Origin of the sequence: Dysgonomonas sp. ZJ279 (assembly GCF_011039205.1) — a bacterium.
Classification (GTDB): Bacteria; Bacteroidota; Bacteroidia; order Bacteroidales; family Dysgonomonadaceae; genus Dysgonomonas.
The window spans coordinates 115,343-230,685 of sequence record NZ_JAAKEL010000002.1 but is presented as its reverse complement, the minus strand read 5'-3'; the positions used below and the strand labels follow the sequence as shown (position 1 = coordinate 230,685).

Sequence of the window (115,343 nt, the reverse complement as noted above, 5' to 3'; positions counted from 1 at the left end):
CCAAAAGACTTTTTCAAAGATTTTTCTACCTCGTCTTTGGATAGATAAGCATTTCTGTTTGGCGATAATAGACATTCTGATGTAGTGAGCAAAGTGCCCTCGCCATCCGATTCTATTGCTCCTCCTTCTAATACAAAGTCTTTCCTGTTTATGAATTTAACCTCAGGATTGAATATATTATGAGCAGAAAGACCTCTATTGATCTGATTGTCGTAGTTGGCGATAAATTTCATTCCCCAACCGTTAAATGTAAAATCATATATACTGTTATCTCCGTCCTTAATAACAGAGATACCGCCATGATCGCGTGCCCAGGTATCATTTGTATCAAGTTGAGCTAATATAAGATTGTTGAAATGTTCCTTTACCCCTTGCAGCTCAAATTTCACCAACTCCGCATTGTGGCAAACAACAATCAGCTTTTGTCTTTTTAATATTTCGGATGCAATATTTACATAGCAGGCAGTTACTTCTTCTATCATGTAACTCCAATCGGTATTGCCATGAGGCCATGTAAGTTGAATAGCACTCTGAGGATACCATTCGGCAGGGAAAAGTATAGAATGAGCCATATATTACTGAATTAAGGTCATAGACCCGGTTGTTATTTTTTTCTAGAACAAAGGTACAATTAATTACTTTATTACTCCACCAGTTAACATTCTTCCTGAATTAATAGTTTGACGGCGAGCCGAGAAAAACATATTCGGATTAGAGAGTGTACATAATTCTGCGACCTCTATATTTTGAGAAAGAATACCTATTTCTAACAATTGAATTTTGTTGGCTTCCCACAAATTGATGTGCAATTTATTTGTTTCCGCATTGCGGTACGATATTGCAGACAGATTGAAGCCTCCTAGAATAAACGCTTCTCCTACTTCATCGCCCACCTCGAAGCAATCGGGAGAAATAGAAGGAGCAATGCCAACTAACAGTTCGCACGGACTACAGCCATAGTCTGCTATCATCTTTTCTCCGGTTTTAGCAGCAATACGCGCAACAGTTCCTTTCCATCCGGCATGAATAGTTGCAAGGATTTCCTTATCGGGGTCGAATATCAAAAGAGGAACACAGTCTGCAGTTGTTATTCCGATACCGATATGCTTCTTATTGGTGATAATTGCGTCAACACCATTGAGCTTTTGTTGCTTTTCTTCATCGGACAAATCGAGAAAGCTCTGATTTATATCCAGTATTTTATCACCATGTGTTTGATAAGGAATGAACACATTTTCTGGCAAAACATTGAGAACCTTGGCTAGTCGTCTTCTGTTTTCATATACATCTTCACAATTGTCTCCCGAATAAAGACTGAGGTTAAGAGTTGAATAAGCATCCTTGCTTATCCCTCCATGTATGGTTGTTGAGAAATGACAGATATTTTCGGAGGGAAAAGAACCGAATTGAAGTAACTCAATACCGTTTTTGTTTATTTGTTCCATTATGGCGTATTAAAAAAGCAAAATATTGCTAAAATTATTTAAATGGCTAAACTTTTAGGGTGTATCTTTGTCTTAACGATACACATAATCAAAAATTCAACACATAAATTTATGAAAAAGACTTTACTATTACTAGTTATTACCGTATTTACTTTATCGGTATATGCTCAATCTGCTGACAAAACAAACTATTACAATGGTATTGAATCTAAAAAAGATCTAAACTTGTCGGCCGATCAGGTAGCTAAAATCAAAAAGCTTAATCGTGAGGTTGGTCCTAAATTCGCAGAAATAGGGAAAGACAGATCGCTTTCGGGTTACGAAAAAGGTCAGAAGAAAAGGGCGTTATCTTTGCAGCACAAGGCCGAAATTCAAAAGATCTTGACGGAAAACCAGATTGCTGTATGGGAAAGTAAGTATGGCAAAATGCACAATGGGCAAGGTATTAAAGATAGTATGACTGACAATATCGATGCTAAGTTGGATGCCTTGGAGAGAAAATATAAGGCTGACGAGGATGCTATAGAAAATAATAAATCTCTCAGTAAAGAAGAGCGAAAAGCGAGGAAGAACAACTTAAAAGCTGCTTATAAAGCCGAAAAACAAAAGTTGAAGGATCAAAAGAGTGCTGTCAGAAATACTGAACTTCTGAGATAATAATCATAATTCATAGATAAAAAAGGCTTGGAACTTATGCCAAGCCTTTTTTATAAAATATACTATTACTCTTATACTTATGATGTTTTAGTCTCTCAGGGCTGTTTCTCCATATCCCTGTACAATTCCGAAATACGATTATCTATTTCGGATTTTATCCTAACAGCTTCTTTTTCGAAAATGCCTTGATTGAGTGAATCCCGTCTATTGATCAAATCTTCCGACTCCATCCTCAATTCTATTATTTTCCTGTCATTGTTGATTATATCTAAATTTTTTCGGCTCATTATCTTTGTTTTTTATTTGAAATTAATTTTTATCTGAAAAAAGAATAACGATTAATCATTATTCAAGATCATCTCGTATAGCTTAAACCATTTCAGGTGAGCGTAGGGTAATCCTAAATCTACAGTCCCTATATATTTATATCCTAACTTCTCGTACAATTTTATGGCTGCCATATTATTGACCGAGACATCTAAACGTATTGCTTTCATTTTTTGCTCTTTGCTATATTTTGTTGCAAAATTGATCAGCTTTGTAGCTATACCTTTGTTCATAAATGAAGGATGAACAACAAGTGTATGTATAACGATGATGTTCTCGGCTTTTGCGTCCACTCCCCATTCAACCTGCTTGTATGCTTCCTCGGGATGATGGTTCAGAATAATACTTCCGGCTATTGTATTATCTATTCTGAAAACAAATAAATTACTTTCCTCTATCCCTTTTAGGGCTGTTTCTCTAGTTGGATAAACACCTTTAATCCAGCCGGGATAGTTTATGTTCGTTTCTAAATGATCATTCAGATCATTATAGAGATTTTCCAGTTCATCCAGATCATAGATTGTTCCTTTCTCCACTTGATTGTATTTATTGTTTTATAGCGTTTATCATTACATAAGGAATACTAAGCTTTATTCCTCCTAATATTTTAGCTTGCTCATTCAATCGCGATTCAATCATATCGAAAACCAGTTCCACTCTATCTGTTGGTATAAGTTTAATCCATGAATCAATAAATGCTAAACGAATGAAATAATGATTCAACATAGCTGTACCATCAGTAAATTGATAGTTGAACTGATCATGCTCCAAATCTTTGACAATAAAACCGTTTTTAGAAAGTATTTTCAAAAATTTGTCAATTGGTGGACGCTTGAGAGCTATGTGTTTATGCAGTCGATTTATTTCGTCGTTCATACCTAGTTCGGAAAAGATTTTTTCTAGTTCTGTATAGAATTCAAACATACTTTTATCCAAATTCATAGTTTGAATAAACTGTCCTCCTCGTTTCATTATTCTCGAACATTCTGCTATTACCTGTTCAATATCTTCAACATTATTGATACCGTTATTGCTGGTAATTAAGTCAATAGAATTGCTATCTAAAGGAATGTTCTCCGCAACTCCTTCAATAATCTTCACATTGGTTATACCATAATAGTCCAGCTTCTTATGGGTTCGTTCAATCGCTTCTTTCCATGGGTCTATTCCATATACAGTAGAGTTATTGCCCAGCCTCATGGCTATCTCCGTTAGAGGAAACCCTGCTCCGAATCCTATGTCTAATGCCGAAATATTAGACTTGTAATTAATGTGATCAAGTAGTTTTAATCCAAAAGGAGCCGACCATAGAGGTAATTCATCAAATACATCTATCAATTTATTTTGGTCAAAATCATTATTTAGGTATTTTTTCATTGTTGCGTTATTCAATTAAGACCTGTTATTCATAAATATAGAAAGTAAAGGTAATTATATTTTGATATTTCTGATTATGCTTTATATGCTTCGTATACCGAATATTCTATTTAGTATACAAACAACGATGGTCTGTCTATTTGATTAATAGAGCATCGCAGAGCGCCATATCTTTGCATTATAAATAAATCAAAAAATAATTTAAACATAAAAAACAATCATTATGAAAAAGCTAATTGCAATCACAGTCGCCCTTTATCTTGTAGCAACTTTAAGTGCCCAAATCCGTTTTGGAGTGAAAGCCGGAGGTAACTTCTCTAATTTATATACAAGTGGTGATAACAAAGGTATTAATGCTGACCAATACAAGGGCAGATTTAGTTATCACTTTGGAGGTTTGGCCGAATATTCATTCACCGATATGCTGGCAATCCAACCCGAACTAACATATATAAATCACGGTGCAAACCTGAAGAAAACAAACTCGTTTGGCATGACCGACGGACATATTACACTAAACAGCATACAGTTGCCTGTCAATCTGAAAGCTTCATTCAAACTTGGCGAAAATCGTGTTTTTGCTTATGGAGGACCCTATGTAAGTTATAACATATATGGAAGGGCCAGAGGTAAAATTGATGGAAAAACCGAAAGTGTAGAATTATTCTCTAAAGGTTCAGACATGAAGCGTTGGGATTATGGTGTAGGAGTGGGAGTTGGTTTGGAGATTAATAAATTCGTGCTGACATTAGGTAATCAATTTGGATTAGCTGATATTAACGGAGCGGAAGGTAGCAAAATGAAAGCCGGAAATATAACATTATCTGCAGGCTATTTTTTCTGAAAAATATAGAATAAAGAGTATATAGGATAATTTGTCGTACGATTCTGTTATCCTGAACGAAGAGAAGTATCCCTCAATGAAGTGCTGGGATTCTTCTCTTCGTTCAGAATGTAAGAGCGAGTAATACTTCCTTTGTGCGTTTATCTTTTTCACATTTCCAATAAATATTCTTTACTTTGAATAATAAATAAGGTAAATCCACTATATGAACAAACGTACCCGCAATACAATAAAACGAATTATGATTATACTCTTATCGATCATTATTATACTTGGAGTAGCTATATTCTTCTTTATGCAACAATCTAAATTTGGAAAAGCACCAAGCGGAGATCGGTTAGAAAAAATAAAAGCATCTGCACATTATAAAGATGGTACTTTTGAAAACCTAAGTTATACATCCACTTTAACAGGGGATGGCAGTTATGCAAAAGCTCTATGGGAGTTTCTGTTTGTGAAGAAAGAAAGACTTAGACCGGTAGATAGTATTCCATCTGTGAAGACGGATCTGCTACATCTCGATATCAATGAAAATGTTCTGGTTTGGTTTGGGCACTCTTCGTATTTCATGCAAATAGACGGAAAAAGGATATTGGTCGATCCTGTTTTTAGCGGTGCAGCTTCGCCTGTATCTTTTGCAGTAAAATCTTTCAATGGTACTGATATTTATACAACAGACGATATCCCCGAGATCGATTATCTTTTCATCTCTCACGACCATTGGGATCATCTGGATTACGAAACAGTTGTTAAGCTGAAATCGAAAGTAAAGACAGTTATTTGTGGATTGGGTGTCGGTGAACACTTCGAATATTGGGGCTATGATAAAGATATTATAGTAGAAAAGGACTGGAATGAGAGCGCGTCTCTTGGTGATGGTTTTTCTGTCCATTTCACTCCGGAACGACATTTTTCGGGAAGAACATTGAGGCGAAATATTTCGGTTTGGACATCTTTTGTGTTACGTACTCCCACAATGCAGGTGTTTATTGGAGGTGATAGTGGCTATGATACTCATTTTAGCGAAATAGGTAAAACCTTTGGAAGCTTCGATTTGGTTATCTTGGAGAATGGGCAGTATGATGAGAAATGGGCTAACATACATATGATGCCTCACGAAGTGTTGCAAGCGGCAAAAGAACTGAATGGAAAGCGCCTTTTCCCTGTGCATTCGTCTAAATTCACTCTGGCAAATCATGCTTGGGACGAACCGTTGAAGAAAATAACAGAGTTGAACGAAGTTACTAAACAATCGATGATTACGCCGATGATCGGTGAACCTGTCAATCTGAGTGATACAGCCCAGACGTTTTCGAAATGGTGGGTTGGTCTTGAATAAATAATTTACTGCTGACATAAGGCTGTCACTCTTGTGACATATCTTTGTTTCGAACAAATTGAAATATATAAAATGAAAACAACAATCGGGAAATTCTATATTATTGGTATTGCAGTAAGAACACAAAATATAAAAGGAAAAGCTGAGGTAGATATTCCTCTGCTTTGGTCTAGATTTATGCAGGAAAATATTGCATCTAAAATACCTCACAAAGAAAGTGGTGAAATCTATTGTGTTTATACGGAATACGAGGGGGATTATACCCAACCATACACAACAGTCCTAGGGTGTAAAGCTAATAGTCTCGAAAATATACCTGAAGGGATGGTTGGATTGTCTATCGAAACAAATCAGTATCAAAAATTCACAGCAAAAGGGAACATATTTAAGGATGCTGTATTTAATGAATGGCTTACTATTTGGCATTCTGATTTGGATCGTACCTATCTTTCTGATTTTGAAATTTATGGAGAGAAAAGTCAAGATCCAAATAATGGAGAAGTAGATATTTTTGTCGGAGTAAAATAATATAATCTTTTAATACATAGCGTATATGACTACTAAGAATGAAATAATAGCTTGTGAAGCTAAGCTCTTAGAGGCGATGAAAAATGCCGATTTGGGAGCATTGAACGAATTGCTGAATGAAGATCTCTTATTTAATGGTCCCAATGGCGAAACGATAACAAAAGCAATGGATCTTGCTGCTTATAAATCGCGCAATATGGTTGTTGATGAAATTACGCCAAGCAATCAGATGATTAGCTTATTTGACGATGCAGCTGTTGTCGCTGTTTCTATCAGTTTGAAAGGGCAATTCATGAAGCAACCTATCGAAGCGAATATTCGCTATATACGTGTATGGAAAAACTGTGATAATAGGTGGCAGGTAATAGGTGGGGGAGCTACGCCTATGTAATTATATAAAAAATGGGCTTTCAGATAGAAAGCCCATTTTCAGATCAATTTTTATCGTTATTCTTCTTAGGTTTCCATGGTTTAAATACTGATATTACAATTAAAAATAACAATAATCCTGCTTGGAAAAATCCACTGATCTCCATCATTTTCAAATTGAATAAATAGTCTTCATTCTCCAGAGCAGCCTCTCCTAATCGGCCTATAATATCTAAATTTTCAGTCAGCCAAGGGTGATAAGCGAATGTGCCGAATAATATTTCAACAACCGTTATTATCCATTTTACTATTATCCATCGGTGCTTAAAGAATCGCCAATTGGTAAATATACCGTATATTATCCCTATTGCTAAACTAGTCATTGCTCCGGTTATTATTAACCAATTGTCTATGGCTAATAATATGATATTTTTCATGTAAAGTTCATCCGCAGATTTGGTATCGGTCAGAAATGTGATCAACACCATGGCTATTGCTCCACAAGTCCATATCATTGCAAATATAAGATGCAAGGTTTTTAAGACTTTCAATCCTTTCGGGTTTAATTTCTTCATAATTCAGATAGTTCGATTTATTGTGATATTTCTTCTATATTCATATATATTTTGTCCAGCAATGTTTTTAGCTTCTCGTAATCGATATCTTCAATGTCTTTCAATGAATCTTTCAGTACATTATCTCCGCACTCAAGTGCTGTTGGGATGAGTTTCTGCCCCTTTGAAGTGATATTAATACAATTTTCCCTCTGTGAAACTTGACTGCGTACTACTAATTCCTTTTTCTCAAGGTTATCTATTGTGCGCTTTATCGCCGCAGCATCTTTGCATAGTAATCTCGCTATTTCTTGTTGACTCAAGCCATCTTTGTAGTGAAGGCATCTTAAAACTATAAATTGTGAATGAGGCAAGTCTATAGTTTCACTTTCGAGCCTTGCATTCAATAGTTTCGACATTGATACAGACGCCCTGTTCAAAAGAAATCCGAGAGAATAAAATTCATCCATAATATTTTTTTTGTAAAGGTATAAACAATTATTGACTAGTCAATAATTGTAATAAAAAATATTAATTTTTCTACGATGCTTGGGTGTAGGCATTCATCGGTCTGTCTTTTAATAAAGCTTAAATTATTCAATATTGAATGAGGGAAGAGTACCTTTGTAACGACTTAAATTTAAGAGGGAGTTTTCTCTATTTATATATTGGGACTACGGCTCTTGAATTGTAACTTTGAATTGCTCTGATACGAATGTCTAACACTTAAAATAAATTGAATGAAAAAATTACTTATGTTGTGTGTATCTCTCTGTCTGATGGCAGGAATCCAAGCTGCAGATATATACAAAACCAGTCGGAAGATAGCATTAAGAGCACCTTCTGTACCACTAATCACCTCTGATACCTATTTGTCTATATGGTCGCCTTACAATAAATTAAATGAGGGAAACACAGAGCATTGGACTGCAAAAGATCATCCTTTGATAGGAGCTGTAAGAGTCGATGGAAAAACATATCGCTTCATGGGTAAGGACAAACCAAACCTTCCGGCAATAATACCAATGTCGCATAGTGAAAATTGGGATGCCTTATATACGATGGATCAACCGGCGAATGATTGGACTTCAATCGATTTCAATGACGCGAACTGGAAAAAAGGGAAAGCTGCATTTGGCTCGAAAGGAATGCAGAGAGTAAAAACCCTATGGGAAACAAAAGATATATGGATTCGCAGAACATTCGACCTGAATGAAGACTTATCGAAAGAAACGATTATACTTCAATATTCTCACGACGATATATTTGAGTTATATCTGAATGGAGTAAAACTTGTCGAGACTGATTATTCATGGAACAACGATGTGATGTTCGAACTAAATGCTAATGCAAAAAAGAATCTTAAAAAAGGAAAGAATGTAATAGCAGCCCATTGCCATAACCAGACCGGCGATGCCTATGTAGATTTCGGATTGTTCCGTAAAGCAAAAGACTCTTATGGTTTTGAACAAGAAGCTATTCAGAAATCGGTAGATGTTCTTCCTACTCAGACATATTATACATTTACATGTGGCAAGGTAGAGCTGGATTTAGTATTCACAGCTCCTCTGCTATTAGATGATCTTGATCTAGTGTCTACTCCTATTAACTATATATCGTATAGAGTAAGGGCATTAGATAATAAAAAACACGATGTTCAGATATATATCGAAACTACACCCGAATTGGCCGTTAACGATATATCGCAAGCGGTAACATCGGAACGTATCGAGAAAAATGGAATGGTTTATCTCAAAACAGGAACAATAGATCAGCCTGTAACTGTCCGCAAGGGCGATGGTGTAAGAATCGATTGGGGATATGCTTATTTGGCTTCGGACAAGGCAAATGGAAAATCGTTAAGCCTCGGAGATTATTATTCGATGAAAGACGAGTTTGCGAATAGAGGACAATTGAAACCGAGTTTAGATCCAAAAGACCTCTCTATTGATATGTCTAAGTCGATGACAGTATTAGCATATACCGAGAACTTGGGTGCTGTGGACAAGACAGGCAAAGCAGGTTATGTGATGGTTGGTTACGACGATATCTATTCAATAGAATATTTCTACAAGCGCAGACAGGCGTATTGGAAACATGATGGTAAAATAGATATCTATCAGGCATTCGAAAGAGCAAAAGAGAATTACGATTCTATCATGCAAAAAACACGTGCCTTTGATAATCAATTGATGACAGATGCCCAGCGCGATGGTGGAGTAGAATATGCAGAGCTATGCGCTTTGGCATACCGTCAGGCAATAGTTGCTCACAAACTGATTAAAGATGATGAAGGTAACCTGCTGTTCTTATCGAAAGAAAATCATAGCAATGGTTGTATCAATACGGTCGATATAACTTATCCGTCAGCTCCTTTATTTTTGCTATACAATTCCGAATTACTGAAAGGAATGTTGACTCCTATTTTCTATTACAGTGAAAGTAACAGATGGAGGAAGCCTTATCCTGCGCACGATTTAGGAACGTATCCTGTTGCTAATGGTCAATTGTATGGCGAAGATATGCCTGTTGAGGAAGCCGGAAACATGATTCTGCTGGTAACTGCCCTCGCTAAAGTAGAAGGTAGTGCAAGTTATGCACAAAAGCACTGGAATACATTGACTATTTGGGCTAATTATCTTGCAGATAAGGGGCTCGATCCGGACAACCAATTATGCACTGATGATTTTGCAGGGCATCTGGCACATAATGCAAATCTATCTATTAAGGCAATTATGGCTATTGCAGGATATGGTGATTTGGCACGGATGTTAGGCAAGACCGATATTGCAGATAAATATACTGCAATGGCAAAATCGATGGCTGTCGAGTGGGAAAAGATGGCTAATGATGGTGACCATTATAAATTAGCTTTCGACAAACCCGGAACATGGAGTCAGAAATACAATCTGGTGTGGGATAAGGTTTTCAAGATGAATATATTTCCTCCTACTGTGATTGCGAAAGAAGTTCCATTTTATCTTACTAAGCAAAATAAATATGGATTGCCACTCGACTCTCGCAAAGATTATACAAAATCCGATTGGATAATGTGGTCTGCCTGTCTGGCTTCCAATGACGGTGATTTCAAGAAAATAATTTCACCTATTTATAAGTATGCGAATGAGACACCGACACGTGTACCTTTAAGTGATTGGCACGACACGCATACAGCTATTCCACCAAATTTCAAAGCGCGTTCGGTAGTAGGTGGCTACTTTATGAAAATGCTAGAAAACAAGGTTTCCAAATAAATAGAAGAACTCCATCTGCTTTAATAACAGATGGAGTTCTTTTATTTATTAGAGCTTAATCTTTCTTTATTCTAGATTTATAGATGTATCGACCCCGATCTCTTTTATAAAGTATTGATCGTGTGAAATAACTAATATTGTCCCTTTGTATTCTTTAATAGTAGATGTAACAATCTCCAGACTCTGAATATCGAGATTATTCGTTGGTTCATCTAATATAAACATATCAGGGGTGTTGCTACTAACCATCAGGCAACAAAACACCAGTTTCATTTTTTCTCCTCCACTCAGTTTACTACAAGGTTTATCCCATGTATCATAAGAAAATAGAAAATGGTGTAAGTACCTTTTTAATTTATGTTCCTCGAAGTTTTGCGAATTGAACTGTTCCACCTGCTCGAATACAGTGAGTCGGTTATCGATTATAGAGTATTCCTGATCTACATAGAGGTATTTGAAATCAGCTCTTATTAAGGCTCCTGTTGTTGGTTCCAGCTTTCCAAGCACTAACTTCAATAATGTTGTTTTTCCAATTCCATTACTACCGCTAATGGCTACTCTGTCTCCACTTCTTATCTGAAAGTTTAGAGCGTTATTCCATAATAGATCAGATGAATATCCGAAGTTGATGTCTTTAGCTGTTATTAATATTTTCCCTGTATGGAGATTCGCATTCTCAAAAGATATTTTCAAATCTTTACTATCAGGTAATTTTTGGCGAATATGATTCAAGTCATCGGCTATATCCCCAATCTTTTCGGAGTGTGTCTCTTTCAGCTTCGATGCACTTCCTTCTGCCTGATCTTTGAGCCTATTGATTGCAATGCGGGGGATACCACCTTGTTTTTGAATTTTTTTGCCTCGGCTGTCTTCCCGTTGCTTTCTTTCAGAAGCTAATTGTGCTACTTGTCGTGCTTGTCGCAATTCTTTTTCTTTCTCGTTCAGTTGAGCTTGTAAAGCATTGAGTTTTTCAGCTTTCTGAGCTTTGTAGAATTCGTAATTACCACCGTAGATATCGATAGAATCTCTGTTCAACTCATACGTTATATTCAAGAGATTGAGTAGAGTCCGATCGTGGCTAACAACTATGATCGTTCCTTTATACGATTTGATAAAGTCATACAATTGCTGTCGGCTCTTTGCATCCAAATGATTCGATGGTTCGTCTAACAAGACAATAGACGGAGAATGAATTGCTATACCCGATAGAAATACCTTTGTTTTTTCACCGCCGCTTAATGTGCTTATCTGTTGCGATAGAGTTATATGATCTAAATGCCAAAGAGATAGAGCTTTATTCGCTCTTTCTTCGATGTTCCAGTCCTCATCCAATCGGGTGAAGTTTTCTATAGAAGCATCACCGTTTATAATGGCGTGTAATGCTTCTATTTTGACATTTATGCAGAGAGCTTCCGAAACGGTTAATTCATCATATTGACCGAAATGTTGAGGTATATAATAGGGCTTCTCTGACGACACAATTTCTCCGCTGGTAGCCCGCAAGCGTTCTGCGACTATTTGTAATAGGGTCGACTTTCCCGAACCGTTATCACCTATCAAATTAATCTTCTGATTGTCGGATATGGAAAAGTTGATGTCACGGAATAGAGTCTCTCTATCCGGATGGATATACGATATATGTTTGACTATGATACTCATAGAATAGTATTTTAGATGGTTTAAAACTAAATAGCAGAGGGTTAAATAAACAGAGGTGTGTTACTTAACAAGTTGAAAAGAGCATGATGTATGCTGTTTTTAATAGAGTTTTAATTACATGATTACTAAGTTAGAGTCGATTACTAACAGAGGTTATAATATTCGACAAGATTGATAATTTGCTTAACCAAAATGTTCCGATGAGTTTCGGAATTACAAGATGGCTTTTACCATCGTTTCTTACTTAGACATTTTCATTGGAGTAGTTTTAATATTCAGACTACAAAGATATGGATTTTTTGATTGTAAAGAAATGATTTAAAGATCAATTAGAAATAAAATAACGAAAAGACCTAAAAACAAAAATGGCTGCATAAATTATGCAGCCATTTTTATATATATAGTTATAGTTACTTATACGGAATAAGTAGTAGAAGCTGTATCACCTCCATGACCTGTCCAATTGGTATGAAAGAATTCGCCACGAGGCTTGTCGATGCGTTCGTACATGTGTGCACCGAAGTAATCGCGTTGTGCCTGAAGCAAATTGGCAGGTAAGCGTTCGCAACGAAGTCCGTCGAAATAGCTCAATGCCGATGTTAGGGCAGGAGCAGGAATACCATTCAGCAGAGCTTGTGCGCAAACACGTCTCCATCCTTCTTGTGTACGTTCTATTTGCTTTTTGAAGAACGAGTCAAGAATCAGACTAGGCAACTTAGGGTTATTCTCAAATGCTTTTTTGATATCTCCCAAGAATGCTGAACGGATGATACATCCTCCGCGCCACATCAAAGCAATATCGCCATAATTAAGATTCCATTTATATTCTTTAGCGGCTTCCATCATCAGGTTGTAGCCTTGAGCATACGATATGATTTTCGCTCCGAATAGAGCCATCTTTATATCATCGATAAATTGCTTCTTGTCTCCGTCAAATTTTGGTTTAGAACCCGTAAGTTCTTTCGCCACTACTACACGCAAATCCTTTTGTGCCGAAAGACAGCGAGAGAACACCGATTCTGCGATAAGTGTAAGAGGGATACCCAATTCCAGAGCTGAATCGACAGTCCATTTACCTGTACCTTTTTGTCCGGCAGTATCAAGAATTGAGTCTACTAATGGTTTGCCGTTCTCGTCTTTGTATGCAAGGATATCGGCAGTGATTTCAATAAGATATGAGTCTAGCTCTTCTGTATTCCATTTCTTGAATACTTCGTGTTGCTCGTCTGCACTCATACCAAGGAGGTCTTTCATCAACTGATAAGCCTCATTGATGATTTGCATATCTCCGTATTCGATACCATTATGTACCATTTTCACAAAGTGACCGGCGCCACCTTCTCCAACCCAGTCACAGCAAGGTCTTCCATCAACCTTAGCTGATATCGATTGAAATATTTCTTTCACATAAGGCCATGCAGCAGGCGATCCTCCGGGCATTATAGACGGGCCGTTTAGTGCTCCTTCTTCTCCTCCCGAAACTCCTGTTCCTACATATAATAAACCTTTGCTTTCTACATATTCTACACGTCTATTGGTTTCTGTGAAAAGGCTGTTTCCTCCGTCGATAATAATATCTCCTTTGTCGAGATGAGGAAGAAGAAGTTCGATAAAATCGTCTACTGGTTTTCCTGCTTTCACAAGCATCATTACTTTGCGGGGACGTTCGAGTGAAGCTACCAGCTCTTCGATAGAGTGAGTTCCGATGAATTTCTTTCCTGCTCCTCGACCATTAATAAAATGATCTACCTTTTCTACTGTACGGTTATACACAGCTACTGTATATCCTTTGCTCTCCATGTTCAGAACGAGATTTTCGCCCATAACAGCTAATCCAATCAGCCCAATATCTGCTAATTTGCTCATATTATATGTTATATAATTTATAATTAAGTAATATATTCATTTTATAGTGTCTAAGTTAGGAAAATAATTGACAGTCTTATTAAGTAAACAACTTAATAGATAAAAATTATATCTCCCCGAGTTTCATAGAACAAATATAGTTAATTAAAAGTTTCGGGAGCAATTTATTTAGCCACAAAAACCTGCAAGATGAAAATCTTACAGGTCTTTTAAGCAAATTCACATTATTTTAACACTACTATACTTATCTGAACTGCTGTTGAGCTTTTTATATAGCATGGCGATATTGCATAATGCACTACAAATTGGTTGTCTTCTATTCTTCATTAATATGTTTTATTATCAACGGAAGGATGGTCTTTTAAACCTATTTAATACCCTCTATGAATGTTTTTTATCTAAATTAGCAATAAATACTTTTATTCAAGAACATTTAAACTGTCTCATTTCGGTGATAAAGTGTATTTTTGCTTATACGAAAAATACTAATTCCATAAAAACATATCAATACCATGAAGAAATGTAAAATATTGGCAATACTCTTGCTGCCTCTTTTTTTATTTAGTTGCAGCAGCGTTCCATATCAGAAGACAAAAGATGGAATAATTGTGACTTTAAAAACGGATGATCCAAAAGCCGTTAAAAACATTCGTTTGGAGGTAATAAATGACGATGTCATACATGTGTCGGCCACACCTTCTGATAGATTTACTGAAAAGAAAAGCTTAATCACTGTTTACGAAAAAACGCAGACCGATGGTTGGGATGTTTCCGAACAGAATGGAAATGTGGTTCTCAAAACAGCAACTACGATGGCGACCGTATCGTTGACAACAGGCGCAATTACATTTTCCGACATAAATGGAAATGTAATCCTTGCTGAAAACAAAGGTGGCGGAAAAACTTTTTCCGATATAGAAGTAGAAGGAAAGAAAGCCTACACCCTGCAACAGGTATTTGAATCGTCGGACGATGAAGCATTCTACGGACTTGGGCAGCATCAGGCTGACGAGTTTAATTACAAAGGAAAAAACGAAGTGCTTTTCCAATATAATACAAAAGTATCTGTGCCATTTGTTTTATCCAGCAAAAATTACGGATTGTTGTGGGACAATTATTCTGAAACCAGATTCGGAGATGCTCGCGAATATGCCGATTTGGATCAGTTTAAGCTATTCGACAAAAACGGTAAAGAAGGCAGCCTCACGGCTACCTATATGGTAAATGCAGACCCTAAGCAAGTATTTACAGAGAGAGCAGAATCTCAGATCGATTATGAAAACCTGGAAACGGTAAAGAAATTTCCTGAAAACTTTCCTTTCTACAATTCCAGAATCACATGGGAAGGCGAGGTAGAGGCTAAAGAAACAGGAGTATATCACTTCATATTGTATTATGCTGGTTATACGACTGTATATATGGACGATCAGACAATTGTACCCGAAAGATGGCGCACGGCATGGAATCCGAATAGCTATAAATTCACAGTGGAGATGAAAGCCGGAGAAAAACGTAAAATCAAACTAGATTGGAAACCCGATGGCGGTATTTCTTATATTAGTCTGAAAGCATTAAGTCCTAAAGAAAAAGAAGAGCAAAATAAACTTTCTCTATGGTCGGAAATGGGCGATGAGATAGACTACTATTTCATACGTGGTAACAATCCCGATGAGGTAATCAAAGGATACAGAAATATTACAGGAAAAGCCCAAATAATGCCTAAATGGGCTATGGGCTACTGGCAAAGCCGCGAACGCTACAATAATCAAGACGAATTATTGACAACTGTAAAAGAATATCGTAAGAGAAATATTCCACTAGACAATATTGTACTTGATTGGTCATATTGGCCTCAAGATGCTTGGGGAAGTCACGATTTCGACAAAGCTCGTTTTCCCGATGCAACGGCAATGATAGACAGTGTACACGCTATGGATGCCCGTATTATGATCTCTGTTTGGCCTAAATTCTACCATACAACTGATAATTATAAGGCATTCGAAAAGAACGGATGGATGTACGACCGTGCTGTAAAAGACAGCATACGCGACTGGATCGGCACAGGATATATAGCCGGATTTTACGATGCTTATAGCGAAGGTGCACGTGAACTGTTCTGGGATCAGATGAACGAGAAACTTTACTCGAAAGGTATCGATGCCTGGTGGATGGATGCCTCTGAACCCGATATCCTTTCGAATGCAAGTATAGAGCGCCGTAAGGAATTGAGCACACCTACTGCTTTAGGTTCATCGACAGAGTATTTCAATGCCTATGCATTAGCTAACGCACAGGCTATCTACGAAGGACAACGTTCTGTTAAGCCCGACGATCGTGTATTTTTACTTACCCGTTCGGGTTTTGCAGGATTGCAGCGCTATTCTACCGCTACTTGGAGTGGTGATATAGGCACACGTTGGGAAGATATGAAAGCTCAGATTTCGGCAGGCCTCAATTTTGCCATGTCGGGTATTCCTTATTGGACTATGGATATTGGTGGATTCTGTGTCGAAAAACGTTACGAACAAGCGAAAGAAGGTTCGGAAGATTTGAAAGAATGGCGAGAACTGAATACTCGTTGGTTCCAATTCGGAGCTTTCTGTCCATTGTTCCGCAGTCACGGACAGTATCCGTATCGTGAGATTTATAATCTGGCTCCCGAGGGGCATCCTGCTTATAAGAGTATGGTATATTATAATAAACTGCGCTATCAGATGATGCCTTATATTTATTCGCTTGCAGGTATGACATACTTTAACGATTATACAATCATGCGTGCTTTGGTGATGGATTTCACATCCGATATCAAAACACATAATATTGGTGATCAGTACATGTTTGGCCCAAACTTGATGGTTTGTCCTGTCTACGCATATAAGGCTACATCCCGCGATGTGTATTTCCCTGCTGATGCCAACTGGTATGATTTCGAAAGTAACGAATATATAATAGGAGGTAAAACGCTGAAAGTAAATGCACCATACGAACGTATACCCCTATTTGTAAGAGAAGGATCGATATTGCCAATGGGTAAAGATATCCAGACGACAAAAGAAGCTCAGGTCGATCTTACATTGAAGGTATATACCGGCAAAAATGGAGAATTTACTCTTTATGAAGATGAAGGTGTAAACTACAATTATGAAAAAGGGGCTTATTCTGCTATCAAATTCAGCTATGATGACGCATCTCAAACATTGACTATCGACGATGTGAAGGGTGAATATCTCGGAATGGCTAAAGAAAGAACATTCAAAATAGAAGGGATTAGCAAAGGACAGAAAAACACCGTGACAGAAGTTCCATATTCAGGAAAGAAAGTAACTATGAAAATAATTAAATAGTAAATTGAAAGATGCTTCAGTAAGGGTAGAAACATTCAGATAAATAGAAGTTTTTTCAATTATTGCTTATTGTATAAATTAACACATAAATCGCCTTGTTTATGTGTTAATTTTTTTTGTCTGAAACCCTTTTATTTTCAAGGGATAGTTAATGTATCATATACAATAACTTTGATAATCTTATTGTGTATTATACTGTATGTAAATATCTATTGTACAAATATTTAAGTTGATTTTAATTTTCAATTGTATTGTTAAATACAATAATATACATATATTTGTGTCGAACACATTCAATAGTATAATTGGATATCATGAAAACAAATTTTATTCATACCTACGTATCTGTCGATTGCGTTGTTTTCGGTTTCGAAAACGATCAGTTAAATATACTTTTAGTACAACGTAATATAGACAAAAAGAACTCGAAGGATATGAAACTTCCGGGTAGTCTTATTTATCACGAAGAAGATGTAGATGATGCTGCTAATCGGGTATTGTTCGAACTAACAGGGATCAAAAGGATGACATTGAAGCAATTCCGATGTTTTGCATCTCCCGAAAGGGCACAGAATCCAGATGATATGAAATGGCTTGATACTGCTTATCAACCGAATATCAATCGGTTGATTACAGTTGCATATCTCTCGTTATGCAAGGTAGACAGAAAGCTGAACAACATCTCGAAATACAAATTCTCGAAATGGTGTCCGTTAAGCGAATTGCCGCAGATGCCTTTCGATCATAATAAAATTGTTGCTGAATCGCTGACCGAGATATGCAGATGGATCGAATATGATCCTGCAATTGTTTTTGAACTTCTTCCTGTTAAATTCACTATCAGTCAATTACATCGCCTATATGAGGCTATTTACAATAAAAAAATAGATATCCGTAATTTCCATAAAAAAGTGGCACTAATGCCATATGTAGTTGCCCTAGAAGAGAAGCAAAAAGACGTATCTCACAGAGCAGCTCGCTATTATAAATTCGATAAAAAAGAATATAATAAACGAAAAACAAATATGTAACCTTACTTAATAACCATAAAAACACAGCATAAATATGTATTTACTAGGATATGATATTGGTAGTTCATCAGTAAAAGCTTGTTTGGTAGATGCCAATACAGGAAAAATCGTAGCATCGGATTTTTATCCGAAAGAAGAAATGAAAATCATAGCCGTTAAACCGGGTTGGGCAGAACAAGACCCTAAGGATTGGTGGGCAAATCTCAAACTGGCGCACGAGTCGATTATGAAGCAAGCAAATGTAAAAGGACAGGATGTAAAAGCAATCGGTATTACCTGGCAGATGCATGGTTTGGTACTTGTAGATAAAGACCAGCATGTTCTGCGCCCTTCTATTATTTGGTGTGATAGCCGTGCGGTTAGCTACGGTGAAAAAGCTTTCGAGGCAATAGGTAAAGAAAAATGTTTATCTCACTTGCTGAACTCTCCCGGTAATTTTACTGCATCCAAATTGGCTTGGGTGAAAGAAAACGAACCTCACATATTTGATAAAATAGACAAACTGATGCTTCCCGGAGACTATATAGCAATGAAACTTTCGGGCGAAGTATCGATGACTATCGAAGGTTTATCGGAAGGTATGTTCTGGGACTTTAAGAATAAATGCTTGTCGGAAGATGTTTTGAATTACTACGGAATACCTAAAAGCTTCATTCCTGAAATCAAACCGATATTTGGTCTGCAAGGTCAGGTATCAGCCGCCGCAGCTAAAGAACTTGGATTGGCTGAAGGAACTCCGATTTCTTACCGTGCAGGAGATCAGCCGAATAACGCCTTGTCGCTGAACGTATTCGAACCCGGCGAAATAGCATCTAATGCAGGTACATCGGGTGTTGTATATGGAGTTCTGGATACTGTTAACTATGATAAATTATCACGGGTAAACACATTCGCGCATGTTAACTATACCGAAGAGTTAACCCGACTGGGTGTACTTCTCTGTATCAATGGTACAGGCATTCTCAACTCGTGGTTGAAACGTAATCTGGCAGTCGAAGGATTATCGTATGCTGATATGAATAAGCTTGCAGCCCAATCTCCGATAGGATCAAAAGGGCTATCTATCATTCCATTTGGCAATGGAGCGGAGCGTGTGCTCGAAAATAAAGACACAAATTGTTCGATACACGGTATCAATTTTAATATACATAATAAGTCGGACGTATTGCGTGCTGCACAGGAAGGTATTGTTTTCTCATACGAATATGGTATGGAGGTGATGAAAGAAATGGGCATGGATATCCATACAATCAAGGCCGGATATGCTAATATGTTCCTTAGCCCGTTGTTTGCTCAAACGTTAGCTAGTGTTAGTGGAGCAACAATCGAACTATATAATACCGATGGGGCAGCAGGATCAGCTAAAGGAGCAGGCATGGGTGTCGGTATTTACGCTTCACACAAAGAGGCTTTTGGATCGCTGGAAAGACTATCCGTATTCGAACCCGAAGCGGATAAAAAAGAACAATACAGAGAAGCGTATCAACGCTGGAAAAATCTAGTAGTCAAATACTAAAACGAAAAATAGAAATATTACTTAAATTATTAATACATAAATCAAAATCATGGAAATTTTAAAGGGAAGTAAAGAATTTTTTTCAGGAATAGGAAAAATTAAATTTGAAGGAAAAGAAAGCAAAAATCCGTTGGCATTTCGCTTTTATGACGAAAATAAAGTAGTAATGGGCAAACCGATGAAAGATTGGATGCGCTTTGCTATGGCATACTGGCATACACTATGTGCCGATGGTGGCGATCCGTTTGGTGGCGCAACCATCCATCACCCATGGAACAATGCAAATGATGCTATCAGCCGTGCAAAATATAAAATGGATGCCGGTTTTGAATTTATGACTAAAATGGGATTCAACTATTACTGTTTCCATGATGTAGATTTAGTTGAACCGGGTAATTCGTGGGCAGAATACGAAAGCAATCTGCAAAAAATAGTAGAATATGCTAAAGAGAAACAAGCGGCTTCGGGCATTAAATTGCTTTGGGGTACTGCTAATGTTTTCAGCAACGAACGCTATATGAACGGTGCTGCTACAAACCCTAATTTCGATGTAGTGGCTTGTGCCGGAACTCAGATCAAAAATGCAATAGATGCTACCATTGCTCTGGGTGGATCCAATTATGTATTTTGGGGAGGTCGCGAAGGTTACATGAGTCTGTTGAATACAGATATGAAACGCGAAAAAGATCATCTTGCTCAAATGCTTACAATGGCTCGTGATTATGCCCGCAAACAAGGATTCAAAGGAACATTCCTTATCGAGCCTAAACCGATGGAGCCTACTAAACATCAATACGATTATGATACTGAAACTGTTATCGGTTTCATTCGTAACTATGGCTTAGAAAAAGATTTTAAAGTAAATATCGAAGTGAACCACGCTACATTGGCTGGTCATACATTCGAACACGAATTGCAAGCGGCAGTAGATGCAGGTCTATTAGGTAGTATCGATGCTAACCGTGGTGATTATCAAAATGGATGGGATACCGACCAGTTCCCGATCGATCTTTACGATTTGGCACAAGCATGGTTAGTATTGCTTCCAGCCGGTGGACTTGGCAATGGTGGTGTAAACTTCGATGCGAAGATTCGTCGTAATTCTACGGATGCAGACGATTTGTTTATTGCCCACATTTCGGGTATGGATACATTTGCACGTGGATTGTTAGTTGCAGCGGATATGCTTGAGCATTCCGACTACAAAAATCTACGCCAAACACGTTATGCTTCATTCGATGCCGGAAATGGTAAAGCATTCGAAGACGGTAAACTGACTCTTGAGGATTTACGCACTATCGCTCATAAAACAGGCGAACCGACTAGAATAAGTGGAAAACAAGAGCTTTACGAAGCGATTGTTAACATGTATATTTGAAACCCTTAATATCCCAAAGGGTACTTTGAGATTATAATAATAGTCAATTCTGAAACCTCCCCCTTCCCTCGGGGAGGCTAAGAGGGGCTTAAAATCTTTATTCATGAAAAACGAAACAAGTAAATCATACACCTTTGGCCTAACAATTATAGCCACTCTCGGAGGCCTGCTATTCGGATACGATACAGCTGTTATATCCGGTACGGTAGAATCTCTCAGACATTTTTTTATTGAACCAATGGGCTTGCCTCTCAACGAAGCAAATGCAATGGAAGGCTTTGTGATAAGCAGTGCCTTGATTGGCTGTATTCTGGGAGCAGCAGTTGCAGGATGGGTTAGTCAGCAGTTCGGACGAAAAAAAGCATTATTTGCTTCTGCTATCCTGTTTCTTCTTGCAGCAGTAGGGTCGGCCTGGCCTGAAATTGGATATGGTATGCCCGGAACGGGAGACTATACATTTGTTTATCATTTTGTAGCATATCGTGTCTTAGGCGGTATCGGAGTCGGTATTGCGTCTATGGTGTCACCTATGTATATAGCCGAAATAGCTCCACCCGAAAAACGTGGAAGCTTAGTATCATGGAATCAATTTGCGATTATTTTCGGTATGTTGGTAGTCTATTTTGTAAACTATACTATTGCTAAACAAGGAGATACCGAATGGTTACACGCAATAGGTTGGAGATGGATGTTCGCATCGTTGGCAATACCTGCCAGTATTTTCTTCATATTATTATTCTTTGCTCCGGAAACGCCAAGGTGGCTTGTGATGAAAGGCAAAACAGCGAAAGCTGAAAATATTCTTACAAAACTAGTAGGAAGTGTTGCCGCTAAAAAAGAAATGAAAGAGATTGAAAATAGTTTCGATAACGATGCTATTGCCTCTCTCAGGCCATATTATAAGTTTATGATAACATGGTTTATCTTGTTTGCCATAGGTCTTATATCATTATCATTAAGTGGAGTTTCGAGTGCTTTCGAAGTTTCGATGATTGTCAGCTTCCTTATCGCCCTTTACGTACCTATTCGTTCTTACGGATTCCTTATTATAATGACAGGAGTATTACTCTCGGCATTTCAGCAATTTGTCGGTATAAACGTGGTGCTATATTATGCTCCCGAGATATTCAAGAGCATGGGTTCGGGCACAGATTCTGCCTTGCTTCAAACTATCATTGTCGGTATTATAAACCTATCGTTTACCGTATTGGCAATTATGACTGTCGATCGGTTTGGTCGTAAGCCATTGTTGATAACAGGTGCTTTGGTTATGGCGGTTTCGATGCTCGGGCTTGGTACTTCTTTCTCACAGAATCTACCCGGAACGTTGAAACTTATTTTCATGCTCACCTATACGGCCGGCTTCGCAATGTCATGGGGTCCTGTTTGCTGGGTTATGTTGTCGGAGATATTTCCGAACTCGGTACGGTCGAGTGTGATGTCGATAGCAGTTGCTGCACAATGGGTATCTAATTTCTTGGTGTCGTGGACATTCCCTATTATGGATAAAAACAAATTCTTGGTAGAGACATTTAATCATGGATTCGCATATTGGATATACGGAGCATTAGCCGTTGTAGCCGCTCTTTTTGTATGGAAAAGATTGCCCGAAACAAAGGGTAAGACATTGGAAGATATGGAGAATATATGGAAAAAATAATCTGATTGATTTCTTATTAACGAAGTTGTCTAGACTTTTCAAAAGTCTTTCTTTTTACTCTCTCTGTCATGCTGAACGATAGAGAAGCATCTCACAACCGAGATTCTTCGTTTCTCAGAATGACAAAATAATACGAAAAACAAAAAGTCTAGACCACTTCAACATATAGAATCGGTGTACTTTAGAAGGGTATAGCGATTCTTTTTTTAACAAAAGATCATTTCTTACGAAACCTTTTGTCCTCTTTAGCTGTTCTAATGATTCATGTTTCCGGAATACATAAGTTCTGATTCATGTAACATAAAATCGAAGAATTACAATCATAAAATATTAATTAAATTATAAACAGATGTCTAAAATAACACTACACGGAGGAGAAATAAATACTATCGGTCAATTACCAGCAGTAGGTTCTGTTGCTCCTGATTTTACACTTGTAAAGAATGATTTGTCAGATTTATCATTAAAAGAACTAAAAGGAAAGAATGTGATACTTAATATCTTTCCAAGTTTGGATACTAGCACATGTGCTGCTTCGGTAAGAAAGTTTAATAAAGAAGCTGCGAGTTTACCCAATACAGTGATTCTTGCAATTTCTGCCGATCTACCATTTGCTGCCGGTCGTTTCTGTACAACTGAAGGAATTGAGAATGTTATTCCGGCTTCCGTTTTTAGAAATGATACTTTTGCAAAAACATATGGTGTTTTACTTATCGATGGTCCGTTGAAAGGTCTATTGGCCAGATCGGTAGTTGTGGTAAATCCCGAAGGAAAAGTTGTATATACAGAATTAGTTCCTGAGACAACGAACGAACCGAATTATCAAGCAGCTATCAATACGATTAAATAATTGATATTACTAAAATAAAAAAAGCACCTGCAAATACTTGCAGGTGCTTTTCTGTTTAGAATGATTATCTTATATTTCTTTTTTCAGATTTGTTTCGAGCAATTCGGCACAAAAGCGGATATATTCTCTGCATGGTTTTTTCTTGAGAGGAGTAGGGCAGGCTTCGAGACCTAACAATTGACTACAAATAATAGATCCGTTTTCTTGTGTGAACTTATCTGCAAGAAGTTGTACTGTGTCGTAGTTCCTCTTTTTACCTTCTCTGTCGCGAGGTATAGATGTGCCGGTCTTTAGTCCTGCAACCATAAACATACCCGATACTGCTCCGCAAACATTGCGCATGCCTCCCATTCCTCCACCAAATGAGGTAGATAATTTAAGTGCTGTATTTCTCTCTATATCGAACAAATCAGCGTAAGCGACAAAAACCGACTGGGCGCAATTGTAGCCATTATCAAATAACTCCAATGCTTTATCTATTCTATTTTCCATGAAAACTATTGTTATACAAATATAATAATATGTATGTTATGTATATAGAAAAAATTATCATAGTTTATTTTAACAATAAATATTGCTGAAGGGTTATTTATGAATACGATATGTATTATATTTGATATAATATTTTCTGAACCTCAGTAGAATATATCCTATATAACTAACTGTTAACCCAATAAATAATAATATATGAAATTTGGAAGTATATACCTATGTATAGCTTTTATGGCTATTTTATCATTGCAAGCACAAGTTTATAAAAATCCCAAAGCTTCGGTAGAAGATCGTGTAAACGATTTAATGCAGCGTATGACCCTCGAAGAGAAAATAGAACAGATGGGTATGACCAGTTTAAATGATTTTGTCAATAAACCCGGAGTCTATGGTGTCTGTGAAAGTCCTTTCGTCGGTTTGGATAAGGTAGCCGATTTATCGGCTAAGGCTAAAAAACATGGGCGTGAGAATACTCGTCTAGGTATTCCACCTATTCAGATCGCAGAATGCTTGCATGGAGTATTGGCTTATGGGGCAACAATCTATCCGCAGGCTATTGCACAAGGTAGCACATGGAATCCGCAACTTATCGAAAGAATGGGTTCGGCAATTGCAACAGAAGCTTCGGCTGCCGGTGTCGATCAGGCTTTATCTCCCTTATTCGACTTGATAAGAGATGCCCGATACGGTAGAAACGAAGAATGTTATGCAGAAGATCCTTATTTGGTTGGGATAATGGGTTCAGCCTTTGTTACAGGTATGCAGGGTCGACCCGAACAAACAAAGATAGGTATACCTGCCGGGAAAGTGATGTGTACAGCAAAGCATTTCGCAGGATATAGTGTTCCGTGGGCTGGGATAAATTTAGCTCCGGCATCGCTTGGCGAGCGCGAATTGAGGACTTTACATTTGACTCCTTTCGAGATGGTGGTAAAAGATGCGAATGTATACTCTGTCATGCCTTCTTACAATGAGGTGGATGGGGTACCGGCTCATGCAAGTGATTTTTTGTTGAATCAGGTACTGCGCAACGAGTGGAAATTTGAAGGATATGTTTTTTCCGATTACGGTAGCGTATCCCACCTATATAACTTCCATAATATAGCTAAAGACAGACCAGAAGCAGCAATTCGAGCTGTTCGTGCCGGCGTCGATTTGGAGGCTGCGCGCCCCGATGTATACCCTTCATTGGTGCAGCTAGTGAAAGATGGTAAAATATCTGAAGAATTAGTGGATAGAGCGGTTCGCCGTATTTTGACTGTTAAGTTCAAAGCCGGGTTGTTTGAAAAGCCCTATGCAAATCCGAATGACATAAAGAGCAAAGTACATACACCTGCACATATAGCACTCGCTCGCGAAATAGCTGAGGAGTCTGTTGTGTTGTTGCAGAATAATAATAACCTGTTACCATTAGATAAGAAAAAACTTCGCAGCCTTGCCGTTATAGGCCCTAATGCCGATCAGGTTCAGTATGGCGATTATAGTTATACACGTGATAATAAATCGGGTGTAACAATACTCGAAGGTATCAAAAATGTGGTAGGTAATAATGTGAAAATAAATTATGCTAAAGGTTGTGGTATTACAGACTTAAGCAAAGAAGGTTTTGCAGAAGCCATAAAAGCCGCCGAAGAAAGTGACGCTGTTGTAGTTGTTCTCGGTGAAACAAGTGTTATTCTATCGGGCTTAGGATGGGGAAAAGGTCCTGGTGAGGGCGAAATAGAAGATCCGTTTACAACGGGCGAAGGATATGACCTTACTGACATTAATCCAATAGGAGTACAACGGGATTTGATTCAAGCTGTAGCTGCCACAGGAAAGCCTGTTATTCTTGTATTAGTCCATGGAAGACCATGGAGTATCAAATGGGAAAAAGAGAATATCCCTGCTATTTTAGAGGCGTGGTATCCTGGCGAACAAGGTGGAAATGCTGTTGCTGATATTCTTTTTGGGAACGTAAATCCATCAGGGAAACTAAATGCTACATTCCCTCAATCGGTAGGTCATATCCCTGTTTTTTATGATTATAAACCATCTGCAAAAGGAATCAACAGAGAGCCGGGCAGTCCCGAAAAACCCGGTAGAGATTATGTATTCTCTTCTCCCGACCCGTTATTCTCATTTGGATTCGGATTATCGTATACAACATTCGAGTATTCGGAAATGCAGGTATCTAAAGAGTCTTTTGGAAAAGAAGATTTAAATGTTTCGGTCAAAATAACCAATACAGGTAATAGGATAGGCAAAGAGGTTGTTCAGTTTTATATCCATGATAAAATTGGAACGGTAACGACTCCGGTGATGGCTCTGAAAAGATTTGAAAAAATAGAATTGAAACCCGGAGAAAGTAAAAATGTAACATTTAAATTGTCTTATAAAGACCTGGGATTATGGAACTCGCAAATGCAATATGTTACAGAACCGGGCGAATTTGAATTTATGTTTGCCAAATCTGCCGAAGATGTGCAATGCCGTAAGACAGTGGTATTTACCGATTGATAGATGTAAATTATAATCATAAAAAATTTTATCATAAAAAACGACTGTTTTTTTGTAATTTGAACTATCTTGTGTTTCTAAACACATAATTGCCTAGAAGATGAAAGAGTCGGTATTCAGAGAGGTTACACCGTTGTCAGATCGCGATTGTTTTATGATTTTCTCACGAGTTAAGAGCGAGTTTACTTTCCCTATTCATATTCATGCAGAATATGAACTCAATTTTATTGAGTACGGAAAAGGAGCTAAACGCGTTGTAGGTGATAGTATTGAAGAGATAGAAGATTTGGAGTTAACTCTTATTGCAAGTCCCAGCCTCGAACACGGCTGGCTAAATCACAAATGCGATTGTCCTGAAATTAAGGAGATAACAATCCAGTTTCACGGTGATTTATTTAATGAACACTTGCTGCAGAAAAATCAATTCCGATCTGTAAAAGAGATGTTTGAGAAAGCATCTTACGGGCTGACATTCTCTAAAGAAACGATTCTCCAAATGAAGGATAGATTGTATTCTTTGGCTTCTGAGCACCAAGGTGCACATTCTGTTTTGAAATTGATCGGAATTTTGTGTGACTTATCCCTCTCGAAATCTATGCGGGAATTGTCGAGCCGGGCATTTAATGTGAATGATCAAAAATATGATAGCCGCAGGGTTGAAAGGGTTTATAATCATATGCTTAATAATTACAGAGAAGAAATTAAATTGTCTGATGTTGCCGGCTTGGTGGGTATGACGGAAGTGGCATTTAGTCGTTTTCTGAAGAAAAGAACCGGGCGTAATTTTATAGACTCTTTGAATGAAATCCGCCTTGGGCATGCAACCCGCATGCTGGTCGATTCTACACAAAGCGTAGCAGAAATTGCGATGGATTGTGGCTTCAACAATTTATCCAATTTTAATCGGATATTCAAAAAGAAGAAAGGCTGTACTCCCCGCGAGTTCAGAGAGAACTATAAGGGCTCTAAGTTTTTCTTATAGCATTCAATTTATTTATCTGATTTTATATAAAAAGATTAAGAGCCGAAGGACATATGTTCTTCGGCTCTTAATAAATAATCTCAAAACAATCTACTCAAAATCTTATTTTGCTCTGAATACCCAGAACCATGCTGTGCCTCCCGAACCAACTCCCGGTTCTGGATAGCTTAGTATCATTTTATTATCGTTCAATATTAGTATATCATATTCGTAGACTGGTGCTCCACCTTCATTTGGCGATTTACCACACAAAACTGTAGTTCCTTTTGTTTTAAGTTTCCCTTTTGCCCAAACATTTCCATTGTCATCAAGAGTTACACTCGTCATGAGAAGTGCAAATGACCCTTTTTCGGATGATCCGTCAGATTTCAATTTAGTAAATGCAGCACCGCTGATGGAAAAATCCATACTGGCTCCGGTTCCTTCATTTGCTGCTTGCCCGTTTATATCTCCTATTTTGAGAGTCCACCATGCAGGAGCCTTGTCATTTTTATATCCACCATTACCCCATACCGAAGGTGCAGTTTCATCCCAAACCCATGTTTTGCTACCGCTTCCACATAGATAGCCCCATTCTGGAGGTACAGGAAATGAAAGTTCTTCTACGTTTACAGTAATCGTTTTAGAAATCTGAGATCCATCGCCATTCTGACCTGTAAAAGTGATACTGTTTTCTCCTTTTAATACAAGTAAAACGGTATCGGTTTGCATCTGTGTAGTACCCGTTCCATAATTCCACCATGATAGTACAGGACTATTATTTTTTAGAATTACCTTATTGGAATTTTTCCCATTTACAACAATTGGTGTCGCGGAAATATTTAATTGCTCTGCCGTAATTGCACCGTCCAATGTTTCTCTGGATTCAACAGGATCACAAGCTGTAAGAGAGGTAAGTGCTAAGAGCATGAAATATAAAATTATTTTTTTCATATTGTTTTATTCTTTAATTATCTGAACAATATACTAATTACCAGCCCGGGAATTCAGCATCTGCTCCACCCCAACCTTTATTTTGCGTTAATACGCCATTAGATAGTGCAATCTGATCTTCGGGTATTGCCCAGAATCCGCCTGTCGCTTCGTAACGGGCACGATAGCCACCACCGAATGCTCTCATTGTGGTTTCTAAGCCTTTGTTGTAAACAGTCACACCTTCTTGTTTGGCTAGCATTGCAGCAGCATCTCCCCAGCGCATCAAATCGAAATAACGTAAACCTTCGAATGACAATTCCCAGCGGCGTTCTCTTTTGATAGCATCAAGAGAGTAAGATACAGATGGCAATCCTACACGAGTACGCACTTTATTTAAACTTGTTGCATCTCCTTTCAACTCAGAATGCATTAATAATACATCGGCAAAACGGATAAGTACTAAATCCTGACTATGCGATATGGATGCATTCTCTTCAGGATATCCAAACATCAACATTGTATATGAACCAACCAGGCTGCCATCTTCTTTATGCGCACGTATTGTTGTATATTTCTTTTGCCAATAGCCTGTTTCTTCCATTTGTTTGTCAGCCCCCCAAATGAAGCTTTTAACTTCGGAATTATTGTTCACATTCAGAATAGAAGCTACGCGGCGAATGTCATTGGGTTCAGCTATTTGCCATTCTTTCCATAAGTTGGAGTTAACCGGTCCTGCACCCCATCCCGGTCCAAAAGGATAAGTATCTTCTTCCCCGTTATTGCTACGAAGGCCAAAATGCTGAATATATTGATTTGAATAGCCTGTGTTATCCACACTACCGTCTGAATCCCACGACGCTTTATTAGAAAATTTAACAGCAAATACAGTTTCTTTGTTGCCATCACCTTCCCATTTCAATCCATTCTTTTTAGCATAAGGATAGTCTTTTGCAGTATATTCGTTCGAATAAGGCCAAAGGTTACGGAAATCAGAAGCTAAAGAATGTCCACTATTTGCAATACAGTCGTCCAGCCATGCAGCAGCTTGTGCTTTATCTACACTACCGCCTTCGGCAAGAGGCAGTTCGCCTTTTTGATAATATCCTGTATAGAAAAGATAGACGCGAGCCATCAAAGCTTCTGCCGACCATTTGGTTGCGTGTCCGGAAGTTACAGATGTATATGGTTTAGAAGGCATGAGAGTTATAGCTTGTTTTAAGTCTGAAGCTATCTGAGCATAAATCTGATCAGCCGGAGCCTTTGGTAAATTTTGAACTTCTGTTTTCAAAACTAAAGGAACTTCGCCAAACATTTGAGCCATTTCGAAATAGAAAAGTGCTCTCAAAAAATATACCTCACCATATAATTGGTTTTTTTGGTCTTCACTTTCCCATCCTTTAATATTGTCTAATGTTTCGATAGCAGTATTAGCACGGAAGATGCCTTTGTAGCGTGCAGCCCAGAATGTTCCGAAGCGGCTCGATTTAGTATTCATAAAGTGGTCAAGTCCTTGCATATCCTTGTCATTTTCTCCACCCCCGCCAAATCGGTCATCAGAAGCGAGTTCTGCCATATAGAAATGGGTGTGCGAAGGGTTTGATATCGCTTTGTTCAGAGTAGCATAGATACCCGTAAGCATTTGTTCAGCATCGGTCACATTCACAGGAAAGTTTCCGGTATCCTTTTTTGTTAGATTGTCTGTATCGAGAAAATCATTACAGCCCGAAAGTAAAAGGATTGCTGCTAATGTATATATTATCTTTTTCATCGTTTTCTAATTAAAATTTGAGATTTACACCAATCAAATAAGTTCTTGGGCTAGGATAGAATCCTAAATCTATACCTGAAGCGAAACCGTCGCCATAATCATATCCAACCTCAGGATCCATTCCCGAATAGCTGGTTATTGTAAATAGATTTTGTGCTGTCAGATATAGTCGTGCTTGTCCCAGAGGCATTTTAGGAAATAATCTTTTAAAATCGTAACCTAATGTTATATTTTGCATTTTCAGATAGTCTCCATCTTCGATATAAATATCTGAGATGTATTGCCAATTGGTATTACTACCACTAGTCAGGCGTGGAAGTCTGTTCGATGTACCTTCTCCGTGCCATCTGTCAAATATTTCTGTTGTATAATTTTGTAGCGGACTATCTGCAAACGAACGGTAAGATTTAGCTATTTGATGACCGAATGCTCCTGTAGCTGTAAAGGAAAGATCAGCTCCTTTATATCCGAAATTCAGCGAAAATCCCAATCTTACATCCGGATGCGGATTACCGATCATCACCTTGTCGTCATCTGTGATAAATCCGTCATTATTAGTGTCTACAAACATAACATCTCCCGGTTGAGCTCCTGCCAGTTTAGCAGTAGTGTTAGCAACCTGATCAGCATTCTGGAATATTCCTGCGGTTTTATACCCATAGAAGTATCCAACAGGGAAGCCCACTTGTGCGCGATACATTTCTTTAGTACCTTGACTTAATACATTCTCAGGACCATGAATTATTCCTTCAGTATTATCTATTTTGGTTACTTCATTCTTATTATAGCCAAGATTAAGATTGGCTCCGTATGTAAAGTCCGATACGTTATCGTTCCAGCTTAACCCTAGTTCTAAACCTCTATTTTCAATGTCTCCTCCATTTATAAATGGAGCATTTGCACCATATGAAGCAAGTACGGGAGCTTGTACAAGCCAGTCTTTGGTCTTTTTAGTATACCAATCAAAAGCAACACCTAAACGACTGCCTATGAAACGGGCATCAAAACCTAGATTTAATTGTTCGGATGTCTCCCATGATACCTTATTATTTGCTATTATATCAGGATAGCCTCCGATAGACTGGGTTATCTTGTCATTTCCAAAATAATAATTATTGAAATTATCAAAAGCTACTGTTGATAAGTATTGGAAAGGAATTATATTTTGATTCCCATTTTGACCCCAGCTGGCACGCAATTTGAAGAATTCCATCCAATTAGATGTCGACTCCATAAAAGGCTCGTTTGTTACAACCCATCCGGCAGAGAATGAAGGGAAATAGCCCCATCGCTTGTTAGGAGCAAAATTGGATGAGCCGTCAGCACGTATTATGGCTGTCGCCATATAAGTTTCTTTCAGGTTGTAATTAACACGTCCGAAGAAAGACGCCAGCCGCCCTTGGTCCCAAGGAGATCCAGTTATGCTGGTGCCAGAGGATGTTACACCTCCTGTATTAATTAAATAGGCATGTTTCCAAGATCCTGGGAATATAGAGTTTATATTAGTTATTCCCAGGTTTTCGCCCATACCCCATTTTTCTAACGACTGTCCGGCTAATGCTTCAAAAGAATGAACGTCGTTCAATTTGAATGAATAGCTTAGTGTATTCTCCCATGTCCAGCTATTTCCCTGACTTTGGGTTTGGTTTACCTGATCGCCGGCTTCGTTTGTTGTAGATAATTTGAATGCCGGTCTGTATTGGCGATAGCTGTTAGAGCTCATTTTGTAACCATAGCTACTTCTCAATTTCAAATTCTTTATCGGCTGTATTTCTACATATACATTGGCCTGTAGATTGTGAGTTTTAGATATATTGTGACCGCGGCGGTACTCCATATCGGCAATAGGATTAGCTGTTGCTCCATCAAGATTCCATCCATCAGCTAGTTTGCTATAGTAGTCATAGTATCCGCCATCGCTATTGTATACAGGCATAAGTGGATTTGCAACCACCATATTATGAACATCATTCCAGTATTGATTACCAATACCAATACCTGATTTCTCATTGTATGAATAAGTAACGTTCTCTCCAATCTTTATTACATCAAAACCACTTGCCTTTAGCAGGATATGATCTGAATTGATACGGAAGGTATAGCGGCTATAATTCGGAGCTACAGGTTTTCCAAATATTCCGTCTTGAGATGTGTATGAGAAACCCATAGAAAATTTGGATAATTCCGATCCTCCGGTCAGATTGAAAGCATGATTCTGAGTCAATGCATTCTTGTTGCGAATTTCTTCCAACCAGTTTGTTCCGTTCCATGTACCGTCCATAATTGCGTTATACTGATTGGGAACCAGAGCCGCAAAATCATAAGGATCATTACCTTCATTGAAACGAACTTCGTTCATAACGGTCATGTATTCTTTCGCATTAAGCAGCGATGGCATGCGGTATGCATTTTGCCAGCCGAAAAATGCATCGTAGGTTACTTGTATTTTACCTGCTTTCCCTTGTTTAGTTGTTATAAGGATAATACCATTAGCAGAACGCGAACCGTAGATAGCAGATGATGCAGCATCTTTCAGTACATCTATTGATTCGATATCTGCAGGATTGAGGTTGTTTATGTCACCTCCGGGAATATTGTCGATTACATACAAAGGAGCAGCATCGCCAACAGTTCCTAATCCACGGATATTTACTTTAAAACCTTCGCCCGGCATGCCTGATGTCTGGGTTATATTAACCCCTGGCGCCTGACTTTGTAATGCTTCCAAAGCACTTGTTGTACTCAATTTCTGAAGGTCATCTCCTTTTACCTGGAGGGTTGCACCAGTTACGAGTTTCTTTTTCTGAACACCGTAGCCGACAACTATAACTTCATCAAGATTTTGAGTGTCTTCTTTAAGTGTAACAGGGATTTCTTTTTTATTACCAACTGTAATTTCGTGAGGTATAAATCCGATATAAGAAAAAACGAGTACATTATTTTCGTTCTGTATCTTAATTGAATAATTTCCATCCATATCGGTAAGTGTGCCAATGGTTGTTCCTTTTATGGAAACACTTACACCAATCAGTGGTTCGCCTGTAACATCTTTTACAACACCGGTTATGGTCCGGCCTTCGGCTTGAGTAGATTCTTTTGTGCTCAGATCCGCACTTCTGGCAGAAACACAAGGAAGAACCATCAGTAGGAGTGCGATTACCAGCCCGGAAAGGGTTATAATCTTGGAGCGTGATCTAACATGGTTTAAATTTCTGATTTTCATATTACTAATATGTTTTTGTGAAACCTAGTATCCTACGTAATTGGATATGCCTAGGTTGAATTTTTTAAACAATTCGTACATTTTTTGAAGTGGTAGCCATTTTTATTAGGCAGAAGGGGTCAGTAACAATAAATTAATAAATTTTATAAGTTGTTCTATTCATTTATGATTCAAATTTTATGGTTAAACAATTTTGTCTTTTGTCAATGGTATTATAGTATTGCAAATATACTAGAGTAAAATGTGAAAACACAGATACTTTTTTATCCAATAATAATATTTTCTTTGCAAAAAAGCATCTAATTATTTTATCTGTGATATTTTAACCAAAATAACCCCAATAAATAAAGATAAAATATAAAAGAGGAATCAAGTCGTATAAGCTTCCTTGTATTTTTAACTAAATATCTATATTTAAATGTATTAAAATTAACTGGAGGGTTGGTTTAAATCTATATAGTATTGTATTATTGCGATAATCTTAATCATTATTTAATCGCTATATGTAGCTTATCGATTCTGATTATTCTAATTATGATAAAAAAGTATCACTATCTGATAATAAAATATCAACATATTATTGTTAGTATTGATAAATTTGCAATGTGTTTAGTCTCTACTATTTTAATCAGTAAGGAATCCACCAATAAACATATGTACATACATTTATATAAATATTAACATATTGCTTTTTTATCTTGTTTATTTAATGAAAGACTCTTTACCCTAAAACTAAATATAAAATAAACCATGAAACAACTCCTTTTATTTATAACCTTAACTTTCGCCCTCTTTTCTTGTCAGGAGAAAGAGCTTCCGAATGTATTTGTAAAACAAAAAAGTGGCCACTTTGTTGTCGGCGACTCGGCTTATTATTTTATTGGTACCAATTATTGGTATGGAGCTATCCTTGGTTCTACTGGGCAAGGCGGTAACCGCGAGCGTTTGCTTGAGGAGTTAGATTTCATGAAAGCAAAGGGTATAAATAATCTTCGTGTCCTTGTTGGGGCAGATGGCCCTGCCGGACAGGCGGTGAAGGTTATGCCGACTTTGCAAATTGAGCCGGGCGTATATAATGATACAATTTTTGATGGATTAGATTTTCTTCTTGCCGAAATGGAGAAGCGAAATATGTATGCGGTCCTTTATCTAAACAATAGTTGGGAATGGAGCGGAGGATATGGGCAGTATCTCAATTGGGCAGGAAAAGGCGATGTTCCCGAAGCCGGGGTGCAAGACTGGCCTGTGTTTGTTAACCATGTAGCGCAGTATGCCGATTGCGACAGTTGTAAGACATTATTCTTTAATCATGTAAAAAACGTAATCACGAGAACAAATAGATATACAGGCAAAAAATATACAGACGACACAGCCATCATGTCGTGGCAGGTGGGTAACGAGCCCCGTGCTTTCAGTGATTCGGGTAAACCTGCATTTGCGAAATGGCTAAAAGAGACTACGGCACTTATTCGCTCTTTAGATAACAATCATCTTATTTCGATAGGTAACGAAGGAACTAAAGGGACTGAGGAAGATATGAACCTCTTTGAAGAAATTCATGCTGATCCGAATGTAGATTATATAACAATACACATCTGGCCAAAAAACTGGAGCTGGATTGATATTACTCAGATTCCACAATCGGTGGATACAGCTATTATTCAAACAAACAAATACATTCAGGATCACTTGGTTGTAGCTAGGAAATTAAATAAACCTGTAGTAATTGAAGAATTTGGATTCCCACGCGATAATCATAAATATTCACTGGATGATCCTACAACAGCACGCGATAAATATTATGCAAACATATTTACACAAATAGATAAATCATCAGAAAATAAAGATATTCTAGCCGGTTGCAATTTTTGGGCATGGGGCGGTATCGGTCGTCCCCAACATACGTATTGGCAGCCGTGGGACGATTATGTAGGCGATCCGTCGCAAGAAGAACAAGGTTTAAATTCAGTATTTGACACCGATTCTACGATTAAAGTGATCAAGGAATATGCGAGTCAGATAAATAAAAATAGGTAGTATAAAGTACAAATAAAAAAGTAGAATAATGAACGAATTATTTAAAAAACGTCTGGAGACTGTTACTGCAGAATATGAGAGTTTGGTTACACTCAAAAATGCACCTGTATTACCAGGAAACGGGATCTATGAACGATATAAAAATCCCGTATTAACCGCAGGGCACGCCCCTGTATTCTGGAGATATGATTTATCTCCAGAAACGAATCCATACTTTATGGAGCGTTTTGGCATTAACGGCACATTCAATGCCGGAGCTATAAAATGGCAGGGCAAATACCTCATGGTTGTGCGTGTGGAAGGTAACGACCGGAAATCATTCTTTGCAATAGCCGAGAGTTCTAACGGTATAGATAACTTTCGATTTTGGGACTATCCTATTGTAATACCTGAAACTGCATATCTGGATACTAACGTATATGATATGCGTCTTACTGCGCACGAAGACGGGTGGATTTATGGTACTTTTTGCTCCGAACGCAAAGACCCTAAAGCCCCGAGTGGTGATTTATCGTCAGCGGTAGCCGCAGCAGGTATCGTGCGCACCAAAGATTTGAAAAATTGGGAACGTTTGCCGGACCTAAAGACCAATAGTCAACAAAGAAACGTAGTCTTACATCCCGAGTTTGTAGATGGTAAATATGCTTTATATACGCGTCCTCAGGATGGATTTATCGATGCCGGAAGCGGAGGCGGAATTGGCTGGGCGCTGGTAGATGATATGACAAACGCGGAGGTAAAAGAGGAAAAAATAATAAACTTCCGCTACTATCATACTATTAAAGAATTGAAAAATGGAGAGGGTCCTCATCCGATCAAAACATCGAAAGGATGGCTACATCTGGCACATGGAGTGCGTGCTTGTGCTGCCGGATTGAGATATGTTTTATATCTTTATCTCACCGATTTGGATCAACCTGACAGGTTGATTGCCGAACCGGCCGGGCATCTTATGGCTCCATTAGGCGAAGAGCGTGTTGGCGATGTTTCCAATGTGTTGTTTACCAATGGGTGGATTGCCGACGATGACGGGACCGTCTACATTTACTATGCATCATGCGATACTCGTATGCACGTTGCGGTTTCCTCTATCGATAGATTATTAGATTATTGTTTGAATACGAAGCCTGATGGATATCGTTCGGCTACGTCAGTTCAGACATTGACATCTTTAATAAAGAAAAACGAAATAATACGAAGTTAATAAGTATACGATTTACCATGAATAATACAGATAAAGTAACATTAAGAGAAAAAGTCGGATATGGCTTGGGTGATGCCGCTTCTTCCATGTTTTGGAAGTTGTTCGGTATGTATCTGATGTTTTTCTATACCGATATATTTGGTATAGATGCCGCCATAGTTGGAACCATGTTTCTGGTAACGCGCATTTGGGATTCACTTTTCGATCCTGTGGTAGGTGTTATTAGTGATCGTACCGAAACTAAATGGGGAAAATTCAGACCTTATTTGTTATGGGTCGCTATCCCTTTTGGCGTATTGGGTGTACTTACATTTACGACGCCCGACCTGTCTGTATCTGGTAAAATTGTATATGCTTATATCACATATTCGTTGATGATGATGATTTACTCACTCATCAATGTTCCGTATGCCTCTTTATTAGGCGTTATGTCGTCCGACCCCAAAGAGCGGACAGCATTATCTTCTTATCGTATGATTTTTGCGTTTGGAGGAAGTATTTTAGCACTGTTGTTGATCGAACCCTTAGTCCAATTTTTCAGTACCCAAGGCGATACTGTCAATTTGACTTTTGGTTGGTCAATGTCGGCGGTTGTATTTGCTGTTATTGCCGTAGGATTCTTTCTGTGTACTTTCCTTTGGACCAAGGAACGGGTTCGTCCGATTAAAGAAACAGGCAATTCACTTAAAGAAGATGTAGGCGATTTATTTAAGAATAAGCCTTGGTGGATATTGCTTGGAGCTGGTATTGCAGCTTTAATTTTCAACTCGATTCGTGATGGTGCGGCAGTCTATTATTTTAAATATTATGCTACTGTTTCTGATACATTCGATTTGGGTATCTTGGGTTCTGCATTATCATTAACGACTCTTTATTTGGTATTAGGGCAAGGTGCAAATATACTGGGAATTCTTTTTGTAACACCTATCTCTAATCGTATAGGAAAAAAGAAAACCTATCTTTTTGCGATGGTCTTCGCTACTATATTCAGTATTCTGTTCTACTTTGTAGAGAAAGACAATATCATTCTTATGCTTGCATTACAAATATTGATTAGTGCTTGCGCAGGAAGTATATTCCCGTTATTATGGTCGATGTATGCTGATATTGCTGACTACTCAGAATGGAAAACGGGGCGTCGAGCTACAGGGTTGATATTCTCGTCATCATCCATGTCTCAAAAATTTGGTTGGTCTATTGGTGGAGCATTAACAGGATGGCTGTTGGCTTATTTCGGTTTTAAGGCAAATGTAGTTCAGTCAGCCGAGGCACAAGAAGGAATACGCATGATGTTGAGTTTCTTGCCTGCAATAGGAACGGTCCTGTCTGTATTATTTATCTCGATGTATCCACTTACTGAAAGTAAACTAGGTGAAATTACGTCAGAATTAGCAACCAAAAGAAATGAGAAACAATGATGGAAGGTTTTCAAAAAGAACTGATAGATAATATATTATCTTTTTGGATAGAGAAGATGAGAGACGAAGTAGGTGGCGGTTTTTATGGTCGTATAGATGGTCATGAGAATCTACATGCAGAAGCTAATAAAGGCGCTATTCTCAATACACGCATATTATGGACATTTTCTGCCGCTTATCGTATTCTTAAGAAAGAAGAATATTTGGAGATGGCTCAACGAGCTTTCGATTATATAAAAGAACATTTTATAGATAAAACCTTCGGAGGTGTTTATTGGGAACTGGATCATAAAGGGAGTCCTGTAAATACAAAAAAACAGGTTTATGCTCAAGGGTTCGCTTTGTACGGATTCTCCGAGTTTTATAGAGCTACGGGTAATACAGAAGCATTTGAATTGGCGAAAGAATTCTTTTTTCTTATCGAAAAATGCTGTGATACCAATCTGGGTGGCTATTTTGAAGCGTATACCCAAGATTGGAAGCCGATAGACGACATGCGATTGAGCGATAAAGATGCGAATGAGAAGAAAACAATGAATACGCATTTACATGTATTAGAACCTTACACCAATCTTTGTCGTGTATGGGACGATTTCCGATTGAAAGATGCTCAACGCAGGTTGATAGATATATTCACAGAGAAAATATTAGATAAAAAATCAAATCACCTCAATCTGTTCTTCGACGAGGAATGGAATGTAAAATCTACGGCAGTTTCTTATGGGCACGACATTGAAGCGTCGTGGCTCTTGTTCGAGGTAGCGGAGGTATTAGGCGATAAAGAATTAATAGAAAAGATAAAAACGTTATCTCTGAAAATAGCAGATGCTGCATCCGAAGGACTGGAAGCCGATGGCAGTATGGTCTACGAAAAAGAAGGTTCTCACACCGATGGTGAACGTCATTGGTGGGTACAAGCTGAGTCTGTAGTAGGGTATATGTACGCATATAAAAATTCAAACGATGTAACCTATCGGGAAAAAGCTGCTAAAGCATGGGAGTACATAAAAAATCAGCTGATTGATTATGAACAGGGCGAGTGGTATTGGAGCCGATTGGCAGATAGCTCACTCAATCGTAAAGATGACAAAGCAGGGTTCTGGAAATGCCCTTATCACAATGGGCGTATGTGTATGGAGATGATCGAACATTTTAATTGTAGATAATAAATCAAATAAAATAACCATGAAAAAAACGTTGATAATAATGGCAACAACCCTAGGTATAGTATCGGTCGCACAAGCCCAAAACAATAAAGATATAGATAAGCAAGCCGCACAAATAGTTTCGCAAATGACACTGGCCGAAAAAATCGGGCAAATGACGCAGGTAAGTATCGATGCAGTATGTAAAGGAGCGGACACACCCCCGACAAGCACATTGCAATTAGACATGGATAAATTGCGTGATGCAGTTCTCAATTATCATGTGGGTTCCATCTTGAATTCACCCAACACACGAGCACGTACCGCTCAGTGGTGGACTGAAATAATTGCTCAAATACAAGAAGTGGCAATGAAGGAAACTCGTGTTAAAGTTCCTATCATTTATGGATTGGATCAGATACATGGAGCGACATATACCGCAGGTTCGACAATGTTCCCTCAGGAGATAACTTTGGCCGCTTCGTGGAATCCTGCCCATGCTCGTAAAATGGGGGAAGTAACGGCTTATGAAACTCGTGCAAGCAATGTTCCATGGAATTTCTCTCCTGTATTGGATTTGGGTATAGACCCACGTTTTCCACGGCAATATGAAGGATTTGGAGAAGATCCTTATATCGGTTCGGTATTCGGATATGAGCTGATAAAAGGATATGAGGGTGATGATAACAACATTGCTAATCCTACCAAATTAGCCGCTTGTATGAAGCATTTCATAGGTTACTCTGCTCCAATAAGTGGAAAAGATCGTACACCGGCATACATCCCTAAATCGGTGCTGTTAGAATATCATGTACCTGCTTTTCAGGCAGCCATTGATGCAGGAGTGCATACTGTAATGATAAACTCAGGTATTATTAATAACGAGCCTGTTCATGCCAGTTACGATTTGCTGACAACATTGCTCAGAGACGAAATGGGCTTCAAAGGAATGATTGTAACTGACTGGGAAGATATCAATAAGCTTTATACCCGAGACAGATTGGCTACCAGCATCAAAGAATCGGTAAAACTTGCTATTAATGCAGGTATAGATATGTCGATGGTTCCTTACGACTATAAAGAATTTTGTACCGTATTGACCGAACTGGTCAATGAAGGAGAAGTTCCGATGTCACGTATAGATGATGCCGCTACACGTATTGTTGTTCTTAAATTGAAACTGGATTTATTTAATACGCCGAATACATACTCGAAAGATTATCCTGAATTCGGTTCACAGGCATTTCGTAAAGCATCGTACGATGCTGCCGCAGATGCAATTACGCTGTTGAAGAATGATAATAATATCCTACCTTTAAAGAAGGGTGCTAAAATATTGGTGACAGGTCCTAATGCTGTAAGCAAACGATCATTAAACGGTGGATGGACATTCTCGTGGCAAGGGGAGAAAATAGATGAATTTGCAAGCGAATATAATAATATTCTGGATGCGATGAAATTGAAATTCGGAAAAGAAAATGTTGCATATATTCCCGGTGTAAGCTATACAGATGCGGTGGAATATGCCACCGAATACAAGAATCAATTTGACGAAGCGATAGCTGCTGCAAAAGACGTAGATTATGTAGTATTATGTTTAGGCGAAAACTCATATTGCGAAAAACCCGGTGATTTGGATGATCTTTATCTCAATGACTTGCAGACCGAACTGGCAAAAGAGATGCTTAAAACCGGCAAAAAAGTAATTCTTGTGTTAAGCGAAGGTCGTCCACGTGTTATATCTAAAATTTCGTCGAAAGTAGACGCTATTGTTCAAACATACCTGCCCGGATTATATGGCGCAGATGCTCTGGCAGATATATTGATAGGTAATGTTAACCCGTCGGGAAAACTGCCTTATACTTATCCGGCATTTCCTAACTCACTAGTTCCTTATTTCCATAAACATTCCGAAGAGCAAAAGAAAAGTGAAGGCGTATACAATTATGAAGGAGACTTTAATCCCGAATTTCATTTTGGATATGGCCTTGGCTATACAACATTCTCTTATTCGAATCTGAAAATAGATAAGAAACAATTGGCTAAAGATTCACAGGAAGATATCACCCTATCCATTGATATTACAAATACAGGAAAAAGAGAAGGTAAAGAAGTTGTACAGCTTTATTCGAGTGATCTTTTTGCTTCATTAATCCCAGATACCAAAAGATTACGCCGATTCGAAAAAATATCGCTGAAAGCGGGAGAGACTAAAACGGTAACTTTCAAAATCAAGTTAAAAGACCTGTCATTTATCAATATGGAAAATAAACGTGTTGTTGAACCCGGCGATTTTGAATTGCAAGTAGGATCGTCTTCAAACGATATAAAAGAGAAAGTTTTATTTACGGTTTTATAAACATATTATAATTCGCCATGAAAAACGTTTGCCTTTTTATACTATTGTTTTGTTTACCTATCTTATCGATCAAGGCTTCTGGTATTGTATTGGTTGACAAACAAGCCACAGCAGAAACATACGCATTGTTTTGTAATCTGAAGAAACTACAAACTGAAGGTAAAGTTGCCTTTGGTCATCAGGATGCTACGCTCTATGGTCGTACGTGGGTAGGCGATAAAGACAGAAGTGATATAAAAGATGTAGTTGGTGATCATCCTGCACTTTTAGGTTTGGATTTCGAAGCTGTAACAAATACCACATCGCCTAATTATCCTGCAATAGAGAATAAGTTAGTCACAGCAGTAAAAGATTTTTATCGTAAGGGAGGCATTATTACTTTTGCATGGCACGCAAGAAATCCGGCAAACGATGGTAGTTTCTATTGGGAAAAAGATCCGATAAAAGTTGTATCCGATATATTACCCGGAGGAAAATATCATGATAAATATAAAGAATATCTGAAAGCCATAGCAGATATATCGTCAAAATTCAAAGGAGATAATGGAGAGCTTATCCCTGTTATTTTCCGTCCATATCACGAATTTGACGGTGATTGGTTCTGGTGGGGAAAGGGGCATTGTACCAAAGATGAATTTGTTTCTTTATGGAAATTTACCGTTGATTATCTGAAGGGCGACCTAAAAGTTCACAATTTTCTATATGCTTTCTCTCCCGACTGCAAGTTTTCCACGGAAGCCGAATTTTTGGATTATTATCCCGGCGACGATTATGTTGATATCGTAGGTATGGATAACTATTGGGATTTCAGACCCGATGGAGCGAATAATCCGGCGTTGGCAGAGGCAAAATTGCAAATAGTATCGGATGTAGCAATCAAAAGGAATAAAATAGCGGCGCTTACCGAAACAGGATTGGAAAGTATACCCGATGCTACATGGTTTACGCAAACACTCTTACCTATTTTGCAACGGGTAAAAGTAGCCTATGCACTGGTATGGCGTAATGCAAGCGATTCGCCGACTCATTATTATGCACCGACAATAGGGCATCCTGCGGCAGACGATTTCAGAAAATTCTATGAAGAACCGAATATCTTATTCCAATCAGAACTTCCGAATATGTATAAATGTAAGTAATAACCTAAAATAAATCCAAATGAAAAAAAGCATAGTATTGATGTTTGTCGTATTTACAAGCCTTCTTTCTTGTAACCCGAAGGCAGAGGATGTGACTCCTCAGAAGTTACCAATAGATAAAGAGGCTACAGCAGGAACAGTAAAACTTTACAATACCCTTTTCGAACGCTTAGATAAAGGTATTATGGTAGCCCATCAGGATGCATTGGCTTACGGGCATTCTTGGTACAAAGAGAATGGCCGTTCGGATGTAAAAGATGTGACAGGAGATTATCCTGCCGTTATAGGTTGGGAATTAGGACATGTAGAAATAGGAGCAGCGTTTAACCTCGATTCTATCTATTTCTCAGATATGAAGCGGTATATAAAAGAAACACATGACAGAGGTGGTATTACAACCGTGAGTTGGCATGGTGATAATATTGTAACAGGTAATACAGCATGGGATTGTGCACAAGATTCGGTTGTGAAATCTATTCTTCCCGGAGGATCGAATCATGTTAAATATATGACATGGTTAGATCGCGTAGGAGATTTTTTCCTTGATCTGAAAGCAAGTGATGGGACACAAATTCCTGTTGTTTTCCGTATGTATCATGAACATACAGGAGCTTGGTTCTGGTGGGGCAGTAAACAATGTACTCCCGATGAATATAAACAACTATGGGTGATGACAGTAAACCATTTGCGAAATAAAAAAAATGTGCATAACTTGCTATACTCTTATTCCCCATCCGAGACAAAAGATGAGGTTGAATATCTGGAGCGTTATCCGGGTGACGACTATGTCGATATCGTGGCATTCGATAGTTATGTACCGGGAAAAACTGCTGAAGATATTCAATACTATAAAGAAGCCTTGGAGCGTAATCTGAATACGGTAACTACTTACGCTGCGAAAGCCGATAAGATTGCAACTATCGGAGAAACAGGGATGGAAAGTATTCCTGATTCTACTTATTTTACACAGGTAGTATATCCGATAATCAGCAAGTATAGAATATCGTGGGTGCTATTCTGGCGTAATGCTTGGGAAAAAGATAAACCGAATCATTTCTATATTCCATTCGAAGGACATCCTGCGGCAAATGATTTCAGAGAATTTGTAGCAAAGCCCAACATTTTGATGAATAATGATATACAAAAATAATAATTGAACATGATGAAGTTTAAAACAGTTATTTTTTCAGCATTTCTACTTTTGGGAATGACAGTAAATGCCCAGAAGAATGTTTCGTTATCTTCTCCTGACGGCAAGTTGAAAACAAATATTGAAGTTGGTGATGCAATCAAATACTCCATTACACACAATGGAGATAAGATTATCGAACCGTCTGCTATCTCGATGACTTTGGTTGGCGGTAAAAGCTTTGGTATTAAATCTAAATTGTCAAAAGTCAGTAATAATTCCAATAAAGGAGTGATACCTTCTCCTTTGTATAAGAAAAGTCAGGTAACAGACAACTATAATGAAGTGACCTTAGCTTTTAAAGAAAACTTTAAACTCGTATTCCGTGCCTACAACGAGGGGGTTGCCTATCGTTTTATTGCAACGGAAAAGGCTCCGTTCGTAGTAGAGAAAGAAGATGCGAATTTTAATTTTGCAGATGATAAAATGGCTTACATCCCTTATGTGAGAGATAGAGGTACTATCGAACAACAATTTTTCAACTCGTTCGAAAATATATATGCAGTTAAAAAGCTTTCCCAATGGGAACCTGATCGATTGGCGTTTTTGCCGATACTTATAGATGCTCCTAATGGAAAAAAAGTATGTATCACCGAAGCCGATCTGATGAGTTATCCGGGTATGTACCTGATCAAAGATAATGCATCGAATGGATTGAATGGAGTTTTCGCTCCTTATCCCAAAAAGATAGAGCAGGGTGGTCATAATATGCTGCAAGGATTGGTGAAATCAAGTGAACCTTATATTGCAAAATGTGAGGCAAATACATCGTTCCCGTGGCGTGTGATTACAGTATCCGAAAAAGATGCCGACTTATTAAATAATGATATGGTTTACAGATTGGCAACACCATCTCAAGTAGCTGACATATCGTGGATAAAACCCGGTAAAGTAGCTTGGGACTGGTGGAACGACTGGAATCTGTTTGATGTTGACTTCAAAGCCGGAATAAATAATGAAACTTATAAGTATTATATTGATTTTGCTTCTAAACATAATATTGAATATGTGATACTCGACGAGGGCTGGGCAGTAAATCTTGAGGCCGACCTATTTAAAGTAATACCCGAAATAGATTTGAAAGAACTTGTTGCATATGCCGATCAGCGCAACGTGAAACTCATTCTTTGGGCTGGTTACCTTGCTTTCGATAAAGATATAGAAGGCATTTGCAAGCATTATTCCGAAATGGGAATAAAAGGCTTTAAGGTAGACTTTATGGATAGAGATGATCAGCCGATGGTTGATTTTCATCGCAGAAGTGCCGAGATTGCAGCGAAGTATCATATAATGCTCGATTTTCATGGAACATATAAGCCGACAGGACTTCACCGCACTTATCCGAATGTAATCAATTACGAAGGTGTAAACGGTTTAGAGCAATTGAAGTGGGCTTCCGATACGCTCGATCAGGTGACTTACGATGTTACAATGCCGTTTATCAGAATGCTTGCGGGTCCTATCGATTATACACAAGGTGCTATGCGCAATGCGTCAAGAGGAAATTTTCGCCCTGTTAATAGCGAAGCTATGAGCCAAGGTACACGCTGTCATCAGTTAGCCGAATATATTATATTCGAGTCGCCGTTGAATATGTTGTGCGATAACCCCTCTAACTATATGAGAGAAAAAGAATGTACAGAATTTATTGCTGTTGTTCCGACAGTTTGGGATAATACTGTCGCTTTGGATAGTGAAATAGGAAAATACGTTTCTATTGCTCGTCAAAAAGGTGATGATTGGTACGTCGGAGTATTGAATAATTGGGATGACAGGACATTGACTCTCGATCTTTCTTTCTTAGATGGAAATGGGTACAAAGCAGAAATATTTAAAGATGGAGTAAATGCCAATCGTGCAGCCAGAGATTATAAGCGTGAAGTGATCGATCTTCCTGCAAACAAAAAACTCGATGTCAAATTGGCCTCGGGAGGAGGGTATGTAGTGAAGATATCTAAATAAGAGTTTTAGTTATAATTATATTAATTGAACCACATTTACTGATATTTTAATTCCAGTAAATGTGGTTTAGTTGTTATATCGTTTTCTACAATTATTTTTATCAAATGCGGTCTCTCTTAAATAAAAACTCTTTATATTCATATCTTGTTATTTCAAAGTGAAACCAGTAAGGTTGATCATTGCCGGACTGAGGATAAATGCTCTAAAAGATTATCAATATGATAAGAAAACTGTTAAGCTACGTTAGTTTGCAAGGCGAAATCGAAGATTATGACGTGATTCATGAGTCGATAAAGAGTGGTATTGTTTTTAAAGGGACTAATCTTTGGATACTTGTATTCGCAATTATTATAGCCTCAGTTGGTCTTAACGTTAATTCTACTGCGGTAATAATTGGCGCGATGCTTATATCTCCCTTAATGGGTCCGATAAACGGAATGGGGTATAGCATTGCTATTTATGATTTTAGTTTATTCAAACAATCGATAAAGAATTTCTTTTTTGCTATTTTGGCAAGTTTAACTGCATCGACCATTTATTTTGCCATAACACCTATGTCTACAGCTCAGTCGGAACTATTGGCGAGAACTACACCTACGATTTACGATGTATTGATTGCCTTATTTGGTGGATTGGCAGGGATAATAGCTATCAGCAGTAAGCAAAAAGGTAATGTTATTCCTGGTGTTGCTATTGCAACGGCACTGATGCCCCCTTTGTGTACTGCGGGATATGGATTGGCAACCGCACAATTTACATTTTTTTATGGTGCATTTTACCTATTTACGATTAATACTGTTTGTATAGCTATATCCTCTGTTGCAGTATCTCAGTTTCTAAAATTTCCTATACGCTCTAATATTACTGATGGGCGGAAAAAAAGAATTAATCAGCTAATATCGGTTGTGTTGGCAATAACTATCTTACCGAGTATTTATCTTGGCTATAAGCTCGTTCAGGACGAAAAATTCAATATAAATGCGACGAAATATGCTGAAAGTATCAGTATATATAAGGGGAACTATTTATTAAGAAATAAGATAAATCCAACTAAAAAAGAAATCACCCTTATTTATGGAGGTACATCGCTTGTTGAAGAGGATAAGGAAATGATTATTGCCAGAGCAAAAGACTTCTCTTTAGATAAAGCAACTATTAATATTCAACAAGGCCTTTCATTTGAAATCGATCGTACTGATAGAGACAAGTCACAATCGGAAGAGAATGTTTTGAAACAAGAAATAAATCGTTTATCTATCACCCTGAAAAATCAGCAACTGAAGGAAGATAGTATCAAGAAGAAGCTCACTATAGGGAGGCAGTTGCTGGTAGAGATAAAACCTCTTTTCCCTCAAATAGAAGGATGTTCGTACTCCGAGGCATTACTGTATGCAAATGATACAGTATCGACACCCGATAAAGTGAACATGATTACTTTTTCGACGGAAAGAGAATTAAGTATAAAAGATCGGGAGAGGATTGAAAATTGGCTTACAAAAAGACTAGGTACTAATCAATTGAAAATATTTTATGAGAAGGTTCATAAATAATTGATGTTTCTGTCGAACACATGTTAAATAGAATAAGGGCATTCAAAAAATGAGTGCCCTTATTTTCCGAATAACTTATGTCTTCGGAGGAGAAAAAGTATCTATTATCATATAACACTACTGCTATTTTAAGTCTACAGATGCAGAATAGGGCCTGTCTTTTGGCAAAACACCCCACGATTTATTTGGTTTATTTTCCATTTTATATTGTATTGTACCTCCATTAGTTAACTCTTCATAGGTCAGCCATGTGCGGGTAAACGGTTTTCCATTTAGGCTGGCAGATTGAATATATCTGTTATCCAATGTGTTTCCTTGGGCATCTATCACCAATGTTTTACCATTCTCAAGATGGATCGTCATTTTAGGGAAAATAGGAGATCCTATCACATATTGATCTGTTCCTGGGCATACCGAATATAATCCCATGGCACTTATAGCGTACCACGATGATGTTTGTCCCTGATCTTCGTCACCGGGATAGCCATTTGGTCCCGAAGCATAAAGTTTGCTCATTACTTCACGAGCCCAATATTGGGTTTTCCAAGGTTCACCGGCATAATTATACAGATAGATCATATGCTGAATAGGTTGATTTCCATGAGCATATTGCCCCATGTTTATCATTTCCATTTCAGCCATCTCGTGAATTACTCGCCCGTATGTTCCCACTTTAAATGTGTTGGGTACGGAGAATACAGAATCGAGTTTGGCGACAAAGTTCTTATCGCCATTCATCAGATTGATCAACCCTTGTACATCGTGGAATACCGACCAATGATAATGCCATGCAGAGCCTTCTGTGTATGGACCACCCCATTCAGTAGGATCGAAATTGCCTACCCATTTGCCATCTTTCTGGCGCCCTTGCATAAAACGGGTCGCAGGATTATATACATTTTTATAATTGTATATCTGACGTTTGAAGATAGTTTCATAGAAATCATTTCCCGATATTTTAGCTACCTGCATAGCGCAGAAATCATCGTAACAGAATTCGAGCGTTTTTGCTACAGCTTCGTGATAATCGGGAGAAGGAATATATCCCATTGTGAAATATTCTTTCCAGCCATCACGACCATTCGATGGTCCATGAGGACCCTTGTTAGTAGCCTCGTGATACATTGCTTCCAATGCTTTCGTCGTATCGAAATTACGCATACCTTTTGCATAAGCATCGGCAATAAGCGAAGCAGCATGATTCCCTACCATTCCGCAACTATGACCGGGGAACGACCACGAAGGCAACCATCCGCTCTGATCGTAAGCATCTAAAAGCGATTGTACATATCGTTCGTGCATTTCGGGATGTAGCAGTATATTCAATGGAAACTGAGCACGGAATGTATCCCAGAATCCGTTGTCGGTGTACATATATCCGTTATGAAGCTTGCCATCATAAGGACTGTAATAAATCGGTTTATCATTCGTATCATATTCAAAAAACTGGCGGGGAAATAACATCGAGCGGAAAAAACAAGAATAGAATGTTGCTTTCTCTTCTTCGGTTCCACCCTCTACCTCTACTTTACCTAATTGCTTATTCCATGCACTTTGGGCTAATTGTTTCGCCTCTTCGAGGCTTTCAAGTCCGGCAAGTTCTTTTTGAAAATTGAGTTCTGCTTGCTCAAGACTGATAAACGATGAAACAACTTTAGCTTCGACGGTTGCTCCTTCTTTGAACTGAATATAAGCTCCTGCATATTCCCCAAAGTAGTCTTTACTATTCTTAGAAATACTGCCTGACTTTCCGTCCCAAGTACCGCAAGATGTAAAAGGCTGATTGAACTTTATCACGAAGTAATTCGCAAAATTTCTGGGTGCCGAATGATTTGCATTCTTACAATAACCAACTATTTTTTGCTCGTCAGGATAGATGCGTACCATGCTACCACCGCTATTTCCGTCTACTACAACATACGAATCTTTTCCCTGTGGAAATGCGAAACGGAAATAAACACCGCGTTCAGTAGGTGACATTTCGGTCGTTATCTGATTGTCGAAAGTAACTTTGTAATAATGGGGTTTTGCAACTTCATTATCATGACTGAAACGTAGCGCACGACTAAATTGATCGACTACTAGCTTACCCGATACAGGCATCAGCGAGAATGCTGCATAGTCGTTCGTCCACGAGCTACACTGATGTGTTTGTCTGAATCCTCTGATCGAGTCTTTGAAGTGCTGATAAATCCATCCGTCACGATTCACTCCTGTTTGTGGTGTCCAGAAATTCATACCCCATGGCATAGCTGTTGTCGGGTATGTGTTTCCTCTGGTCAGTTCAAACTTAGAATTTGTTCCTTGCAGGGTATTTACATAGTTTGCAAAATCCTTTTCAACGGCTTGCAGTTGGCTGCTGCCAATCAATAAGACCAGCAGCAGTTTACTTGTATTTTTTAATATATTGTTCATCACCGATTACCATTTAAGTGAAATATTTGTACCATCAGGGTCGTTTTCGAATGTAAGTAAGCATGTTTTACTTTTTTCGTCCCAAGTCCATTTGGTATCCTTAAGCTCCGTTCCCTGCTTGTCGGTCATTGTACAAGCCGATGGAGCAGAAGGTAATAATATACGCATAACATTAGTTGTATTCAGTGGACTTTTGGAAACAAAAGAGTAATCTTTCTTCCCGACTTTTTCTTCATACACACGGCTTGCAGCGGCTAATACCTGCGGCTTGCTCTTATCGGGTACACGATTGATATTGAAAAGGTATGCCTGCTCGCCGGGTAGTATTATCTTTTCGGTCAATATAGGCAATTGAGGATCGAACAAGTCTATAAACATACCTTTTGCAGTATATGGATTGTTGCTCACACTTTCGTCCATTACCGCAATCAGGTCGTAAGGCCCTCTTTCGAGATAAAGATTATTTTTGAACTCCAATGTGCCGGCTTTGGCTTTTTGCTCATACATACGTTTTACAACATCGACCAGTGCTGCGTCTTTATTCGGTGATAATACAAATTCTTTAGGGTCTTGGCGTAATATATATACCGTTCCTTTTCCATAGGTATATTCACCTTCTTTAGGAGAATTGCTTATGCCCATTTTTTCAAACAGGTGATCGGATGCAACAGCGTATTTCTTATCCTCCGTATTCCACCATTCCTGTACTGTCTGGAATGGATCATTGTCGCGCCCACTATAAACAAGTACACCACCTCCTTTAACCCAGTCGGCCAAATAATCATGCGCATCGGGCGAAAGAGGTTTCATATTAGAGTATGTCATTAATAAGACTTTCGTATCTTTCAATGTTTCGATATAGGATACATTCTCTACATGTACAATCTTCACGGGAATACCTCGTTTGAGGAAAGGCAATGCCTGGCCATAGAAATTAGATAGTTGAGGATCCTCATATCCTTTATGAGTAGGGAATCGCTGAAACATAAGAGAATTACCCATTAAGACACTAATACCTTCCGAACCGCTTACTTTGTTATCGGATAATGGCATATGATTCAGTGTATTAATCATAACCTGCATTTGAGTAGAATAATGGCGAGGTATATTTGCTTTTTCTTCGCTGTTTGCACTCACCCTATACAGACCTTCATAGATGCGATCGGGCCAAGGCATCACTTCATAATCGGCAATCTGAGGATATAATAATTGGGCTGTAAATGTCGCCTGATAATTCTTTTTATAGTCTACCCAATCGCGAGGCCAATCTTCAATAGGATCGGTCAAAAAGAATATCTTGCGTCCCGTAGGGGCTGTCATAGATTCCATTGAACCGTATTCGAGAAATGCTGTTTCAAATACACGTTCTTTTGCTTTTCCGTTGAAATAGGTCGGTTCACGTGAAGTACCTGTCCACACTTGACCAATATATCCATCTACACAAGGTAGGGATGCTAAGCTGGCTTCGGGACTAACTATCTGCCACTGAGAGTAGTTTACTAACGAGTGAGTCGGGATATAGCAGCGAACATCCATTCCTTTGCTTTTTCCGTACTCTTTAGCATAAGTAAATACTTCATTCAATGCATTGTAATACAAATGATATTTTAATTTATTTGCGAGATATGTATTTTCGGGCGATTCATGCTGAGGTCTCCAGTCGAATCCATAAAATTTCTTCCATTCTCTTTTAAATGCTTCGCTATATCCTGCCCTTGCCCAAAACTCGGGCTCTTCCATATATATAGCATCGATACCGGCATCTATTACACGTTTTACGTGTTTCTCTTTCATATATTTCAAGAAATTTTCGGTAGGGACAATGTATGGAACCATGTGTCCATGCCAGATGGTATCACCATCTTGTTCCACCTGTCCTTCATCGAGATGCATTTTACCATCCCATTTTCCGGTAAAATAGTCTTGATATTCGCCCCAGGCTATACCTGTCATGAAGTGTGTTGTATAACCTCTGTCGCGCCAGGATTGTACACGCTGCTCAAAGGTCATATCTTTTCTGTCTCCTGCACCATATACAATGGCGACATCGGCTCTGACATCGGTTACGGGTTTCCACGGACCTGCTGTTTGAAAGGCTGTCTTTTCCAGATTGGTAACATCGACTTTGGCTTCGGGCTTTTGGTTGTTACATCCCGGTAGGATAACCAGCCCAAGAAGTAAGCATGCAATAGTGCAATTAGCTATTTTCTTCATTGATAATAAGATTTTAAGGTTTAAGCGTATCGAACGCCAAGATAATAAAAAAGGCTCCTCCAGTGTTAAGGAGCCTTTCTATTTTAACTAAAACTCACATTTAAGGGATCGGTACAGTCTTGGGTTCGTTATAGTTATAACGTTTCGATCCTTCTACATTATAATCGATACGGGCACCTACTCTTACATAATAAGTCCTCGCTTTAGAAAACTCACCTGTGGTTGTAAGTGTTATTGTTTTTCCAAGAGAATTGTTAGCATCGTCGCCGCTTAATTTTGTTATATAGCGGTTGTCGTAGTTGTTGTCTCCAACGTAAGGGCTCGATGAATTGATGAAAAGAACAATGTCCGATACATTCTGATGATATTTTGCATTTGCAGTCCCTCTGGTTACTTTGACCTGAATGGTAATACTGCCATTCGAGTTAACAACCGGTTCACCAACCCATTCGATATTCAGGAATGGCTCTACTTCAAATTTCAGATCGACAGATCCTTTGATTTCTAACGTGCGACTTTCGTCCAGTATCGTATTACCCTCATCATCTTTTTGCACCAGTGGCACGAAAGCCCCTTGTGGAACAACATTGTAAGTTCCTTTGAAAATTTTCGTATTATTGAAGGTTCCGTCTTGTTTACAATAGAAATAGTAAGGCGTAGGGTTATCACTCCAACTATATTCCATTAGTTTTAGCCTAATACCTGCGTCACTAACTTCTGTTTGCATTGGTTTCATCGTATTCTTGTCGATAACCTCCCCTTTCAATGTTTCTTGCGGTTCGTCATAATTATCGATATCAGTACTACACGAGTAACCGGCGAACAGCAGGATACAACAAGATAAATAATATAGTATTTTTTTCATTTTATTGTGCTTTTTATCTGTTAAACTGCCTATACAAAACATGTCTTGATTGTAAAATGCAGCCATAAATATTTCACTTTACTTAATAGCCAGAATTCTGTACTATATTAGGACTCTTCGTAATTTCACCATCCGATATTTTTTGATAATACCATCTGGAATCCCAGTTATAAACACTATTCAATTCATCGTAACGATCGTCAAAGAACCATTTTCCATTATTTTCTGCATAAAATGACATCAAAATTCGATAGGTAGTTGCGTTTTGTTCCTTGTCGAGCAATCTCCAGCGTTTCAAATCCCACCAGATTTTATTTTCAAATCCGAGTTCTTTTCTTCTTTCTTTGCGCACGATATCAATAGAATTCAATGCAGTTTTACTTGTCAGCATATCGGCTCCGGCTCTTTCTCTTATGTCATTGATACATTTATAAGCATCACCTTGATAATCTGCGTCACCTTTCCCTGCCAGATATAATTCGTAAGCAGCTTCTGCACGGTTTAGTAATATTTCGGCATAACGTAATTCTATCCATGTCTGATCCGATCTGTTTTCTACTACCTGTGCAGCAGGCATAGACGGATTCATCCATTTACGGATCGAGAAGCCGGAAAGTGCTTGCACTGTGTGACTATAAAAGCATCCGCTTCTTCCTGCTGCATTCATTTGTTTGCCGTTCGGCAATGTTCTTACAACTTGTGTTTCGGGAGTCGCAGATGTAACAAGCAGACTCTTGCTCGATGTGTTTTCATAGCGATCTTTTGTTCCGGGAGAAAGCAGAGGAGCTATTCCACCATTTACTTCACCTATATAGATTCCACGCCAGATTTCAACAGTCTGATCTTTGAACACATCGCCCGGAAAGATAACAGTTGCTCTTAAGCGTGGTTCAGCATTGGCAAAGAAATCCATTTGTTTGTCGTACATCTTATATTTGCCATTTGTATCATATACATCGATCTTACCATCTGCTTTTTTAGGCAGACCATCAAACATTTCAACAAACTCGAGTGTCGGATTCACTTCCGATGAATATCCGCCTACCATATATTGATAAGGAATATTGTAAACATCATATCCATGCACCGATTCAGGATAAACATATTGTCTGACAAAAATATTCTCCTGACTTTTGGCAGAGAAAAATAATTCGGTGTAATTCTGATATTGGGCTTCTTTGTCATCAGCTTTCCAGCTATCCTTGTACAAAGAATAATGTCCTTCTACTAATTTAGCTGCATCGTAACTTAATTTAAAATAGTCGGCTGCTTTATCGGCTGGTATACCGCATAAACGGTTGTTGCTCTTATCGAACAGGCTAACCTGATTATATTTTGCAATAGAACCCGCAAAAAGCATTGCTCTCGATTTAAAACCTGCTGCTGCATATTTGTTAGCGCGACCAACCTGATTTGTTTCAGGTAGAATTGAATATGCTTTATCGAAGTCTTCTGCAATCTTATTGTATGTTGCTTCTTCCGAAGAACGAGGAACCTGAAGTTCTTCGATGCTTTGCTCCGGATACTTCAATATATTGTCGACAAGAGGCACTCCGCCATAGCGTTTTGCTAGGGCAAAATAAGTAGCTCCCCTTACAAAATAAGCTTCGCCGGTCCATGTGTTTACTTGATCTTCCGAGAAGTTGGATGCGTATGTAGGTAAGGTTTCGATAAAATAATTGATATCCCGTATCAGCTTGTAAGCATCGCCCCAATAACCCTCTTCGGAACGGGCTGATGTCTGATCACGGCTTAAGGCCTCACCTGTTATTGCGGGGAACGGATTTATTATCCAAAAGTGATTGAATCTCCGTTCGGGGCAATAGCGAAAGTCTTCTATAGGCATCTGTCCATACACACGGGCAAGATAGCTTTTAATACCATTTTCGTTCGCAAAGATATCTTTATCTTGTACAACATTCATAGGTGGAATGTCCAGGTCTGTACAGGCCGGAGCACCACATATTAATGCAAGCAATAAAATAAATTTTGATATTTTCATAATCTTAGATTCATTTAAAATTTAACATTTACACCAACCGAAAACGTTCTGTTAAGTGGATATAAGTTACCATAACTATCGTTAGGATGCTCGGGATCTAATTCTACACTTTTGAGAGTTACTATATTATAACCGTTTACATATACCCGTGCATTTTTAATTCCGGCTTTCATCGTAAGGTTTGTAGGAAGTGTATAGCCTAACTCTAAACTTTTTAAGCGTATATAGCTGGCATTATGCATGTTGAACTTCGAGTTTTCATCAGGATTACTACCTGTATATGCATATTTTCCCGACACCCATGTAGTTGTGTGATCGTATGGATCTGCTTTGGGGTCAGTAGGATGCCATCTGTCCATAAAGAATTCTAATGCATTCGAATTGTCGTTACCCCACATCGGTTCACGCAGTTGCTCTATATATTTAACGCTGGTCATAGCCGAGCCTTGCCATAGCATGTTGAAATCGAATCTTCTCCATGAGGCATCCATAATGAAACTAAAGTTGATAAATGGAGTTTTACTGTCTTCGTAAGCTATTGGCTGAACATCAAGATCGTTTATTCTTCCATCGCCATTCCAATCCAGGTAGATATAGTCGCCCGGTAATGTCCCTCTTCCATAATACACATCACTATTAGCTATTTGCTGGTAAGAGTTGAAACGCCCGCCTTCGTCATATCCCCAATGTATATTTACATAGCGTTCATTGTTATTATTTCTCCAGTTTTCGTAAGAGTTTCCGGCTTTAGCACGTTCATCATGAGTTCTTTTGATGCGGGTAAATGAAAAAATACCTCTTGTCTGATAATTAAAATCGCCAATTTTGTTTTTATGGCTCAACTCTAATTCTATACCTTGTGTGAAATCACCATTTAAGTTCTCTAATGGTAATTCTGCTCCTACTACACTCGGTAAGCTAAGATCTCTTTTTACCAATAAGCCCGTTCTGTTGCGGGTAAAATAGTCGAACGAAATACCTAAAAGACCATTCCATATATCAGCATCGACACCCAGATTTAATGTTTTAGCTATATACCATGTAATATTAGGATTGGTGATACCCTTACTGGCTGCCGAATTTACAAATACTCCGTCGAAGACATATCCTCCCGGTAATTGGTTAGCGTTTCCTGAAGCAGGATATGTGTAACCATTCACAAATTGATACATGGAGGCTGTGTCGTCTCCCATTTTACCGTAAGAACCACGAAGTTTCAGATTGTTTACAATTGCCAGAGGTGAATTTTTCCAGAAATTTTCTTCAGAAATTCTCCAACCTAGAGATGCTGATGGGAAAAATCCCCAACGACGGTCACTAGCGAATACGGAAGAACCATCTTGACGGAAGCTGAATTCTGCAAGGTATTTCGATTCGAAGTCATATCCGACCCTACCGACTATACCTAGATTGGCCGTTTCGTACAAATTTTTGGTTCCAGTAGGATCGTAAGTGGTACTCATACTACCTTGTTGATTCTTACTGTTACCAGCAAATAGCTGATCCAGACCTAATGCCAGTTCGCGTTGAGCAAAAAAGTTATCACCCTTTTTTTTAGAGCCTTCAATCAATGCAAGTGCACTTACGTTATGAGATTTATTGAACGTACGAGCATAATTCAATGATAATTGATACAAGTCGGCTTGCTTGCTAAAATATTCTCGTCTAAATGTACTCGGACTATTACGCCCTTTAGCGTTATACTTATCACTTGCATCATCATATTCATAAAGACTGTGCTCACGTTTATAGAGGCGGTTATCGGCTATCTGATAATCGAAACTATATGTGGCTTTAGCTACTAATCCGTCTATATAAGGCAGATCGTAAGAAGCTGTTACGGATGACTGAAACCATTTGTTGTTTAATTTCTTATAACCAACAACATCGCCATCCATCATCGCTACAGGGTTATCTCCTTCGATAAGTCCGTACATTAAATATTCAGGATTGTTATTCGCATATACAGGTTGTATAGCCGGGGCGCGTTGGAATGCACGAATAATCCAGTCTGAATTTTCGTACGGCTGGTTTTTCTCATCCATTATTCCGGTTATGTTCAAATCGATCTTAAAGCGTTTATTTATTTGAGCAGTAACGTTAGAACGTACATTATATCGTTTATAATCCAAGCTGTTACTCTTTAAAAACGACTCTTGATTCAAATAACCGCCGCTTATAAAAAACTGCACTTGTTCGTTACCCCCTGTTGCACTTAGTGAGTGTTGTGTCAGCGGAGCGACGGTGCGCATACATTCTGCCCACCAATCTGTGCCTATCATTGTTCCGTTGCGATATGCTTCGATTTCGTCCTGAGTATAAGCGCTTGTTCCTCCATTGACATTGTGCATCAGTTTTTCGTTTCTTAAAACCATCCAATCTGCTGCGGTGACACTTCTGGGCGATCCGGTCGGATTCTGCCAGCCGATGTTTCCGGCATATTCAAGATCCATCGATCCTGATTTTCCTTTTTTAGTTGTTATCAGAACAACCCCATTTGCAGCACGCACACCATAAATAGCAGCTGAGGCATCTTTCAGGATGGAGATATTATCAATGTCGTTAGCATCCATGCGTGTAAAATTTTCACGGGGGACTCCATCAATAATAACTAAAGGAGAACCCATACCACGTATGTCGAAAGTGTTATTGAAGGCTCCGGGTTCACTACTTTTTTGTACAACACGCAGCCCCGGTAATTTACCCGTCAACATATTTTGAATATTTTCATTTTTAGTTGTTACTATATCAGCATTGCCGATTGCAACAACAGCCCCCGTAAGGGTTGCTTTCTTTTGGGTACCATATCCAACGACGATTATCTCGTCTAAAGTCCTTGAATCTTCCTGTAATTTGATAGCCAGATTTGCGTTTGAACCGACCCTTATATCTTGTGAATTAAATCCGATATAAGAAACCTGCAGAAGTGCATTGTTATCTTTTACTTCGAGAGTGAATGTTCCATCAACATCTGTCATCGTTCCATTTGTAGTTCCTTTTTCAACAACATTGGCCCCGATAAGTGGTTCTCCATTTTCATCGGTAATCTTGCCTGTGATTTTCTTTTTCTCTTGTTGATTATCGGATACAATAAGAATCTGTTGACCCTGTATTCTGTACGTAGTTCCGGTTCCTTTGAGAATGTCGGTTATTGCATCGGATAGACTTTTATTCTTCACATCAACCGAAATACTCTTTTTTACATCAATGCTGGACTCATTGTATGCTACTGTAAGATTTGTTTGTTTTTCAACCTCTTCGAAGGCAGATAAAATAGTCATCTTTTGTTGAGGCAGGGTTATTTTCTGATTCTGCGCTTTAGCGTTGAAGGTGAATCCGAAAATAAAAACTAAGATAAAGCAGACTTGCTTGAGATAATTCCTGTGTCTGCAAGATGAGTGATTAGTTATTTTCATAAGTTAACTTTTTTCATTTAATACTAGATTAATTAGTGATTATTTCTCATTAGGTTAGCAATGTGATTTCGAACCGAGAAGAAAGCTTAAGAATACTTCTCCGATTCTTTTTTTCATAGTCGTATATTGATTTTAGGTGAATGGTTTCATAATATTGTTGTATCGATTTATGGTATTATTCAGTAAATGAATACTTTCTTTTTATCTTCTATTTTATAGCTGAAATTTGGTATTATCTGTTTCATTATCACGAGAATGTCATTTACATCTTCGCTGTGTATAAATTTGGCTGTGATTTTCTCATTTTGGTATTTGTTCGAATTCAGGTATACGGTAATGCCATATTTCCTTTCGAGTAATTCTGCAATTTGGTTGATAGAAAGGCTTTGGAATATAAGATGACCCTCTCTCCACGCCAGAGCATTTTTGGTATTGATGGTTCTCTTCTCTATTTCCCCCGATATTCTGTCGTATATAATTTGCTCGTTGGGTTGTAGAAACTCAGCACTATTTCTTTCATTGTTAAAGTGTACTGATACCCTGCCTTTTTCGAGGGTGGTCGATGAGAAAGTACTATTAGCATAAGACGATATGCCAAATACAGTACCCAATACTTTTATATCCATGTCCATCGTTTTTACAATGAATGGCATCGTTTCATTTTTTGTTACAGAAAAGCAGGCCTCCCCATTCAGAAATATATTTCGGGTTTTTCCTTCGAATTTTTCGGGATATATAAGTACACTTCCAGAGTTCACCTGAACAGTAGAAGAGTCGGGTAGAACAATTGTTCGTATTTCTCCATGCGGGACGAAACACTCTACAAATTCGATCTCTTTGCTTTCAGAATTGCTTTCAGTTTTAGTATCTTGCTGAATATAGATATATGATATGGCAAATGATAACAGAGGGATTAGTACCACAGCTGCAATTTTGCGTAATGTGCCAAATAGTGAATGTCTTTTTCGAGGGGTTTCTAGTTGCTTTATTCTCTCTTTTACACAGCGGAAAGAGTCTTCGGTCGATGAATCTGCTTTTATGTCCAGATTTTCCCATATTTCAAATAAGGTATTATCTTTTTCTTTCTCTGAGGCACTATCATTGAGCCAATAGAAAAAGTTTTTCTTAACCATATCCGAATAGCTATGATTGAAGAAAAGATTAATAATACGACGTGTTTTCGACATAAGTTTTTCCTGCCTGTTTATGATATGACAGGCAAGTACTATCTTGCACCCAATGGAATTGTGATTTTCTTTACATAAAGAATACCAAGAAGAGAGAAATAGTCTTTCTTATCTCTTTTAAGGCGAGATTCAGGTGGTTTTCTACAGTTTTTTTCGAAAGGTTGAGTTGGTTGGCTATTTCCTCATTCGTTAAGCCATCTACACGGCTCATTTCGTACACTTTTTTGCGCTGAGGAGGCATATTATTCACCGATAGCTGGATAAGAAGATTTATTTCTTTTGCATATAATTCTTCTTCAAAGGGGAGTTCAACATGTTCTATATCTGATATATATTCGGCGTAATTTCTTTCTACTATTTGGCTTTGGCTGTAATTAATAACCGCATTTTTGGCCATGCGGTATATGTAAGAATTAAAGGATTGGATTTTTAATACATCAGCTCTTCCCAACCAGATCTTAGTGAAAATATCTTGGGCGAAATCTTCAGCTAATATATCCGATTTTACGAGGTGTGTAATAAAGTACTTAACTTTTGGAAAATATTTTACGAACAAAGCTTTAAATGCTTCATGATCGTTGGCAGCTAGTCTTTTCAGATATTCCAGTTCCTTGTCCTTTTCCATAGTAAGCCTAAAATTTAGGTGCGTAGCGCAAATTTATCACTTATTCCTTAATAACATTTAATAAAAGATAAAATTCCTTAGAGAATTATCTATGCGTGTTTTTAAGGAGCGATTATCACAGCAAAAGTGTTTTCTCGTATTTCTATGTATTTATTTTCTTAGTATATCGTTTAAAGCATCATCAATGGTTTCAAACTGAAACTTGTAGCCTAATTTTATCAAATGTCGGGGCACAACCCGTTGACTACCTAAAATCAAAACAGAAGCTTCGCCCATCAATAGAGATATAGCAAAGGATGGAATCCTGAAAAAGCAAGGGCGATTTAATTGTTTAGCCAAAACTTTCGAAAATTGTCTATTTGTAACAGGGTTTGGTGATGCTATATTAAAGACACCTTTTGTGTCATTGTGATTTAAAAGAAAGACAATGATATTTGCCATATCCTCTAAATGAACCCATGAGAAATATTGCTTGCCTGTACCCATTACACTCCCAAGTCCCAACCTGAATGGTAAAAGAAGTTTTGGAAGCATTCCTCCGTTTAATGATAAAACAACACTTGTGCGTAATATACAGACTCTGGTCTGCTCACTTTGTGCCGCAAATGCATAATCTTCCCATTTTCTACAAAGATGATATGTAAATTCGTCGTAAGGAACACTATCCTCTGTGATTATATTATCCGACTGAGCACCATAGTAACCAATAGCTGAACCTGAAATGTATACTTCAGGAGGATTTTCACTAACTTTAATCAGTTGGGTTAACTTTTCTGTTATCTTCCAGCGGCTCTTACTCAAACGTTCTTTTTGCTGATCCGTCCAACGTTTTCCGCCAATCGATTCTCCTGCAAGATTTATAATGGCATCGTAGCCATCCAGCGATTGCAGGGTATTTAGGGATGCACAGTATTCTATCTTATCTCCCAGCTTTAATTTTGCCTTTTCTACATCACGGCTAAGAACCGTAATGTCGTGGCCTTGTAAGGCCAAAGTCTCTATCAATCGGCTTCCGACCAAGCCAGTGCCGCCCGTAATAAATATTCGCATAATCTTTATCTTTATATATAATGAACAGTTGAATGTCTTTTAATGTTTTATACCCAAAAGACATAGACTGATGAGAAATATTCTTATAATACTCATTCCAATAATAATCTGCTTTTTAGTGGGTTGTGCTTCCCAAAACTTTCAGGAGGATTCGATGGTTTCGTGGTATCCCTACCTTTGTAAGTCTCCACTAACTCCGCATAATATTGTATTTCCTGTTGCATGGAGTTTGTTATATCTTTTAATGGGTCTTTCTATTGGGCTTTTTGTTATTTCTGATAAGGCACAAAAAAAGTATTTCATACTACTTTTCGCACTGCAATTATTTTTCAATTTCACGTGGAGCATTGCCTTTTTCTATCTGGAAAATCCTCTGTTGGGACTGATCAACATTATTTTACTTGATTTCTTGATTATCTATTATGCCATTAAGATGTATCCCGTGTCGAAGATCAGCTCTATACTCTTTTTCCCTTATATCTTGTGGGTCGGTTTTGCAACTTATCTCAACCTCTATATTTTCTTATATAATTAAGCGGATTAATTTACATCCTTATTGAATGAATTCCTTTTCTTTGCAAAGATGTATTGTAAAGTTATGATATGGAATTGCAAAAACAAGATGTAGTTCGCTTACGAATGTTGAATTTATTAGCAATATGAAGAAATATTGGCAGATATTAAAAAAATACAAAGTAAATCTTATTATTAGCCCCTTTCTGGTATTAATTTTTGTATTGTGCGAGACTATTCAGCCTTTATTCATGGCAAAAATTATAGATCAAGGTGTAATGGTTGGCGACTTGTCGGTTGTTACAACTACCGGTCTTTACATGATATTAATCTCGATAGCTGGTCTTGTTGTGAGTATTATTAATGTATTTATTTCTTCCCGAACAGCAATCGGTTTCGGTACCGATCTGCGGACTCTCTTATTTAATAAGATACAGCAACTCTCCTTTTTCGATATAGACCGCTTTAGTTCAGCATCATTAATCACCCGCTTGACGAACGATATATCGAAAATTCAGCAGGTAATACAAATGGCTATGCGTATACTTTTACGTTCGCCATTGATGATGGTATTGGCCGTTTTCTTTGTTGTTAGAATCAATTCCGATTTAGCAATGATTTTGGTTGCAGCCATCCCGATATTGTCTTTGGCTGTATATATAATACTTAAAAAAGCGTTTCCGTTTTTTATTAAAGTGCAGCAAAAAGTCGATCGTTTGAACGGTGTTGTGAGGGAAAATCTCATAAATATACGGGTTGTGAAATCATTTGTAAGAGAAGATTTCGAAGCTAATAAATTTGTAAATAGTAGCGAAGACTTACGCGATATGGTAATCAGAGCATCTAACATAGTAGTTACAATATTTCCTGCTATGCAGCTGATAATGAATATATCTGTAACGGCTATTCTATGGTTCGGGGGGCAAAAAGTTATTTCAGGCGAATTGGAAGTAGGGCAACTTATTGCTTTTGTCAATTATTTGTCGCAAATACTGATTTCGTTGATGTTGCTTTCTATGATCATGATGTCTTTTTCGAGGGCATCGGCATCATCTGAACGTATTATTGAGGTTTTAGATACCGAGCCATCACTGAAAGATACGGCAGAAGGGTTATTAGATAAACATAAGATAAATGAAGGAAGTGTTGTTTTTCGCAATGTCTTTTTCAGATACGATGGTGGTGAAAATGATGTTCTGAAAGACATAAGTTTTCACGCCAAACAAGGTGAGACTATAGCCGTAGTTGGTGCGACGGGTTCGGCTAAAAGTTCGATGCTTCAACTGATACCCCGATTGTATGATGTTGCTTCGGGCGAAGTGTTAATAGATGGAATAAATGTCAAAGATTATAGTCTGGATGAATTGCATTCCCAAATCGGGATGGTGCTTCAAAACAATGAATTGTTTACAGGAACTATTATCGATAATCTGAGATGGGGAAAACCTGATGCCACGAACGAAGAAATTGAAGAAGCTGCGAAAGCTGCTCAGGCGCACGATTTTATAATGTCTTTTACCGACGGATATGAAACATTACTTGGTCGTGGTGGCATTAATGTATCGGGAGGGCAGAAACAGCGTATTTGTATTGCGCGTGCTTTACTCCGAAAGCCCAAAATATTGATTCTTGATGATAGTACCAGTGCCGTAGATTCGGATACAGAGCAAAAAATACGAGCCAATCTGGATGCACTGCTTCACGATACTACTGTTTTTATTATCACACAGCGGATTAATACGATGCAGTCGGCGGATAAAGTAATAGTTCTCGAAGACGGCGAAATAGATGCAATAGGTACTCCATCCGAATTGATAGAGAAATCGAAAGTGTATCAGGAAATATATTATTCACAACAAATCGCTTTTTGATATATGGGACATTCCAGCCATCTTAAGCAACACGAAAAACCGATACATGCACGAAAAACTCTTTTCCGCCTGATGTCGTATCTGTCTTGCGACAAAAGCCTGTTATTTGTTATTGGTTTTTTGATAATAGTAAGCATTATTTCGAATCTTTTAGGTTCCTATATGCTCCGTCCTATTATCAACGATTATATAATTCCGCGCGATTTTGAAGGACTCACTAAGATTCTTCTTGTACTCGTTGTCGTCTACTTAGTTGGTGTTGTAGCTGTCTATATTCAATACCGCCTGCTAAACAAAATAGGGCAACGGACAGTGACGCGTATGAGAGTTGACCTGTTCAACAAAATGGAAAAACTTCCCATAAAATATTTCGATAGAAATCAACATGGCGATTTAATGAGCCGATATACAAATGACATTGATCGGATAAGTGATGCGTTGACCGACAGCTTATCAGATATGTTATCAAGTGCATTAACCCTTATTGGTATCCTATGCCTGATGCTTTATATCAGTCCTATCCTCACTTTAGTTGCTATGATTACAGTTCCACTGATGTTCCTGAGTGCCAAACTGATTGTGAAACGGAGTAGTAAATATTTCAAAGCACAGCAGGAAACATTGGGCGATGTGAATGGTTACATAGAGGAAATGATTAGCGGACAGAAGGTTGTAAAAGTATTCGGACACGAAAAGAAAATAGAAGCTGATTTTGATAAACTGAACCAAGCCTTAAATGAAAAGTCTGAGAAAGCCCAGTTTTATTCGGGAATGATGATGCCCGTAATGCAGAATCTCAATACCCTCAATTTTGTAATAATTACAATTGCCGGAGCACTGCTTGCTATATTCAGGGGATTCGATGTGGGTGGTCTGGCAGCATTCTTACAATACTCACGTCAATTTGGACGTCCTATAAATGAACTAGCTAGTCTTTATAATAGTATACAAGCTGCCATTGCAGGAGCTGAGCGTATTTTTCAGGTTATAGATGAATCGCCGGAGAGTATAGACGATACAGATGCAATTGCCCTTCACGATATTAAGGGTGAGGTGGTTATGAAAGATGTTTATTTCGGATACAAAACTGATAAGCTAATTCTGAAAGGAGTTTCGATACACGCTTCTCCGGGCAGCAAAATAGCATTAGTCGGTGCTACGGGTGCAGGCAAAACAACAATACTGAATATGCTTCCACGATTCTTTGATATAAAATCAGGGGAAATTACAATCGATGGTCATCCTATTCAAAAAATAAAGCGAGAAAGCCTTCGTCGGTCTATGGCGATTGTTTTGCAAGATACACATCTTTTCACAGGGACAGTTTGCGAGAATATTCGTTTTGGCAGACTTGATGCAACTGACGAAGAAGTTGTAGAGGCAGCAAAACTGACAGCAGCGCATTCTTTTATCAAAAGATTACCTAAAGGTTATGATACTTTACTTGAAAATGATGGAGCTAACTTGAGTCAGGGGCAACGTCAGTTGCTCAATATTGCCAGAGCAGCAGTCGCCAATCCATCTATTTTATTGCTCGACGAGGCTACCAGTAATATTGATACCCGCAGTGAAATATTGATTCAGAAAGGTCTTGATCAATTAATGAAAGGCCGAACCAGCTTCGTTATAGCACATAGGCTATCTACGGTGAAAAATGCAGATAAAATATTGGTTCTCGATCACGGACAAATTGTTGAACAGGGTAGTCATGAAGAACTCCTAAAAATGAGGGGGAAATATTACTCACTGTATCAGGAGCAATTTAAATGAAGAAATAGATTTATCTCTCAAAATTTATTTCGGTCTGTTCTTTGTTTTTCGTATTTTTGAAATTGATAAAAGTTTTCAAGAATACCGAAAAACACCAATTATGAAAATCTTATTCCTTTCAATTGCTGTTCTATGCTCTAACCTTGCATTATCTCAATCGAAAACCATTTATAAAAAAGGTTGGATCGATTTTAATAAAAACGGGAAGATGGATATTTACGAGGATCCAACAGCCCATATAGATGCTCGTATAGACGATCTGTTGAAGCAAATGAGCACCGATGAGAAGACCGCTCAAATGGCTACTCTTTACGGTTCGGGGCGTGTACTGAAAGATTCTTTGCCAACCCCCAAGTGGAAGAATGAGATTTGGAAAGACGGTATTGGTAATATAGATGAGCAGCATAACGGATTGGGAAGTTTCAAAGCTCGGTTTGCTTTTCCTTTCTCTGTCCATGTAGATGCTAAGCACAAGGTTCAGAAATGGTTTGTAGAAGAGACCCGTCTGGGTGTACCTGTTGATTTTACGAATGAGGGTATTCGCGGATTGTGTCACTATCAGGCAACACTCTTTCCTGCGCAAAGTGGACAAGGAGCAACATGGAATAAAGAACTTATCAGCCAGATAGCCGAAGTAACAGCTGTCGAAGCAAAAGCATTGGGTTACACAAATATATACTCACCTATATTGGATATTGCACAAGATCCTCGTTGGGGTAGAGTTGTAGAATGCTATGGAGAAGATCCTTATCTGGTTAGTCAGTTGGGCAAAAGGATGATACGCGGTCTTCAAAAGCAAGGACTTGTATCTACGCCCAAACATTTTGCAGTATATAGTATTCCTGTTGGTGGAAGAGATGAGGAAACCCGCACAGACCCCCATGTGGCGCCAAGGGAAATGAGAACACTCTTTCTGGAACCTTTCCGTGTTGCCTTTCAAGAAGCGGGTGCATTGGGTGTGATGAGCTCTTATAACGATTATGATGGTATACCAATTACAGGCAATCGTCATTTCCTGACTGAAATACTTCGTCAGGAATGGGGATTCAAAGGGTATGTCGTTTCAGATAGCGAGGCGGTAGAATATTTGTATAGCAAGCATAAGGTTTCTAAAGATGCTGTCGATGCGGCGGCAGAAACAGTCAATGCAGGATTAAATATAAGAACGAACTTCACACCTCCCGAAGATTTCATCCTTCCTTTACGCGAAGCTATAAAGCAAGGTAAGGTATCTATGAGCACAATCGACTCAAGAGTAAAAGATATACTCAGAGTGAAATTTATGCTCGGCTTATTCGATAATCCATACGTAGGCAATGGAAAAGAAGCTGACAAGATTGTGGCTAATCCCGAACATAAGAAAATATCGCTTGATGCTGCCCGACAGTCAGTCGTGTTGTTGAAGAATCAAGATAATATTTTGCCGCTTGACAAAAATATCAAGAGAATTGCTTTAATCGGTCCTAATTCCGATGAACACAAAGATTTCGTATGCCGTTATGGTCCTGCAAACCCTCCTATTGTTACAGTGAAGGAAGGATTACAAACGCTATTGCCTAATACAGAGATAATATATGAGAAGGGTTGTGATATCTTAGACAAGAATTTCCCTGAAAGTGAAGTAATTCCTTTCCCTTTATCTGCCGATGAGCAGGAAATGATAAACAAAGCAGTGAAAGCAGCACAGGAATCTGAGGTTGCTATTGTTGTATTAGGCGGATCGGAAAAAACAGTAAGAGAATACTATTCCCGTTCTAATCTCGATTTACCGGGACGCCAATTCGATTTGTTGAAAGCTGTATATGAAACCGGTAAGCCAGTTATTCTCGTTCTGATAGACGGGCGAGCTGTATCAATCAACTGGGCAGATAAATTTATCCCGGGTATTATACAGGCATCCTTTCCCGGTGAGTTTACAGGAACTGCAATCGGTGAAGTATTATTTGGAGACTATAATCCGGGAGGAAAATTAGCTGTTACTTATCCCAAATCGGTAGGACAGATTCCTTTTGCTTTTCCTTTCAAGCCGGGATCTGCTACAGATGGTCCTGTTCGCGTATCAGGTGCGTTATATCCTTTTGGATATGGACTTTCCTATACAACATTTGAATATTCAGATTTGAGAATAGCACCGACTAATATGGGTCTTCTGTCAAATGTAGAAGTTTCATTTAAAGTAACTAACACTGGTAAACTAGCTGGTGACGAAGTGGTTCAACTATATTTGAATGACGAAGTAAGCAGTGTTACTACATATACTCAGGTATTGAGAGGTTTCGATCGCATTCACCTTAAACCGGGAGAAACAAAAGAAGTTAGCTATACATTAACTCCGCAAGATTTGGGCTTATGGAATAAGCACAACGAGTTTGTTGTAGAGCCTGGTTTTTTTGAAATTAGAATTGGTGCTTCATCTAAAGATATTCGATTAAAAGATCGTTTTGAAATTGTCAATAAATAATCGAATTATTAACTCTGAAATAGTAAAAAGTGCCTTTCGAATAAAGGTACTTTCTATTTACTAATGAGATGCCTGTATCTCAGTCTCAATAAGGGGTGATAGGCTCTCCGGTAAATGAAAAATCTTATATTTCAGTGAACAATAAACTATGTGTTAATTAATCTTAATCGCAAGGAAGTTATACATCTCTTGCATACTTTTGAATACAAATTTAATAAAGATGAAAACGAAAGATTTTGATACTCGTGATTTCTTACAAACAGGGGTAGAAGACCTTCTCCCCAGTGTTTCGGTTGATTGTGTTATCTTTGGTTTCCATGAAGGAACATTAAAAATTTTACTGAACAAATTCAAGTTCCACGGTACATGGATGCTTCCCGGAGGATTTGTATACAAGAAGGAAGATGTCGATGATGCAGCATACCGCATATTGAAAAGCAGAACCGGACTAGATAAAGTTTATTTGGAACAGTTCCACCTATTTGGAAATCACAACCGAACCAATATTCAAGAAAACGAAAAGATACTCAATCAAATTGACATGGGATCCGAAAAGCCTGAACACCATTGGTTCCTCAACCGATTTGTGAGTGTCGGATATTATGCTTTTGTCGAATACTCTAAAGTTGAAGTCTATACTGCTGATGGCGAAGATTTAAGATGGCATCATATTGACGAAATTCCGCAACTATATTCAGACCATAATAAAATTATAGAAAAAGCAATATTGACTATACGTTCCCAAATTGGAAATATACCGATTGGCTACGAGCTACTTCCTGAAAAATTTGCAATGACAGAACTTCGTATTATTTATGAAACCATATTTAATAAAAAGCTCGATAGACGAAATTTTCAACGTAAGATGCTTTCCACTGGTCTAATAAATAAGCTGGATGAAACAAGCAAAAAATGGGGTATAAAGTCCGCTACACTTTTCTCTTTCAATAAAGAAAAATACGAGCACGCAAAAGATAGTGAAAATGCTCTTTTCGATTAATAACGTTGCTTTTTACGGATAATTACTGACATAATCATCTTTTCATTTATGTATATACCATATCTATGGTATGAAAATACCGTATAAGAGGGATTTCATAGCATATGCTATACTTGTTACTTTGTAAATATTTTTTCATAGTAATTAAGTTTAATTATAGTATTATGCACCACCGACTAAAATTTAGAAAAGTTTATTTATTACTGCTGGTTAATATTTTCGCCGTATTAGCCCATTCGCAGACAGGCGAAGTGTTCACAATAAAAGGAAAAGTAACAGATGTTGCAGGTATAGAATTATCGGGTGTTACAGTATATCCAAAAGGTACGCCCAATGTAGGTACAATGACAGATGCTGATGGTAACTACTCAATATCAGCAAAAAAGAATGATTATTTAGTATTCTCCTTTATCGGATTCAAAACCGATGAAGTACAAGTTTTATCAAATAAAGCAATTAATGTAACTTTAGAAGAAGCTACTACCGAATTGAATGAGATTGTGGTAACTTCCTTAAATATACCAAGAGAACGGAAAGCATTGGGCTATTCAGTACAAGCTGTTCCGGGACAGGTATTAGAAACCCGTCCGGCAAATGCATTAAGTGCGTTGTCTGGTAGAATATCGGGTCTACAGGTTATCTCCAGTGGTGGTAATATGGGTGGATCATCCCGTCTTACACTCCGTGGTATTACATCTATTACAGGAAATAATCAACCCCTATATGTTATCGATGGTATTCCATTAGACAATACCGATATGAACACAGCACTTACCATTGGTGGTAGTGCAGGTAAGGATGTGGGTAATACTATTCAGGATATCAACCCTGATGATATTGCAGATATTAGTGTTCTTAAAGGTCCTTCGGCCGCCGCGTTATATGGTAGCCGTGCCGCAAATGGGGTAATACTTATTACAACTAAAAAGGGTGATGGTGTAAACGATCGCATAGATATACAGGTAAATACAGGTATAGAATTAGAAAATGTAGTGCGCTTACCCAAACGTCAAAAATTATATGGCGGTGGCTATAATTCAACATTCGAGACCGCTAACATAAATGGTAAAGATTATAAAATAGTTGATTATGCAGCAGATGAAAGCTGGGGACCGAGATTAGATGGAACTCCTGTGCTTCATTGGTATAATCTTGATCCTGAATTTGCCGGTGACTTCTTAAATCCTCAACCATGGGTATATCCCGAGAACGATGTAACAAGTTTCTTCAGAACAGGTATATCGAATACAAATAATATATCGTTGTCTAAGACTTCGGCAAAAGGTACGTTCCGTGTTTCTGTTACAAATAGAAATGTGACGGGTACAGTTCCCAATTCATCGTTAAGCCGTAACTCTGTGAACCTGTCAGGAAGTACTAAAGGTACAGTAGTATCATTCTTTGGTAACGTAAACTATATTAATAATAAGACCACAGGACGTCCCTGGACAGGTGCTTCGAACCGTAATATAATTCTCGAAGCATATCAATGGGGACAAGTGCAGGTAGATTATGAAAAACTGAGAGACTATAAAAGAGCCGATGGTACTCCTCGTCCATGGAACAGAACAAGCTGGGAAAATACACCTGCAGGAGAGAAAACAAAATATATTGATAATCCTTATTGGTCGGCTTACGAAAGTTATTTGAAAGAAAACAGAGATCGTGTTTATGGAAATGTGGGTCTTACGATAACTCCGGTTTCATGGTTGAATCTTTTGGGGCGTGTTAATGGTGACATTTACCAATACAATTCTCAAGACCGTATTGCTTATTATTCCCGCTCGCAATCGATGTATCAGGAATATTCTCAGAACTTCAGCGAGTTCAACTATGAATTCCTTGCAACGGCTAACAACCGTTGGGGCGAACACTCCTTAGTTACCAATGTCGGAGCAAACTATATGAGACGTAATAGAAGGATAAGTGATATTCAAACATCTGGCGGCTTGATCGTTCCACAGTTTTATAGTTTGAAAAATGCTACATCTGTTGTTATAAATCCGACAACAGGATTGTATAAGAAAGCAATATCGTCTATTTACGGAAGCTTCTCTTATGGCTGGAAAAGTATGATTTATGTTGATGGTACGTTACGTAACGACTGGTCGTCTACTTTGCCAACTGATAATAATTCATTCCTTTATCCATCACTTACGTCTTCTATTGTATTGAGCGAGCTTGCTGCATTGAAAAATCAAAGCTGGTTGTCATTCGCTAAAGTTCGTTTAGGTTGGGCACAAGTAGGTAATGATACCGATCCTTATCAATTGTATAAAACCTACAAAGCAATGACTGCCGTTAATGGAAATGCGGCTTACGTCTTACCTGATCAGCTAAACAATCTGAACCTGAAACCGGAGATAACATCTTCGTGGGAAACTGGTTTCGAATTACAACTCTTTAATAATCTGATTGGACTCGATTTTACTTATTATGATAATATGAGCCGTAACCAGATTATCTCGTTGCCTACATCGGATGCTTTCGGTTATAGTAGTAAGCTGATAAATGCGGGTAAGATAAATAATAAAGGTATCGAGGTTACACTTACTGCCAATATTATCAGACAAAAAGATTTGGACTGGACATCAGTAGTCAATTTTTCAAAGAATACGAATAAAATTATAAAACTATCTGATGCTGTTAATACATTGCAGCTAGACAATACACTTGTTTCTTTAGTGGCTAAAGAAGGTGATAGTTACGGACAAATAATGGGTTATGATTTTGTATATGCACCGGACGGGCAAAAAGTCGTAAATAGTGATGGAGTATATATGCGTACAGAACAATTAGTACCCCTAGGTAGTGTTATGCCCGATTTCTTATGGAGTATCCATAATCAATTCCGCTATAAAGATTTTACATTTGGTTTCCTTGTCGATTCACGCATCGGTGGCAACTTCTTTTCACAAACGTATAAAGTGGGGATGTACTCGGGTATATTAGAATCTACAGCTGCTAATAATATTCGCGAAACAGGTATTGTTGTAGATGGAGTAAGAGGGGATGTCGCATTCAATCCTAATGGAACATATACAGTTACTAATACTTCGCCTAATGATAAGAATGTTAGTGCACAAGATTGGGCTCGTAATCAATATAATGGGCCTACGGCGCATACTGTTTTTGATGCAACATTCATCAAGCTAAGAGAATTGACACTAGGCTATACTTTCAATCTTCCTAAATATAAAATACAAAGTGTTTCGGTGACCGCTTATGCCCGTAACCTGTGGAATATTTATACCAAGAGTAAAGATATAGATCCCGAACTGACCAACAGTAGTGGTAATATACAAGGCGTAGAGGGTGGTAATATCCCCGTTCCTATTACCTATGGTCTCAATTTAGGTCTTAAATTTTAAAACAAGTAAAAGCATTTGATATGAAACTAAATAATAAATATATAATTGGGGCCGCTATTATTTCTCTACTGATATCTACTTCGTGTGTAGATGATATGAACGTAGACCCCAACCGCCCGTCTTCGGTGCCGACAACAACTTTGATTACATCGTCAGAGAAATTATTAATCGATAATATCCGCAACGAAAATATTTCGTTAAGAGGTTCGATGCTTTTTGTTCAATATTTTGCTCAAAATTCATATACCTCTCAGTCTCGGTACGATATACCGTTCAGCTATTCTGATGATTACTGGCAAGACACATATTCGGTTCTGAATAATCTTCAGGATGTTATAAAACTGAACACAAATCCCGACACGAGAGATGTAGCTGCAGCTAATGGAGTGGGGCGTAATACTACTCAGATTGCTATTAGCCGTATCTTGAAAACGTATGCATTCTATTCGTTAACAGATGTCTTCGGTAATATCCCCTATCAGTCGTACGGAAGCAATGATCCTGATTTTCAAGCATTGCAACAAGATCCCGATAATATTACTCCCAAGTATGCTTCGCAAGAAAAAATATATACAGATATGCTGAACGAACTGAAAGCTGCGGGCGATACTCTTTTAAGATACAACACTGAAAAAACTTTTGGTGCGGCGGATATTATTTACAAAGGAAGCAATGATAAATGGGCGAAATTTGCAAATTCACTTCGCTTACGCTTAGCAACGCGCCTGAAAGCTAAGAATCCTGCATTATATAAAGAGCATTTCGACGATGCTATAAACAAAGGAGTTTTCACCGGTAATTCGGACAATGCAGTATTTGCTTACTCCACAGCATCGCCTAACGAGGCTCCACTGTATAGAGCAACTATACCTGTCAATAGAACAGATTTTGCGGTGTCTGACGTATTTATGAGATTATTGAAAGGTGAGAATTCTGCATTGCCCATTGTCGATCCTCGTTTACCAATATATGCATCAGCATCGTCTGCAACAAAAGAGTATACAGGACTTCCTTATGGATTGACCGAAGCGGAAGCGGGTAAATTTGCGGCTACTAATGTTAGCTTGCCCGGTGCGGTAATTAATGCGGCAAACTACGCAGAAGTATTGTTGGAATATTCAGAAGTTCAATTCTTGATTTCCGAATATAAAGGCTGGTCAAAGCCCGAATATGAAGCAGGTGTTCAGGCATCACTCGATAAATGGGGTGTCTCGGCAGCTGATGCGGCTACTTATATAGCTGCACTTCCTGTCGCAAACCAAGAGAATGTGTTGAATCAGAAATATATTGCATTATACACACAAGGGTTAGAGGCATGGAGCGATTATCGCCGTACAGGCTATCCTAACTTCCTTTTGAACAAAGGTGATGTGAATTTTCAAGGAAAAATAGGAGATGTAGAGGTAACTTACATTTTTAGTCCGCTATTTGGAGACGGAGGTGTGCCAAGTCGCCTTTATTATCCTATTAAAGAACAGAATGTAAATAAAGCTAACTATCAACAAGCTATTGCTGATCAAGGAAATGACAGGATAGAAACAACATTGTGGGTATTTAGGAAATAAGTAGAATAATATAGTCGGTGCTATATTTTAGTCATAACATTTTATTCTTGCTATACTTAAGCAAAGGATAACTTGTTATGACTTTTGTTCGTAGATTTGTATAAAACTGAAATAAAAAGAAACATGAAAAAGTATTTATTTATTATTGTCGCAGCACTGCTCATTTTTGTGTCATGTGACGGACAAAAAAACAATAAGCTGAAAAATGGTAAATGGCGCGGAGAGTTTTCGGCTTCCGATCAAAAAATCCCTTTTATTCTCGATGTTGCAAGTGCTGAAACAGATTCGGTAAAAGTATATCTGATCAATGGTGCAGAACGTGTCGCTTTAGATAGTATTACATATTCGGGAGATACAGTGACTATTCCTATTAAGGCGTATGATACACAACTTGTCGGCGTTGTATCCGATGGTAAAATAGATGGCTTCTTTAAAAAATTATATGTAGAGAATGATCCCGGTGTTCCTTTCACTGCAATATGGGGTGATGCTCCACGCTTTGAAGTTGCTTCGGCTCCTTCTCCCGTGTCTTTAGCAGGTAAATGGGATATTAACTTTGTGAACCAAGAAGGCGATACGACTAAGAATGTCGGTGTATTCAGTCAGGAAAAAGATATCCTTACAGGATCTATTTTGACGAACTCGGGAGATTTACGTTATCTTGAAGGTGCGTTAACGAATGACGGATTCCAGTTCTCTGCATTTGCCGGATTGAGTCCTTATCTGATCAAAGCAAAGTTTGAAGGTAATGACGCATTTACCGGTGAGTTTTATACTACAAGAGGAGTGACCAAGTTGATAGGAAAACGTAATTCAGAAGCCACATTAGCCGACCCTTATAGTTTGACTTACCTAAAAAAAGGATACGACCGCATCGATTTCACATTTCCGAATATAGAGGGAGAAAAGGTGTCTTTGTCTGATCCTCGTTATAAAGGGAAAGTAGTTATTGTTTCTATTCTAGGTAGCTGGTGCCCCAACTGTTTAGACGAAATGGAATATCTTGCACCGTGGTATAAAGAGAACAAGGAAAGAGGTGTCGAAATTATAGGGCTGGCTTTCGAGCGCAAAGATGATCCCGAATATGTGGAAACGGTCTTGTCCCGCCTTGTGAAACGATATGATGTTGATTATGAAATCTTATTTGCAGGCAAATTAGGTAATGATTCTGCTGAAAAAGCATTGCCGGCACTTAGTAAGATAGCAAGTTATCCCACAACTATCTTTATTGATAAAAAAGGTGTTGTTCGTAAAATACATACAGGATTTAATGGTCCTGCAACAGGGTTGTTTTACGATGAATTCAAGAAAGATTTCAACAAAATTGTTGACGATTTGCTTGCTGAGTAATCTATCATAATATAGTTAGTCCCGAAATATATCTGCTCTACACAGTATATTTCGGGACTAATTGTATATATAGTATAACTATTATTGTTTCACCTCAACCCATTGTCCGGTGCTTCTGCTTTGCTCATCGGGGTTGTACATTGCCTCGCAAGTGACTGCCGGCAGATAAAATCGTCCGCAGTAAGCTGCTTGCAATTTCACCTTGAATCCCATTGAATAACCCGATCCGATATTGAAATAGGTCAGTACTCTATCATCACGTATATCCTGATAATTGAATGATTGAGAATTCGAGTCAGCAGCTTCATTAAATAGTCTATTATTAAATATCTCCCATCCCGAAGCGAATACCTGACTCAACGCCATATCGGTAAGAGCTTGTCCCGATATGTTTTGAACAATCACATTGGCATAGAATTCTGTTCCTTGACGAAGCGATGTTACATCGATCTCTTTACCATTATCATCCACATATTTTACATACAGATTAACGCCGCCTTGTTGAGGAGGAATGTTGCCACCTAACGGCTGAGTTCTACCAAGCAGACGAACAAACAGTTCTCCTTGTCCTGTGTTCTTGAAGTTAACATTAACCATCTCTTGTGGTTTGATTGTAATTTCTTGGAATACACTACCCGAGTTACCACTTTGTTGTTTCACACCGTTCAGATGCCATTCGTAAGAAATAACACCCTTACCCATTTTTTCGGCCAGTTTAGACATGGCGATCAATCCGTAAGAAGCTGTTTGAGTAGAAATATAATTTGCACTCAAATCTTGCGATACCTTACGAGATAGCTTCAAGGCTTTATCTGTCTTATCCAATAATAGATATGTTTCCATAATCATAGCCATGTCACGACCGGGGCTACCATATGTATTATTATTGAACGAATAATTCTCAATCTCATCACTTACATTCGATATTAATTGGTTAGCAGCATCTTTCTTGCCTGCCACAGCATAGGCGGCAGCCAATCGCCAACGGGCTTGTATAGATAAACCACTCATTTCTTTTAAGCGATTCATTGCTCCCAATTCAGGATCTCCTGCTAAGGCAAGCGTATAGAGACGATATGCTTGTTGCAGATCGGTCATCGAATAATCGTAATACGAATTGTATATATCCTTTCTATCCCAGTTTTGAGCGGTTTTCTTCTGGAATTTCTTCCACTTATCAATCACTGAGTTCGGAACATCACGACCCGCACGTTGAGCTTCTATAAGGAAATGTCCGGCATAACTTGTAACCCATTCGGTAGGATAACGATTGCCCGGCCAGTAAGCAATACCACCATCGCCTAATTGTCGGGATGAAATAATCTTTATAGCCTCTTTTATGTTAGAATCAATCTTTTCTTTTTCCTTATCTGTAAACTGGCGGAAGGTTGCAACATACAATAGAGGGAATGCCTTAGATGTTACTTGTTCGGTACATCCATGAGGATATTCAAGCAGGTAAGACAGATTCTTGTTCAGGTTGATTCCCGGCATACGCGAAACCTCTAATTTTACCCAATCGCTGCTTTGTACCGCATCGAGCGTCAGTTTCAATTGAGCAGTATCACCTGCCGATACAAGAGCTTGTTCACTTAACAAAATGGCAGGGTTCGGATTACGTACCTCTATATCGATAGTCTCGGTTGCGGTTTCTCCACCACCTGTTGCCTTGATGATAACTTTTTCTTGTCCAGTGCGTTTGGCTACTTTCACTTTGAAGTAAACCATCTTATCTCCGACATCGGAGAATGAAACTGTTTTGGTCGTTCCATCAATGAATTGGAATAGCCCTGTTGACTGAACAGTAACAGTTACACTCTTCACTTTTTTATCCATCGCAAATACATTTACGGGAACTAATATTTCTTCATCAGGACCTGCAACACGTGGAAGTGTAGATAATATCATTAAAGGATTTTTCACCTGTACCGTTTTTTCGGCATTACCATAAGCTCCCTTTGCATTCCCTGCTACGATCATTGTACGTACCGAGCCAAAGTAAGATGGCAGGGTAATTTTATGAGTGTCGGTTTTGCCTCCTTTCAGTGTAAATGGTCCCATGTATTTAACCACAGGTTTGAAGCGGTTCATTGTATTATTCGATGGTTTTAGAGCCTCATCGCCACCAATACTCAATAGTGGTCCGAGTTTACCCGCGTTAGCACCAACAACAAGGTCGTACATATCCCAAGTGCGGACACCCAGTGCTTGACGTGCATAGAAATCAGACCATGCATTTGGCGTTTTGAATGCAGTGAGGTCAAGTAAACCGTCATCTACAATAGCCAGCGTATAGGTCATATCCTTTTTATTCTTTTCGGATACTGAAACCGTGAATTCTTTTTCAGGGCGCAATTCGTCAGGCATAGAAATAACCGGAGTTAATTCTGTGTCTTTATTCTCTACACTGATATTTAGCACTCCATACATACGTATAGGCAGATCATTATCTGTTTGAGCATGCGGTTGTAGTAGCGTAGCGAAGATATAGAAGTTCGGATTCATTTCTTCCGTTACCGTAAAGGTGTGTTTGGTATCTTCCGCTGCACTGGTTTCTACCCATTCGCGAGATATAACTTTCGATCCGTTTTCAATACTTATTAAAGCCCTGCCTTTCGAACTCTTCGGTAATATGACAGTCGCTTTTTCACCTACCTGATATGTTTGTTTATCGGTTGTGAACGAAAGCATAGTTAATCCGCTTGGGTCTTGTTTCTCGGAGCGACCTCTCCACGATGGCCAGTCTACGTATAGAATTCTACCCGCAGTATGTCCGCTTTGCTCGTCTTTTACCATCACGAGGTAACGTCCCCATTCAGGATAATTTATTCGGAAGTTGACTTTCGCTTTTCCACCCACTGTTGAAATATTCTGATCCAGTACAACTTCGGTCGATGTGTTATTTACATAAGACGATAGATTGTCGCTATTCTCGTTCCACCACCACGACCAACGTACCTTATAAACCTTCACATTAATGTTGGAACGGTTTACAGGTTTACCATCAGCAGTAAGCGTTATAATATCAAGGGCATTATCTTTATCGGTTTCCAACCATTCATACTCGCTTTCAGCAGGCGTTTTTACTCCTACATATGTCGAAAATGGAGAATATGGCATACTTTGCGCATAGATACTGGCATCACCACCCGATTCGAATACGCGTGATACGATATTCGCTTTCAGCATACCCGGCGCACTGGCTGCTTGCGGTAAATTAGCTCTTACCGTAGCGTTACCCGAGGCATCCAGACGCCCTTCGAATATAGTATATGTATCTGATGTGAAATTAGTAGCCGGATTGTTGAACGAATATTTTGTATATCCTTCAAATGGATTTGCAGCAGGAGTAAGTGTCATTTCTACTTTTGCAGCAAGGTTAGAAGCAGGAGAGCCGTGCAGCCATTGGGACGATAATGATCCTGTGAGTATGCCATGGCTTGCATCTATCATTTTGCCCGCATCGAGTCTTATTTTCAAACGGTTGGGTTTTACTGTTTCGACCTTTATTCTCTTACTGAATGTCGCACCTCCTACTTTTATCAGAGCCTGCCAGTTTCCTGTTATAGCATCGGGGTCGGTGGCCATGCGGAAGGCATAGAATCCGTCCTTGCCCGAAGTAGACATGTAACGCTGATAAAGCTGTCCGCGAGGGGTATAAAATTCAAGAGATACAGGATGGTCTTTTGGTAAGGTCTGACTCTTATCCTCAAGAATAAATGTAATATAAATTGAATCGCCCGGACGCCAAACGCCACGTTCGCCGTAGATGTAGCCTTTCAATCCTTTTTGTATCTCTTTACCACTGACATCGAAGTTGCTAAGCGATAATGATAAGTTAGAACTGACTTTTAGGTATCCTTTTTCTTTACCTTTTGTAGCTATTACGACAAATGGAACACCACCTTTATAGTCAACGGAAGCGAACCCGTCGCCATCAGTCTTAGCTGTTCCGATACGTTGCATCTGATAATTGTAGACGTCTATAGTAACACCCGATAGTGGTTTTGTAGTTAATACATCATTGATAGCAACAAATAATTTCTTGTCAGAACCCAGTTTGGCTGTCATTCCTATATTTGAAGCAAGTACAACACAACTTTCGGTTTTGTTCATATAGTATGTAGGTTTGCAAGGGTCTTCCCTTTCATTCCATACATACTGGTCCCAATCGGTATTTTCGTAATAGTAATAACCCGGTACATCCCACTGAGCTTCATCTTCTTCGCTCATCTTGTTGTCGAATCGTTCTAATGAAGCATCTTGAGGAACTTGAGGAATTATGCCATCACACGGATAAAGAGAATATTCTTTTCTGATACTAAACTCTATTTTATAGACTGCTCCCGGGTCTTGTTTTATCATTTTCGATAAATCGAGAGGAAAGTCGTTCCATTCGCTCAGATTCTTGGTCGGGTCAGCATCAAGGCGGATACGTTCTTTTAGAATAAGTCTGCCAAAGCGCTTCAATTCGTCACTGCCTCCGAAATTATTGGCTTGTAAGTATCCCAATATATTATTTTCAAATATCTTGATTACTTTTACATCGACAGCCCATAGATTTACGGCTTGGAAAGGAATAACGAGATTTTCAGAGTTGGGAAGTATATTTCCCGCATTAATCATTTTCACAGCCGGCTTGTTTTTCTCAAAGTTGAGGCTGTATGTATAGCTCTTATCGAGTGGCTTGTTTTCAAAGCTTTTTAATTCCTTAAATATCTGGAGGTCGATACTCGAACTTCCATTATAATTTTCAAGATAAAGTTTCAGAACATTCTTTTGAATATCGTACGAAAAATTCTCTATGCCATTCGGATTTATTAAGCCTTGAATATTCTGGTTGAGTGATAAAGGGTCACTGAATGTGATGCGGATACACTCTTGTGGTTCGTAGGCTGTACGAACATCGATCACTTGGAAAGTACTGCCTCCGATTTGGGGCAACGATATGGCTAAATCTTCGGTTCGTTTGGCAGAAATAGGTGAGCCGTCTATATGTAAAGTGTATTCCATCACTTTGCTTTCGCGGCGAAGACTATCGATCAATAAATTATATTTACCTTTTATTTCGGTAGGAGTAATTTTTACTTTAGCCTCTTTCGATCCATCGCCCGATAACGAAAACATACTTTTCACCTTGTCTATGTTTGCATCATCGGCCAGCGTGACTGTTCCTTGCACAGCATTCCATTTAAGGTCATTATCTTTAATCGGAGAATAAGGCAGGATATCTACTCTGAAATTTTGTTCAGGCACATGAAAGTAGAAGTAGAATTCTTTAAAGTCGCTCTCTACTTGTAATACCTTATCGAGTTTGAACCAGGCTTCGTATTCTTGTCCCGGTTTCAATTGTCCCGGTTCAGGTACAAATTTTATAGTGCGTGTGCTTGTCCAATATGCCTTTCCGGCTATAGATGGCGAGAACTCGAATAGTTCCTGATCTATTTCCTTGTCAAGTTCTACACTAGGAATATCTTGTGTCAACTCAATTTGGATATCGGAGGTAGAAGACACTTTTCCGTACGAAAAGGCAGCGATATAACGGGCGAATTCAGGATTGATTTCATGGTTGCCACTCCTCTTACATGAACTGCACATTAGGAGCAGTATCATACTGAACAGACTGAAAATGGTTAGCTTTTTGCTCATACTGTGTATTGTTGTTTGTTGTATTAATCTATTAAAACTATTTATTCCTTTTTAGCTTAATGTATAAAAGGTTGTTATGCAGATGTATGGCGAAAAATATAATACATTGCGTTAATAGTAATTTACAAATATAAATAATATTTCAGGGCTTATAATAATGTATGCTGTTTATTATTTGACTAATGTTTATAGAATTGGGTACTTTATGATGTTGGTAAATAGTTTTGAACCATGTGAATAAACTATAATATTGTTGTGATCAACCCTTTGTTCTTGTTGCGAAAAACCGCTATCTTTGAATGTCTTATAGTTTTCATCAAATATTCGATAAAATGAACCGTCGTGTACATTACATACAGCATGTTGCTTTCGAAGGATTAGGTTATTTGGAAACATATGTAATAGAAAAGGGATATAGTTTGTCTGTATCCAGAATGTACGAAGATTATAAATTTCCGAATCCAGACTCTTTCGATCTGTTAATTATAATGGGTGGGCCGATGGGGGCATACGAAGATGATAAATATGCTTGGCTAAAAGAAGAAAAAGCTTTTATTCGTTCAACTATAGATGCTGGAAAAGTTGTTTTAGGCATTTGTTTAGGTTCACAGATTTTGGCAAGCGTGTTAGGTGGAGAAGTTTACCCGAATAAAGAAAAAGAAATAGGCTGGTTGCCGGTAACATTTACAGATCAGTCTTCTCAGAATTTGTTTGATAGCAGAGAGGAATCTCGGACAGTATTTCAATATCATGGTGATACATTCGATCTGCCCGAAAATGCCAAACTATTAGCTACGAGTGAAGCGTGTGCGAATCAGGCTTTTCTCTATAAAGACAAAGTGCTTGGCTTACAATTTCATTTGGAGGTGACAGAGCCAAGTTGTATTGAAATGCTGGATAACGGATCTGATGATTGGGAAGAAGGGAAATATATTCAATCCCAAGATTTCATCCGAACAAATACGCATAATATTCCGTTATGTAACCAAATGATAAAATCGGTATTAGAGAAACTGACAGATAAAATATGACACATACCGCTTCGAAAACAAATACAGGTACCCTGTTATTTATTATCTGTCTGGCTGCATCCTTAGTTCCCTTTATGGGTTCGGCATTGAACTTAGCTTTGCCCTATATTAACGAAGATTTATCGTTGAGTGCTGTTATGTCGGGGTGGGTTCCTACATCGTATATGCTGTCTACGGCGATACTCCAAATACCTTTCGCTCGAATGGCGGATATGGTAGGGCGTAGGAAAGTTTTTCTGGCTGGTGTAACTATACTTACTATATTCTCTGTATTAAGCGGTTTTGCAACAACGGGTGTGAGCCTTATTATATATCGTTTTCTGGCAGGAATCGGAAGTGCTATGATGTTTGGTACAAGTACCGCAATTCTTACTGCTTCTGTCCCTAACGAGAAAAGAGGGCAAGCATTGGGAGTGATTGCTGCAACCGTTTATTTTTCGCTTGCGGCAGGTCCTTTTGTCGGAGGGATATTAACGCAATATTTTAACTGGCATAGTATTTTTTTCGTTTCGGCGGCCCTTAGCTTTATTGTTGCTTTGGGAGGTTATGTTATAATAAAAGATGATTGGAAAGAAGAGACTAAGACAAAATTTGATTTTGTTGGTTCCCTTCTCTTTGTCGCAGGTCTTTCATCTCTCATATACGGATTCTCAAGACTTCCTCACACGCAGGGTTTTATATTGATTGGATTAGGCGTGATCGTATTATTATATTTCTCTCATTATGAGAAGAAACAAGAATATCCGGTATTCAATATCCGGATCTTTTTAGGAAATAGGGTATTCAGATTGTCGTCGTTATCGGCATTAATAAATTATTCGGCTACCTTTGCCATTTCTTTTATGTTAAGCTTGTATTTGCAATACGTTAGGGGACTATCTCCGCGTGATGCAGGACTTATACTTATCACTCAGTCGGTAATACAGGCTGTTGTGTCGCTTAAATCGGGAAGGTTGTCTGATAAAATGTCCGCTACATTCTTAGCATCATTGGGTATGGCTATTATTGCTTTAGGATTGTTTGGCTTATGTTTCATTTCCGAAACAACCAATTTGTATTACATTGGGGCGATACTCTTATTGTTGGGGTTGGGCTTTGGCATATTCTCATCACCCAATACAAATATCATAATGAGTTCGGTAGAGCGAGAATATTATGGTTTTGCGTCGGCAACAATGGGAACAATGCGTCTTGTAGGACAAGCATTCAGTATGGGTATTGCTATTATGGCAATTTCTATATTTATAGGTAATGTGAAAATTACGCCTGCTGTACATACCGAATTGATAGGCAGTATGCGGATAACATTTATAATATGTCTGGCATTATGCCTTTTCGGGGTTTATGCTTCGCTGGTTAGGGAAAAAAGAAAAGAGGTAGAATAAAGTAAGTACAATGATAAATTATTTCAAGAAATTAAAGAAAGATTATAGGACTCGCAATCCAAAACTTAAATCAAGTGCATTTGAGTTGTTGAAATATATTGGTCCCGGACTATTGGTTACCGTTGGCTTTATCGACCCGGGCAACTGGGCTTCGAATTTTGCAGCCGGATCGGAATTTGGTTATGCCTTGTTGTGGGTAGTAACCCTATCTACAGTTATGCTGATTATTCTTCAACACAATGTAGCGCATCTCGGAATTGTTACAGGACTTTGTTTGTCGGAAGCTGCTAATAAATATCTGCCACGTGCCGGATCACGTTTTATTCTGTGGTCTGCAATCGGGGCATCCATATCAACATCTTTAGCCGAAATATTGGGAGGTGCAATTGCCTTGCAGATGCTTTTCGATATACCGATCAAGCTGGGTGCGGTTCTTGTGACAATATTTGTTTTTATAATGATGTTCTCCAACTCGTATAAAAAGATTGAGCGCTATATTATTGCCTTTGTGTCTTTGATCGGATTGTCATTTATATACGAATTGTTTCTGGTCGAAATAGATTGGCCTGTAGCTATAGAATCGTGGGTGAAACCATCTATTCCGGAGGGCAGTATGCTTATTATAATGAGTGTCTTGGGAGCAGTGGTTATGCCACATAACCTATTCTTACACTCCGAAGTTATACAAAGCCGCCAATGGAATCTTGAGGACGATAAGGTAATAGAGAAACAATTGAAATATGAGTTTTTCGATACTTTCCTTTCCATGGTTATTGGTTGGGCTATCAATAGTGCTATGATTTTACTTGCTGCGGCTACGTTTTTCAGAGAAGGTATGATTGTAGACGATCTCGGACAAGCACACTCTCTGCTTCAGCCACTGCTCGGTAACAATGCTGTCGTGGTATTTGCTATAGCGTTGTTGTTTGCAGGTATCTCCTCCTCCATGACATCAGGGATTGCAGCCGGTTCTATTTTTGCAGGGATGTACGATGAGCCATATAATATAAAGGATATACATTCACGAACAGGGGTTGTTATCTCATTGGGAGTTGCGTTGCTGATTATATTTCTGATAAGTAATCCTTTTATGGGTCTGATTATTTCGCAAGCCATTTTAAGTATGCAGTTGCCGATAACAGTCTTTCTTCAAGTGAGGCTGACTTCGTCGGAACAGGTTATGGGAAAATATGCAAATAAGTCTTTTACGAAGTGGATGCTCTATACTATTGCAGGGATAGTAACTATCTTAAATATTCTCCTACTTATAAGCTTTTTCGTAGATTTTAATTTTCAATAACACTCTATCCTTTTTATCTCCTTAATAAGCTGTATCTTTGCAACTATTTTTTAAAAGGATAACAGAAATGGGAAATACGAAACAAACAGGAACAGCTTTTGCAATGCTTACATTGCTCGGTATATCACACATGTTGAACGATACCTTGCAGTCGCTTATCTCTGCTATTTATCCATTGCTGAAAGATTCTTTATTGCTCAATTTCACTCAGATAGGGCTTATTACACTCGTCTTCCAGATGGCATCTTCTGTTTTTCAGCCGGTGATTGGGTGGATTACCGATAAGCGGCCTCAGCCCTATTCGTTACCTGTTGGGATGTCATTTACGATGGGCGGGATACTATTTCTTGCTTTCGCATCCGGCTTTGCTCAAGTCCTGATTGCTGTATTCTTTGTGGGTTTTGGCTCTTCTATTTTCCATCCCGAAGCATCTAGGCTGGCGTATCTGGCATCTGGAGGAAAACACGGATTGGCACAATCAATATTTCAGGTAGGAGGGAACTTCGGTTCTTCATTGGGCCCTCTCCTTGCACTTTGGGTAATTACTCCTTACGGACAACAAAATATAGCATGGTTTTCTATCGTAGCCTTTATCTGTATTGGTGTAATGCTTGTTATCAGCCGATGGTATAAAGCCAATCTTTACAGAATAAAACCCAAGGCGAAGGATGGTGATGTCCTTTCTGTTTCGCCTTATCCGCGTAAAACGATAATTATGGCAATATCTATATTGCTTGTTCTTATCTTTTCGAAATACATCTATATGGCTAGTCTTAGCAACTTCTATATGTTTTATCTGATCGATAAATTTGGAGTCGATGTACATGATGCCCAGTTATATCTTTTTGCTTTCTTGTTTGCTGTGGCTGTAGGTACAGTTGCAGGAGGGCCTATAGGCGATCGTATAGGGCGCAAGTATGTTATCTGGGGATCGATCTTAGGTACTGCACCTTTTGCTCTGGCTATGCCTCATGTCGGCTTGGTGGGAACATGTGTATTGAGTATTATTATCGGTTTGGTACTATCATCTGCTTTCTCAGCTATCTTGGTGTATGCACAAGAGTTGTTGCCGGGCAAAGTCGGCTTAATCGGAGGTCTATTCTTTGGGTTGGCTTTCGGTGTCGCGGGGATTGCGTCAGCGGCACTCGGCAAAGTTGCCGATGAAACAAGTATTCAGCATGTGTATAATATATGTGCTTACCTCCCTCTTATTGGTTTGGTGGCTGCTTTTCTTCCGAACACGAAGAAGCATAAGGCTGCTTAATTACGTTACATTATCATTTGAGGCGGTATATTGATAAGTTTTAACGTGGAGGGCAGGTCAGACTTTATTACTTTTGTTTCTCACAAAAAAAGTATAGTCAATGAAAAAAATATCCGCTCTGTTTCTTCTTTTCACATTAATTATAGGGACTCTTTATGCTCAGGAAATGATAATCCCAAAATCACAAACTACGAAAAAAATGCAGGAATCAGGTATTGTTTTACCCCATGCTCCTGCGCCTGTAGGTAGCTATGTTCCATATAAGAGAGTTGGTAATCTGATTTTTATCAATCAGGTTTCACTGGTAGATGGCAAAATACTAACTCCCGGCGTTATTGGAGAAGGTGTAACCGAGGAGCAAGCGAAGCAGGCTACCCGTCAAGCAATGTTGAATGTTGTTGCTGTACTCAATCAGGCATTGGATGGAGATTTAGACAGAGTGAAACAAGCTGTGCAAATGACAGGCATATTCAATACGAGCAAAGGCTATACACAACATGCTGTTTTGATGAACGAAGGTTCATCCTTACTCATCGACATCTTTGGAGAAAGAGGAGTGCATACACGTGCTACTTTCGGTGCATCTTCATTGCCGATCGATTCGCCGGTGGAGATACAAGCCATATTTGAAGTGGAGTGATTATTCGGTATTCTATATAACAAAAAGAGAGAAGCTCCGAAAAGCTTCTCTCTTAGTTTATTTCATTAGGAAATTGAAGTCATCTTTATTGCTTAATTCCTTAGGCTCTTCTCCATATTTAAATATGCGGGCTGTTCGGTTTCCTATCAGTTCTAATTTGCCATCTTCGTAATGTAGCATTGTAGCTTCACGCAGTCCTACCACATACGTATCTTGATTTTGAGTTATAAATTCATTGATACGAACCTCGCGCGTCTCTCCTCCATGGTTTGATGGATGGTCGTCCAAGTAGTGAGGATTAAGCTGAAAAGGTACAAGGTTAATTGTTTCAAACCCTTTTGGGTCTATAATTGGCATATCGTTTGTCGTGCGTAGGGTGGGACAAGCGACATTCGATCCCGCGCTCCATCCTATATAAGGTATTCCTGCTTTTACCTTTTCGCCGATAAGCTCTATCAATCCATTATCGCGCATGGTACGTACCAATTTCCACGTATTTCCCCCACCGATAACGATTGCTTCCGCATCTTTTATCGCTTGTTTCGGATCATCGAAATGATGTATTCCTGTCACACTATGTCCTATTTCGGCTAATGCATCATTCACTCTTCGCTCATACTCATCATACGAAAAAGTAACAACAGCATAGGGTATAAATACAGCTTTAACAGGTTTATCTCCTAAGAATTGTTTGATGTTATTTTTAGGATAACCCAGATAGGCTTCTCCGGGATTAGTCGAATTGCTTAGTAGTAATAGTCTCATGGTCGTATTCTTTTTATTTATTACAAATATACTGAAAAATATTTCGTTGCTCTACCGATGTCATTTTTATGGATAAAATCACAATGAAAAAAGCCGATACTCTTTCGAGCATCGGCTTTTATATGTTAAAGAAATTAATTTCTTATTTCTTTTGAACTCTTGTGTAACCATAAACAGCTTTGTCACCCAATTCTTCTTCGATACGAAGTAGTTGGTTGTATTTAGCCATACGGTCTGAACGGCTAAGAGAACCTGTTTTGATTTGACCTGAATTAGTTGCAACTGCTATGTCGGCAATTGTAGAATCTTCAGTTTCACCCGAACGGTGAGAAGTTACGCTGGTGTAACCTGCACGGTGAGCCATTTCGATAGCATCCAAAGTCTCAGTAAGAGAACCGATTTGGTTTACTTTGATTAGGATTGAGTTAGCACAACCTGTTTCGATACCTTTTTTCAAGAAATCTACGTTAGTTACGAATAAATCGTCACCCACTAGTTGAACTTTGCTTCCGATTTCGTCAGTAAGCAATTTCCATCCATCCCAGTCAGCTTCGTGCATACCATCTTCGATTGAATCGATAGGGTATTTTTCAGAAAGGCTTTTCAAGAATTTCACTTGGTCAGCAGAAGTGCGTTTAGCACCGTCTTTTCCTTCAAATTTGCTATAGTCATAAACTTTAGCTTTTTTGTCGTAAAATTCAGAAGCAGCACAGTCAAGAGCGATAGTAATATCTTTTCCTGCTTTGTAACCTGCATCTTTGATAGCTTTAAGAATTGAATCTAGAGCATCCTCTGTTCCTTTCAATGTAGGAGCGAAACCACCTTCATCGCCAACAGCAGTACTAAGACCTCTGCTTTTGAATTCTTTAGCAAGAGCATGGAATACTTCAGCACCCATTCTCAAACCTTCTTTGAATGATTTAGCACCTACCGGACGGATCATAAACTCTTGGAATGCGATAGGAGCATCAGAGTGAGAGCCTCCGTTGATGATATTCATCATCGGTACAGGAAGAGTATAAGTGTTTGTTCCGCCGATATAGCGATACAAAGGAATATCAAGATAGTTAGCAGCAGCTTTAGCAACAGCTAGAGAAACACCCAAAATAGCGTTAGCTCCTAGTTTCGATTTAGTTTTAGTTCCGTCAAGAGCGATCATTTGTTGATCAATGCCTCTTTGGTTCAATGCCGATTCTCCAAGTAGAGCAGGTGCGATAACATTGTTTACGTTATCAACAGCTTTGATTACACCTTTACCGCCATATCTTTTTTTGTCGCCATCACGAAGTTCTAATGCTTCGTTTTCACCTGTAGAAGCTCCCGATGGAACAGCAGCACGACCAAATGCACCACATTCAAGGGTAACATCAACTTCGATTGTTGGATTACCTCTTGAGTCCAAAATCTCACGTGCGAAAATTTTCTCGATTCTCATGTTTTATTGATTTTTAAAAATTGAATAATATATTCTAATTGTTGTTGTTAAATTTAGCTGAACAAAAATACATTTTTTTCTTTTAATACAGAAGAGTAAGTAAATGAATTTATGCTTTTTTAGACCATTATTGTAAACTATTCAGCAATGCGTTGATATTTGATGTGAATAATTTTACGGCGATAGCCATTAATATGATTCCAAAGAATTTACGCATCACATATACGCCACCAATGCCTACGACTTTTTGTATTAGCTTTAAATTTTTCAGAACAAAAAATACGATAATCATATTTGCGAATAGGGCTATGAGAATATTCAATACCGAAAATTCGGCACGCATTGATAGTAAGGCGGTAAACGTTCCCGGACCTGCAATTAACGGAAATACAATTGGTACAAATGTCGAAGCCCCATTGGGAGCATCGTTCCTGAATACCTCAATTCCAAATATCATTTCTATCGAAATAATAAAAATAACCAATGCTCCTGCTACAGCAAAAGAAGAGACATCCACATTGAATAAATTCAACAATCCTTCGCCGACGAAAAGGAATGCAGCCATAATGATAAATGCATATAATGCTGTTTGAAATGGATTTACATCCTTTTTGTCTTTTGTGAAACCGAGAAATATAGGCACAGACCCTAATACATCTATCAGTGCGAATAATACAACGAATGTGCTTAATATTTGCTTGAAACTAATCGCTAAGTCCATAATCAATAGATGCTTTAATGGGTTTATTGTGCAAATTTAATGTTTTTTCGATTATAAACTTTATATATAATACTAAATCATTACTTTACTGAAGTCCGATTATGAATGTTTTTGTCTTTAATGAAAAGCATAAAGCAAAAACTTTTGTAAGTTTGTATAAATATATCGACCATTATGGCTAACTACGGATTTGTACGAGTGGCGGCAGCAACACCAAGTGTGAAAGTCGCAGACTGTGATTATAATACAGAAGAAATAATAAAATTGATCGCTGAGGCTGAAAAGCAGCAGGTGTCGGTTATCGTTTTTCCGGAGCTAAGTATTACAGCTTATACTTGTGCCGATCTTTTCCATCAACGTTTGTTGTTGGATGGTGTAGCCCGGTCTATTGTAAAAATAAATCAATCGCTCGAAAATAAAACCGTTACAGCTATTGTCGGGATGCCTTTGTTTATAAATGGTAGCCTGTATAATGTAGCGGCAGTGTTGTCTGGTGGTAAAATTCAAGGTTTTGTACCCAAAACGTATTTGCCCAATTATAGTGAGTTCTACGAAAAACGTTGGTTTGCTTCATCAAGCGAGCTATCTGTAAAAACAGTCAGCTATTTAGGGCAGGAAATCCCTGTCGGGATCGATTTGATATTTGAGACCCCAACTCTCAAATTCGGTATCGAAATATGCGAAGATTTATGGACTCCTGTTCCTCCTTCCAGCCTGTTGGCATTGAATGGTGCAGAGGTAATATTTAATCTTTCGGCAAGTAACGAAACGGTAGGGAAGAACGTCTATCGTAAATCTCTTATCAGTCAACAGTCGGCTCGTTGTATTGCGGGTTATGTATATGCCGCTGCGGGAAGTGGCGAATCTACGACCGATATTGTTTTTTCGGGAAGTAGCTTGATTGCCGAAAACGGTTCGTTTTTGGCGGAGTCGAAACGTTTCGAACTATCAAGCCAGCTTGTGACGGCTGATATTGATATAGAACGTTTGCAGAAAGACCGTATTTCCAATTCTTCATTCACAACAAACGAACAAGGTCTTTCATCCAAAGAATATCGTACCATTGAACTTGCGACAGAAATTCATCAATTAAATAAATTGGATCGTTATGTTTCACCGACTCCTTTTGTCCCGGTGAATGATGAAACATTAGACGAGCGTTGCGGTGAGATATTCTCTATTCAGGTAGGGGGATTGGCAAAGCGTTTGCTTCATACTAATTGTAAGACTGCCGTAATCGGTGTTTCGGGAGGTCTTGATTCTACATTGGCATTACTTGTTTTGGTGAGAGCTTTTGATAAACTGGATATTCTCCGCAAAAATATATATGGTATTACCATGCCTGGTTTTGGTACTACCGATCGCACCTATACCAATGCTATCGAGTTGATGAAGTCATTGGGGGTAACTACTAAAGAGATATCTATCAATAAATCTGTCCTTCAGCATTTCGAAGATATAGATCATGATATTAATCTACATGATGTGACTTACGAAAATTCGCAAGCACGTGAACGCACGCAGATATTAATGGACTATGCTAATAAAGTAAACGGTCTTGTGATTGGTACAGGTGACTTGTCGGAGTTGGCGTTAGGCTGGTGTACATATAATGGAGATCATATGTCTATGTATGCTGTGAATACAGGCGTACCTAAAACCCTTGTTCGTACTCTTGTTAAATGGGTATCTGATACCCAAATGGATTCTCAGTCTAAGGCAATTCTGAATGATGTTATCGATACTCCTGTAAGTCCCGAATTATTACCTGCGGGTGCAGATGGTGAGATTGCACAGATAACGGAGCATGTGGTAGGTCCGTATATTCTCCACGACTTTTTTCTTTATTATGTACTTCGGTTTGGTTTTAGTCCTGCCAAAATATACTTCTTGGCACAGCATGCTTTTGATGGTGAATACTCAAAGAGTGAAATGTTAAAATGGCTAAATGTGTTTTTCCATCGATTCTTTTCTCAACAATTTAAGCGCTCTTGCTTACCTGATGGACCCAAAGTGGGTTCGGTGAATCTTTCTCCGCGAGGAGATTGGCGTATGCCTAGCGATGCATCGTCTGCTTTGTGGATGAAAGAGTTAGATACTTTGTCTTAATCTTTACTTTGTTTCGCTTCGAAAACAGGACGCAATGCAATAGTTGCTCAAACAACAAATGAATGATTATCAATATGATAGATCATAAAATTTAAGTTAGTTTCTTTTGTAACTAACTATTTAGTCCTATCTTTGCCACCGATTTTTAACCAAGTTTAAATATAATGAATAAGAAAAGATTGGCGGTAGGTATCATCGCAATGTGTTCTGTCCCTTTTATGTTTGCCGGAGGCATATTGACAAATACAAACCAAAGTGCTCGTTTTGCGAGACTAATGGCATTGGAGGCTTCTACAAATGTAGACGCCGCCTATTATAATCCTGCCGGATTAGTAAAATTGCAAGATGGTTTTCATTTTTCATTCTCTAATCAGAGTGTATATCAAACCAGAGTAATTAATTCTACTTACGCTCCTTTTGCTCAGTCGGGAGGAGATCCAACTAAAACATATAAAGGAACAGCTTCGGCTCCTATTGTACCAAGTCTTCAGGCTGCATACAAAAAAGGTAAATGGGTTCTTTCGGGAAGTCTGGCTGTTGTGGGTGGTGGTGGAAAAGCTACCTTTAGCAACGGTCTACCAATGTTTGAAGCAGGCGCATCCGCTTTGCCCGGTATTTTCAGTCAAGTAGCAGCAGGCCTGAATAATAAACTAGGTACATCGGGAACCATAAGCTCCAACCGTTACTCAGTCGATCAATATATGTCAGGCTCATCATTCATCTATGGAGCACAAATGGGTGGAACATATCAGATAAATGAAATCTTCTCAGCTTATGCAGGCTTCCGTCTTAATATTGTAAACAATCACTACGAAGGATACCTAAGAAGTCTGAGAGCAAACATTAAAGCCGAAGGCTTCCCTCCCGGACTCATGGACTATGATGGCAGTTCGATGGTTAGCCCAGCTGCTATTCTGGGAATGGCAATGCAAGGTCAGACAGATCAAAGCACAATCAACTCATTGAATCTTCTACAACAAGCATCGCTTGATGGTGCGTACCTTGACTCAAAACAGTCGGGATGGGGTGTTGCACCTATTATTGGATTCAATATTAACTATCAGAAACTCAATGTCGGAATGAAATATGAATTCAAGACAAGCCTTAATGTAGAAAATAAAACCAAAGTAGACGATACCGGTCTTGATGGAACCGGTATGTTCGCTCATGGAGTCAATACGGCTCACGATATTCCCGCTTTGTTTACGATCGGTGCTTCTTATGCAATATTACCTCAATTGACAGCCAATGTTGGTTACCATCACTTTTTCGATAAGAGTGCAAGAATGGAAGGTGACAAACAAAAACTTCTTGAAGGAGGTACTAACGAATATCTAGGTGGACTAGAATATCAGATAGATAAAATGTTCTTAGTGAGTGCCGGAGGGCAAATTACTCGCTACGGAGTGACAGATGAATATCAAAGAGATCTTAGCTTCTCTCTTAATTCTTACTCGTTAGGGTTTGGTGGTGCTGTGAATGTGTCGGAAAAGGTTCAAATTAATATTGGCTACTTCTGGACAACATATTCAGACTGGACTAAAAAGACAGGTAATGATAATCCTGCTTTGATACGAACCGATGTCTATTCTCGCACTAATAAAGTATTTGCCGCAGGTGTAGACTTTTCGTTCTAAGATTAAGAAAAACTCATATAAAACAGGTCGGATTTGATTTCAAATCCGACCTGTTTCTGTTTGGAGAATATTTCAATAAATTAAATTTGAACGAATCGGCAACATGATCAAATTTGATTTAAGAGATTATAATTAATCTTGAGCGGTATACTATTCCCTTGTCTGTAAGCGCTTAATTGCTCAAAAAATATTATAAAAACTTGTGTATTTAGTTGATTATGTATACATTTGCAACCCAATAATGATTAGGACGGGACTCGTTTCGATGATAATGATTTGATTATCACTGAGATAGTTTCGGATTCTTTGTATTATTGGTAGATAAAAATGTATAACAAAAAATTGAATTTAAAGTTCTAAAGATTAAAACAAGATGCCTACAATTCAACAATTAGTAAGAAAAGGACGTACTGTTTTGGTTGAGAAGAGTAAATCTCGTGCCCTCGATTCATGTCCTCAACGTAGAGGTGTGTGTATTCGTGTGTATACGACTACTCCTAAAAAACCAAACTCAGCAATGCGTAAAGTAGCACGTGTGCGTTTAACAAACTCAAAAGAGGTAAATGCTTATATTCCTGGAGAAGGACATAACTTGCAAGAGCACTCGATTGTACTTGTTAGAGGTGGTCGTGTAAAAGACCTTCCAGGGGTTCGTTATCACATTGTTCGTGGAACATTGGATACAGCCGGAGTGGGTGGTCGTACGCAACGCCGCTCTAAATACGGAGCAAAACGTCCTAAACCGGGAGCAGCTGCGGCAGCGAAAGGCGCACCAGCTAAAGGTAAAAAGAAATAATTACCGCCTCCTTTAACCGAGATTTTTAATTAAGTATTAAAACGGTTTAAGTTTATTGGATAGGCAATATACAGGTTGAGTAAATAGTTCAGCGGAACTATTGAAGACATCTAAAATCATTGGCAACCAAAAACAAAAACAAAATTTTTAAGTAAAAAATGAGAAAAGCAAAACCAAAGAAAAGACAGATCCTCCCGGATCCGATTTTCGGTGATGTAAAGGTTACAAAGTTTGTTAACCACCTGATGTATGATGGTAAAAAATCTACATCGTTCAGTATCTTCTATTCGGCACTGGAAACTGTGAAAGCTAAATTGCCTAATGAAGAAAAGTCTGCTTTGGAAATTTGGAAAGCAGCATTAGATAACGTAACTCCACAAGTAGAAGTGAAGTCTCGCCGTGTAGGTGGTGCAACATTTCAAGTTCCTACAGAAATACGTCCTGATCGCAAAGAATCTATTTGTATGAAAAATCTTATCCTATATGCTCGCAAGAGAGGTGGAAAGACAATGGCTGACAAATTAGCAGCCGAAATTACAGATGCATTCAATGGTCAAGGTGGTGCATATAAAAGAAAAGAGGACATGCATAAGATGGCAGAAGCCAACCGTGCATTTGCTCACTTCAGATTTTAATATATAAGCAAGGAGTATAAAATACAATGGCAAAAGTTTTAGATAGTTTAAGAAATACAAGAAATATCGGTATCATGGCCCACATTGATGCTGGTAAAACTACAACTTCCGAACGTATCCTGTTTTATACTGGGTTAACTCATAAAATTGGAGAAACTCATGACGGTACAGCCACTATGGACTGGATGGCGCAAGAGCAAGAGCGTGGTATCACGATCACTTCTGCTGCTACTACAACTCAGTGGAAATACAATAACGAGTTATATAAAATTAACTTGATTGACACTCCGGGACACGTTGACTTTACTGTAGAAGTAGAGCGTTCACTACGCGTACTTGATGGTGCCATTGCAACATTTTGTGCTGTAGGTGGTGTTGAACCACAATCAGAAACAGTTTGGCGTCAAGCTGATAAATATAGCGTTCCACGTATTTGTTATGTTAACAAAATGGACCGTTCAGGAGCTAACTTTTTTGAGGTAGTTCGTCAAGTGAAAGAAGTATTAGGTGCAAACCCTTGTCCTATTCAAATTCCTATCGGAGCCGAAGAAAGCTTCAAAGGTATTGTGGATTTGGTAACAATGAAAGCGCTATACTGGCACGATGAAACAATGGGTGCTGACTATGACGTTGCTGAAATTCCGGCTGACGTTTTAGAAGAAGCTCAAGAGTGGAGAGAAAAAATGCTTGAAAAAGCAGCAGAATGCGATGAGGCACTAATGGAAAAGTTCTTTGATGATCCATCTACTATTACAGAAGATGAAATCATGACAGCTCTTCGTATTGGTACTCTTGCTATGCAAATCAATCCGATGCTTCTAGGTTCTTCTTTCAAAAACAAAGGAGTACAACCACTATTGGATGCGGTATCTAAATATTTACCAAGTCCACTAGATACATTGGCTATCGAAGGTATCGACCCTAGAACGGATGCTCAGATTGTACGTCATCCAAGCCCGGATGAGCCTATGTGTGCTTTAGCATTTAAAATTGCTACTGACCCATTCGTAGGTCGTCTGTGTTTCTTCCGTGTTTACTCGGGAGAATTACCTGCTGGATCGTATGTTTACAATCCTCGTTCTGAGAAAAAAGAACGTATTTCTCGTTTGTTCCAAATGCACTCAAACAAACAAAATCCAAAAGATGTGATTGGTTGTGGTGATATTGGAGCGGGAGTAGGATTTAAAGATATCCGTACAGGTGATACATTATGTGACGAAAATAATCCGATCATACTTGAGTCTATGGACTTCCCAGAGCCGGTTATCGGAATCTCAATCGAGCCAATCACTCAAAAAGATATAGATAAACTTTCTACTGGATTAGCTAAGCTATCAGAAGAAGATCCAACATTCCGTGTACATACAGACGAGGATTCTGGTCAAACAATTATCGAAGGTATGGGTGAGCTTCACCTTGAAATTATCATCGACCGTTTGAAACGTGAATTCAAAGTTGAATGTAACCAAGGTCGTCCTCAAGTTTCATATAAGGAAGCGTTGACTCAAATGGTTGAGCTTCGCGAAGTTTATAAGAAACAATCAGGTGGTCGCGGTAAATTTGCGGATATCATTGTTAAAGTTGGTCCGACTGATGCAGATTTCGAAGGTGGTCTTCAATTCGTAGATGAAGTAAAAGGTGGTAACATTCCAAAAGAATTTATCCCTTCAATTCAAAAAGGATTTTTGGCTGCAATGAAAAATGGTGTATTGGCTGGTCATGCTCTAGACAAATTGAAAGTAGTAGTTGTGGACGGTTCATTCCATCCGGTTGACTCTGACCAATTGTCGTTCGAGCTTTGTGCTAAGTTTGCGTTTAAATCGGCTTCTGAAAAAGCAAGTCCGGTATTACTAGAACCTATCATGAAATTAGAAGTTGTAACTCCAGAGGAAAGTATGGGAGATGTGATTTCTGACTTGAACAAACGTCGTGGACAAGTAGAAGGTATGGAATCTAGTCGTTCGGGTGCACGTATCGTGAAAGCGAAAGTGCCTTTGGCTGAGATGTTCGGTTATGTAACATCTTTACGTACGATCACTTCGGGTAGAGCAACATCAGCAATGACGTTCTCTCACTACGAAAACGTATCACCGTCTATCGCACGTCAAGTACTTACAGAATGTAAAGGTCGCGTAGACTTGATCAAATAATAAAAAAAGAGATTACGGGTTACAGTTAGTAAATGACTCTTAACTGTAATCTGTTTCCTCAAGTAATAATTTTTATAACAAACAGATTCAATATGAGTCAAAAAATTAGAATTAAACTAAAATCGTACGACTACAACTTGGTTGATAAATCAGCTGAGAAGATCGTTAAAACAGTAAAAGCGACAGGTGCAGTAGTAAGCGGTCCAATTCCGTTACCAACACACAAACGTATCTTTACTGTAAACCGTTCTACTTTCGTAAACAAGAAATCTCGTGAGCAATTCGAGCTTTGTTCTTACAAAAGACTAATCGATATCTACAGCTCAACAGCTAAAACAGTAGATGCGCTTATGAAACTTGAGTTGCCAAGTGGAGTAGAAGTTGAAATTAAAGTTTGATAGATTTATACTAGTTTAAATAAATAATTTAGAGAAATGCCAGGATTATTAGGAAAAAAAATCGGAATGACATCCGTTTTCAGTGCCGAGGGAAAAAATATTCCATGCACTGTTATCGAAGTGGGTCCTTGTGTTGTTACTCAAGTAAAAACAGCAGCAACTGACGGCTACGAGGCTATACAGTTAGGGTTTGTCGAAAAGAAAGACAAGCACACAACTAAGCCTGAGGCAGGTCACTTTAAGAAAGCTGGAGTAACACCTCAAAGACACTTGGCCGAGTTCAAAGGATTTTCAGATCGCAAGTTAGGCGATGTAGTTACAGTTGATCTTTTCGAAGATGCTATCTATGTAGATGTAATCGGAACGTCAAAAGGTAAGGGATTCCAAGGGGTTGTGAAACGTCATGGTTTTGCCGGAGTAGGACAAGCTACGCTTGGACAACATAACCGTTTACGTGCTCCAGGTTCTATCGGTGCTTGTTCTTACCCTGCTAAAGTATTCAAGGGAACGAAAATGGGTGGACAAATGGGTAATACCCGTACAACAGTTCAAAACCTTGAAGTAATTAAAGTAATTCCAGAACATAATCTTTTGTTGATCAAAGGATCTGTTCCAGGAAGTAGAGGTTCAATCGTATTAATTGAAAAGTAATGGAACTAAGTGTATTAGATAGAAACGGGAAAGACACCGGTAAAAAAGTAGCTTTAAATGAAGCTATTTATGGAATTGAGCCTAACGAGCATGTTCTTTGGTTGGATGTGAAACAATATCTTGCGAATCAACGCCAAGGTACTCACAAAACTAAAGAAAGAAGTGAGTTGTCGGGTAGTACACGTAAATTGATCCGTCAAAAAGGTGGAGGTGGAGCCCGTCGTGGTGACATCAAATCTCCCCTACTAGTTGGTGGTGCTCGTGTATTCGGACCTCAACCAAGAGACTACGGCTTCAAATTAAATAAAAAAGTAAAAGTATTGGCTCGTAAGTCAGCACTTTCTGCTAAAGCAAAAGGAAATCAAATCGTATTAGTTGAAGATTTTTCATTCGAAACACCTAAAACAAAAGATTTCATTGCGCTAACTAAAAACTTGCAAGTAGCTGATAAAAAGATACTTTTAGTTTTGCCTGACCAAAATAAAAATGTATATTTGTCGGCTCGCAATTTGCAAAGAGTAAATGTTATAAGTGCTTCTGATTTAAATACTTATGCTATCCTTAACTGTTCAAGTTTAGTAATAGTAGAGTCTTCAGTTGCAATTATTGATAATCTTTTAAAAGCATAAGGAGGTAAATTATGGGAATTATAATAAAACCAGTACTAACAGAAAAACAAACAGCGATAACAGAAAAATTCTCGAATCGTTATGGTTTTCGTGTTGCTCCAAGTGCAAATAAAGTGGAGATAAAGAAAGCAATAGAAGAGCTTTACGGAGTAACAGTTGAGTCTGTGAACACAATGAACTACTCAGGAAAGCGCAAAAGCCGTTACACTAAAGCTGGTGTAGTAAACGGAAAAACTTCTGCTTTCAAAAAAGCAATAATCACTTTGAAAGAAGGTGAAAGTATAGACTTTTTTAGTAATATCTAAATAGAAAATGGCAGTACGTAAATTAAAGCCCACAACACCGGGGCAGAGACACAAAGTTATTGGTACATTTGAGGAAATCACTGCAAGTGCACCAGAGAAATCTCTAGTAGTCGGCAAAAATACATCTGGTGGTCGTAACAACACAGGTAAGATGACAATGCGTTATCTTGGTGGCGGTCACAAGAGAAAATACAGATTGATCGACTTCAAGAGAACTAAAGATGCTATTCCTGCAACAGTAAAATCAATCGAATACGACCCGAATCGTTCGGCTCGTATCGCTTTGTTATATTATGCAGATGGAGCAAAGGCTTACATGCTAGCCCCAGAAGGCTTAGTCGTAGGTCAAACAGTGATATCGGGAGCTGATGCTGCTCCTGAGGTAGGAAATGCATTGCCATTGGCAAAAATTCCTGTAGGTACAGTTATTCATAATATCGAATTACGTCCTGGTCAAGGAGCTAAAATGGTTCGTTCGGCAGGTGTATTCGCACAGTTGACTTCTCGCGAAGGAAACTATGTGATCATCAAAATGCCTTCAGGCGAAACACGTAAGATCCTATCGAGCTGTAAAGCTACTATTGGTAGCGTAGGTAATTCGGATCATGGACTTGAAAAATCAGGTAAAGCTGGACGCTCTAGATGGCTTGGACGCCGTCCTCGTAACCGAGGAGTAGTGATGAACCCTGTCGATCACCCAATGGGTGGTGGTGAAGGTCGCGCTTCAGGAGGTCACCCAAGATCACGTAACGGATTGTATGCTAAGGGACTTAAAACCAGAGCTCCTAAGAAACATTCTTCTAAGTACATAATCGAAAGAAGAAAGAAATAATAACCTGATTTAATAAAAAGAAATTATGAGTCGTTCATTAAAAAAAGGCCCGTATATTAATGTTAAGCTTGAGAAAAAAGTCTTGGCTATGAATGAGTCAGGGAAAAAGGCTGTGGTTAAAACATGGGCAAGAGCTTCAATGATATCGCCTGACTTTGTAGGTCACACTATTGCTGTTCATAACGGGAATAAATTTATCCCTGTATATGTAACAGAAAATATGGTAGGACATAAACTAGGAGAATTTTCACTTACCCGTACATTCCGTGGACACGGTGGTAAGAAGAAATAACCAAGCAGAGCTTAAAAATTAATAAAAGAAAACAGTATAATAATGGGTGCTAGAAAAAGAATAACAGCTGAAAAAAGAAAGGAAGCTAAACAGTCCGTCTCTTTTGCCAAGTTGAACAATGTGCCAACCTCACCTCGTAAAATGCGCCTTGTGGTAGACATGATTCGTGGTATGGAGGCTTTCAAAGCGCTTGGCGTTTTGAAATTTTCAAACAAAGAGGCCGCTGCTAGAGTTGAAAAATTATTACGTTCAGCTATCGCAAACTGGGAAGCTAAAAACGAACGTAAAGCAGAAGGTGGCGAACTATATGTGTCGTTAATCAACGTAGATGGAGGAACAATGCTTAAGAGAATGCGTCCTGCTCCGCAAGGAAGAGGATATAGAATTCGCAAGCGTTCTAATCATGTTACTCTTCACGTAGATACACTTAAAAATGAAAATCAAAATTAATTAGCAGATGGGACAAAAAGTAAATCCAATAGCAAATCGTTTAGGAATCATCCGTGGATGGGATTCTAATTGGTATGGAGGCAAAAATTACGGAGCTACGCTATTAGAAGATAGCAAAATCCGTAAATATTTGAATGCCCGTCTAGCTAAAGCTAGTGTATCGCGTATCGTAATTGAAAGAACTTTGAAACTTGTAACTATTACAGTTTGTACAGCTCGTCCGGGTATCATTATTGGTAAAGGCGGACAAGAAGTAGACAAACTTAAAGAAGAGTTGAAAAAGATCACAGATAAAGATATTCAAATCAATATTTTTGAGATCAAGAAACCAGAGTTAGATGCAGTTATTGTAGCTAACAATATTGCTCGTCAGGTAGAGGGTAAAATCGCTTACCGTCGTGCAATTAAAATGTCTATTGCCTCAACAATGAGAATGGGTGCTGAAGGTATCAAAGTTCAAATATCAGGACGTTTGAACGGAGCTGAAATGGCTCGTTCAGAAATGTATAAAGAAGGAAGAACTCCACTTCATACATTCCGTGCAGATATTGACTATGCACACGCAGAAGCGCTTACCAAAGTTGGTTTGATAGGAATAAAAGTGTGGATTTGCCGTGGAGAAGTTTACGGTAAGAAAGACCTTGCTCCATCATTTGTAGTGTCGAAAGAAGCAGGAAACTCTGCTAATCGTCGCCCAGATGCAGGAAAGGGAGGTTTCAAGAGAAATAAGAGAAAGTAATTAAAACGTTTTAAGTAAAATGTTACAACCGAAGAAAACAAAATTCAGAAGACAGCAAAAAGGTCGTATGAAAGGCAATGCTCAAAGAGGGCATGAATTGGCATTCGGTTCATTTGGAATCAAGACTCTTGATTGCAAATGGATAACAGGACGCCAGATTGAAGCGGCTCGTATTGCAGTAACTCGTTACATGCAACGTCAAGGGCAAGTTTGGGTAAGAATTTTCCCAGACAAACCGATCACAAAGAAACCAGCCGAAGTCCGCATGGGTAAAGGTAAAGGTTCTCCGGAAGGATTCGTTGCACCAGTAACACCAGGAAGAATACTATTCGAAATCGAAGGTGTTTCTTATGAAGTTGCAAAAGAAGCATTGCGCTTAGCTGCACAAAAGCTTCCCGTAACTACAAAATTTGTAGTACGTAGAGATTATGACTTAACTCAAATTGTTTAAAAGTTATGAAAATTGCAGAAGTAAGAGAATTATCTGACAAAGAATTAGTAGAAAGATTAGATGCTGAAAGAAAAGCATTAGATCAAATGGTGTTAAACCACAGTGTATCTCCATTGGATGCTCCGTCTAAGATTAAAGTAAAACGTCGCGATATCGCACGCTTCTTAACAGAGTTACGTCAAAGAGAATTAAACAAATAATTAAGAGCTGATGGAAACGAGAAATTTAAGAAAAGAAAGAATCGGGGTCGTTTTCAGTAACAAGATGGAGAAAACTATCACAGTTGCTGTAAAATGGAAAGAAAAACACCCTATTTACGGAAAATTCGTTAACAAAACGAAAAAATATCATGCTCACGACGACAAAAACGAGTGCAACATAGGCGACACAGTTCGTATTATGGAAACTCGTCCGACGAGCAAAACAAAGAGATGGAGATTAATTGAAATAATCGAGAGGGCTAAATAATTATGATACAACAAGAATCGAGACTAGTCGTAACTGATAACAGTGGAGCTAGAGAAGCATTATGTATCCGCGTTTTAGGCGGAACAAGAAGACGCTATGCGTCGGTAGGGGATGTGATTGTAGTTGCTATCAAGAATGTGATCCCTTCGAGTGACATCAAGAAAGGTGCTGTAACAAAAGCAATAGTTGTACGCACGAAAAAAGAAGTACGCCGTGCAGACGGGTCTTACATTCGTTTCGACGACAACGCATGTGTATTGTTAAACGCCGGTGGTGATATTAGAGGAAGCCGTATTTTCGGACCTGTTGCCAGAGAACTTCGCGCAACTAACATGAAGATAGTTTCGTTGGCACCAGAGGTACTTTAATTCAAAAAACTAAAAAGCAATGAGTAAATTACATATCAAAAAAGGCGATATAGTTTATGTGAATACAGGTATCGACAAAGGTAAAACTGGACGCGTGCAAAAAGTGTTAATAGACAAAAGCCGCGCAATAGTTGAAGGCCTTAACATGGTATCGAAACATACTAAGCCTAATGCTAAAAGTCCTCAAGGAGGAATAGAGAAAATAGAAGCTCCGATACACATCTCTAACCTAAATGTTGTGGATCCTAAAACAGGAAAACCAACAAGAATAGGTCGTAAGAAAGATGAAGTAACTGGTAAGCTAGTACGTTATTCTAAAAAATCAGGGGAGGAAATTAAATAATGAGCAATACAACGAATCTTAAAACAGAATATAAAGACCGTATTGTTTCTTCGTTGATGAAAGAATTCGGATACAAATCAACAATGCAAGTACCGGTACTTAAAAAGGTTGTTCTCAACCAAGGTCTTGGAATAGCAGTTGCTGATAAGAAAATTATAGAAACTGCAATTAACGAAATGACTACTATTACAGGTCAAAAAGCTGTTGCAACATTCTCTAAGAAAGATATTTCAAACTTCAAATTACGTAAGAAAATGCCTATCGGTGTGATGGTTACATTACGTGGTGACAAAATGTATGAGTTTTTAGAAAGACTTATCCGTGTAGCACTACCTCGTATCCGTGACTTCAAGGGTATCGAAAGTAAGCTTGATGGAAGAGGAAACTATACACTAGGAATCGAAGAGCAAATCATGTTCCCGGAAATTAATATTGATAATATTAGTAAAATTTTGGGAATGAATATTACCTTTGTAACTTCTGCTCAAACAGATGAAGAAGGTTATGCACTTTTGAAAGAGTTTGGGTTACCATTTAAGAACGCAAAAAAAGAATTGATATAAGATGGCAAAAGAATCAATGAAAGCTCGTGAAGTGAAAAGAGCAAAATTAGTTGCAAAATATGCAGCTAAAAGAACGCAACTTAAAGCCGATGGCGATTACGAAGCGTTACAAGCTCTGCCAAAAAATGCTTCACCAGTTCGTTTGCACAATCGCTGTAGCATAACCGGTCGTCCAAAAGGGTATTTACGCCAGTTTGGAATTTCTCGTATCCAATTTAGAGAAATGGCATCGAAAGGTTTGATACCAGGTGTGAAAAAAGCAAGTTGGTAAGAAATTATTTTTTAGTATAGAATTAAATATTGTTCCGGTAGTCGGAATTAATTTAAATCAATTTAATTATGACAGATCCAATAGCAGATTATTTGACGCGCTTGAGAAACGCTATTCAAGCTAAACACAGAGTGGTAGAAATGCCAGCGTCAAATTTGAAAAAAGAGATTACTAAAATTCTCTTAGAAAAAGGCTACATACTTAACTATAAGTTTGTAGACGAAGGACCTCAAGGTTCAATTAAAATTGCCTTGAAGTACGATCCTGTAAACAAAGTGAATGCAATTAAGAAATTAATTCGTATTTCAACACCAGGTCTTCGTAAATATGTAGGGTATAAAGAAATGCCTCGTGTCCTTAACGGACTAGGTATAGCTGTATTATCTACCTCTAAAGGAGTGATGACAGACAAAGAAGCTCGTAACTTGAAAGTTGGCGGCGAAGTATTATGTTATGTTTATTAATTAATAGAGAAGAAGATAATAAGTTATGTCAAGAATAGGAAAATTACCCATAAATATCCCTGCCGGAGTAACAGTTACTGTGGGCAGTGATAACGTAGTTACTGTAAAAGGACCCAAAGGAGAACTATCGCAAGAAGTAAATCCTGATATCAAAGTCTCTGTAGATGGTGCAGTACTAACTGTAACACGTCCAACTGACGGAAAAGAACACCGTTCTCTGCATGGTCTGTACAGATCATTATTGAGCAACATGGTTGTTGGAGTTTCTGAAGGTTATCGCAAAGAACTAGAACTAGTAGGGGTTGGTTATCGTGCTTCTAACAATGGTCAAATCATTGAGCTATCTTTAGGTTATACACACAATATCTTTTTGATGTTGCCTAAAGAAGTGATTGTAGAGACTAAATCGGAGAGAAACAAGAACCCTCTAATCATTCTAGAATCTTGTGATAAACAACTGATCGGTCAAGTTTGTGCTAAAATTCGCTCATTCCGTAAACCTGAGCCGTACAAGGGAAAAGGTATACGTTTCGTAGGCGAAGTAATACGTCGCAAATCTGGTAAAACCGCAGGTAAATAATTCATAAACTGTAATAATCATGGTAACAAAGACAGATAGAAGAAAAAAGATAAAATTGCGTGTACGCGGTAAGATCGAAGGTACTACCGAGCGTCCACGTCTGACAGTGTTCAGAAGCAATAAGCAAATTTATGCACAAGTTATCGACGATTTGACAGGTAAAACTTTGGCAGCCGCTTCATCTCTTAAATTAACAGATAAAGCGCCTAAAAAAGAAATAGCTGCAAAAGTTGGAGAGCTAATTGCTAAAACTGCTCAAGAGGCTGGAGTAACAACTGTGGTGTTTGACCGTAACGGTTATTTATTCCACGGTAGAATTAAAGAATTGGCAGATGCTGCCCGTAAAGGTGGACTTAAATTTTAATAGAAATGGCAGGAGTTAATAATAAAATAAAATCGACCAACGATATCGAATTAAAAGATAGACTAGTGGCCATAAACCGTGTTACGAAAGTAACAAAAGGGGGTCGTACTTTCAGCTTTGCTGCTATCGTCGTTGTAGGTAATGAGGATGGTATAGTAGGCTGGGGACTAGGAAAAGCTGGTGAAGTAACAACAGCCATTGCTAAAGGAGTTGAAGCTGCTAAGAAAAATCTTATCAAAGTTCCTTTGCTTAGAGGTACAATCCCTCACGAGCAAATCGCTCGTTTCAGTGGATCAGAAGTATTCATCAAACCAGCTGCTCCCGGTACAGGGGTTAAAGCAGGGGGTGCGATGCGTGCCGTACTAGAGAGTGTTGGTGTAACAGACGTATTGGCGAAATCGAAAGGTTCGTCTAATCCACATAACTTGGTGAAAGCTACTATCGAGGCTTTAGACCAATTACGTGATGCATATACTGTTGCTCAAAACAGAGGAGTATCTTTAGAAAAAGTGTTTAAAGGTTAATTTAGGAAGGAGATTCAATTATGGCAAAAATTAAAATTAAGCAAGTAAAAAGCAGAATCAAAAGCCCTATAGATCAAAAAAGAACACTTGATGCTCTTGGTCTAAAGAAGTTGAACCGTGTAGTAGAACACGAAGATACACCTGCTATCAGAGGAATGATCAACAAAGTGAAACATTTAGTTTCAATTGAAGATTAATTAGTTTAAAAGATAAGAAAATATAGAAAATATGAATTTATCAAATTTGAGACCAGCAGAAGGAGCTACTAAAACTAGAAAAAGAATCGGTCGTGGTACAGGTTCTGGTTTAGGTGGTACTTCTACAAAAGGTCATAAAGGGCAAAAATCTAGATCAGGTTATTCTCGCAAGGTCGGTTTTGAAGGAGGACAAATGCCTATTCAACGCCGTCTGCCTAAATTCGGTTTCAAAAACATTAACCGCATCGAGTACAGACCGATTAATCTAGACGTGTTGCAACGTTTGGCAGAAGCTAAAAATCTAACAAAGATTGATATTCAAACATTGATCGATGCTGGATTTGTATCTGCAAAACATTTAGTGAAAATTTTAGGAAATGGAGCATTAACAGCTAAAATTGATGTTGAAGCTCATGCATTTTCGAAATCAGCGGAAGCTGCTATCGAAGCTTTAGGTGGAACTATAACAAAACTAAAGTAAGATGGGATTCATTAAAACGATAGAAAATATATGGAAGATTGAGGATCTCAGAAAGAGACTCCTCATTACTTTCTTTTTTGTAGTGATCTATCGATTTGGGTCATTTGTCGTACTTCCCGGAGTTGATCCTGCTGCACTTGCTGCATTAGAATCAAAAGCATCGGGCGGTCTGCTTGGACTACTTAATATGTTTTCCGGTGGAGCGTTCGCTAATGCCTCTATCTTTGCATTAGGTATCATGCCTTATATCTCAGCGTCTATTGTTATACAATTGCTGGGTATGGCTGTGCCGTATTTTCAAAAACTGCAAAGAGAAGGAGAGAGTGGTCGTACTAAAATGAACCAATATACCCGCTATCTTACAGTTGCGATTCTTTTATTCCAAGGACCTGCTTATTTATTAGGAGCTTTAGGTAATGCTGCTCCCGGTGGATTTTGGGACTTTCTAGTACCTTCTACCATTATTTTGGCTGGAGGTAGTATGTTTGTACTATGGTTGGGAGAGCGTATTACTGATAAAGGTGTAGGTAATGGTATTTCATTTATCATCCTAGTAGGTATTATTGCCCGTCTTCCGCATGCATTAATTGGTGAGTTTACATCTCGCTTAACTAATCAGGCTGGAGGTTTGGTAATGTTCTTAGCCGAAATCGTTCTATTACTATTGATCATAGCTGGAGCCATTCTTCTTGTACAGGGTACACGTAGAATACCGGTTCAGTATGCTAAACGAGTAGTTGGTAACAAACAATATGGTGGTGCACGTCAGTATATTCCTTTGAAAGTGAATGCGGCTAACGTGATGCCTATCATCTTTGCTCAGGCAATTATGTTTATTCCAATTACTATCGCAGGATTCTCTGCTAAAGAAAGTGGCTTTTGGGCTGCATTTATGGATCATACCAGTGTTTGGTATAATCTTGTATTTGCACTTCTTATCATTCTCTTTACATGGTTTTATACTGCTATGACAATAAATCCGGTTCAGATGGCTGACGAATTGAAACGTAATAATGGATTCATTCCTGGTATCAAGCCCGGTAAGAAGACAGCAGATTATATTGACCAAGTTATGTCTCGCATCACATTGCCGGGCTCACTATTCTTGGCTTTAGTTGCTATACTTCCTGCCTTCGCAAGTTATTTTGGCGTGAGCCGTGAATTCGCTCAATTCTTTGGTGGAACATCATTGCTGATTCTTGTTGGTGTTGTGTTAGACACACTACAACAAATAGAGAGTCACTTATTGATGAGACACTATGATGGCTTGTTGAAAACAGGTAGAATTAAAGGTCGTTCAGGTTCAATCGCTGCATATTAAGAAGCTATAATGATATTTCTGAAAACAGACGAAGAAATCGAATTGATGCGTGAGAGCAACCGACTGGTGGGTATGACCCTCGGAGAGGTTGCCAAACACGTTCAACCAGGAGTAACAACCCTGCATTTAAATAAAATAGCAGAAGAGTTTATTCGTAGTCATGGTGCTGTCCCATCTTTTTTGGGTTATAATGGTTTTCCATTTTCGCTGTGTATCTCGGTAAATGAAAATGTTGTTCATGGTTTCCCTTCCGAATATGTAATGAAAGAAGGAGATATAATATCCGTTGACTGTGGTACTGAGAAGAATGGTTTTTGTGGCGACTCAGCCTATACTTTTTGTGTAGGAGAAGTAGCCGAGGATGTGAAAGCATTACTAAGAACAACCAAAGAGTCTCTTTATCTGGGGATAGGAAAAGCAGTAGAAGGTAATCGTATTGGAGATATTGGAAATGAGATCCAAACATATTGCGAAAAACATCGCTACTCGGTTGTTCGCGAACTTGTAGGGCACGGCATTGGTCGAAAGATGCATGAATCGCCCGAAGTTCCTAACTATGGAAAACGAGGCACAGGTCCTTTACTTAAAAAGGGAATGTGTATTGCCATAGAGCCAATGATCAACATGGGAAGTAAAAATGTTGTTTTCGAAAGTGATGGCTGGACAGTAAGAACCAAAGATCACAAGCCTTCGGCACATTTTGAGCATACTGTGGCTATCCGCGAAGGAAAAGCTGATATTCTTTCGACATTTGAGTTTATAGAATCTGTTTTAGGAGATAGAGCAATTTAATTTTTTAATATATTTATGGCTAAGCAATCAGCAATAGAACAAGACGGAGTAATCATAGAAGCACTCTCTAATGCAATGTTTCGTGTAGAGTTGGAAAACGGACACGAAATAACCGCACATATTTCGGGAAAAATGCGTATGCATTATATAAAAATACTTCCCGGAGATAGAGTACGTGTAGAGATGTCTCCCTATGATCTGACCAAAGGACGAATTTCATTTAGATACAAATAAAAAACGAAGATATGAAAGTAAGAGCATCATTAAAGAAGCGTACTGCAGACTGCAAGATTGTCAGAAGAAACGGACGCTTATACGTAATAAACAAAAAAAATCCTAAGTTCAAGCAACGTCAAGGATAATTTATTAATTTTGCAAATTAATCTAAAGAATATATGGCAATAAGAATAGTTGGGGTCGATTTACCACAAAATAAGAGAGGCGAGATCGCTTTGACATACATTTTTGGTATCGGACGTAGTTCTGCTAACAAAATTCTTGCTGAAGCAGGGATTGATAGAGATATCAAAGTTAAAGACTGGAACGATGACCAAGCAGGTCAAATCCGTGAAATTATTTCTACAAGATTCAAAGTAGAGGGAGATTTACGTTCTGAAGTGCAATTGAACATCAAGCGATTGATGGATATCGGTTGCTATAGAGGTATCCGTCACCGTATTGGTTTACCATTAAGAGGACAAGGTACTAAAAACAACGCCCGTACACGTAAGGGAAGAAAGAAAACTGTTGCTAACAAGAAAAAAGCTACAAAATAATTAAGTTGATATGGCAAAGAAAACAGTCGCAGCGAAAAAAAGAAATGTTAAGATCGATGCAAACGGAGAAGTTCATGTGCATTCTTCTTTCAATAACATTATTATATCGATTACAAACAGCGAAGGCCAAGTTATAAGTTGGTCGTCAGCTGGAAAGATGGGTTTTAGAAGTTCTAAAAAAAATACCCCTTATGCAGCACAAATGGCAGCACAGGATTGTGCTAAAGTTGCATTTGATCTTGGTTTAAGAAAAGTGAAAGTGTTTGTGAAAGGTCCTGGTAACGGACGTGAATCTGCTATTCGTACAGTTCACGCTACAGGAATAGAAGTAACAGAAATTGTTGACGTTACTCCGCTTCCTCACAATGGATGTCGCCCTCCAAAACACAGAAGAGTTTAATCAAATTTAAGAAGTTGAAAACTTCAATTGTGATTTTGATTACAAATGACCCTCTCTGTAATCGCGGCTGCACAATTTTAGCTTTCGTTTAATTATTAATTAAGAAAGAAAATGGCAAGGTATACTGGACCAAAATCAAGAATCGCCCGTAAATTCGGTGAGCCAATATTCGGACCTGATAAAGTTCTATCAAGAAAGAACTATCCTCCGGGACAACATGGTAACGGAAGAAAGAAAAAATCTTCTGAGTACGGAATCCAATTACGTGAAAAGCAAAAAGCTAAATATACTTATGGAGTTCTTGAAAAACAATTCCGTAATTTATTTGAAAAAGCATTGAGCTCACGTGGTATTACCGGTGAGTTATTACTCCAATTCCTAGAATCTAGGTTGGATAACCTCGTTTATCGTTTAGGTTTGGCTCCAACAAGAGCAGCTGCACGTCAGCTTGTTTCTCATCGTCACATTGTGGTAGATGGTAAAGTTGTGAACATCCCTTCATATTCGGTAAAACCGGGACAGCAAATTGGAGTTCGTGAGAAATCTAAATCTCTAGAGGTTGTTAATGATGCATTATCAGGATTCAATCATAGTAAATATCCTTGGATCGAGTGGGATCAAGCATCTATGACAGGTAAATATCTGCATATTCCAGAGAGAGCAGATATTCCAGAAAACATAAAAGAACAGTTGATCGTAGAATTGTATTCTAAATAATAAATTTTCATGGCTATATTGGCATTTCAGAAACCGGATAAAGTATTGATGTTAGAAGCGGATGATTTCTTCGGAAAATTCGAGTTTCGTCCCTTAGAACCAGGCTATGGTATTACTGTTGGTAATGCTCTACGTCGTATTCTGCTTTCGTCTCTTGAAGGTTTTGCAATCACATCTATAAAAATCGATGGTGTTGAGCATGAGTTTGCTACAGTACCGGGAGTTATAGAAGATGTTACAAACATCATTCTAAACTTAAAACAAGTTAGATTTAAGCAAATCGTAGAAGAGATCGAAAATGAGAAAGTAAGTATTACTATCTCAGGTACAGAAGTATTCAAAGCTGGAGATATTGGAAAACATCTATCAGGATTTGAAGTTTTAAACCCTGATCTCGAAATTTGTCGTTTAGATAAGAGTGCAAACTTTCAAATCGAGTTGAATATTAACAAAGGACGTGGATATGTGCCTGCTGACGAGAATCGTAATCTATCCGACGATGTTAATGTTATAGCTGTTGATTCTATTTATACTCCTATTCGTAACGTAAAATATTCTATCGAAAACTATCGTGTAGAGCAAAAAACGGATTACGAGAAACTAGTAGTAGAAATAGCGACCGATGGATCTATTCATCCCAAAGATGCTTTGAAAGAAGCAGCTAAAATTCTTATTCATCACTTTATGTTGTTCTCGGACGAGAAGATCCTTCTTGAACAAAGTGAGGCTGATGGTAACGAAGAGTTTGACGAAGAGATACTTCACATGCGTCAGTTACTTAAAACTAAGTTGGCAGATATGAACCTTTCGGTTCGTGCTCTTAACTGTTTGAAGTCGGCAGAAGTAGAAACTTTAGGAGAACTTGTTCAATTCAATAAGAATGATCTTCTTAAATTCAGAAACTTTGGTAAGAAATCTCTTACTGAGCTTGATGAATTATTAGATAGCCTGAATCTTTCTTTTGGAATGGATATTTCTAAATATAAATTAGACAAAGAGTAATAAGCTATATGAGACATAATAAGAAATTTAATCATTTAGGACGTACTAGCTCGCATAGAAATGCTATGTTATCTAATATGTGCGTATCCTTGATTATGCATAAGCGCATCTTTACAACTGTTGCTAAAGCGAAAGCTTTAAGAAAAGTTGTTGAACCTATTATCAATAAATCAAAAGAAGATACTACTCACTCAAGACGTTTAGTATTTCAAGACCTTCAAAGCAAAGCTGCTGTAACTGAGTTATTCCAAAATGTATCTCAGAAAGTAGCTGATCGTCCGGGAGGATACACACGTATTATCAAAACAGGCGCACGTCTGGGAGATAATGCTTCAATGTGTTTTATTGAGCTAGTTGATTACAACGAAAATATGTTGAAAGAGAAGAAAGCTGCTGCTAAGGGTAAAACTCGTAGATCTTCTGCTAAGAAGAAAGATGAAGTTGTTGCAACAGAAGCAAAGGCATCTACTAAAAAAGCTGAAGTAGCTCCTGAAGCTCCTGTGGTTAGTGAGGAAACTCCTAAAACAGAAGAATAAGAAGTTACGCTATGCGTATAAAAACAAAAAAGTATCCTAATTTTAGGATACTTTTTTGTTTTTGTAAGTTTAGCGATCTTATAATTAAGGCGAGAGCCTTAACGAATGTAGCATTCAGTTCTGTTTAGTAAGGTTGGAAAGTCTTCGCAAGCAATAGTTACATAACGTTTATGATTACTTGTCTAAATAGAAGACGCATTTCAAACCCAAACGCTGCATTTGTATTTGTAATTTTTTCATCTTTTTTCAATTTGTTTTACGTAAATAACGTAAATTGCTGTTTTGTAGTGCATTATCCTTTGTCTATTTTACTGAAAATTTTATTGAAAGGCTCGCCCCTGTTTCATCAACTACGGTTAATCTATGTTCACCTTTCGACGGAATATATTCCTTTTTATGAAAATCTTTTGTTTCACCAATGAATTCGTTATCCAAATGCCAGAATACACGGTTGTGCGGAGAACGATGGGCCAACTCGAATACAATTTGTCCTTCAGATCCATCCAGCTGTTTAGGTAAATTTACAGTTGTATTCGGAAACGGATAAATGAATTCCATTAGCTTCACATTCGAGTCTTTTCTGCACTCGGGCGAATAGGGTGGAAGTGTACGATAGACGGGGTGCTGTTCTTTATAATACCATTCCCACGACGGGGGAAGAATAAACCACGATGTATGCACAATACCCCTACTGCCGGCACAGTCCTCATATACTTGGTATTGCATATTTTCTGACAGATGTACTAATTTGTGATAAGGACATACGGCTGCATCCGATCCCTTTTTAGGTATCCATGTCGTATCTGCCGATGATTCGGGGCAATTAATACTTTTTAAACAACCACTTTCTCTACAGGTCTCAGCTTGTACCAAATCGTCTGTTGGCTGTGCAAACCATCTGCTCTGAGGCAGAGAATTAAATATATCGAACAATACCATTCCGGCAGTGCGTGCTCCGGTTAACCCGGGACGACCTTCGCCATCGGAATTACCTACCCAAACACCCACTACATATTTAGGGTTGACTCCTACTGCCCAACCATCTCTAAATCCAAAGCTGGTGCCGGTTTTCCATGCTATTTTTTGCATAGAGGGGATTGATCGCCAGTCTATCTCTTCGGGTCGGTTGACATTCGTTAAAGCCTCAAGTGTGAGCCATGATGCTCCCGCAGCGAATATAGGTTGTCTGTTGCGGTCTCCTTTTTCATTATTATCGTCCTTTAATATGTATGCAAGAGGCTTGTGCTGGTAATATCTGCCATCGTCGTTAAAATCATTTACCGATTGAGCCATCTGCAAGTACATGCAGCTGATATCCCACAGTTTGCCTTCTGCACCACCGAGAATGAGAGATAAACCGTAATTATCGGCAGATCGGCTTAAAGTAGTCATTCCTGCCTCTTTAAGTAAATTGTAAAATTTAGGAACACTATAGTTGCGGAGCGAAACGACAAATGGGACGTTTAGGGAGCGAGCCAGAGCCTCGGAAGCAGGAGCGGCTCCATCGTATTGCAAGCTGAAATTTTTAGGTGCGAATCCGTTTAGATTGATCGGTACATCGGCTAGCAATTGGTTGGGCAATAGTTGACCTTCCTGTAGCATGGCACAATAAAGAAATGGTTTTAGTATGCTACCTGTACTCCGGGGTGCTTGTATCACATCGACTTGATTGGCTGATATACTTTTCTCGAAATGCACATTTCCGCAATAGGCAATAACTTCATTCTTTTCAATATCAATCACTAGAGCCGCTATGTTATTAACTCCATTCTGAGCAAATTCGGCATTCCAGCGTGTTAAGATAGATTCTGTACGTTCTTGTTGGTATTTGTCTATTGTAGATATAATATGTTTTCCTCCCTCTTCTTTATATAACTTGGTTACTAAATGAGGAGCTGTCTGTGGAAGCGCTAGCGGATGGGGTGGGAGTAACTCTGATGTGGCGAGTTCATAATCTATTTTATCTATGATGCCTTTACTATATAGTTGCTCCAGAAGTTTATTTCTTTTAGTCAACAGTTTATCTCGGTTTTTTCCGAAGTGCATCAATGAAGGTGAATTGGGTAAAACAGCCAGTGTTGCTGCTTCTGCCCACGACAGATATTTTATATCGTGCCCGAAATACCGCCACGAGGCAGCCTCTATGCCTACTACATTTCCGCCCATAGGTGCGTGTGAGGCATATAGGTTGAGTATTTCGTCTTTAGAGCAAGAAAATTCCAGACGTGTGGCCAATATTACTTCAATTAGTTTTTCGCCAAAAGTTCGGCTCTCTTTGCGCGCAAGACGAATCGTTTGCATGGTGATCGTGCTTGCTCCGCTTACAATTCTTCCTTTTGCAACATTCTGTTTCACAGCACGTGCTACTGAAAGTAAATTGACTCCCCAATGGTAGCGAAAGTGCTGATCTTCGAATTCTATAAGGCATGTTTTATATTTATCTGGAATAGAGTCTGACGGGGGAAAACGCCATTGCTGATCGTCGGCAATACGGGCTCCCAATAATTCGTTATCTCTGTCTGAAACGACTGTACTGTATGGAACATCGAATAAGGGAGAGGGTAGGGATAATATATACCAAATAAGCAGAATAAAACAAGAAGGGATCATTATCTGATACCTTCTTTTACTGTTTTTATATTTGGTAAGAAGGTGTTTTATATATGATGTTATTATATCCTGATATTTTTTTATCATCTATTTTTAGTTTGCAGTAAGCTTATTAGCATGTAAATGTACGAAAGAAAAGAAAATGACGAAATGTTTTGTTATTTTTGTCTGAATTGAATCGTAATAAATGGAAAAGTCGTCGCAAAGCCTTAATATATGGAAGATTCTTCTGCCTACTTTTATTGGGGTAGGGGTTATTCTGTATATGTTTGGCAAGGAGTTTAATATTGAAGACTTGAAGCAGATATCGATCACAGGGCATACTGTCTTTTGGATTTTTATCGCTTTTTGTTTCATGTTGGGTAGAGATATCGGTTTCACTATTCGTTACCGCTATCTTACTGAGAAGCAACTGTCTTGGAAACAGTGTTTAAAGGTGACCTTCTTAGCAGAATTTGGTACAGCTATAACCCCGTCGTCTGTCGGTGGGTCGAGTATGGCTGTAATCTTCTTATCTAAAGAAAACATTCCCGTAGGTAAAAGTACTGCTATGGTATTTGTTACCTTATTGTTAGACGAACTATTTTTCGTAGTCACCTTTCCTATTTTATTGCTATTTATTCCTGTTAGCGAATTATTTGGTGATGCCTCGACTGTAGGAACCAGCGTATTTATCTTTTTCATTGTGGCCTATATAATGAAAGCCCTATTGTGCACATTATTGATAATCGGTCTTTTCTTTAAGCC

The 115,343-nt window shown here is 38.5% G+C and carries 98 protein-coding genes (2 of these 98 running past the window's edge); 72 read left to right on the top strand and 26 right to left on the bottom strand.

All coding sequences use genetic code 11. The features are described 5' to 3' along the window. A protein-coding gene (locus G7Y57_RS04835; protein WP_165021068.1) for an agmatine deiminase family protein crosses the window boundary here: on the bottom strand, positions 1–572 show its 5' portion. 466 nt of this gene lie to the left of the window's left edge; only the first 572 of its 1,038 coding nucleotides appear in the window; its start codon is at positions 570–572; its stop codon lies beyond the left edge, outside the window. Between the two features lie 63 nt (positions 573–635). After that, a complete protein-coding gene (pgeF, locus tag G7Y57_RS04830; protein ID WP_165021067.1) occupies positions 636–1,445 on the bottom strand; it encodes a peptidoglycan editing factor PgeF in 810 nt (269 codons plus the stop codon). 111 nt (positions 1,446–1,556) lie between these two features. Here pgeF and G7Y57_RS04825 point away from each other — a divergent pair, with 111 nt between their 5' ends. After that, positions 1,557–2,102, top strand: a complete 546-nt coding sequence (locus tag G7Y57_RS04825) for a hypothetical protein (protein ID WP_165021066.1) — start codon at positions 1,557–1,559, stop codon at positions 2,100–2,102. A 95-nt stretch (positions 2,103–2,197) separates the two neighbouring features. On the opposite strand, the gene G7Y57_RS04820 is transcribed toward G7Y57_RS04825, so the two are convergent. Genes G7Y57_RS04820 through G7Y57_RS04810 form a run of 3 tightly spaced genes read right to left on the bottom strand, consistent with a single transcriptional unit; the run spans position 2,198 to position 3,806 of the window. Further along, positions 2,198–2,389: a hypothetical protein gene (locus G7Y57_RS04820; protein ID WP_165021065.1), complete on the bottom strand. Its 192-nt coding sequence runs from the start codon at positions 2,387–2,389 to the stop codon at positions 2,198–2,200. 51 nt (positions 2,390–2,440) lie between these two features. Continuing rightward, positions 2,441–2,965 (bottom strand): GNAT family N-acetyltransferase, encoded by a 525-nt coding sequence (locus G7Y57_RS04815; protein WP_165021064.1) that lies wholly within the window; start codon positions 2,963–2,965, stop codon positions 2,441–2,443. Positions 2,966–2,975: 10 nt separating this feature from the next. After that, on the bottom strand, positions 2,976–3,806 hold the full coding sequence (locus G7Y57_RS04810) for a class I SAM-dependent methyltransferase (RefSeq protein WP_165021063.1): 831 nt from the start codon (positions 3,804–3,806) through the stop codon (positions 2,976–2,978). Positions 3,807–4,029: 223 nt separating this feature from the next. Between G7Y57_RS04810 and G7Y57_RS04805 the strand changes: the two genes are divergently transcribed. The 4 genes from G7Y57_RS04805 to G7Y57_RS04790 all read left to right on the top strand — a co-directional run bounded on the left by G7Y57_RS04805 (position 4,030) and on the right by G7Y57_RS04790 (position 6,908). Further along, the gene (locus tag G7Y57_RS04805) at positions 4,030–4,650 is read left to right on the top strand and encodes a porin family protein (protein ID WP_165021062.1); all 621 of its coding nucleotides are present in this window, start codon (positions 4,030–4,032) and stop codon (positions 4,648–4,650) included. A gap of 241 nt (positions 4,651–4,891) precedes the next feature. Further along, a complete protein-coding gene (locus G7Y57_RS04800) occupies positions 4,892–5,989 on the top strand; it encodes an MBL fold metallo-hydrolase (RefSeq protein WP_165021061.1) in 1,098 nt (365 codons plus the stop codon). A gap of 72 nt (positions 5,990–6,061) precedes the next feature. Further along, positions 6,062–6,517: a GyrI-like domain-containing protein gene (locus tag G7Y57_RS04795; protein ID WP_165021060.1), complete on the top strand. Its 456-nt coding sequence runs from the start codon at positions 6,062–6,064 to the stop codon at positions 6,515–6,517. A gap of 25 nt (positions 6,518–6,542) precedes the next feature. Next, positions 6,543–6,908 carry a nuclear transport factor 2 family protein gene (locus tag G7Y57_RS04790; RefSeq protein WP_165021059.1) on the top strand — a complete coding sequence of 122 codons (366 nt, stop codon included), beginning with the start codon at positions 6,543–6,545 and terminating at the stop codon, positions 6,906–6,908. Positions 6,909–6,951: 43 nt separating this feature from the next. Here G7Y57_RS04790 and G7Y57_RS04785 read toward each other — a convergent pair whose 3' ends face one another. Together G7Y57_RS04785 and G7Y57_RS04780 are read right to left on the bottom strand one after the other, a co-directional pair. Next, positions 6,952–7,461: a hypothetical protein gene (locus G7Y57_RS04785; protein WP_165021058.1), complete on the bottom strand. Its 510-nt coding sequence runs from the start codon at positions 7,459–7,461 to the stop codon at positions 6,952–6,954. Between the two features lie 17 nt (positions 7,462–7,478). Further along, positions 7,479–7,910 (bottom strand): MarR family winged helix-turn-helix transcriptional regulator, encoded by a 432-nt coding sequence (locus G7Y57_RS04780; RefSeq protein ID WP_165021057.1) that lies wholly within the window; start codon positions 7,908–7,910, stop codon positions 7,479–7,481. A gap of 270 nt (positions 7,911–8,180) precedes the next feature. Here G7Y57_RS04780 and G7Y57_RS04775 point away from each other — a divergent pair, with 270 nt between their 5' ends. Beyond that, positions 8,181–10,694 (top strand): glutaminase domain-containing protein, encoded by a 2,514-nt coding sequence (locus G7Y57_RS04775; RefSeq protein ID WP_165021056.1) that lies wholly within the window; start codon positions 8,181–8,183, stop codon positions 10,692–10,694. A gap of 66 nt (positions 10,695–10,760) precedes the next feature. On the opposite strand, the gene abc-f is transcribed toward G7Y57_RS04775, so the two are convergent. Both abc-f and gnd read right to left on the bottom strand, forming a co-directional pair. Then, entirely contained in the window at positions 10,761–12,353 is a 1,593-nt protein-coding gene (abc-f, locus tag G7Y57_RS04770) for a ribosomal protection-like ABC-F family protein (protein ID WP_165021055.1), read from the bottom strand. Positions 12,354–12,767: 414 nt separating this feature from the next. Continuing rightward, positions 12,768–14,219 carry a decarboxylating NADP(+)-dependent phosphogluconate dehydrogenase gene (gnd, locus tag G7Y57_RS04765; RefSeq protein WP_165021054.1) on the bottom strand — a complete coding sequence of 484 codons (1,452 nt, stop codon included), beginning with the start codon at positions 14,217–14,219 and terminating at the stop codon, positions 12,768–12,770. 512 nt (positions 14,220–14,731) lie between these two features. On the opposite strand from gnd, the gene G7Y57_RS04760 reads away from it, so the two are divergent. The 6 genes from G7Y57_RS04760 to tpx all read left to right on the top strand — a co-directional run bounded on the left by G7Y57_RS04760 (position 14,732) and on the right by tpx (position 23,998). Further along, positions 14,732–17,563, top strand: coding sequence for a TIM-barrel domain-containing protein (locus G7Y57_RS04760; RefSeq protein ID WP_165021053.1), 2,832 nt, complete (start codon positions 14,732–14,734; stop codon positions 17,561–17,563). Between the two features lie 314 nt (positions 17,564–17,877). Further along, positions 17,878–18,594: an NUDIX hydrolase gene (locus G7Y57_RS04755; RefSeq protein ID WP_165021052.1), complete on the top strand. Its 717-nt coding sequence runs from the start codon at positions 17,878–17,880 to the stop codon at positions 18,592–18,594. A gap of 34 nt (positions 18,595–18,628) precedes the next feature. Beyond that, on the top strand, positions 18,629–20,110 hold the full coding sequence (locus tag G7Y57_RS04750; protein ID WP_165021051.1) for a xylulokinase: 1,482 nt from the start codon (positions 18,629–18,631) through the stop codon (positions 20,108–20,110). A 49-nt stretch (positions 20,111–20,159) separates the two neighbouring features. After that, the gene (xylA, locus tag G7Y57_RS04745; protein ID WP_165021050.1) at positions 20,160–21,488 is read left to right on the top strand and encodes a xylose isomerase; all 1,329 of its coding nucleotides are present in this window, start codon (positions 20,160–20,162) and stop codon (positions 21,486–21,488) included. 103 nt (positions 21,489–21,591) lie between these two features. Further along, on the top strand, positions 21,592–23,148 hold the full coding sequence (gene xylE, locus G7Y57_RS04740) for a D-xylose transporter XylE (protein ID WP_165021049.1): 1,557 nt from the start codon (positions 21,592–21,594) through the stop codon (positions 23,146–23,148). 349 nt (positions 23,149–23,497) lie between these two features. Further along, positions 23,498–23,998: a thiol peroxidase gene (gene tpx, locus G7Y57_RS04735; protein ID WP_165021048.1), complete on the top strand. Its 501-nt coding sequence runs from the start codon at positions 23,498–23,500 to the stop codon at positions 23,996–23,998. Between the two features lie 69 nt (positions 23,999–24,067). Here tpx and G7Y57_RS04730 read toward each other — a convergent pair whose 3' ends face one another. Further along, the gene (locus G7Y57_RS04730) at positions 24,068–24,490 is read right to left on the bottom strand and encodes a C-GCAxxG-C-C family protein (protein WP_165021047.1); all 423 of its coding nucleotides are present in this window, start codon (positions 24,488–24,490) and stop codon (positions 24,068–24,070) included. 195 nt (positions 24,491–24,685) lie between these two features. Here G7Y57_RS04730 and G7Y57_RS04725 point away from each other — a divergent pair, with 195 nt between their 5' ends. Both G7Y57_RS04725 and G7Y57_RS04720 read left to right on the top strand, forming a co-directional pair. Further along, complete coding sequence (locus G7Y57_RS04725) at positions 24,686–26,989, top strand: glycoside hydrolase family 3 N-terminal domain-containing protein (protein ID WP_165021046.1); 2,304 nt, start codon at positions 24,686–24,688, stop codon at positions 26,987–26,989. Positions 26,990–27,089: 100 nt separating this feature from the next. Then, complete coding sequence (locus G7Y57_RS04720; RefSeq protein ID WP_165021045.1) at positions 27,090–27,971, top strand: AraC family transcriptional regulator; 882 nt, start codon at positions 27,090–27,092, stop codon at positions 27,969–27,971. Positions 27,972–28,073: 102 nt separating this feature from the next. Here the strand turns inward: G7Y57_RS04720 and G7Y57_RS04715 are convergent, their stop codons facing one another. The 3 genes from G7Y57_RS04715 to G7Y57_RS04705 are packed head-to-tail and all read right to left on the bottom strand — an operon-like array spanning position 28,074 to position 33,877. Next, positions 28,074–28,904 carry a hypothetical protein gene (locus G7Y57_RS04715; protein ID WP_165021044.1) on the bottom strand — a complete coding sequence of 277 codons (831 nt, stop codon included), beginning with the start codon at positions 28,902–28,904 and terminating at the stop codon, positions 28,074–28,076. Between the two features lie 37 nt (positions 28,905–28,941). Further along, positions 28,942–30,654, bottom strand: coding sequence for a RagB/SusD family nutrient uptake outer membrane protein (locus G7Y57_RS04710; protein WP_165021043.1), 1,713 nt, complete (start codon positions 30,652–30,654; stop codon positions 28,942–28,944). Between the two features lie 10 nt (positions 30,655–30,664). Continuing rightward, positions 30,665–33,877 carry a SusC/RagA family TonB-linked outer membrane protein gene (locus G7Y57_RS04705; RefSeq protein ID WP_165021042.1) on the bottom strand — a complete coding sequence of 1,071 codons (3,213 nt, stop codon included), beginning with the start codon at positions 33,875–33,877 and terminating at the stop codon, positions 30,665–30,667. Between the two features lie 750 nt (positions 33,878–34,627). Between G7Y57_RS04705 and G7Y57_RS04700 the strand changes: the two genes are divergently transcribed. From G7Y57_RS04700 to G7Y57_RS04660, 9 genes are all read left to right on the top strand, one after another. After that, positions 34,628–35,914, top strand: coding sequence for a glycoside hydrolase 5 family protein (locus G7Y57_RS04700; RefSeq protein WP_165021041.1), 1,287 nt, complete (start codon positions 34,628–34,630; stop codon positions 35,912–35,914). Positions 35,915–35,942: 28 nt separating this feature from the next. Further along, complete coding sequence (locus G7Y57_RS04695) at positions 35,943–37,118, top strand: glycosidase (protein WP_165021040.1); 1,176 nt, start codon at positions 35,943–35,945, stop codon at positions 37,116–37,118. 17 nt (positions 37,119–37,135) lie between these two features. Beyond that, positions 37,136–38,536: an MFS transporter gene (locus G7Y57_RS04690; RefSeq protein ID WP_165021039.1), complete on the top strand. Its 1,401-nt coding sequence runs from the start codon at positions 37,136–37,138 to the stop codon at positions 38,534–38,536. Beyond that, positions 38,536–39,702 carry an AGE family epimerase/isomerase gene (locus G7Y57_RS04685; protein ID WP_165021200.1) on the top strand — a complete coding sequence of 389 codons (1,167 nt, stop codon included), beginning with the start codon at positions 38,536–38,538 and terminating at the stop codon, positions 39,700–39,702. The genes G7Y57_RS04690 and G7Y57_RS04685 overlap by 1 nt, the downstream gene beginning before the upstream one ends. 40 nt (positions 39,703–39,742) lie before the next feature. Continuing rightward, the gene (locus G7Y57_RS04680; protein WP_255491339.1) at positions 39,743–42,040 is read left to right on the top strand and encodes a glycoside hydrolase family 3 N-terminal domain-containing protein; all 2,298 of its coding nucleotides are present in this window, start codon (positions 39,743–39,745) and stop codon (positions 42,038–42,040) included. Positions 42,041–42,057: 17 nt separating this feature from the next. After that, positions 42,058–43,179 carry a glycoside hydrolase family 26 protein gene (locus G7Y57_RS04675; protein ID WP_165021037.1) on the top strand — a complete coding sequence of 374 codons (1,122 nt, stop codon included), beginning with the start codon at positions 42,058–42,060 and terminating at the stop codon, positions 43,177–43,179. Between the two features lie 19 nt (positions 43,180–43,198). Further along, complete coding sequence (locus G7Y57_RS04670; protein ID WP_165021036.1) at positions 43,199–44,329, top strand: glycoside hydrolase family 26 protein; 1,131 nt, start codon at positions 43,199–43,201, stop codon at positions 44,327–44,329. Between the two features lie 9 nt (positions 44,330–44,338). Next, positions 44,339–46,330 carry a glycoside hydrolase family 97 protein gene (locus G7Y57_RS04665; RefSeq protein WP_410492633.1) on the top strand — a complete coding sequence of 664 codons (1,992 nt, stop codon included), beginning with the start codon at positions 44,339–44,341 and terminating at the stop codon, positions 46,328–46,330. A 218-nt stretch (positions 46,331–46,548) separates the two neighbouring features. Next, positions 46,549–47,880, top strand: a complete 1,332-nt coding sequence (locus tag G7Y57_RS04660; protein ID WP_185153919.1) for a TIGR00341 family protein — start codon at positions 46,549–46,551, stop codon at positions 47,878–47,880. 123 nt (positions 47,881–48,003) lie between these two features. Here the strand turns inward: G7Y57_RS04660 and G7Y57_RS04655 are convergent, their stop codons facing one another. The 8 genes from G7Y57_RS04655 to G7Y57_RS04620 form a co-directional block, all read right to left on the bottom strand. Continuing rightward, positions 48,004–50,295: a GH92 family glycosyl hydrolase gene (locus G7Y57_RS04655; protein ID WP_165021035.1), complete on the bottom strand. Its 2,292-nt coding sequence runs from the start codon at positions 50,293–50,295 to the stop codon at positions 48,004–48,006. Positions 50,296–50,301: 6 nt separating this feature from the next. Continuing rightward, positions 50,302–52,509 carry a hypothetical protein gene (locus G7Y57_RS04650; RefSeq protein WP_165021034.1) on the bottom strand — a complete coding sequence of 736 codons (2,208 nt, stop codon included), beginning with the start codon at positions 52,507–52,509 and terminating at the stop codon, positions 50,302–50,304. Positions 52,510–52,609: 100 nt separating this feature from the next. Beyond that, the gene (locus G7Y57_RS04645) at positions 52,610–53,374 is read right to left on the bottom strand and encodes a DUF3823 domain-containing protein (RefSeq protein WP_165021033.1); all 765 of its coding nucleotides are present in this window, start codon (positions 53,372–53,374) and stop codon (positions 52,610–52,612) included. An 82-nt stretch (positions 53,375–53,456) separates the two neighbouring features. Then, a complete protein-coding gene (locus tag G7Y57_RS04640; RefSeq protein ID WP_165021032.1) occupies positions 53,457–55,376 on the bottom strand; it encodes a RagB/SusD family nutrient uptake outer membrane protein in 1,920 nt (639 codons plus the stop codon). Positions 55,377–55,390: 14 nt separating this feature from the next. After that, positions 55,391–58,792, bottom strand: a complete 3,402-nt coding sequence (locus G7Y57_RS04635; RefSeq protein ID WP_165021031.1) for a TonB-dependent receptor — start codon at positions 58,790–58,792, stop codon at positions 55,391–55,393. A gap of 179 nt (positions 58,793–58,971) precedes the next feature. Further along, the gene (locus G7Y57_RS04630; RefSeq protein ID WP_165021030.1) at positions 58,972–59,979 is read right to left on the bottom strand and encodes a FecR family protein; all 1,008 of its coding nucleotides are present in this window, start codon (positions 59,977–59,979) and stop codon (positions 58,972–58,974) included. Between the two features lie 70 nt (positions 59,980–60,049). Next, the gene (locus tag G7Y57_RS04625) at positions 60,050–60,604 is read right to left on the bottom strand and encodes an RNA polymerase sigma-70 factor (RefSeq protein WP_165021029.1); all 555 of its coding nucleotides are present in this window, start codon (positions 60,602–60,604) and stop codon (positions 60,050–60,052) included. 150 nt (positions 60,605–60,754) lie between these two features. Beyond that, positions 60,755–61,654: a TIGR01777 family oxidoreductase gene (locus G7Y57_RS04620; RefSeq protein ID WP_165021028.1), complete on the bottom strand. Its 900-nt coding sequence runs from the start codon at positions 61,652–61,654 to the stop codon at positions 60,755–60,757. A gap of 70 nt (positions 61,655–61,724) precedes the next feature. Between G7Y57_RS04620 and G7Y57_RS04615 the strand changes: the two genes are divergently transcribed. The 8 genes from G7Y57_RS04615 to G7Y57_RS04580 all read left to right on the top strand — a co-directional run bounded on the left by G7Y57_RS04615 (position 61,725) and on the right by G7Y57_RS04580 (position 75,555). Continuing rightward, complete coding sequence (locus tag G7Y57_RS04615; protein WP_165021027.1) at positions 61,725–62,189, top strand: TspO/MBR family protein; 465 nt, start codon at positions 61,725–61,727, stop codon at positions 62,187–62,189. Between the two features lie 124 nt (positions 62,190–62,313). Next, positions 62,314–64,038, top strand: a complete 1,725-nt coding sequence (locus G7Y57_RS04610; RefSeq protein WP_165021026.1) for an ABC transporter ATP-binding protein — start codon at positions 62,314–62,316, stop codon at positions 64,036–64,038. Between the two features lie 3 nt (positions 64,039–64,041). Then, positions 64,042–65,808, top strand: a complete 1,767-nt coding sequence (locus G7Y57_RS04605; RefSeq protein WP_165021025.1) for an ABC transporter ATP-binding protein — start codon at positions 64,042–64,044, stop codon at positions 65,806–65,808. Between the two features lie 100 nt (positions 65,809–65,908). Continuing rightward, positions 65,909–68,269 (top strand): glycoside hydrolase family 3 N-terminal domain-containing protein, encoded by a 2,361-nt coding sequence (locus tag G7Y57_RS04600; RefSeq protein WP_165021024.1) that lies wholly within the window; start codon positions 65,909–65,911, stop codon positions 68,267–68,269. Positions 68,270–68,489: 220 nt separating this feature from the next. After that, positions 68,490–69,269: an NUDIX hydrolase gene (locus tag G7Y57_RS04595; RefSeq protein WP_165021023.1), complete on the top strand. Its 780-nt coding sequence runs from the start codon at positions 68,490–68,492 to the stop codon at positions 69,267–69,269. Positions 69,270–69,433: 164 nt separating this feature from the next. Continuing rightward, complete coding sequence (locus G7Y57_RS04590) at positions 69,434–72,640, top strand: SusC/RagA family TonB-linked outer membrane protein (protein ID WP_165021022.1); 3,207 nt, start codon at positions 69,434–69,436, stop codon at positions 72,638–72,640. A gap of 20 nt (positions 72,641–72,660) precedes the next feature. Further along, positions 72,661–74,205, top strand: coding sequence for a SusD/RagB family nutrient-binding outer membrane lipoprotein (locus G7Y57_RS04585; RefSeq protein ID WP_165021021.1), 1,545 nt, complete (start codon positions 72,661–72,663; stop codon positions 74,203–74,205). 123 nt (positions 74,206–74,328) lie between these two features. Beyond that, positions 74,329–75,555, top strand: a complete 1,227-nt coding sequence (locus tag G7Y57_RS04580; protein ID WP_165021020.1) for a TlpA disulfide reductase family protein — start codon at positions 74,329–74,331, stop codon at positions 75,553–75,555. A gap of 81 nt (positions 75,556–75,636) precedes the next feature. Here the strand turns inward: G7Y57_RS04580 and G7Y57_RS04575 are convergent, their stop codons facing one another. Further along, complete coding sequence (locus tag G7Y57_RS04575) at positions 75,637–81,204, bottom strand: alpha-2-macroglobulin family protein (protein ID WP_165021019.1); 5,568 nt, start codon at positions 81,202–81,204, stop codon at positions 75,637–75,639. Positions 81,205–81,503: 299 nt separating this feature from the next. On the opposite strand from G7Y57_RS04575, the gene G7Y57_RS04570 reads away from it, so the two are divergent. The 5 genes from G7Y57_RS04570 (at position 81,504) to G7Y57_RS04550 (ending at position 86,824) form a co-directional block, all read left to right on the top strand. Further along, positions 81,504–82,235, top strand: coding sequence for a type 1 glutamine amidotransferase (locus G7Y57_RS04570; protein ID WP_255491338.1), 732 nt, complete (start codon positions 81,504–81,506; stop codon positions 82,233–82,235). Beyond that, on the top strand, positions 82,232–83,620 hold the full coding sequence (locus G7Y57_RS04565; RefSeq protein ID WP_165021018.1) for an MFS transporter: 1,389 nt from the start codon (positions 82,232–82,234) through the stop codon (positions 83,618–83,620). Before G7Y57_RS04570 ends, G7Y57_RS04565 begins: the two co-directional genes overlap by 4 nt. 10 nt (positions 83,621–83,630) lie before the next feature. Continuing rightward, a complete protein-coding gene (locus tag G7Y57_RS04560; protein WP_185153918.1) occupies positions 83,631–84,920 on the top strand; it encodes an Nramp family divalent metal transporter in 1,290 nt (429 codons plus the stop codon). 67 nt (positions 84,921–84,987) lie between these two features. After that, complete coding sequence (locus tag G7Y57_RS04555; protein WP_165021017.1) at positions 84,988–86,184, top strand: MFS transporter; 1,197 nt, start codon at positions 84,988–84,990, stop codon at positions 86,182–86,184. 100 nt (positions 86,185–86,284) lie between these two features. Continuing rightward, positions 86,285–86,824, top strand: coding sequence for a RidA family protein (locus G7Y57_RS04550; RefSeq protein ID WP_165021016.1), 540 nt, complete (start codon positions 86,285–86,287; stop codon positions 86,822–86,824). 57 nt (positions 86,825–86,881) lie between these two features. Here G7Y57_RS04550 and pepE read toward each other — a convergent pair whose 3' ends face one another. The 3 genes from pepE to G7Y57_RS04535 form a co-directional block, all read right to left on the bottom strand. Next, positions 86,882–87,589 carry a dipeptidase PepE gene (gene pepE / locus G7Y57_RS04545; RefSeq protein WP_165021015.1) on the bottom strand — a complete coding sequence of 236 codons (708 nt, stop codon included), beginning with the start codon at positions 87,587–87,589 and terminating at the stop codon, positions 86,882–86,884. A 142-nt stretch (positions 87,590–87,731) separates the two neighbouring features. Next, positions 87,732–89,024 (bottom strand): phosphopyruvate hydratase, encoded by a 1,293-nt coding sequence (gene eno / locus G7Y57_RS04540; protein ID WP_165021014.1) that lies wholly within the window; start codon positions 89,022–89,024, stop codon positions 87,732–87,734. A gap of 127 nt (positions 89,025–89,151) precedes the next feature. Beyond that, positions 89,152–89,745 carry a MarC family protein gene (locus G7Y57_RS04535; RefSeq protein ID WP_165021013.1) on the bottom strand — a complete coding sequence of 198 codons (594 nt, stop codon included), beginning with the start codon at positions 89,743–89,745 and terminating at the stop codon, positions 89,152–89,154. Between the two features lie 174 nt (positions 89,746–89,919). Here G7Y57_RS04535 and G7Y57_RS04530 point away from each other — a divergent pair, with 174 nt between their 5' ends. The 35 genes from G7Y57_RS04530 (at position 89,920) to rplQ (ending at position 111,986) form a co-directional block, all read left to right on the top strand. After that, positions 89,920–91,854 carry an NAD(+) synthase gene (locus tag G7Y57_RS04530; protein ID WP_165021012.1) on the top strand — a complete coding sequence of 645 codons (1,935 nt, stop codon included), beginning with the start codon at positions 89,920–89,922 and terminating at the stop codon, positions 91,852–91,854. Positions 91,855–92,018: 164 nt separating this feature from the next. Continuing rightward, positions 92,019–93,491, top strand: coding sequence for an aromatic hydrocarbon degradation protein (locus tag G7Y57_RS04525; protein WP_165021011.1), 1,473 nt, complete (start codon positions 92,019–92,021; stop codon positions 93,489–93,491). A 373-nt stretch (positions 93,492–93,864) separates the two neighbouring features. Beyond that, positions 93,865–94,287, top strand: coding sequence for a 30S ribosomal protein S12 (gene rpsL / locus G7Y57_RS04520; protein WP_165021010.1), 423 nt, complete (start codon positions 93,865–93,867; stop codon positions 94,285–94,287). A gap of 158 nt (positions 94,288–94,445) precedes the next feature. Further along, positions 94,446–94,922, top strand: a complete 477-nt coding sequence (gene rpsG / locus G7Y57_RS04515) for a 30S ribosomal protein S7 (RefSeq protein ID WP_165021009.1) — start codon at positions 94,446–94,448, stop codon at positions 94,920–94,922. A 26-nt stretch (positions 94,923–94,948) separates the two neighbouring features. Then, a complete protein-coding gene (fusA, locus tag G7Y57_RS04510; RefSeq protein ID WP_165021008.1) occupies positions 94,949–97,072 on the top strand; it encodes an elongation factor G in 2,124 nt (707 codons plus the stop codon). A gap of 92 nt (positions 97,073–97,164) precedes the next feature. Then, positions 97,165–97,470, top strand: coding sequence for a 30S ribosomal protein S10 (gene rpsJ, locus G7Y57_RS04505; protein ID WP_165021007.1), 306 nt, complete (start codon positions 97,165–97,167; stop codon positions 97,468–97,470). Between the two features lie 36 nt (positions 97,471–97,506). Beyond that, the gene (gene rplC / locus G7Y57_RS04500; protein ID WP_165021006.1) at positions 97,507–98,121 is read left to right on the top strand and encodes a 50S ribosomal protein L3; all 615 of its coding nucleotides are present in this window, start codon (positions 97,507–97,509) and stop codon (positions 98,119–98,121) included. After that, positions 98,121–98,750: a 50S ribosomal protein L4 gene (rplD, locus tag G7Y57_RS04495; protein WP_165021005.1), complete on the top strand. Its 630-nt coding sequence runs from the start codon at positions 98,121–98,123 to the stop codon at positions 98,748–98,750. Before rplC ends, rplD begins: the two co-directional genes overlap by 1 nt. An 11-nt stretch (positions 98,751–98,761) precedes the next feature. After that, entirely contained in the window at positions 98,762–99,055 is a 294-nt protein-coding gene (gene rplW, locus G7Y57_RS04490; protein ID WP_165021004.1) for a 50S ribosomal protein L23, read from the top strand. Between the two features lie 7 nt (positions 99,056–99,062). Continuing rightward, positions 99,063–99,887 (top strand): 50S ribosomal protein L2, encoded by an 825-nt coding sequence (gene rplB, locus G7Y57_RS04485; protein ID WP_165021003.1) that lies wholly within the window; start codon positions 99,063–99,065, stop codon positions 99,885–99,887. Between the two features lie 25 nt (positions 99,888–99,912). Next, entirely contained in the window at positions 99,913–100,179 is a 267-nt protein-coding gene (gene rpsS / locus G7Y57_RS04480) for a 30S ribosomal protein S19 (RefSeq protein ID WP_165021002.1), read from the top strand. A 42-nt stretch (positions 100,180–100,221) separates the two neighbouring features. Further along, positions 100,222–100,629 (top strand): 50S ribosomal protein L22, encoded by a 408-nt coding sequence (gene rplV, locus G7Y57_RS04475; RefSeq protein ID WP_165021001.1) that lies wholly within the window; start codon positions 100,222–100,224, stop codon positions 100,627–100,629. 7 nt (positions 100,630–100,636) lie between these two features. Further along, complete coding sequence (rpsC, locus tag G7Y57_RS04470; RefSeq protein WP_165021000.1) at positions 100,637–101,368, top strand: 30S ribosomal protein S3; 732 nt, start codon at positions 100,637–100,639, stop codon at positions 101,366–101,368. Between the two features lie 19 nt (positions 101,369–101,387). After that, entirely contained in the window at positions 101,388–101,819 is a 432-nt protein-coding gene (rplP, locus tag G7Y57_RS04465) for a 50S ribosomal protein L16 (RefSeq protein WP_165020999.1), read from the top strand. A gap of 5 nt (positions 101,820–101,824) precedes the next feature. After that, positions 101,825–102,019 (top strand): 50S ribosomal protein L29, encoded by a 195-nt coding sequence (gene rpmC, locus G7Y57_RS04460; protein ID WP_165020998.1) that lies wholly within the window; start codon positions 101,825–101,827, stop codon positions 102,017–102,019. A 10-nt stretch (positions 102,020–102,029) separates the two neighbouring features. Next, complete coding sequence (rpsQ, locus tag G7Y57_RS04455) at positions 102,030–102,287, top strand: 30S ribosomal protein S17 (protein WP_165020997.1); 258 nt, start codon at positions 102,030–102,032, stop codon at positions 102,285–102,287. A 2-nt stretch (positions 102,288–102,289) separates the two neighbouring features. Then, complete coding sequence (gene rplN / locus G7Y57_RS04450) at positions 102,290–102,655, top strand: 50S ribosomal protein L14 (RefSeq protein ID WP_165020996.1); 366 nt, start codon at positions 102,290–102,292, stop codon at positions 102,653–102,655. A 19-nt stretch (positions 102,656–102,674) separates the two neighbouring features. Continuing rightward, entirely contained in the window at positions 102,675–102,998 is a 324-nt protein-coding gene (gene rplX / locus G7Y57_RS04445; protein ID WP_165020995.1) for a 50S ribosomal protein L24, read from the top strand. After that, the gene (gene rplE, locus G7Y57_RS04440; protein ID WP_165020994.1) at positions 102,998–103,561 is read left to right on the top strand and encodes a 50S ribosomal protein L5; all 564 of its coding nucleotides are present in this window, start codon (positions 102,998–103,000) and stop codon (positions 103,559–103,561) included. The genes rplX and rplE overlap by 1 nt, the downstream gene beginning before the upstream one ends. Before the next feature lies 1 nt (position 103,562). Next, positions 103,563–103,832, top strand: coding sequence for a 30S ribosomal protein S14 (gene rpsN / locus G7Y57_RS04435; protein WP_165020993.1), 270 nt, complete (start codon positions 103,563–103,565; stop codon positions 103,830–103,832). A gap of 68 nt (positions 103,833–103,900) precedes the next feature. After that, positions 103,901–104,296, top strand: coding sequence for a 30S ribosomal protein S8 (gene rpsH / locus G7Y57_RS04430; protein ID WP_165020992.1), 396 nt, complete (start codon positions 103,901–103,903; stop codon positions 104,294–104,296). A gap of 25 nt (positions 104,297–104,321) precedes the next feature. Further along, positions 104,322–104,876: a 50S ribosomal protein L6 gene (gene rplF / locus G7Y57_RS04425; protein ID WP_165020991.1), complete on the top strand. Its 555-nt coding sequence runs from the start codon at positions 104,322–104,324 to the stop codon at positions 104,874–104,876. 19 nt (positions 104,877–104,895) lie between these two features. Beyond that, a complete protein-coding gene (gene rplR, locus G7Y57_RS04420) occupies positions 104,896–105,240 on the top strand; it encodes a 50S ribosomal protein L18 (protein WP_165020990.1) in 345 nt (114 codons plus the stop codon). Positions 105,241–105,245: 5 nt separating this feature from the next. Continuing rightward, positions 105,246–105,764, top strand: a complete 519-nt coding sequence (rpsE, locus tag G7Y57_RS04415; RefSeq protein WP_165020989.1) for a 30S ribosomal protein S5 — start codon at positions 105,246–105,248, stop codon at positions 105,762–105,764. Positions 105,765–105,784: 20 nt separating this feature from the next. After that, positions 105,785–105,961: a 50S ribosomal protein L30 gene (gene rpmD, locus G7Y57_RS04410; protein WP_165020988.1), complete on the top strand. Its 177-nt coding sequence runs from the start codon at positions 105,785–105,787 to the stop codon at positions 105,959–105,961. A gap of 31 nt (positions 105,962–105,992) precedes the next feature. Continuing rightward, positions 105,993–106,442: a 50S ribosomal protein L15 gene (gene rplO, locus G7Y57_RS04405; protein ID WP_165020987.1), complete on the top strand. Its 450-nt coding sequence runs from the start codon at positions 105,993–105,995 to the stop codon at positions 106,440–106,442. A 1-nt stretch (position 106,443) separates the two neighbouring features. Beyond that, complete coding sequence (secY, locus tag G7Y57_RS04400; protein ID WP_165020986.1) at positions 106,444–107,763, top strand: preprotein translocase subunit SecY; 1,320 nt, start codon at positions 106,444–106,446, stop codon at positions 107,761–107,763. 9 nt (positions 107,764–107,772) lie between these two features. Beyond that, on the top strand, positions 107,773–108,555 hold the full coding sequence (map, locus tag G7Y57_RS04395) for a type I methionyl aminopeptidase (RefSeq protein ID WP_165020985.1): 783 nt from the start codon (positions 107,773–107,775) through the stop codon (positions 108,553–108,555). Between the two features lie 15 nt (positions 108,556–108,570). Further along, positions 108,571–108,789: a translation initiation factor IF-1 gene (infA, locus tag G7Y57_RS04390; RefSeq protein ID WP_165020984.1), complete on the top strand. Its 219-nt coding sequence runs from the start codon at positions 108,571–108,573 to the stop codon at positions 108,787–108,789. A gap of 11 nt (positions 108,790–108,800) precedes the next feature. Next, positions 108,801–108,917 carry a type B 50S ribosomal protein L36 gene (gene ykgO, locus G7Y57_RS04385; RefSeq protein ID WP_165020983.1) on the top strand — a complete coding sequence of 39 codons (117 nt, stop codon included), beginning with the start codon at positions 108,801–108,803 and terminating at the stop codon, positions 108,915–108,917. Between the two features lie 33 nt (positions 108,918–108,950). Next, the gene (gene rpsM, locus G7Y57_RS04380; protein WP_165020982.1) at positions 108,951–109,331 is read left to right on the top strand and encodes a 30S ribosomal protein S13; all 381 of its coding nucleotides are present in this window, start codon (positions 108,951–108,953) and stop codon (positions 109,329–109,331) included. Positions 109,332–109,341: 10 nt separating this feature from the next. Then, a complete protein-coding gene (rpsK, locus tag G7Y57_RS04375; RefSeq protein ID WP_165020981.1) occupies positions 109,342–109,731 on the top strand; it encodes a 30S ribosomal protein S11 in 390 nt (129 codons plus the stop codon). A gap of 111 nt (positions 109,732–109,842) precedes the next feature. Continuing rightward, positions 109,843–110,448, top strand: a complete 606-nt coding sequence (gene rpsD / locus G7Y57_RS04370; protein ID WP_165020980.1) for a 30S ribosomal protein S4 — start codon at positions 109,843–109,845, stop codon at positions 110,446–110,448. A gap of 9 nt (positions 110,449–110,457) precedes the next feature. Next, entirely contained in the window at positions 110,458–111,450 is a 993-nt protein-coding gene (locus G7Y57_RS04365; RefSeq protein WP_165020979.1) for a DNA-directed RNA polymerase subunit alpha, read from the top strand. 8 nt (positions 111,451–111,458) lie between these two features. After that, on the top strand, positions 111,459–111,986 hold the full coding sequence (gene rplQ, locus G7Y57_RS04360) for a 50S ribosomal protein L17 (protein ID WP_165020978.1): 528 nt from the start codon (positions 111,459–111,461) through the stop codon (positions 111,984–111,986). Positions 111,987–112,289: 303 nt separating this feature from the next. On the opposite strand, the gene pbpC is transcribed toward rplQ, so the two are convergent. Further along, positions 112,290–114,596 carry a penicillin-binding protein 1C gene (gene pbpC, locus G7Y57_RS04355; RefSeq protein WP_410492638.1) on the bottom strand — a complete coding sequence of 769 codons (2,307 nt, stop codon included), beginning with the start codon at positions 114,594–114,596 and terminating at the stop codon, positions 112,290–112,292. A 187-nt stretch (positions 114,597–114,783) separates the two neighbouring features. Here pbpC and G7Y57_RS04350 point away from each other — a divergent pair, with 187 nt between their 5' ends. Beyond that, on the top strand, positions 114,784–115,343 hold the 5' portion of the coding sequence (locus G7Y57_RS04350) for a YbhN family protein (protein ID WP_165020976.1). It continues 475 nt past the right edge of the window; only the first 560 of its 1,035 coding nucleotides appear in the window; it begins with the start codon at positions 114,784–114,786; its stop codon lies beyond the right edge, outside the window.

Excerpts from the sequence above, each read along its gene's own strand:
- pgeF (WP_165021067.1), bottom strand. The coding sequence starts at position 1,445 with ATGGAACAAATAAACAAAAACGGTATTGAGTTACTTCAATTCGGTTCT.
- G7Y57_RS04825 (WP_165021066.1), top strand. The coding sequence starts at position 1,557 with ATGAAAAAGACTTTACTATTACTAGTTATTACCGTATTTACTTTATCG.
- G7Y57_RS04820 (WP_165021065.1), bottom strand. The coding sequence starts at position 2,389 with ATGAGCCGAAAAAATTTAGATATAATCAACAATGACAGGAAAATAATA.
- G7Y57_RS04810 (WP_165021063.1), bottom strand. The coding sequence starts at position 3,806 with ATGAAAAAATACCTAAATAATGATTTTGACCAAAATAAATTGATAGAT.
- G7Y57_RS04805 (WP_165021062.1), top strand. The coding sequence starts at position 4,030 with ATGAAAAAGCTAATTGCAATCACAGTCGCCCTTTATCTTGTAGCAACT.
- G7Y57_RS04800 (WP_165021061.1), top strand. The coding sequence starts at position 4,892 with ATGATTATACTCTTATCGATCATTATTATACTTGGAGTAGCTATATTC.
- G7Y57_RS04795 (WP_165021060.1), top strand. The coding sequence starts at position 6,062 with ATGAAAACAACAATCGGGAAATTCTATATTATTGGTATTGCAGTAAGA.
- G7Y57_RS04790 (WP_165021059.1), top strand. The coding sequence starts at position 6,543 with ATGACTACTAAGAATGAAATAATAGCTTGTGAAGCTAAGCTCTTAGAG.
- G7Y57_RS04785 (WP_165021058.1), bottom strand. The coding sequence starts at position 7,461 with ATGAAGAAATTAAACCCGAAAGGATTGAAAGTCTTAAAAACCTTGCAT.
- G7Y57_RS04780 (WP_165021057.1), bottom strand. The coding sequence starts at position 7,910 with ATGGATGAATTTTATTCTCTCGGATTTCTTTTGAACAGGGCGTCTGTA.
- G7Y57_RS04775 (WP_165021056.1), top strand. The coding sequence starts at position 8,181 with ATGAAAAAATTACTTATGTTGTGTGTATCTCTCTGTCTGATGGCAGGA.
- abc-f (WP_165021055.1), bottom strand. The coding sequence starts at position 12,353 with ATGAGTATCATAGTCAAACATATATCGTATATCCATCCGGATAGAGAG.
- gnd (WP_165021054.1), bottom strand. The coding sequence starts at position 14,219 with ATGAGCAAATTAGCAGATATTGGGCTGATTGGATTAGCTGTTATGGGC.
- G7Y57_RS04760 (WP_165021053.1), top strand. The coding sequence starts at position 14,732 with ATGAAGAAATGTAAAATATTGGCAATACTCTTGCTGCCTCTTTTTTTA.
- G7Y57_RS04755 (WP_165021052.1), top strand. The coding sequence starts at position 17,878 with ATGAAAACAAATTTTATTCATACCTACGTATCTGTCGATTGCGTTGTT.
- G7Y57_RS04750 (WP_165021051.1), top strand. The coding sequence starts at position 18,629 with ATGTATTTACTAGGATATGATATTGGTAGTTCATCAGTAAAAGCTTGT.
- xylA (WP_165021050.1), top strand. The coding sequence starts at position 20,160 with ATGGAAATTTTAAAGGGAAGTAAAGAATTTTTTTCAGGAATAGGAAAA.
- xylE (WP_165021049.1), top strand. The coding sequence starts at position 21,592 with ATGAAAAACGAAACAAGTAAATCATACACCTTTGGCCTAACAATTATA.
- tpx (WP_165021048.1), top strand. The coding sequence starts at position 23,498 with ATGTCTAAAATAACACTACACGGAGGAGAAATAAATACTATCGGTCAA.
- G7Y57_RS04730 (WP_165021047.1), bottom strand. The coding sequence starts at position 24,490 with ATGGAAAATAGAATAGATAAAGCATTGGAGTTATTTGATAATGGCTAC.
- G7Y57_RS04725 (WP_165021046.1), top strand. The coding sequence starts at position 24,686 with ATGAAATTTGGAAGTATATACCTATGTATAGCTTTTATGGCTATTTTA.
- G7Y57_RS04720 (WP_165021045.1), top strand. The coding sequence starts at position 27,090 with ATGAAAGAGTCGGTATTCAGAGAGGTTACACCGTTGTCAGATCGCGAT.
- G7Y57_RS04715 (WP_165021044.1), bottom strand. The coding sequence starts at position 28,904 with ATGAAAAAAATAATTTTATATTTCATGCTCTTAGCACTTACCTCTCTT.
- G7Y57_RS04710 (WP_165021043.1), bottom strand. The coding sequence starts at position 30,654 with ATGAAAAAGATAATATATACATTAGCAGCAATCCTTTTACTTTCGGGC.
- G7Y57_RS04705 (WP_165021042.1), bottom strand. The coding sequence starts at position 33,877 with ATGAAAATCAGAAATTTAAACCATGTTAGATCACGCTCCAAGATTATA.
- G7Y57_RS04700 (WP_165021041.1), top strand. The coding sequence starts at position 34,628 with ATGAAACAACTCCTTTTATTTATAACCTTAACTTTCGCCCTCTTTTCT.
- G7Y57_RS04695 (WP_165021040.1), top strand. The coding sequence starts at position 35,943 with ATGAACGAATTATTTAAAAAACGTCTGGAGACTGTTACTGCAGAATAT.
- G7Y57_RS04690 (WP_165021039.1), top strand. The coding sequence starts at position 37,136 with ATGAATAATACAGATAAAGTAACATTAAGAGAAAAAGTCGGATATGGC.
- G7Y57_RS04685 (WP_165021200.1), top strand. The coding sequence starts at position 38,536 with ATGGAAGGTTTTCAAAAAGAACTGATAGATAATATATTATCTTTTTGG.
- G7Y57_RS04680 (WP_255491339.1), top strand. The coding sequence starts at position 39,743 with ATGGCAACAACCCTAGGTATAGTATCGGTCGCACAAGCCCAAAACAAT.
- G7Y57_RS04675 (WP_165021037.1), top strand. The coding sequence starts at position 42,058 with ATGAAAAACGTTTGCCTTTTTATACTATTGTTTTGTTTACCTATCTTA.
- G7Y57_RS04670 (WP_165021036.1), top strand. The coding sequence starts at position 43,199 with ATGAAAAAAAGCATAGTATTGATGTTTGTCGTATTTACAAGCCTTCTT.
- G7Y57_RS04665 (WP_410492633.1), top strand. The coding sequence starts at position 44,339 with ATGATGAAGTTTAAAACAGTTATTTTTTCAGCATTTCTACTTTTGGGA.
- G7Y57_RS04660 (WP_185153919.1), top strand. The coding sequence starts at position 46,549 with ATGATAAGAAAACTGTTAAGCTACGTTAGTTTGCAAGGCGAAATCGAA.
- G7Y57_RS04655 (WP_165021035.1), bottom strand. The coding sequence starts at position 50,295 with ATGAACAATATATTAAAAAATACAAGTAAACTGCTGCTGGTCTTATTG.
- G7Y57_RS04650 (WP_165021034.1), bottom strand. The coding sequence starts at position 52,509 with ATGAAGAAAATAGCTAATTGCACTATTGCATGCTTACTTCTTGGGCTG.
- G7Y57_RS04645 (WP_165021033.1), bottom strand. The coding sequence starts at position 53,374 with ATGAAAAAAATACTATATTATTTATCTTGTTGTATCCTGCTGTTCGCC.
- G7Y57_RS04640 (WP_165021032.1), bottom strand. The coding sequence starts at position 55,376 with ATGAAAATATCAAAATTTATTTTATTGCTTGCATTAATATGTGGTGCT.
- G7Y57_RS04635 (WP_165021031.1), bottom strand. The coding sequence starts at position 58,792 with ATGAAAATAACTAATCACTCATCTTGCAGACACAGGAATTATCTCAAG.
- G7Y57_RS04630 (WP_165021030.1), bottom strand. The coding sequence starts at position 59,979 with ATGTCGAAAACACGTCGTATTATTAATCTTTTCTTCAATCATAGCTAT.
- G7Y57_RS04625 (WP_165021029.1), bottom strand. The coding sequence starts at position 60,604 with ATGGAAAAGGACAAGGAACTGGAATATCTGAAAAGACTAGCTGCCAAC.
- G7Y57_RS04620 (WP_165021028.1), bottom strand. The coding sequence starts at position 61,654 with ATGCGAATATTTATTACGGGCGGCACTGGCTTGGTCGGAAGCCGATTG.
- G7Y57_RS04615 (WP_165021027.1), top strand. The coding sequence starts at position 61,725 with ATGAGAAATATTCTTATAATACTCATTCCAATAATAATCTGCTTTTTA.
- G7Y57_RS04610 (WP_165021026.1), top strand. The coding sequence starts at position 62,314 with ATGAAGAAATATTGGCAGATATTAAAAAAATACAAAGTAAATCTTATT.
- G7Y57_RS04605 (WP_165021025.1), top strand. The coding sequence starts at position 64,042 with ATGGGACATTCCAGCCATCTTAAGCAACACGAAAAACCGATACATGCA.
- G7Y57_RS04600 (WP_165021024.1), top strand. The coding sequence starts at position 65,909 with ATGAAAATCTTATTCCTTTCAATTGCTGTTCTATGCTCTAACCTTGCA.
- G7Y57_RS04595 (WP_165021023.1), top strand. The coding sequence starts at position 68,490 with ATGAAAACGAAAGATTTTGATACTCGTGATTTCTTACAAACAGGGGTA.
- G7Y57_RS04590 (WP_165021022.1), top strand. The coding sequence starts at position 69,434 with ATGCACCACCGACTAAAATTTAGAAAAGTTTATTTATTACTGCTGGTT.
- G7Y57_RS04585 (WP_165021021.1), top strand. The coding sequence starts at position 72,661 with ATGAAACTAAATAATAAATATATAATTGGGGCCGCTATTATTTCTCTA.
- G7Y57_RS04580 (WP_165021020.1), top strand. The coding sequence starts at position 74,329 with ATGAAAAAGTATTTATTTATTATTGTCGCAGCACTGCTCATTTTTGTG.
- G7Y57_RS04575 (WP_165021019.1), bottom strand. The coding sequence starts at position 81,204 with ATGAGCAAAAAGCTAACCATTTTCAGTCTGTTCAGTATGATACTGCTC.
- G7Y57_RS04570 (WP_255491338.1), top strand. The coding sequence starts at position 81,504 with ATGTCTTATAGTTTTCATCAAATATTCGATAAAATGAACCGTCGTGTA.
- G7Y57_RS04565 (WP_165021018.1), top strand. The coding sequence starts at position 82,232 with ATGACACATACCGCTTCGAAAACAAATACAGGTACCCTGTTATTTATT.
- G7Y57_RS04560 (WP_185153918.1), top strand. The coding sequence starts at position 83,631 with ATGATAAATTATTTCAAGAAATTAAAGAAAGATTATAGGACTCGCAAT.
- G7Y57_RS04555 (WP_165021017.1), top strand. The coding sequence starts at position 84,988 with ATGGGAAATACGAAACAAACAGGAACAGCTTTTGCAATGCTTACATTG.
- G7Y57_RS04550 (WP_165021016.1), top strand. The coding sequence starts at position 86,285 with ATGAAAAAAATATCCGCTCTGTTTCTTCTTTTCACATTAATTATAGGG.
- pepE (WP_165021015.1), bottom strand. The coding sequence starts at position 87,589 with ATGAGACTATTACTACTAAGCAATTCGACTAATCCCGGAGAAGCCTAT.
- eno (WP_165021014.1), bottom strand. The coding sequence starts at position 89,024 with ATGAGAATCGAGAAAATTTTCGCACGTGAGATTTTGGACTCAAGAGGT.
- G7Y57_RS04535 (WP_165021013.1), bottom strand. The coding sequence starts at position 89,745 with ATGGACTTAGCGATTAGTTTCAAGCAAATATTAAGCACATTCGTTGTA.
- G7Y57_RS04530 (WP_165021012.1), top strand. The coding sequence starts at position 89,920 with ATGGCTAACTACGGATTTGTACGAGTGGCGGCAGCAACACCAAGTGTG.
- G7Y57_RS04525 (WP_165021011.1), top strand. The coding sequence starts at position 92,019 with ATGAATAAGAAAAGATTGGCGGTAGGTATCATCGCAATGTGTTCTGTC.
- rpsL (WP_165021010.1), top strand. The coding sequence starts at position 93,865 with ATGCCTACAATTCAACAATTAGTAAGAAAAGGACGTACTGTTTTGGTT.
- rpsG (WP_165021009.1), top strand. The coding sequence starts at position 94,446 with ATGAGAAAAGCAAAACCAAAGAAAAGACAGATCCTCCCGGATCCGATT.
- fusA (WP_165021008.1), top strand. The coding sequence starts at position 94,949 with ATGGCAAAAGTTTTAGATAGTTTAAGAAATACAAGAAATATCGGTATC.
- rpsJ (WP_165021007.1), top strand. The coding sequence starts at position 97,165 with ATGAGTCAAAAAATTAGAATTAAACTAAAATCGTACGACTACAACTTG.
- rplC (WP_165021006.1), top strand. The coding sequence starts at position 97,507 with ATGCCAGGATTATTAGGAAAAAAAATCGGAATGACATCCGTTTTCAGT.
- rplD (WP_165021005.1), top strand. The coding sequence starts at position 98,121 with ATGGAACTAAGTGTATTAGATAGAAACGGGAAAGACACCGGTAAAAAA.
- rplW (WP_165021004.1), top strand. The coding sequence starts at position 98,762 with ATGGGAATTATAATAAAACCAGTACTAACAGAAAAACAAACAGCGATA.
- rplB (WP_165021003.1), top strand. The coding sequence starts at position 99,063 with ATGGCAGTACGTAAATTAAAGCCCACAACACCGGGGCAGAGACACAAA.
- rpsS (WP_165021002.1), top strand. The coding sequence starts at position 99,913 with ATGAGTCGTTCATTAAAAAAAGGCCCGTATATTAATGTTAAGCTTGAG.
- rplV (WP_165021001.1), top strand. The coding sequence starts at position 100,222 with ATGGGTGCTAGAAAAAGAATAACAGCTGAAAAAAGAAAGGAAGCTAAA.
- rpsC (WP_165021000.1), top strand. The coding sequence starts at position 100,637 with ATGGGACAAAAAGTAAATCCAATAGCAAATCGTTTAGGAATCATCCGT.
- rplP (WP_165020999.1), top strand. The coding sequence starts at position 101,388 with ATGTTACAACCGAAGAAAACAAAATTCAGAAGACAGCAAAAAGGTCGT.
- rpmC (WP_165020998.1), top strand. The coding sequence starts at position 101,825 with ATGAAAATTGCAGAAGTAAGAGAATTATCTGACAAAGAATTAGTAGAA.
- rpsQ (WP_165020997.1), top strand. The coding sequence starts at position 102,030 with ATGGAAACGAGAAATTTAAGAAAAGAAAGAATCGGGGTCGTTTTCAGT.
- rplN (WP_165020996.1), top strand. The coding sequence starts at position 102,290 with ATGATACAACAAGAATCGAGACTAGTCGTAACTGATAACAGTGGAGCT.
- rplX (WP_165020995.1), top strand. The coding sequence starts at position 102,675 with ATGAGTAAATTACATATCAAAAAAGGCGATATAGTTTATGTGAATACA.
- rplE (WP_165020994.1), top strand. The coding sequence starts at position 102,998 with ATGAGCAATACAACGAATCTTAAAACAGAATATAAAGACCGTATTGTT.
- rpsN (WP_165020993.1), top strand. The coding sequence starts at position 103,563 with ATGGCAAAAGAATCAATGAAAGCTCGTGAAGTGAAAAGAGCAAAATTA.
- rpsH (WP_165020992.1), top strand. The coding sequence starts at position 103,901 with ATGACAGATCCAATAGCAGATTATTTGACGCGCTTGAGAAACGCTATT.
- rplF (WP_165020991.1), top strand. The coding sequence starts at position 104,322 with ATGTCAAGAATAGGAAAATTACCCATAAATATCCCTGCCGGAGTAACA.
- rplR (WP_165020990.1), top strand. The coding sequence starts at position 104,896 with ATGGTAACAAAGACAGATAGAAGAAAAAAGATAAAATTGCGTGTACGC.
- rpsE (WP_165020989.1), top strand. The coding sequence starts at position 105,246 with ATGGCAGGAGTTAATAATAAAATAAAATCGACCAACGATATCGAATTA.
- rpmD (WP_165020988.1), top strand. The coding sequence starts at position 105,785 with ATGGCAAAAATTAAAATTAAGCAAGTAAAAAGCAGAATCAAAAGCCCT.
- rplO (WP_165020987.1), top strand. The coding sequence starts at position 105,993 with ATGAATTTATCAAATTTGAGACCAGCAGAAGGAGCTACTAAAACTAGA.
- secY (WP_165020986.1), top strand. The coding sequence starts at position 106,444 with ATGGGATTCATTAAAACGATAGAAAATATATGGAAGATTGAGGATCTC.
- map (WP_165020985.1), top strand. The coding sequence starts at position 107,773 with ATGATATTTCTGAAAACAGACGAAGAAATCGAATTGATGCGTGAGAGC.
- infA (WP_165020984.1), top strand. The coding sequence starts at position 108,571 with ATGGCTAAGCAATCAGCAATAGAACAAGACGGAGTAATCATAGAAGCA.
- ykgO (WP_165020983.1), top strand. The coding sequence starts at position 108,801 with ATGAAAGTAAGAGCATCATTAAAGAAGCGTACTGCAGACTGCAAGATT.
- rpsM (WP_165020982.1), top strand. The coding sequence starts at position 108,951 with ATGGCAATAAGAATAGTTGGGGTCGATTTACCACAAAATAAGAGAGGC.
- rpsK (WP_165020981.1), top strand. The coding sequence starts at position 109,342 with ATGGCAAAGAAAACAGTCGCAGCGAAAAAAAGAAATGTTAAGATCGAT.
- rpsD (WP_165020980.1), top strand. The coding sequence starts at position 109,843 with ATGGCAAGGTATACTGGACCAAAATCAAGAATCGCCCGTAAATTCGGT.
- G7Y57_RS04365 (WP_165020979.1), top strand. The coding sequence starts at position 110,458 with ATGGCTATATTGGCATTTCAGAAACCGGATAAAGTATTGATGTTAGAA.
- rplQ (WP_165020978.1), top strand. The coding sequence starts at position 111,459 with ATGAGACATAATAAGAAATTTAATCATTTAGGACGTACTAGCTCGCAT.
- pbpC (WP_410492638.1), bottom strand. The coding sequence starts at position 114,596 with ATGATCCCTTCTTGTTTTATTCTGCTTATTTGGTATATATTATCCCTA.